The sequence below is a fragment of the Nocardia sp. NBC_00565 genome, assembly GCF_036345915.1.
Taxonomy (GTDB): Bacteria; Actinomycetota; Actinomycetes; order Mycobacteriales; family Mycobacteriaceae; genus Nocardia.
In genome coordinates, this window is sequence record NZ_CP107785.1 from 2229203 (window position 1) to 2344545 (window position 115343).

108 protein-coding genes and 2 pseudogenes (2 of these 110 running past the window's edge) are annotated in these 115343 nt (G+C 64.2%); 71 read left to right on the forward strand and 39 right to left on the reverse strand.

The features are described 5' to 3' along the window. The 4 genes from OG874_RS10725 to OG874_RS10740 all read left to right on the forward strand — a co-directional run. Positions 1–26: the 3' end of a hypothetical protein gene (locus OG874_RS10725; protein WP_330254970.1), read on the forward strand. It extends 226 nt beyond the left edge of the window; only the last 26 of its 252 coding nucleotides appear in the window; its start codon lies off the left edge, out of view; its stop codon occupies positions 24–26. Between the two features lie 147 nt (positions 27–173). Then, entirely contained in the window at positions 174–1349 is a 1176-nt protein-coding gene (locus OG874_RS10730; RefSeq protein WP_330254971.1) for an acyl-CoA dehydrogenase family protein, read from the forward strand. A gap of 31 nt (positions 1350–1380) precedes the next feature. Beyond that, complete coding sequence (locus OG874_RS10735) at positions 1381–2595, forward strand: acetyl-CoA C-acetyltransferase (RefSeq protein ID WP_330254972.1); 1215 nt, start codon at positions 1381–1383, stop codon at positions 2593–2595. Positions 2596–2633: 38 nt separating this feature from the next. Beyond that, positions 2634–4796, forward strand: coding sequence for a 3-hydroxyacyl-CoA dehydrogenase NAD-binding domain-containing protein (locus OG874_RS10740; RefSeq protein WP_330254973.1), 2163 nt, complete (start codon positions 2634–2636; stop codon positions 4794–4796). A 96-nt stretch (positions 4797–4892) separates the two neighbouring features. Here OG874_RS10740 and OG874_RS10745 read toward each other — a convergent pair whose 3' ends face one another. Beyond that, the gene (locus OG874_RS10745) at positions 4893–5516 is read right to left on the reverse strand and encodes a TetR/AcrR family transcriptional regulator (RefSeq protein ID WP_330254974.1); all 624 of its coding nucleotides are present in this window, start codon (positions 5514–5516) and stop codon (positions 4893–4895) included. Positions 5517–5671: 155 nt separating this feature from the next. Continuing rightward, positions 5672–6640 (reverse strand): Lrp/AsnC family transcriptional regulator, encoded by a 969-nt coding sequence (locus OG874_RS10750; protein ID WP_330254975.1) that lies wholly within the window; start codon positions 6638–6640, stop codon positions 5672–5674. Positions 6641–6723: 83 nt separating this feature from the next. Between OG874_RS10750 and OG874_RS10755 the strand changes: the two genes are divergently transcribed. The 8 genes from OG874_RS10755 to OG874_RS10790 all read left to right on the forward strand — a co-directional run bounded on the left by OG874_RS10755 (position 6724) and on the right by OG874_RS10790 (position 15644). Beyond that, positions 6724–8538 (forward strand): AMP-dependent synthetase/ligase, encoded by a 1815-nt coding sequence (locus tag OG874_RS10755; protein ID WP_330254976.1) that lies wholly within the window; start codon positions 6724–6726, stop codon positions 8536–8538. Further along, positions 8535–9353 carry an alpha/beta fold hydrolase gene (locus OG874_RS10760; protein WP_330254977.1) on the forward strand — a complete coding sequence of 273 codons (819 nt, stop codon included), beginning with the start codon at positions 8535–8537 and terminating at the stop codon, positions 9351–9353. Before OG874_RS10755 ends, OG874_RS10760 begins: the two co-directional genes overlap by 4 nt. Continuing rightward, a complete protein-coding gene (locus OG874_RS10765; RefSeq protein WP_330254978.1) occupies positions 9320–10870 on the forward strand; it encodes an aldehyde dehydrogenase family protein in 1551 nt (516 codons plus the stop codon). Before OG874_RS10760 ends, OG874_RS10765 begins: the two co-directional genes overlap by 34 nt. Continuing rightward, positions 10867–12003, forward strand: a complete 1137-nt coding sequence (locus OG874_RS10770) for an oxygenase MpaB family protein (RefSeq protein WP_330254979.1) — start codon at positions 10867–10869, stop codon at positions 12001–12003. Before OG874_RS10765 ends, OG874_RS10770 begins: the two co-directional genes overlap by 4 nt. Next, complete coding sequence (locus OG874_RS10775; RefSeq protein ID WP_330254980.1) at positions 12000–12824, forward strand: hypothetical protein; 825 nt, start codon at positions 12000–12002, stop codon at positions 12822–12824. The genes OG874_RS10770 and OG874_RS10775 overlap by 4 nt, the downstream gene beginning before the upstream one ends. 44 nt (positions 12825–12868) lie before the next feature. After that, positions 12869–13696: a hypothetical protein gene (locus OG874_RS10780; RefSeq protein WP_330254981.1), complete on the forward strand. Its 828-nt coding sequence runs from the start codon at positions 12869–12871 to the stop codon at positions 13694–13696. Between the two features lie 46 nt (positions 13697–13742). Then, positions 13743–14585 carry a hypothetical protein gene (locus OG874_RS10785; RefSeq protein WP_330254982.1) on the forward strand — a complete coding sequence of 281 codons (843 nt, stop codon included), beginning with the start codon at positions 13743–13745 and terminating at the stop codon, positions 14583–14585. Positions 14586–14993: 408 nt separating this feature from the next. Continuing rightward, positions 14994–15644, forward strand: a complete 651-nt coding sequence (locus tag OG874_RS10790) for a TetR/AcrR family transcriptional regulator (RefSeq protein ID WP_330254983.1) — start codon at positions 14994–14996, stop codon at positions 15642–15644. A gap of 138 nt (positions 15645–15782) precedes the next feature. Here the strand turns inward: OG874_RS10790 and OG874_RS10795 are convergent, their stop codons facing one another. The 3 genes from OG874_RS10795 to OG874_RS10805 all read right to left on the reverse strand — a co-directional run bounded on the left by OG874_RS10795 (position 15783) and on the right by OG874_RS10805 (position 18405). Then, positions 15783–16577 carry an SDR family NAD(P)-dependent oxidoreductase gene (locus OG874_RS10795; protein ID WP_330254984.1) on the reverse strand — a complete coding sequence of 265 codons (795 nt, stop codon included), beginning with the start codon at positions 16575–16577 and terminating at the stop codon, positions 15783–15785. A 339-nt stretch (positions 16578–16916) separates the two neighbouring features. Then, a complete protein-coding gene (locus OG874_RS10800) occupies positions 16917–17627 on the reverse strand; it encodes a TetR/AcrR family transcriptional regulator (RefSeq protein ID WP_330254985.1) in 711 nt (236 codons plus the stop codon). Then, positions 17605–18405: an alpha/beta fold hydrolase gene (locus OG874_RS10805; protein ID WP_330254986.1), complete on the reverse strand. Its 801-nt coding sequence runs from the start codon at positions 18403–18405 to the stop codon at positions 17605–17607. Before OG874_RS10805 ends, OG874_RS10800 begins: the two co-directional genes overlap by 23 nt. 931 nt (positions 18406–19336) lie before the next feature. Between OG874_RS10805 and OG874_RS10810 the strand changes: the two genes are divergently transcribed. Beyond that, positions 19337–19783, forward strand: coding sequence for a hypothetical protein (locus tag OG874_RS10810; protein ID WP_330254987.1), 447 nt, complete (start codon positions 19337–19339; stop codon positions 19781–19783). Positions 19784–19881: 98 nt separating this feature from the next. Here the strand turns inward: OG874_RS10810 and OG874_RS10815 are convergent, their stop codons facing one another. After that, positions 19882–20538: an acyl-CoA thioesterase gene (locus OG874_RS10815; protein WP_330257249.1), complete on the reverse strand. Its 657-nt coding sequence runs from the start codon at positions 20536–20538 to the stop codon at positions 19882–19884. On the opposite strand from OG874_RS10815, the gene OG874_RS10820 reads away from it, so the two are divergent. Next, complete coding sequence (locus OG874_RS10820) at positions 20443–20712, forward strand: hypothetical protein (RefSeq protein ID WP_330257713.1); 270 nt, start codon at positions 20443–20445, stop codon at positions 20710–20712. The two genes, OG874_RS10815 and OG874_RS10820, sit on opposite strands and share 96 nt — an antisense overlap. Positions 20713–20886: 174 nt before the next feature. Here OG874_RS10820 and OG874_RS10825 read toward each other — a convergent pair whose 3' ends face one another. Continuing rightward, entirely contained in the window at positions 20887–21717 is an 831-nt protein-coding gene (locus OG874_RS10825; RefSeq protein ID WP_330254988.1) for an SDR family oxidoreductase, read from the reverse strand. A gap of 174 nt (positions 21718–21891) precedes the next feature. Here OG874_RS10825 and OG874_RS10830 point away from each other — a divergent pair, with 174 nt between their 5' ends. After that, a complete protein-coding gene (locus OG874_RS10830; protein ID WP_330254989.1) occupies positions 21892–23421 on the forward strand; it encodes an aldehyde dehydrogenase family protein in 1530 nt (509 codons plus the stop codon). A 181-nt stretch (positions 23422–23602) separates the two neighbouring features. Here the strand turns inward: OG874_RS10830 and OG874_RS10835 are convergent, their stop codons facing one another. The 5 genes from OG874_RS10835 to OG874_RS10855 form a co-directional block, all read right to left on the reverse strand. Beyond that, positions 23603–24313, reverse strand: a complete 711-nt coding sequence (locus OG874_RS10835; protein WP_330254990.1) for an ABC transporter ATP-binding protein — start codon at positions 24311–24313, stop codon at positions 23603–23605. Further along, positions 24310–27084, reverse strand: a complete 2775-nt coding sequence (locus tag OG874_RS10840) for a branched-chain amino acid ABC transporter permease/ATP-binding protein (protein WP_330254991.1) — start codon at positions 27082–27084, stop codon at positions 24310–24312. Before OG874_RS10840 ends, OG874_RS10835 begins: the two co-directional genes overlap by 4 nt. Before the next feature lie 89 nt (positions 27085–27173). Then, the gene (locus OG874_RS10845) at positions 27174–28385 is read right to left on the reverse strand and encodes a CaiB/BaiF CoA transferase family protein (protein ID WP_330257250.1); all 1212 of its coding nucleotides are present in this window, start codon (positions 28383–28385) and stop codon (positions 27174–27176) included. 63 nt (positions 28386–28448) lie between these two features. Continuing rightward, entirely contained in the window at positions 28449–29213 is a 765-nt protein-coding gene (locus OG874_RS10850; protein WP_330254992.1) for an SDR family oxidoreductase, read from the reverse strand. Positions 29214–29246: 33 nt separating this feature from the next. Continuing rightward, positions 29247–30485 carry an ABC transporter substrate-binding protein gene (locus tag OG874_RS10855; RefSeq protein ID WP_330254993.1) on the reverse strand — a complete coding sequence of 413 codons (1239 nt, stop codon included), beginning with the start codon at positions 30483–30485 and terminating at the stop codon, positions 29247–29249. A gap of 272 nt (positions 30486–30757) precedes the next feature. Here OG874_RS10855 and OG874_RS10860 point away from each other — a divergent pair, with 272 nt between their 5' ends. The 10 genes from OG874_RS10860 to OG874_RS10905 are packed head-to-tail and all read left to right on the forward strand — an operon-like array spanning position 30758 to position 39903. After that, positions 30758–31750 (forward strand): dihydrodipicolinate synthase family protein, encoded by a 993-nt coding sequence (locus OG874_RS10860; protein WP_330254994.1) that lies wholly within the window; start codon positions 30758–30760, stop codon positions 31748–31750. Positions 31751–31764: 14 nt separating this feature from the next. Beyond that, on the forward strand, positions 31765–32886 hold the full coding sequence (locus tag OG874_RS10865) for an acyl-CoA dehydrogenase family protein (protein ID WP_330254995.1): 1122 nt from the start codon (positions 31765–31767) through the stop codon (positions 32884–32886). A gap of 23 nt (positions 32887–32909) precedes the next feature. Next, positions 32910–33866 carry an acyl-CoA dehydrogenase family protein gene (locus OG874_RS10870; protein WP_330254996.1) on the forward strand — a complete coding sequence of 319 codons (957 nt, stop codon included), beginning with the start codon at positions 32910–32912 and terminating at the stop codon, positions 33864–33866. Continuing rightward, entirely contained in the window at positions 33863–34675 is an 813-nt protein-coding gene (locus tag OG874_RS10875; protein WP_330254997.1) for an enoyl-CoA hydratase/isomerase family protein, read from the forward strand. The genes OG874_RS10870 and OG874_RS10875 overlap by 4 nt, the downstream gene beginning before the upstream one ends. Beyond that, complete coding sequence (locus OG874_RS10880; RefSeq protein WP_330254998.1) at positions 34675–35424, forward strand: 3-oxoacyl-ACP reductase family protein; 750 nt, start codon at positions 34675–34677, stop codon at positions 35422–35424. The genes OG874_RS10875 and OG874_RS10880 overlap by 1 nt, the downstream gene beginning before the upstream one ends. Then, positions 35421–37055: an AMP-binding protein gene (locus tag OG874_RS10885; protein ID WP_330254999.1), complete on the forward strand. Its 1635-nt coding sequence runs from the start codon at positions 35421–35423 to the stop codon at positions 37053–37055. The genes OG874_RS10880 and OG874_RS10885 overlap by 4 nt, the downstream gene beginning before the upstream one ends. 29 nt (positions 37056–37084) lie before the next feature. Continuing rightward, entirely contained in the window at positions 37085–37867 is a 783-nt protein-coding gene (locus OG874_RS10890) for an acyl-CoA thioesterase (protein ID WP_330257251.1), read from the forward strand. Then, positions 37864–38706 carry an enoyl-CoA hydratase gene (locus OG874_RS10895; protein ID WP_330255000.1) on the forward strand — a complete coding sequence of 281 codons (843 nt, stop codon included), beginning with the start codon at positions 37864–37866 and terminating at the stop codon, positions 38704–38706. The genes OG874_RS10890 and OG874_RS10895 overlap by 4 nt, the downstream gene beginning before the upstream one ends. After that, a complete protein-coding gene (gene fabG / locus OG874_RS10900) occupies positions 38699–39451 on the forward strand; it encodes a 3-oxoacyl-ACP reductase FabG (RefSeq protein ID WP_330255001.1) in 753 nt (250 codons plus the stop codon). Before OG874_RS10895 ends, fabG begins: the two co-directional genes overlap by 8 nt. Continuing rightward, complete coding sequence (locus OG874_RS10905) at positions 39451–39903, forward strand: MaoC family dehydratase (protein WP_330255002.1); 453 nt, start codon at positions 39451–39453, stop codon at positions 39901–39903. Before fabG ends, OG874_RS10905 begins: the two co-directional genes overlap by 1 nt. Positions 39904–40190: 287 nt before the next feature. Here the strand turns inward: OG874_RS10905 and OG874_RS10910 are convergent, their stop codons facing one another. The 4 genes from OG874_RS10910 to OG874_RS10925 all read right to left on the reverse strand — a co-directional run bounded on the left by OG874_RS10910 (position 40191) and on the right by OG874_RS10925 (position 45515). Continuing rightward, positions 40191–41786, reverse strand: a complete 1596-nt coding sequence (locus OG874_RS10910) for a class I adenylate-forming enzyme family protein (protein WP_330255003.1) — start codon at positions 41784–41786, stop codon at positions 40191–40193. Next, positions 41786–42970, reverse strand: coding sequence for a cytochrome P450 (locus OG874_RS10915; protein ID WP_330255004.1), 1185 nt, complete (start codon positions 42968–42970; stop codon positions 41786–41788). The genes OG874_RS10910 and OG874_RS10915 overlap by 1 nt, the downstream gene beginning before the upstream one ends. A gap of 64 nt (positions 42971–43034) precedes the next feature. Next, a complete protein-coding gene (locus OG874_RS10920; RefSeq protein WP_330255005.1) occupies positions 43035–44219 on the reverse strand; it encodes an amidohydrolase family protein in 1185 nt (394 codons plus the stop codon). 531 nt (positions 44220–44750) lie between these two features. After that, positions 44751–45515: an SDR family NAD(P)-dependent oxidoreductase gene (locus OG874_RS10925; protein WP_330257252.1), complete on the reverse strand. Its 765-nt coding sequence runs from the start codon at positions 45513–45515 to the stop codon at positions 44751–44753. 136 nt (positions 45516–45651) lie between these two features. Between OG874_RS10925 and OG874_RS10930 the strand changes: the two genes are divergently transcribed. The 4 genes from OG874_RS10930 to OG874_RS10945 all read left to right on the forward strand — a co-directional run bounded on the left by OG874_RS10930 (position 45652) and on the right by OG874_RS10945 (position 51233). Continuing rightward, positions 45652–47313: a thiolase C-terminal domain-containing protein gene (locus OG874_RS10930; RefSeq protein ID WP_330255006.1), complete on the forward strand. Its 1662-nt coding sequence runs from the start codon at positions 45652–45654 to the stop codon at positions 47311–47313. 22 nt (positions 47314–47335) lie between these two features. Next, positions 47336–48535, forward strand: coding sequence for an acyl-CoA dehydrogenase family protein (locus OG874_RS10935; RefSeq protein ID WP_330255007.1), 1200 nt, complete (start codon positions 47336–47338; stop codon positions 48533–48535). A 47-nt stretch (positions 48536–48582) separates the two neighbouring features. After that, the gene (locus OG874_RS10940; RefSeq protein ID WP_330255008.1) at positions 48583–49713 is read left to right on the forward strand and encodes an acyl-CoA dehydrogenase family protein; all 1131 of its coding nucleotides are present in this window, start codon (positions 48583–48585) and stop codon (positions 49711–49713) included. A 326-nt stretch (positions 49714–50039) separates the two neighbouring features. Continuing rightward, entirely contained in the window at positions 50040–51233 is a 1194-nt protein-coding gene (locus tag OG874_RS10945; protein WP_330255009.1) for a thiolase family protein, read from the forward strand. A 19-nt stretch (positions 51234–51252) separates the two neighbouring features. Here the strand turns inward: OG874_RS10945 and OG874_RS10950 are convergent, their stop codons facing one another. Continuing rightward, positions 51253–51663 (reverse strand): hypothetical protein, encoded by a 411-nt coding sequence (locus tag OG874_RS10950; protein ID WP_330255010.1) that lies wholly within the window; start codon positions 51661–51663, stop codon positions 51253–51255. Positions 51664–51772: 109 nt separating this feature from the next. Here OG874_RS10950 and OG874_RS10955 point away from each other — a divergent pair, with 109 nt between their 5' ends. From OG874_RS10955 to OG874_RS10985, 7 genes are all read left to right on the forward strand, one after another. Beyond that, entirely contained in the window at positions 51773–51976 is a 204-nt protein-coding gene (locus OG874_RS10955; protein WP_330255011.1) for a ferredoxin, read from the forward strand. A gap of 12 nt (positions 51977–51988) precedes the next feature. Then, the gene (locus OG874_RS10960; protein WP_330255012.1) at positions 51989–52351 is read left to right on the forward strand and encodes a helix-turn-helix transcriptional regulator; all 363 of its coding nucleotides are present in this window, start codon (positions 51989–51991) and stop codon (positions 52349–52351) included. 172 nt (positions 52352–52523) lie between these two features. Then, positions 52524–53651: an amidohydrolase family protein gene (locus OG874_RS10965; protein ID WP_330255013.1), complete on the forward strand. Its 1128-nt coding sequence runs from the start codon at positions 52524–52526 to the stop codon at positions 53649–53651. A gap of 12 nt (positions 53652–53663) precedes the next feature. Continuing rightward, the gene (locus tag OG874_RS10970; protein ID WP_330255014.1) at positions 53664–54230 is read left to right on the forward strand and encodes a DoxX family protein; all 567 of its coding nucleotides are present in this window, start codon (positions 53664–53666) and stop codon (positions 54228–54230) included. Continuing rightward, entirely contained in the window at positions 54227–54529 is a 303-nt protein-coding gene (locus tag OG874_RS10975; protein WP_330255015.1) for a hypothetical protein, read from the forward strand. The genes OG874_RS10970 and OG874_RS10975 overlap by 4 nt, the downstream gene beginning before the upstream one ends. A gap of 10 nt (positions 54530–54539) precedes the next feature. After that, positions 54540–56051, forward strand: coding sequence for a class I adenylate-forming enzyme family protein (locus OG874_RS10980; protein WP_330255016.1), 1512 nt, complete (start codon positions 54540–54542; stop codon positions 56049–56051). 45 nt (positions 56052–56096) lie between these two features. After that, positions 56097–57266: a thiolase family protein gene (locus OG874_RS10985; protein ID WP_330255017.1), complete on the forward strand. Its 1170-nt coding sequence runs from the start codon at positions 56097–56099 to the stop codon at positions 57264–57266. 306 nt (positions 57267–57572) lie between these two features. Here OG874_RS10985 and OG874_RS10990 read toward each other — a convergent pair whose 3' ends face one another. Then, positions 57573–58631 carry a hypothetical protein gene (locus OG874_RS10990; protein WP_330255018.1) on the reverse strand — a complete coding sequence of 353 codons (1059 nt, stop codon included), beginning with the start codon at positions 58629–58631 and terminating at the stop codon, positions 57573–57575. A gap of 127 nt (positions 58632–58758) precedes the next feature. Between OG874_RS10990 and OG874_RS10995 the strand changes: the two genes are divergently transcribed. The 11 genes from OG874_RS10995 (at position 58759) to OG874_RS11045 (ending at position 71362) form a co-directional block, all read left to right on the forward strand. Beyond that, on the forward strand, positions 58759–60024 hold the full coding sequence (locus OG874_RS10995; protein ID WP_330255019.1) for a cytochrome P450: 1266 nt from the start codon (positions 58759–58761) through the stop codon (positions 60022–60024). 269 nt (positions 60025–60293) lie between these two features. Beyond that, positions 60294–61211: an MlaE family ABC transporter permease gene (locus tag OG874_RS11000; protein ID WP_442943327.1), complete on the forward strand. Its 918-nt coding sequence runs from the start codon at positions 60294–60296 to the stop codon at positions 61209–61211. Beyond that, the gene (locus OG874_RS11005) at positions 61211–62065 is read left to right on the forward strand and encodes an ABC transporter permease (protein WP_330255020.1); all 855 of its coding nucleotides are present in this window, start codon (positions 61211–61213) and stop codon (positions 62063–62065) included. Before OG874_RS11000 ends, OG874_RS11005 begins: the two co-directional genes overlap by 1 nt. A 3-nt stretch (positions 62066–62068) precedes the next feature. Further along, entirely contained in the window at positions 62069–63373 is a 1305-nt protein-coding gene (locus tag OG874_RS11010; protein ID WP_330255021.1) for an MlaD family protein, read from the forward strand. After that, positions 63370–64407, forward strand: a complete 1038-nt coding sequence (locus OG874_RS11015; RefSeq protein WP_330255022.1) for an MlaD family protein — start codon at positions 63370–63372, stop codon at positions 64405–64407. The genes OG874_RS11010 and OG874_RS11015 overlap by 4 nt, the downstream gene beginning before the upstream one ends. 6 nt (positions 64408–64413) lie before the next feature. Further along, a complete protein-coding gene (locus OG874_RS11020; protein ID WP_330255023.1) occupies positions 64414–65466 on the forward strand; it encodes an MCE family protein in 1053 nt (350 codons plus the stop codon). Then, the gene (locus OG874_RS11025) at positions 65463–66569 is read left to right on the forward strand and encodes an MCE family protein (RefSeq protein ID WP_330255024.1); all 1107 of its coding nucleotides are present in this window, start codon (positions 65463–65465) and stop codon (positions 66567–66569) included. Before OG874_RS11020 ends, OG874_RS11025 begins: the two co-directional genes overlap by 4 nt. Then, positions 66566–67675, forward strand: coding sequence for an MCE family protein (locus OG874_RS11030; protein ID WP_330255025.1), 1110 nt, complete (start codon positions 66566–66568; stop codon positions 67673–67675). The genes OG874_RS11025 and OG874_RS11030 overlap by 4 nt, the downstream gene beginning before the upstream one ends. Next, a complete protein-coding gene (locus OG874_RS11035) occupies positions 67672–68967 on the forward strand; it encodes an MlaD family protein (RefSeq protein WP_330255026.1) in 1296 nt (431 codons plus the stop codon). The genes OG874_RS11030 and OG874_RS11035 overlap by 4 nt, the downstream gene beginning before the upstream one ends. 39 nt (positions 68968–69006) lie before the next feature. Then, a complete protein-coding gene (locus tag OG874_RS11040; protein ID WP_330255027.1) occupies positions 69007–69690 on the forward strand; it encodes a hypothetical protein in 684 nt (227 codons plus the stop codon). Positions 69691–69736: 46 nt separating this feature from the next. Next, positions 69737–71362 (forward strand): FAD-dependent oxidoreductase, encoded by a 1626-nt coding sequence (locus tag OG874_RS11045; protein ID WP_330255028.1) that lies wholly within the window; start codon positions 69737–69739, stop codon positions 71360–71362. 67 nt (positions 71363–71429) lie between these two features. Here OG874_RS11045 and OG874_RS11050 read toward each other — a convergent pair whose 3' ends face one another. Continuing rightward, complete coding sequence (locus OG874_RS11050; protein ID WP_330255029.1) at positions 71430–72491, reverse strand: Rieske 2Fe-2S domain-containing protein; 1062 nt, start codon at positions 72489–72491, stop codon at positions 71430–71432. A gap of 156 nt (positions 72492–72647) precedes the next feature. Here OG874_RS11050 and OG874_RS11055 point away from each other — a divergent pair, with 156 nt between their 5' ends. After that, on the forward strand, positions 72648–73286 hold the full coding sequence (locus OG874_RS11055) for a TetR/AcrR family transcriptional regulator (RefSeq protein WP_330255030.1): 639 nt from the start codon (positions 72648–72650) through the stop codon (positions 73284–73286). Positions 73287–73677: 391 nt separating this feature from the next. Here OG874_RS11055 and OG874_RS11060 read toward each other — a convergent pair whose 3' ends face one another. Next, a complete protein-coding gene (locus tag OG874_RS11060; RefSeq protein ID WP_330255031.1) occupies positions 73678–74517 on the reverse strand; it encodes a PaaI family thioesterase in 840 nt (279 codons plus the stop codon). 523 nt (positions 74518–75040) lie between these two features. Here OG874_RS11060 and OG874_RS11065 point away from each other — a divergent pair. The 12 genes and pseudogenes from OG874_RS11065 to OG874_RS11120 all read left to right on the forward strand — a co-directional run bounded on the left by OG874_RS11065 (position 75041) and on the right by OG874_RS11120 (position 84793). Continuing rightward, a complete protein-coding gene (locus OG874_RS11065) occupies positions 75041–76537 on the forward strand; it encodes a class I adenylate-forming enzyme family protein (protein WP_442943392.1) in 1497 nt (498 codons plus the stop codon). A gap of 10 nt (positions 76538–76547) precedes the next feature. After that, positions 76548–76670, forward strand: a pseudogene (locus OG874_RS11070) (SDR family oxidoreductase); the annotation flags it as partial. Positions 76671–76800: 130 nt separating this feature from the next. Then, positions 76801–77430 (forward strand): TetR/AcrR family transcriptional regulator, encoded by a 630-nt coding sequence (locus OG874_RS11075; protein ID WP_330255033.1) that lies wholly within the window; start codon positions 76801–76803, stop codon positions 77428–77430. Positions 77431–77544: 114 nt separating this feature from the next. Further along, a complete protein-coding gene (locus tag OG874_RS11080; RefSeq protein ID WP_330255034.1) occupies positions 77545–78888 on the forward strand; it encodes an aromatic ring-hydroxylating oxygenase subunit alpha in 1344 nt (447 codons plus the stop codon). 6 nt (positions 78889–78894) lie between these two features. Continuing rightward, positions 78895–79236, forward strand: coding sequence for a 2Fe-2S iron-sulfur cluster-binding protein (locus tag OG874_RS11085; RefSeq protein ID WP_330255035.1), 342 nt, complete (start codon positions 78895–78897; stop codon positions 79234–79236). Positions 79237–79240: 4 nt separating this feature from the next. Then, complete coding sequence (locus OG874_RS11090; RefSeq protein ID WP_330255036.1) at positions 79241–80881, forward strand: FAD-binding protein; 1641 nt, start codon at positions 79241–79243, stop codon at positions 80879–80881. Continuing rightward, the gene (locus tag OG874_RS11095; protein WP_330255037.1) at positions 80878–81867 is read left to right on the forward strand and encodes a thiamine pyrophosphate-dependent dehydrogenase E1 component subunit alpha; all 990 of its coding nucleotides are present in this window, start codon (positions 80878–80880) and stop codon (positions 81865–81867) included. The genes OG874_RS11090 and OG874_RS11095 overlap by 4 nt, the downstream gene beginning before the upstream one ends. After that, the gene (locus OG874_RS11100) at positions 81864–82868 is read left to right on the forward strand and encodes an alpha-ketoacid dehydrogenase subunit beta (protein ID WP_330255038.1); all 1005 of its coding nucleotides are present in this window, start codon (positions 81864–81866) and stop codon (positions 82866–82868) included. The genes OG874_RS11095 and OG874_RS11100 overlap by 4 nt, the downstream gene beginning before the upstream one ends. Before the next feature lie 42 nt (positions 82869–82910). Then, positions 82911–83141 carry a biotin/lipoyl-containing protein gene (locus OG874_RS11105; RefSeq protein WP_330255039.1) on the forward strand — a complete coding sequence of 77 codons (231 nt, stop codon included), beginning with the start codon at positions 82911–82913 and terminating at the stop codon, positions 83139–83141. Positions 83142–83248: 107 nt separating this feature from the next. Then, positions 83249–83707 carry an AMP-binding protein gene (locus OG874_RS11110; RefSeq protein WP_330257254.1) on the forward strand — a complete coding sequence of 153 codons (459 nt, stop codon included), beginning with the start codon at positions 83249–83251 and terminating at the stop codon, positions 83705–83707. Then, complete coding sequence (locus tag OG874_RS11115; protein WP_330255040.1) at positions 83613–83984, forward strand: hypothetical protein; 372 nt, start codon at positions 83613–83615, stop codon at positions 83982–83984. Before OG874_RS11110 ends, OG874_RS11115 begins: the two co-directional genes overlap by 95 nt. Positions 83985–84358: 374 nt before the next feature. After that, on the forward strand, positions 84359–84793 hold the full coding sequence (locus OG874_RS11120) for a B-4DMT family transporter (RefSeq protein ID WP_330255041.1): 435 nt from the start codon (positions 84359–84361) through the stop codon (positions 84791–84793). 87 nt (positions 84794–84880) lie between these two features. Here OG874_RS11120 and OG874_RS11125 read toward each other — a convergent pair whose 3' ends face one another. Next, on the reverse strand, positions 84881–85255 hold the full coding sequence (locus tag OG874_RS11125; protein WP_330255042.1) for a hypothetical protein: 375 nt from the start codon (positions 85253–85255) through the stop codon (positions 84881–84883). Positions 85256–85449: 194 nt separating this feature from the next. On the opposite strand from OG874_RS11125, the gene OG874_RS11130 reads away from it, so the two are divergent. The 7 genes from OG874_RS11130 (at position 85450) to OG874_RS11160 (ending at position 92617) form a co-directional block, all read left to right on the forward strand. Beyond that, positions 85450–85911: a Zn-ribbon domain-containing OB-fold protein gene (locus OG874_RS11130; protein WP_330257255.1), complete on the forward strand. Its 462-nt coding sequence runs from the start codon at positions 85450–85452 to the stop codon at positions 85909–85911. Beyond that, entirely contained in the window at positions 85904–87097 is a 1194-nt protein-coding gene (locus OG874_RS11135; protein ID WP_330255043.1) for a thiolase family protein, read from the forward strand. The genes OG874_RS11130 and OG874_RS11135 overlap by 8 nt, the downstream gene beginning before the upstream one ends. A gap of 323 nt (positions 87098–87420) precedes the next feature. Next, positions 87421–88902, forward strand: coding sequence for an aldehyde dehydrogenase family protein (locus tag OG874_RS11140; RefSeq protein WP_330255044.1), 1482 nt, complete (start codon positions 87421–87423; stop codon positions 88900–88902). A gap of 49 nt (positions 88903–88951) precedes the next feature. Beyond that, on the forward strand, positions 88952–90163 hold the full coding sequence (locus OG874_RS11145) for a CaiB/BaiF CoA transferase family protein (protein WP_330255045.1): 1212 nt from the start codon (positions 88952–88954) through the stop codon (positions 90161–90163). Positions 90164–90220: 57 nt separating this feature from the next. Next, entirely contained in the window at positions 90221–91060 is an 840-nt protein-coding gene (locus OG874_RS11150) for a mycofactocin-coupled SDR family oxidoreductase (protein ID WP_330255046.1), read from the forward strand. Positions 91061–91130: 70 nt separating this feature from the next. Further along, positions 91131–91994, forward strand: a complete 864-nt coding sequence (locus OG874_RS11155) for a 3-carboxyethylcatechol 2,3-dioxygenase (RefSeq protein WP_330255047.1) — start codon at positions 91131–91133, stop codon at positions 91992–91994. Positions 91995–92029: 35 nt separating this feature from the next. Then, complete coding sequence (locus OG874_RS11160) at positions 92030–92617, forward strand: nuclear transport factor 2 family protein (protein ID WP_330255048.1); 588 nt, start codon at positions 92030–92032, stop codon at positions 92615–92617. Between the two features lie 73 nt (positions 92618–92690). On the opposite strand, the gene OG874_RS11165 is transcribed toward OG874_RS11160, so the two are convergent. The 4 genes from OG874_RS11165 to OG874_RS11180 are packed head-to-tail and all read right to left on the reverse strand — an operon-like array spanning position 92691 to position 96517. Next, positions 92691–93503, reverse strand: coding sequence for a crotonase/enoyl-CoA hydratase family protein (locus OG874_RS11165; RefSeq protein ID WP_330255049.1), 813 nt, complete (start codon positions 93501–93503; stop codon positions 92691–92693). A 26-nt stretch (positions 93504–93529) separates the two neighbouring features. Continuing rightward, positions 93530–94645: a CaiB/BaiF CoA transferase family protein gene (locus OG874_RS11170; RefSeq protein WP_330257256.1), complete on the reverse strand. Its 1116-nt coding sequence runs from the start codon at positions 94643–94645 to the stop codon at positions 93530–93532. Between the two features lie 25 nt (positions 94646–94670). Continuing rightward, positions 94671–94976: a hypothetical protein gene (locus OG874_RS11175; RefSeq protein WP_330255050.1), complete on the reverse strand. Its 306-nt coding sequence runs from the start codon at positions 94974–94976 to the stop codon at positions 94671–94673. Between the two features lie 2 nt (positions 94977–94978). Further along, positions 94979–96517: a class I adenylate-forming enzyme family protein gene (locus tag OG874_RS11180; protein WP_330255051.1), complete on the reverse strand. Its 1539-nt coding sequence runs from the start codon at positions 96515–96517 to the stop codon at positions 94979–94981. 360 nt (positions 96518–96877) lie between these two features. Between OG874_RS11180 and OG874_RS11185 the strand changes: the two are divergent. Then, positions 96878–97027, forward strand: a pseudogene (locus OG874_RS11185) (CoA transferase); the annotation flags it as partial. Between the two features lie 42 nt (positions 97028–97069). On the opposite strand, the gene OG874_RS11190 reads toward OG874_RS11185, so the two are convergent. The 14 genes from OG874_RS11190 to OG874_RS11255 form a co-directional block, all read right to left on the reverse strand. Continuing rightward, positions 97070–98098, reverse strand: a complete 1029-nt coding sequence (locus tag OG874_RS11190; protein WP_330255052.1) for an RDD family protein — start codon at positions 98096–98098, stop codon at positions 97070–97072. Then, positions 98095–98811, reverse strand: coding sequence for a hypothetical protein (locus OG874_RS11195; protein WP_330255053.1), 717 nt, complete (start codon positions 98809–98811; stop codon positions 98095–98097). Before OG874_RS11195 ends, OG874_RS11190 begins: the two co-directional genes overlap by 4 nt. After that, positions 98781–100223, reverse strand: a complete 1443-nt coding sequence (locus OG874_RS11200) for an MlaD family protein (RefSeq protein WP_330255054.1) — start codon at positions 100221–100223, stop codon at positions 98781–98783. The genes OG874_RS11195 and OG874_RS11200 overlap by 31 nt, the downstream gene beginning before the upstream one ends. Beyond that, entirely contained in the window at positions 100223–101374 is a 1152-nt protein-coding gene (locus OG874_RS11205) for an MCE family protein (protein ID WP_330255055.1), read from the reverse strand. Before OG874_RS11205 ends, OG874_RS11200 begins: the two co-directional genes overlap by 1 nt. Beyond that, entirely contained in the window at positions 101371–102615 is a 1245-nt protein-coding gene (locus OG874_RS11210; protein WP_330255056.1) for an MCE family protein, read from the reverse strand. The genes OG874_RS11205 and OG874_RS11210 overlap by 4 nt, the downstream gene beginning before the upstream one ends. A gap of 11 nt (positions 102616–102626) precedes the next feature. Beyond that, on the reverse strand, positions 102627–103793 hold the full coding sequence (locus OG874_RS11215) for an MCE family protein (protein ID WP_330255057.1): 1167 nt from the start codon (positions 103791–103793) through the stop codon (positions 102627–102629). After that, positions 103790–104815 (reverse strand): MCE family protein, encoded by a 1026-nt coding sequence (locus OG874_RS11220; protein WP_330255058.1) that lies wholly within the window; start codon positions 104813–104815, stop codon positions 103790–103792. The genes OG874_RS11215 and OG874_RS11220 overlap by 4 nt, the downstream gene beginning before the upstream one ends. Beyond that, complete coding sequence (locus OG874_RS11225) at positions 104812–106020, reverse strand: MCE family protein (protein ID WP_330255059.1); 1209 nt, start codon at positions 106018–106020, stop codon at positions 104812–104814. Before OG874_RS11225 ends, OG874_RS11220 begins: the two co-directional genes overlap by 4 nt. 10 nt (positions 106021–106030) lie before the next feature. Further along, the gene (locus tag OG874_RS11230; protein ID WP_330255060.1) at positions 106031–106888 is read right to left on the reverse strand and encodes an ABC transporter permease; all 858 of its coding nucleotides are present in this window, start codon (positions 106886–106888) and stop codon (positions 106031–106033) included. A 3-nt stretch (positions 106889–106891) separates the two neighbouring features. Further along, the gene (locus OG874_RS11235; protein WP_442943393.1) at positions 106892–107605 is read right to left on the reverse strand and encodes an MlaE family ABC transporter permease; all 714 of its coding nucleotides are present in this window, start codon (positions 107603–107605) and stop codon (positions 106892–106894) included. Between the two features lie 749 nt (positions 107606–108354). After that, positions 108355–109716, reverse strand: a complete 1362-nt coding sequence (locus OG874_RS11240; RefSeq protein WP_330255061.1) for a TetR/AcrR family transcriptional regulator — start codon at positions 109714–109716, stop codon at positions 108355–108357. 34 nt (positions 109717–109750) lie between these two features. Next, a complete protein-coding gene (locus OG874_RS11245; protein WP_330255062.1) occupies positions 109751–110197 on the reverse strand; it encodes a MaoC/PaaZ C-terminal domain-containing protein in 447 nt (148 codons plus the stop codon). Continuing rightward, on the reverse strand, positions 110194–110631 hold the full coding sequence (locus OG874_RS11250) for an FAS1-like dehydratase domain-containing protein (RefSeq protein WP_330255063.1): 438 nt from the start codon (positions 110629–110631) through the stop codon (positions 110194–110196). The genes OG874_RS11245 and OG874_RS11250 overlap by 4 nt, the downstream gene beginning before the upstream one ends. Further along, the gene (locus OG874_RS11255) at positions 110628–111734 is read right to left on the reverse strand and encodes a phosphotransferase family protein (RefSeq protein ID WP_330255064.1); all 1107 of its coding nucleotides are present in this window, start codon (positions 111732–111734) and stop codon (positions 110628–110630) included. Before OG874_RS11255 ends, OG874_RS11250 begins: the two co-directional genes overlap by 4 nt. A gap of 72 nt (positions 111735–111806) precedes the next feature. Here OG874_RS11255 and OG874_RS11260 point away from each other — a divergent pair, with 72 nt between their 5' ends. The 3 genes from OG874_RS11260 to OG874_RS11270 form a co-directional block, all read left to right on the forward strand. After that, complete coding sequence (locus OG874_RS11260) at positions 111807–112859, forward strand: TIGR03857 family LLM class F420-dependent oxidoreductase (protein ID WP_330255065.1); 1053 nt, start codon at positions 111807–111809, stop codon at positions 112857–112859. Between the two features lie 107 nt (positions 112860–112966). Next, entirely contained in the window at positions 112967–114403 is a 1437-nt protein-coding gene (locus OG874_RS11265; RefSeq protein ID WP_330255066.1) for an aldehyde dehydrogenase family protein, read from the forward strand. A gap of 57 nt (positions 114404–114460) precedes the next feature. Further along, positions 114461–115343, forward strand: partial view of an NDMA-dependent alcohol dehydrogenase gene (locus tag OG874_RS11270; protein ID WP_330255067.1) — the 5' portion only. It continues 260 nt past the right edge of the window; the window shows 883 of its 1143 coding nt (coding positions 1–883); it begins with the start codon at positions 114461–114463; its stop codon lies off the right edge, out of view.

Genomic DNA, 115343 nt, shown 5'->3' on the forward strand with positions numbered 1-115343 from the left:
GGTCTGCACCGAGGCGGAGCCTGTAATCGAGTAGTCCGGTTCAACCGTATGTCGGCCTCCTGTCGGCAGGATTGTTCCCGTCGGATCCGTAATTGACATACCGTCAACAATAATGTGATGATGAGGGCTATGGCCCGCTAGAACGGGTTCTTTTCTGCTTACGGGAGGTCAATATGGTCGCGGGAGGCGCCGTCGCGGGCACCGCACTGAAATCGCCGTGGATGGTGGAGGAGTTGGACGCCGTCGCCGACCTGGCGCGGATGTTCTTCGAGAAGGAGGTCGTTCCGCACGAGCCGCGGTTCGCGAAACAGGGGCATCCGGATCGTGAACTCTTCCGGCGCGCCGGGGAACTCGGCCTGCTGTGCATGTCGATACCCACCGAATACGGCGGTGGCGGTGGGACATTCGCACACGACGCGGTGCTGTTCACTGAACAGGCGAAGGCGAGTGCCGGGTCCATGCACCTGGGCGTGCACTCCTCGATCGTGCCGCACTATCTGCTGGCCTACGCGGGGCAGGAGCAGAAACTCCGGTGGCTGCCCAAGCTTGCCAGTGGTGAGTGGGTCGCCGCTATCGCCATGACCGAGCCGGGCACCGGCTCGGACCTGCAGAACATCACGACCCGTGCGGTGCGCGAAGGCGACGAGTATGTCATCTCCGGCGCCAAAACCTTCATCTCCAACGGGTACAACTGCGATTTGGTGATCATCGCGGCCAAGACCGACCCCACCGCCCGGGCGGCCGGTGTTTCGCTGCTGGTGGCCGAGGTCGGCGACGACACCCCGGGTTTCACCCGCGGCAAGATCATCGAAAAGCTCGGTCAGAAGAGCCAGGACACCACCGAGCTGTTCTTCGATGGCCTGCGCGTGCCTGCCGCGAACCTGCTCGGTACCGCGCAGGGCCAGGGCTTCGCTCAGCTGATGACCCAGTTGGCACAGGAACGCCTGCTCTGCTCGGTTTCTGCGGTCGCCGCGACCGAGCAGGCGGTGCGGCTGTGCGTCGATTACACCAAGGAGCGCAAGGCGTTCGGCAAGCCGCTGTTCGAGTTGCAGAACACCCGTTTCGAACTGGCGGAATGCGCGACGATCGCGCGCATCGGCCGCGACTTTCTCGATGGCTGCATCGTGCGGCACCTGCGCGGGGAGCTCGATGCCACGACAGCGGCGATGGCCAAGTACTGGCTCACCGATCAGCAGTGCGCGGTTATCGATCGGTGTCTGCAGCTGTTCGGCGGGTACGGCTACACCCTCGAATACCAGATCGGCCGACTGCACGCAGATGCGCGCATCCAGCGTATTTACGCCGGCGCCAACGAAATCATGAAGGAACTCATCGCGCGCACGCTCTGATTCGTGCACATCCAGGAAGGATCCGCTCATCGTGAGCACCGAAGCATTCATCTACGAGGCCATCCGCACCCCGCGTGGGCGAGGCAAGGCCAGTGGCTCGCTGCACGGCGTCAAGCCGATCTCGCTTGTTGTCGGGCTCATCGACAAGCTCCGCGAGCGCCATCCGGGACTCGATCCGGCCGCGATCGACGACATCGTGCTCGGTGTCGTATCGCCACTTGGTGATCAGGGTGCATGCATCGCCCGCACCGCGGCGCTCGCCGCCGGTCTGCCGGACACTGTCGCCGGCGTGCAGCTCAACCGCTTCTGCGGGTCGGGGCTCGAAGCCGTCAATATGGCTGCCCAGAAGGTGCGTGCCGGGTTCGACAAACTCGTTCTCGCCGGTGGCGTCGAATCCATGTCGCGGGTTCCGATGGGATCCGACGGCGGCCCGTGGGCGCTGGACCCGGCCACCAACTTCGCCACCTACTTCGTGCCGCAGGGCATTGGCGCGGATCTTATCGCCACCATGGAGGGCTTCAGCCGCGAGGACGTCGACCGCTACGCGGTGCGCTCGCAGGAGTTGGCCGCCAAGGCATGGGCCGGCGGTTACTTCGCGAAGTCCGTTGTGCCCGTGGTGGATCAGAACGGTGTGCCGATTCTCGATCGTGACGAGCACATGCGTCCGGAATCGACTGTGGAGGGCCTTGGCAAGCTCCCGGCCTCGTTCGCGACCGCAGGCGCCGCAGGCGGATTCGATGCCGTGGCACTGCAGAAGTACCACTACGTCGAGTGCATCGAGCATGTGCATACCGCCGCGAATTCGTCCGGCATCGTGGACGGTTCGGCCCTGGTGCTCGTCGGCACCGAGCAGGTCGGCACGGACCTTGGTCTGACTCCTCGCGCTCGGGTCGTTGCCACCGCCACCTCCGGCGCGGATTCGACCATCATGCTCACCGGGCCGACGCCGGCCACCCACAAGCTGCTCGGCCACGTGGGGCTGACGGTCGATGACATCGACCTGTTCGAGATCAATGAGGCGTTCGCGGCGGTGGTCCTCAAGTACCAGAAGGACCTCGGGATTCCGGATGAGAAGCTCAATGTCAACGGCGGCGCCATCGCGATGGGGCACCCGCTCGGAGCCACCGGCGCCATGATCACCGGAACCATGGTCGACGAGCTGGAGCGCCGGGGTGCACGCCGCGCGGTGATCACCCTGTGCATCGGCGGCGGTATGGGTGTGGCCACCCTCATCGAGCGCGTCTGAACCGGCGAATCTCTCAGCAGCAGAAGGAATGACAGTAAATGAGCGAAAACATCATCCGTTGGGAGTCCGGCGGCGACGGCATCGTGGTGCTGACCATCGATGACCCGAATCAGTCGGCCAACACCATGAACCAGGCGTACATCGATTCGATGGGCGCGACGGTGGATCGTCTGGAGGCCGAACGGGATTCGATCACCGGCGTCGTGCTGACCTCGGCCAAGAAGACGTTCTTCGCCGGTGGCGACCTCAATGACCTGCTCGCCGTCACCGACGAGCAGGCGGCCGAATTCTTCGCCACCACCGAGAAGATCAAGGCCGACCTGCGCCGCCTCGAGAAGCTGAGCAAGCCGGTCGTGGCCGCCGTCAACGGCGCGGCGCTCGGCGGCGGGCTCGAGATCGCGCTCGCCTGTCACCATCGAGTGGCGTTGAACGCCAAGGGAACTCAGATCGGTCTGCCCGAGGTGGGGCTGGGTCTGCTGCCCGGCGGCGGTGGGCTGACCCGGACTGTGCGTATGTTCGGCATCCAGCAGGCTCTGACCGCGGTGCTGCTGCAAGGTCAGCGCTACAACCCAGCCCGGGCGCTCGAGCTCGGATTGGTAGACGAGCTCGCGGAGACCAGTGCGGAACTGCTGGTCAAGGCCACCGACTATATCAAGGCCAATCCGGAAGCCGGGCAGCCATGGGATGTCAAGGGATACAAGATCCCCGCCGGCACCCCGGCCACCCCGTCCTTCGCCGCCAACCTCCCGGCGCTGCCCGCCACCGTGCGTAAGCAGATCAAGGGCGCGAATCTCCCTGCGCCCGTGGCGATCCTGTCCGCGGCGGTCGAAGGATCGCAGGTCGACTTCGACACCGCGTCGACTATCGAATCGCGGTATCTGACCGAGTTGGTCACGGGTCAGGTCGCGAAGAACATGATCCAGGCCTTCTTCTTCGATATGCAGCAGATCAACTCCGGTGGCTCCCGGCCTGCCGGATATCCAGTACACAAGGTGGAGAAGGTCGTCGTCCTGGGTGCGGGCATGATGGGCGCGGGTATCGCGCACGTCTGCGCCAAGGCTGGTATCGAGGTCATCCTGCGCGATGTCAGCCTCGAAGCCGCCGAACGCGGCAAGAACTACTCGGTCAAGCTCGTGGACAAGGCGATTGCCAAGGCCACGATGACCCGGGAAGTGGGCGAAGAACTGCTCGCGAAGATCACTGCGACCGCCGACGTCGAGCTGGCCGCGGGCGCCGACCTGGTGATCGAAGCGGTCTTCGAGGAACCGGGCCTGAAGGCGAAGGTATTCGCCGAGATCGAGCCGGTGGTCGCCGCGGACGCCGTGCTCGGCTCCAACACCTCCACCCTGCCCATCACCGGACTCGCCGAAAGCGTCACTCGCCCCGCCGATTTCATCGGACTGCACTTCTTCTCGCCGGTCGACAAGATGAACCTGCTCGAGATCATCGTCGGGGAGCGGACCGATGACGCGACCCTTGCCAAAGCCATGGACTTCGCCCAGCAGATCCGCAAGACGCCGATCGTGGCCAACGACAGCCGCGGCTTCTTCACCAGCCGCGTCATTGGCAAATTCCTGGACGAGGCCATCGCCATGGTGGGCGAGGGCATCGCACCGGCGTCGATCGAACAGGCCGGACTGCAGGCCGGATACCCCGCACCCCCGCTGCAGCTCAACGACGAGCTCACGCTGACCCTGCCACGCAAGATCCGCGAGGAGACCAAGGCCGCCGAGATCACGGCGGGCAAGCAGTGGCCTGGGCACGGTTCGGAGGCGGTGGTCGACCGTCTCATCGACGAATTCGACCGCAAGGGCCGCTCCACCGGAGGCGGTTTCTACGACTATGTCGACGGCAGGCGGACCGGTCTCTGGGCGGGGCTGGCCGAGCACTTTACCAAGCCCGGCAACGAAATCCCGTTCGAGGACATGAAGGAGCGCATGCTCTTCGCCGAGGCCATCGATACGGTGAAGTGCTTCGACGAGGGCGTCCTGCGTTCTGTCGCCGATGCCAATATCGGATCAATCCTGGGCATCGGATTTCCGGCCTGGACCGGTGGCGCCATCCAGTACATCAACGGGTACTCCGGCGGCGTGGCCGGTTTCGTTGCTCGCGCGAACGAGCTCGCCGACAAGTACGGCTCCCGGTTCGTGCCGCCGGATAGCCTCGTCGCGAAGGCCGCGGCGGGCGAGACGTTCGAATAGATCCTTTTTCGTAGTGGCGATTTCGCTCCTGGAGCTCCGTCGTCGCCACCGTGCAGAGGCCGACGACACCCCGCCCCTCGGGCGGGGTGTGCCCGGTCAGGATCGGAAGGACGGAGCCACGTCGCGGACGATGGTCAGCAGCGTTTGCGAGAGCAGCGCCATGACCTCCTCGCGGGTGAGCGATTGGTGTACAAGCCATTGGCGCCCAGCGGCTTTCGCGAGTCCACCGTAGACGAGCACCATGGCGTGCAGGCGCTTGTAGTCCTCGTGTTCGGCCAGACCGAGCGCCTCGAGCATGCGGTCGGCGGCGATCTCGTCGGCCTGCTGCAGAATCCGTTCGATCTCGCGGTCGCGGCTGGGCGTATCGATCCCGATGGTGGATGTCCAGATCGAGCGGTGCTTCCAGGTGACGTTCAGCCAGTGGTCGACACTCGCGCGGATGCGGTCCTCGAGCGCGTCCGCGGGTATTCCGCGCACCGCCGCCGCCGGAACATAGGGCGGCACATGGGACAGTCGTCGCAGTACCTCGAGATAGAGGTCGCGTTTGGTGCCGAAGTAGTGGTTGATCAACGGCCGAGCAACACCGGCGTCCTTGGCGATTTCCGCTGTGGACACTTCGCTGTACGGTCGCTTCTCGAAGTGTTTGGCGGCCACCGCGAGAATTTGTTCTCGACGTTCCAGCGCGCCCATACGCTGTTGCGGGGTCCCGCCGTCGGCCATCCGTTACTCCTTACTCGGATCGCGGCGGTTGTTGACATCGGAGAACATTCGATCGTCCGCGATTCAGGTATTTTACCTGGGATCTGACGATATTCGGAATCGACGTTGTGGCCCGGCACCGTTGTGTAGCTGACGAGCGGTCAACCACATCCAGGTCAGACGACCCAGGTCCATGCGTACGTGTGCTTCAACGTCGCGCAGGTGTCGAAGGTCTCGGTGTTCCGCACACCGGGCAGTTGCGAGATCTCGTGCAGGATTGCGGTTACCAGCGCTTCGCGATCGGGTGCGACCAGGACGGCGATCAGGTCGAAATCGCCCAGGACGCGGGTCAATTGGGCGATATCGTCGCGGGCGGCCAGTGCCGCGGCGACCGCGTCGGCAGTGCCCGTGTTCGTCCTGATGCCGACGAACGCGTGCGCCCCCAAGCCGAAGGCCACCACATCGGACACCGCCTGGATCCGAAAAACCCGTTCGGCGAGCATGCGTTTGATGCGGCTACGCACCGTGCCCTCGGAGACACCGAGTTCGGCCGCGATGCTGCGATTGCTGCGTCGGGCGGTGAGTTGGAGCATGCGAATGATATCGAGGTCGACGGCATCGACCGTGTCACTCGGCTGAGTCTCGGGTGTGGTGCCCGGATCCGCCGCCAGCAGTGTCCATGCCGAGTCGTACTTCAATACGTCCAGCGCCAGGCTTCCGTGCACGTCGTCGACGCCGTCGATCCCGCTCAGCACCGTATCGAACAGCTCTCCGATATGGCCTCGATCGCGGCCGAGGACCGGAACGATGATGTCGCAACGTCCGGTGCAGATCGTCACCGATACGGTCTCCGGGAGTTCCGCCAGCTCGGCCGCGACATCGTGGATCGGCCGTCCGGTCACCCGTACCAGCGCGATCGCGAATTCGCGATGGCCGAACAGTCGCATATCGGTCACGGCGACCACCCGCATGATCGCCGAGTCCTCCATCCGGCGCAGGCGGCCGGCGACTGTCACCTCGTTGACGTGCAGGGCGGTCGCGAGCGATCTGCTGCTCTCGCGCCCATCGAGCCGCAGGCGCGCGACCAACGCCCGATCTAGATCGTCGAGCGCTACCGACTCGGCGATGATACGCATACTTGACATAAGTATGCATCGTAACAACACTATGCGTATTAAACCCTGGTGCGACTCGCGCACAACTCCGGTAACCGATCAGGAGAATCAACATGTCCGACACCTACGCACCCTGGACACTCGCGGAAGCCTTCCAGGTGACCTCGCAGCTGCACCCGGATGCCATCGCGCTGCGGACACTCGGGGGCGAGCTCGAGATCAGCTGGCGGAAGTACGCCGAACGGGTACGCACGATTGCTGGTGGACTCGCCGCGCTGGGGGTGGGGCGCGGTGACGCGGTCGCTCTGATGATGACCAATCGGCCGGAATTCCATTTCGTGGATACGGCCGCGTACCACCTCGGTGCTGTTCCGTTCTCGATCTACAACACCTCCTCCCCGGAACAGATCGCATTCCTGTTGAACAGCGCGAAGCCTCGCGTCGTCGTCTGCGAGGAGCAGTTCGTCTCCGTACTGGAGAAGGCCGCGCCGGGTACCAGCATCGAGCACATGATCTGCGTCGACGGCAATCCGCCGAATACCTCGAGCCTGGACCGCCTCGCATCGACGCAGTCCGCGGACTTCGACTTCGATGCCGCCTGGCAGGCCGTCGGACCCGACGACGTGCTGACCGTCATCTACACCTCCGGAACCACCGGTGATCCCAAGGGCGTGCAGATTTCACACGCGAACATGCTCGCCGAACTGTCGGCCACCAATTCGATCATGCATGCGAAGCTCGGTGATTCGGTGGTTTCTTTCCTGCCCTCGGCGCATATCGCCGACCGCTACGGGTGCCACTACCTCAATGCCTATGTCGGCGTTCAGGTGACGACCGTCGCCGACCGTACCCAGCTGCTGCCCGCGCTGGTCGAGGTACAGCCGACCCTGTTCGGCGCGGTGCCCCAGCTGTGGACGAAGATTCGCGCCGGTATCGAGGCGATGATCAACGCCGAACCCGATGCGGATAAGCGGGCGCGGGTCCGCGCGGCCATCACAATGGGCGAGCAGTATGTGCGAAACAAGCAGGTGGGCAGCGTATCCGACGAGCAGGAGCAGACCTACCAGTTGCTCGACGAGAAGGTCTTCGCGCCGATCCGGGCCAAGCTGGGCCTGGCACGCGCCCGGTTCGTGCAGACCGGAGCTGCCCCGGTTCCCGAGGACCTCATCGTCTTCTTCAATGCCATCGGCGTTCCGCTCGTAGATGTCTGGGGCATGTCGGAGCTGAGCTGTTTCGCGACCATGACGCCCGAGGGCGGCCTGCGGGTCGGCACCATCGGCAAAGCGCTTCCGGGCGTGGACATCACCGCGGCCGAGGACGGAGAGCTGCTGGTGCGGGGTCCCATCGTCATGAAGGGATACCTCGGCCGCCCGGACGTCACAGCCGAGACGATCGATTCCGACGGCTGGCTGCACACCGGCGATATCGGCACCATCGATGCCGACGGCTATGTGCGCATCATCGACCGCAAGAAGGAACTGATCATCAACGCCTACGGCAAGAACATGTCGCCGGCGAATATCGAGAAGGCGGTCAAGGCGAGCAGCCCGCTCATCGGCCAGGTCGTAGCTATTGGCAACAACCGGCAGTACAACGTGGCGCTGGTCGTGCTCGATCAGGACGCGGCCGCTCAGTACGCCGCCGCGCGTGGGATCACTTTCGATCCAACGGTTTTGGCGCAAGACGAGCAGGTGCGGGCGATCGTCGCAGGAGCGGTCGAGAGCGGCAACACCACGCTGAACCGGACCGAGCAGATCAAGAAGTTCCGCATCCTGCCCACCTTCTGGGAGCCCGGCTCCGATGTCCTGACACACACCCTCAAACTGCGCCGCCGACCGATCGATATGCGGTATGCGGCCGAGATCGAGGAGCTCTACGCCTCGACCGAGCAGGTCAGGGGACGGCGCTCGGCTGATCTGGGCAGGTGAGCGTGTCGATTCGGATCGACCATCGAATGAGCTCCTCGGGCATCGCGTACACCCGCATGGGTGCCGGAGAGCCACTGCTGCTGATCCACGGAATCGGCAGTGACCGGCGCGCGTGGCACGGCGCGGTGATGGATGTCGCCCAGCATCGCGAGATCGTGGCGGTGGATCTTCCCGGATTCGGGCTGTCCCCACTCGGCGACATCACCGTGTCGGTCGACGGATATGCCGACCAGCTGTTGCGATTGCTGACCGAACTGGGTATCGAATCGCCCCATATGGCGGGCGACTCGTTCGGCGGTGCCATAGCGCTCGAGTTGGGTCGCCGCGGTGTTGCGCGGTCGGTGGTGGCGTTCGCCCCGATCGGATTCTGGGGTGCCTCCGGTGCGGTGTGGGCGCAGTGCGCGCTGCGCAGGTCGCATGCGGCGAGTCGAACGCTGCGACGGGTACTGCCTGCGCTGGCCGTCACGCCGGTGGGCCGCTTCGCCGCTGCGGCGCTTTTCTACGGCAGGCCGAAAGCCCTTGCGCCCCAGCAGGTCATCGACGATGCCGAGGTCTTCCGCACTGGGCTCGGATTCGATCCGGTGTGCGATAGCTTCGGGGACTACGTTTTCACCGACGCGGGTCGGCTCGCCGATATCCCGGTAACCATCGTGTGGGGAAGCCGCGACCGGTTGCTGCCCGCGTGGTCGCAAGCAGGCAGGGCCCGTGCGGCACTACCGCGGGCACGGCACCTCCGCCTGGCGGGTATCGGGCACGCCTGCGTATCCGAGGACCCGGCATCGTGCCGATTGCTGGTGCTCGACCGTTGGAGCTGACCGGACGAGCCGTTCGAGAGGGCGCCGTGCCGGATCCGATCGACGGGAAAGTCCTCCGCTCGTTCGATCCGGCAACGGGGGAGTGGCTCGGCGAATACGTCGTCGACGACGAGGCGTCGGTCGATGAAATAGTGGAATTGGCGCGGGACGCGACCCCGTGGTGGGCGCCCGCCACCACCCGCGAGCGCGGGAGATGCCTGATGCGCTGGGCGGACCGGCTGGCCGCGGACGCCAAAGAGCTCGCGGTCCTGCTGCACCGCGAACTCGGCATACCGGAGCACGAGTGCCATCCGGAAGTGCTTGCGGCGCTGGAGCGTATCCGCGCCAGCGCCCGTCATGCCGAGCGCATTCTCCGGCGTCACAGGATAGCTGCCCCGTCGCCGCGCGAGCTCGATACGACCGTGACATATCGGCCCTATGGCGTCGTCGGCGCTCTCGGTTCCTGGAATGACCCGCTGTGGACCACCGTCGGTGTGATCGCTGATGCACTCGCTGCGGGCAACACGGTGGTGTTCAAACCCAGCGAATTCGCAACGGCCGTCGGGAAATTCCTGGTCGACGCCTTTCGAGTGGCCAACTCGGCCGCATACCTCAATGTGCTGTCGATCGTGTACGGGGACGGCCGAACGGGTGCGGCGCTGTGTCGGTCCGGCCTCGATCGGGTGGCATTCCTCGGTTCGCTTGTGAATGCCCGCAGGGTACTCGCATTGTGCGCGGAAAACGTTGTACCGGTGCATATTTCTCGTAGTGGCAGGGGCGCGATGATCATCGCCGACGACGCCGACATGGCAGGAGCCGTCGACGCCGCGGTCCACGGGGCGTTCGGCAGGGCCGAGTACCGGATCGAAGTGGTCTATGTCGTCGCATCGGCGCGTGCGCGATTCCTCGAAGAACTACGGACCACGCTGGAGCGAGACCGCGGTGGCCCGGCGGTGTCCCGCGCAATGAAGACTGCACGCGCCATCGAGATCGTCGGGCGTCATATCGACAACGCGCTGGTCCTGGGCGCGACAGCGTTGATCGGTGGATACGGTTCGGTGCGACCGCCTTTCGTCGACCCGATCGTGCTGGTCGACCCTGCGGACGAGAGCCTTTTGCTCACGGAGCGGACTCCCGGGCCGGTGCTCACCGTTCGGACCGTACCGGATGTCGACGAGGCCGCTCACCTGGTGAATCGCGACCGATCAGTATCCAGCGCGACCGTTTCCTCAGTGCGGCACGGTACCGCGCTCGCCGAGCGTCTCGTAGCCGAGTGTGTGGTGGTGAATCGTGGGCTTCCGAGATCCCAGGAACTGTCTCCGGGGCCGCTCGAGTTCGCTCTACCCCGCTGCGTCATCGGCGGGGAGTCTGGGTCGACCACGATGCCAGCCTGGGTTATGCGTTTTACATACCTATCAGTGCTGCGCAAATTATTGATGAAATATGATATGGATGATAAATTGCGTTTGTATCGCCCTTTCGCTGTGCTGTCGGCACATCGCCGGTCCGAGCCAGAGATGTACGAAGGAAAGGCATGACCATGGAGACCAACACCTCAACGACGCCGGACTCTGTCGACCTCCCGGAATCGGCCGAGGCGACGGCGACCGTGCGCCCGGCGAAGTCGGAGTCCGTGAAACGCAAGAACGACGAGGATGTCGACTGGGCGCTGGGACCCGGGTCGGTCTCGTGGCAGGTCATGAAGGATCCGACCGTCTTCGTGGTGGGCCTGCTGCGGGAAGCGATCCTGCTGACGCTGCATCCGGCGTTCGCGGCGGCTGCCGTGGACCACGACAGCTTCGGGGACGACCCGGTTGAGCGGTTCCGTCACGTGGCCATCTACACCTATGGTGCCACCTACGGCAGCAAACAGGACGCCGAGCGCGTCAGCCAGATGGTCCGCCGCAGGCACACGCAGATCGTCGGGGTCGAGCCGCTGGCTCTGCTTCCGTACCGAGCGCATTCGGAATACGAACTCGGCCTCACCTCGGCGATGCTGACGGCTTCCTTCCTGGCGGCCTACGAGGAACTGCACGGCGAGTTGACCAGTGTGCGGCGCGACCAGTTCGTCCTGGAGCAGAAGGTGCCGGCAGCGCTGCTCGGCGTGCAGCCCGACCACCTGCCCTCGACCTACGGCGCGATGATCGATTACATCGCACACGCCCGCAATCGGTTCGCGACCGGCCTGCAGGCCCGGGAGACCTTGTCCCCGTTCGGAATCAGCGAATACCCGGCGGGCACTGTTATCGGCGACCTGCCGTTCTTCCAGCGCAAGGCGGCGATGTTCGCCGCCCGCGCGGTCGCCGACATGGCCATGCTCACCATGTCGTGGGAGGAACGTGAGCTGGTCTCCATCAACCGCCGCCCGAAACTCGGATCCAAGGCCGCGGTGCGGTTGTCGCTGCACCTGTTGTCAGCCTGGTTCCGGAGTGAGCGGGGACTTCTCGCGTTCGACGCTTTCATCAAGGCGCACACTGCGGGAATCTTCCGGCGTGCCCTCGAGGCCGACGCCGCGCGCGGCGGCCGGACCCGCGTGGCGCGCTTCCAGGTGCCGGATGCGGCCGCCTTCGTGGTAGAAGTGCCCGACCTGGTGGCCAATTGGCCGGGATCGACGGAGAAGTATGCCCTCGGTATCGAACGCGGGCAGGCCGAGACAGGTTCGTGGTTATGACCGAACAGACACCGTTATCGCTGACCGCTTTGGGCCCGCGACCGGAATGGGTCACGGCGTCGAACTCGGCGTGGGCATACACCGTCGTCGTGGGTATCGCATTTCTGATCTCGGTCGTGTGGTGCCTGGTCTATGTCGTGCGGCAGCGTAACGCGCTGCCCTTGGTGATGTTGGCCGGCGGGATCATCTCCATGGGATTGGAACCAGCCGTGGACACGCTGGGCAAGGTCTGGTACGCCAAAGACAATCCGTGGGTCCTCTACGAAGGTATGGGTGTACCCCAGCCCGCGTTCCTGCTGATGGGTTATTCCCTGTTCTGGGGTGGCGCGGTGTATATCGCGTCGTCGCTGGTGCGCAAGGGACTGTCCGTGTACAGGGTGTTCACGGCGGTGTTCGTGATGGACGTGTTCGTCGAATATCTCGGGGTTGGTGTACTCGATGTCGGCCTCTACTACGACTTCTCGCCACTGAAGCTGCTCGGCTTCCCGCTATGGTGGGCCTTTGTCAACGCTGCTGCCGCCGTGGCCGGTGTCTGGCTCGTCCTGACACTGGAGCCCCGTCTGAACGGCTGGCGACGACTGGGATTCCTGGTGGTGCCTGCCACGGCCTTCGGCGCCACCCACGCCACCTGCGCATGGCCGGTGTGGTTGGCACTGCACTCCAATGCCCCCCAGTGGTCGGCATATCTGGCCGCCTTCTACGCCATCGCCATGTCGCTGGGCCTGACCGCGTTCGTCAACTCCGAACTAGCAGCACGGGCGCAGGCACCCGCACATGGCCAACCGCACCCGCATACCGACGATGTGAGCCTCGGCGCCTGAACACCATCGATCTTCATCGTCACGCCTGCAGAAGGAGAGCAGCAATGAATCTTGCCGATTCGGGATTGCCGGCGCCGCCGCCGTTGGTCGCGGACATCGACCCACGAATCGTACTGGGAATCTTCGTATTCCTGCTGGCGGCAGCTCTGGCGATAGCGGTGCGGGTGGCAGTCGCACACCGTGATCTGCTCCCCTTCGCCGGCTGTGCGGCCGGTGTTGTTGCGGCGTTGAACGAGCCGATCTATGACATCTTGGGCAAGATCGTCTACGCCGAAGACAATCCCATGGCCTACCACGCTTTCGGCAGAGCCATCCCGTGGTTTCTGGTCATCGGCTATCTACCGTGGGTTGGGTTGGCCCCCTACCTGGTCTACAAAGCGATGGAGGCCGGGGTGGCGCGGCGGCGGCTGCACGTCGCGGCGGCCATCCTGTTCGTGTCCGTGGCCTGCGTCGAAATCTTCGGGAACTCTTTGCATCTGTGGACTTATTACGGTGAAGCCCCCATGAAATACCTCGGCGTCGCGCCCCAAGCGGTGACCTATCCGATGGTCGGCGGCTTCCTGCTCTACGCGTTGGCCAGTCCTCTGCGCGGCTGGCGGCGCATTGTCGTTGGATTCGTAATAACTCTGATGATCCTGCCGATCGGCTATGCGGCGACGTCTTGGCCAGGGTATTTCGCGCTCTACGCGGATCTGCCTGCGGCCCTCGACTGGCTGGCGTCTGCAGCGATGCTCGGCATGTGTGCCGCAGTGGCGGCCGCGGCGACATACCTGGCTCAACGCTGGCGCGAATCAGTACATCCAACCAGTCTCGGCGGCGATCCTTCGGTGCCGGCGCCCCTTCGTCAGGTTGTCTTCGGCGCGTCGCGCTGAGCACGCCTCCCATGCCACCTACCGACGCCAATCGAGGACAAACTCAATGGGCACTGCACAGTCGCTGATGAGGATCAGCGCCGCGTCTGTGTTCGACGAGCCAACAGTGGTCTCGCCGATGCCACCAGCCGTCATGTTGGTGTTCTTCGGCGGGGCGGCGTTCGGCGCAGTGGCGCTGGCGGGCTATTGGGCTGCGGCGCGGCGCGACTGGCTGCCTATCGTGTGTTGTGTGGGCGCGGTGGTGTGCGGGCTCAACGAACCGATCTTCGACGTGCTCGGAAAGATCGTGTACGCCGACAACAACGTGATGGCGTTCACCGCATTCGGGCGGCGGATCCCGCTGTTCCTGGTCATCGGATATATCCCGTGGGTCGGCTTGCTGCCCTATGTCATCGCGCGTGGGATGGCGACTGGGTGGTCGGCGCGCCGACTGTATGCCGTGTCGATCGCGGGTGTTGTCAGCGTTGCCTTCACCGAGTTCGTGAACACCTTTGTCAAGAGTTGGGAGTATTACGGCGGCTCACCGTTGAAGTTTTTCGGTGGTGTCGCCGCTATGGCCTGCGTACCGCTGGCGGGTGGGTTTCTCCTGTACGCGTTGGCTTTTCCGCTGCAGGGGTGGAAGCGGCTCTCGGCAGGGTTCTTCATTCCGCTGATGACTCTGCCGATGATGTTCGCCGGCGTGGGTTTGCCCCTGTACCTCGCGTTGTACACCCCCGCGTCACCGCTGATGCGTTACTTGGCAGTCGCGGCGCTGTTCGTGTTCATCGCGGTGGCCAACGTCGGCATCGTGAAGCTGACACAGTTCTGGCAGACCGCCACGGCGTCGGCCCTTGACCGCGCGACTCATCACGGTGTTCAGCTCGGGCACCTCGAGCAGCCACGCCCGTAACCGGACCGGGACGAGTTCGAACCGGCATCAATCAGCTGCCGTCGAATGAAACATGCTGAGCGCAAATAGGATTCGACTGCGGTCGGAGGTTCGTCTCCTCGGCGGGGCGCGACGCAGTGTGTCGACGCCTTGCAGTGTCGATGAGCGTTGACGGGGACATGGCGTCCGTGCGCTGACGGATCGTTGCGAGGAAACTTGATTTTCTTACATGGTAGAATGGTAAGAGCGTACAACAAGAACCGTCATCTAATGACATGCGTTCTGTGCCGACGCGCTTGGTATCGACATACTTGTTCGAGAAGGAAGGCGGCTTCTGGCTGAAGTCGACCTCTGGAGAAGGAGCGGACGCCCATAGCGCAACCGAAGTCAGGTGAGCCGACGCCCGATGGCGGACGGCCGGACCTGAATATGCCCGACTGGCAGCAGCGCAGTATCGAACGATCGCTCAAGAACGTTCGCGTGCGCGTCCAGGACCGTCATGATCGTTTCGTCGCGGCCGCGATCGATTTGCTCAGCGAGCGCGACGAGAGCGATTTCACCATCCAAGATGTCGTCGAGCGTTCGGCGATGTCGTTGGGTACGTTCTATTCGTATTTCGACGGCAAGGTCAGTCTGATGCTTGCCGTGTACGAGACCATCCTCAGGCGAACGGCTATGCCTTTGTTGCGGGAGCGCTGCGACCGCGAAAAGGATCCGGTGCTGCGGACGAAGGCGTTGCTGTACGGGATGGTTGAGCTCGCCTCGGTGCCGAGCCGGTTGTCGCGTGCGCTGAGCGTCTTCCACCTGCGGCTGGCCGAGACTCGTCCGGACGACTTGCGCCAAGCCTTGGAACCGCTGCACTTGTTCATCGTCGAGCTGTTGACCGAGGTGGCGGCTGCCGAGCGATTGCGTGACGATGTCGGGCTCGACACGCAGGCTGCGTTGCTGCAAGAACTGCTGCTGTCCACGACGCACTTCACGGTGTTGGCCGGTCTGCCGCACACAAGCGCGGACGATCTGTGGACATTTTGTTCATCGGCGATTCTCAGCCCTCCCCGGAAGCGTCGCGGGGGAGCGTGAATCCGAACAGTGCCGAATGTGATTGTGCATTCGGCACTGCTGTTTCTGCATAGTTCGAAGCTGCGGCAATCTCCCCGCGACATCATCTCGATGAATCCATCGAGGCCGAGGTTGGTGTCTCGCCGTCGATGAAGCGGCTCAGAGGAAGTCGCTACCTCCGTCGACATTCAGATGAGCGCCGGTCATAAAACTGTTCACGCGCGAGGCGCAGAAGGCGATGACGGTGGCGACTTCCTCGGGCAGCCCGAACCGGCCCAGGTCGACCGACATCTCGTGCGCCTTCTCCAGCAGCTGGTAGGCCGTCACCGGATCCTGCATGCCGATACCGGCCGACGTGAGTATCGGACGTGCCCAATCGGTGAGGATGGGCCCCGGCGCGACAGCATTGACCAGGATGCCATCGGCCGCGAGAGTGCGGGACAAGTTCTTGGTCAGGCTGAGTAGTGCGCTCTTCGCCGCCGTGTAGCTGATCAGCCCGGGCGACTGGTGCTGTACAGACATGGCGGTGACATGCACTATGCGGGCCCATTCCGCGTCGCGCAGCAGCGGTAGCGCCGATCGGGCGCAGCGCACCGCGGCGATCACGCCTTGATCGAACGCGGCCGACCATGCCTCGTCCGTCAGGTTCTCCAGGCGTCCGGCGCCGGCCGGGCCCACCGTGTTGATCAGGGCATTGAGGCTGCCCCAGCGTGCCCGAACCTGGTCGAATACTTCGGTGACATCGACATCGGAGGTCGTATCGGCGGCGAGCTCGAGCACGTCGGGACTACCGGCGGCCGCGAGAGTTCGGGCCGTTCGGGCGAGTCGGTCTTCGTCCCGTCCTACGACACCGACTCGACAACCCTCGCGGGCCAGGCAGAGAGCTGTGGCATACCCGATACCGCGTGTGCCACCTACGACGACCACGGTCGCGTCGGCGAATCCGAGGTCCATTACCGCCGGTCCTCCGCTGTGCTGTTGTTGGCCCTCACGTCCACGTCTTCCTTCTAAGTATGCGACATATCTACCAAGTAGAGTGTCGCTCTCGTTTCAGGTGTAGTGGACTCTATCAGAGTGATATCTTAGTTGGTTAGCATCGGTCACATGTTTCCGACGAGGTGGCCAAACGACGGTCTCTGCCGCCGGATTGCTATTGATCCGAGTTGTGCGTGCAACACCACGCAAGCTTCACTGACGACGAGACGACAGATCGCCGACGCTATGACCTGAACGCACAAGATCGCGGTCGCCATGGCGACCGCGATCTTGTGCGGTGTGTATCGGTGCCTACTTCTAGCTGGAAGGTCGTTTGCGAGCAGGACGCAGGATTGCGGCCGAACAAAAGGCCCATAGATCTTCCGCGCTGGTCGGCGAACCACCGCCGAGGACCGTGGAATGGGTGGTGGCGAGCATCAGTTCCTGCAAGAGCGCTGCCTGGGTATCGAGATCGAGGTCGTCACGGAGTCGACCCGCCGCCTCCACGCCTTGCAACAACTCCACGATGCAGGCGCGCAGCGGTCCCAGGGCGTGTTTGAGATCGTTCGGCCGGGCCTCGGCTAGTCGCAGATGGAGTTTGCTCAGCGCTCGGGACAGCTTGCCCGGCGCAAGTCCCAGCTCCAGCATCCCTTGCATCAACGCCTTGACCCGCTCCACCGGATCCTCGACTTGTTCACAACGCTCGCGCAACATCGGCATGGCCGTCTGGCTGAGGATGGTCTCGTAGGTCGCCAGCAGCAGGCTGTCCCTGCTGTCGAAGAACGAGTAGTAGGTGCGAAGCGACATCGTGGAGCGGTCGACCACGTCTTGGATCGTCACCTCGCTCTCGTCGCGTTCGGCGAGAAGTTCCACGGCAGCCCCGACGAACTTGTCGCTGCGTTCCTTGGCGCGCACCTTGGCGTTCTGCAACGACCGTTCGACACTGCGCTGCTGCCAGACGGGCTCATAGGTATCCGGCTGCTGCTGCGCATCCTTCACCTTCGATTCATCCGACTTTTGTCGTGTCATGGCGTCCGCTCCTTCTCTCGACGTCGACCTCGGCAAGGAAGTCGCCGACGACTTGGACGATCCTCGCGGGGCTTTCTAGATGAGCCGCGTGCGCGGCTCCCTCGATTTCGACGTATCGCGCGCGTGGATTCACCTGTGCGAACGTCGCTGCTTGGCTACGCCTCAACTGATCGTCGCGCTCGCCGGCGAGCAGCAGGACCGGACACCCGACACCCGCCAAGACATCCGCCGGCAACTCCGATCGTGTCGAGGAATCTTCGGCCAATGTGGCGACGAGTGAACGCCAGTGTTCGGGGCTGTGGTGCGCGTCGTGGAGTCGTTGCAATGTGGTCGGCCAGATGCGATGCAGATAGCCGACGCTCGGCAGGCGATGGTCGGGCGCCCGTCCGGTCCCCGGGCTTACCAGCACCAGCGACCGAGCGGTACCTGGTTCAGCGAGCTCGAGCATCAGGGATATCTCCGAGCCATATGAGAACCCGACGATATGAGGCTGATCAAGGTTCAGATGCTCGATCAGTCGGCGCAGGTCGGCACATACCGCAGTGCCCGTGTAGCCGGATCGTCGGAATTCAGACCGGCCGTGACCGCGCAGATCCGGCAGGACGCAGCGAAACCGATGCGACAGTCGAGCAGCCAGCTTGCCCCATTCGAACTCGCCGGTGCCGGTAGCGCCGTGCACGAACAACACCGGCTCCCCACCTCCGACCAATGAGTATCCGAGGGTTAGTCCATCGTGCTCATAGCTCAACGCCTGTGAAGAACTCGCCTTCTCATTCATGATATACCCACGGGTAGCACCGCGACTCCTCTCATAGATCAATCTCCACTGGTCGGCTTGCCGTCTCGAGTGGACTGCTCGATGGGTTTGGGTAGTCCAATTCTCTTGATGTGATCAGTGCATTCTATATGGACGATAGGGTGACTGGCGATATCTGTAACGTACGGCACTTCATCTGAGTGCTCGGCTCATCGTGGCTGGGTCTGGAGGTGTCGATCGAGTGCGAAGCTGGTCGACCTGTCGGCTGACCTCATCGTCGCCGCGTCGGTCTCCGCGCCGCCGCTTGCGAACAAGGAGGGCGCAGGAGGCGGGCAACGGTTCAGTGCGTCACCGCATTCGCCCGGGAGGCGCCGCGCCGCGGCCGGACGTCCGTGCGGTGAAGTCCGACGCGGCCGAGGCCACAGGCGAAGATGCTGCCGGAGTCCGCTGGATATCCACCGCGCTGATACGTCCGTCTCGCGCAAGTCTCTCTCGACACCAGACACCGCAGGGCATGATTTTACCTGCGGCGCTGCTGCTAGTGGATAGACGTACGTGCAAATAATTAGAATCGACTAAACATGTCACGTAAGGTGAGATATCTTGATGGTGTAGGTGGCTTCTCGTGGGAAGCGTGAGATGGAAGACGTACTGGGTCGTGCTGACCGCGCGGTGGTCATTGGTGCCGCCTCCGGGATCGGCTCCGCCACCGCCTGGATCCTCGAGGATCCAGGCGTGTGGTGCCACCGTCGACTGTCTCACCCGAATGCTCGGAGCTGTCTCGGCTCCGCCGCCGATCTCACAAAACGAATGACATTTTCGAGAGTATGGAGACATCATGGCTGCTCGATCCATCGATTGCATCGAGGAACGCGCTAACCCAGTGCCGTCGGCGGGCAACGCGCGACGGCAACAATTACTGAGACCTCGGCTGGTCGTGGTGGCCCCGAATATGGTCGAGGTGGTCCAATATGCGGGAGGATGGCTTTTCGACCACATACTGGCTGGCTGGGACGCCACGGTCTTGGTTCCTGATCTCGTCGATACCCGGCCACTTCAAATCCTGGGGGTCGGCGCCGTCGACCGCCACACCGCGTTGTCTTCGTCGGTACGTTCGCCGAGGCCGCGAGCAATCGCGGTCGCGGCAAGTTTGTACGCGGTAGACCTCCGGATTCGGCAAGAGCTGAACGGGATCCTCGATGAGGGCAGGACCGAAGTAGTGCTGTGGGGCGACAAATGGCCCAACAGTATCGACAGCGGGCCGGAAATGACGCAGCATCGACTGAGTGCCGCAGCTCAGGCGTTCAAAGCCCAAGCTCTAACCGTGGCCGCCGGGCAAGTCGATACGATCGGCATGGTCGAAAAGTTCGGCAGTGCTGGGGCATTCGCACTTGGTTGAACTGTGGCGGTTGAACTTGTGGCTGAGCCCCGATGACCTCGGCCGAGCTGCCCGATGCTCGATCCGGAAGTGGCCGCGGCGCCTGTGCGGTCCACTGCTCACGTCGCCTCGAAGCGCAGAAGTCCCTCCTGGGCGAATGATGCGACCAGTGTGCCGTCTTCGGTATAGATATCGCCGCGACCGAAGCAACGACCGTGGGCGATGAGCGGACTGTGGTGGCGCAGGAGGAGCCATTTGTCGGTACTGAAGGGGCGATGGAACCACAAAGTGTGGGAGATGGTGGCGGAGGTGAACGTCGAACCCTCGGCTCGCTGGCTCAATCCTTCGACGGGGCGTAGGGCAGTACCGATGAGACTCAGATCGGTGGCGTACGCCGAGAGTGCCGGCGCAAGTGCCGTGTCGACTTCTGGTGTGCGCATCCAGAGGTCGTAATCGGGCGGTTGTGCGGCACGGTCGTTGAGGTCGGCAGTCGAGCGGGTTTCCCAGGGAATCACCTGGAGATCCACGCGATGCTCCGCGGGCAGGACAGGAGGAATATCAGGAACAGTCTGGTGCTCGAACCCCTCCTCGATGGAGTGCATCGAGACCGAGGCTGTGGCCACCACTCCGCAGCGCTGCCGGGCAACGATCGCGAGCGTCGCGAATGACCGACCCTCGTGATGGCGCTGAACTATGTATCGGACGAGCTCGTCGGTCTTGCCCTCTCGGGCGAAAATTACGTGTACGGATTGGACGGACTTGTCGCGGCAGGCCAACTGCGCGGTGCGAACGAACTGCGCGAGGATTTGGCCACCGAACAATCGGTGGTACTCCAGGTGCTGGTTGGATCCTTCGAAGACGGCGAGCGTGTTTCGTCGATCGCCGGGTTCCCCCCGTCGGCGTCCGCCCTCATCAGCGTCAGACCCCGGCGCCCACAGTCGAGGACGTAGCTCGAGGCAGGACAGCAAATCGATCCAAAGGTCGGGCATCGGTGGGTGTTCCTCTGTCGAGATGAGATCGGGATTGTCGGAGCGTGGACGAACCCGCTCCGCCGGGTGAGTGTGTTGCGCGAGGTGGCTGTCCCGTTTGGCGACGGGTGGGGACCGCCACCTCGCGTCCGCGGGCTACTTCTGGCCCGCCCCGCCGAATAACTTTGCGAGGTCGAGCTGTCCGGTCTGCACGGCGCCGAAGAAACCGCCATCGGTGGTGAAGGTTTCTCCGTTCACGTAGCTTGCCCGTGGACTATTGAGGAAAATCAGTGGCCAGGCCTGCTCCTCGGGGGTCGAGAATCGCCGGATGGGGCCGACGAAGGCGTCGATGATCTCGGCGCCCGCGTGGTTCTGGAAGTGGGGCATCATCGCGGTCTCGGTGGGACCAGGGTTGATGCAATTGAGCCGGATCCCGTCGGCGATGAATGTGGCGGCACGGGAGCCGACCCACGCGTTGAGCACCTTCTTCGAAAACGAGTAGGCATCCGGTTCCAGCAGTGTGCTGTTGGCCCGGCACCATTCTTTGCCTGCATCGAATCCGTCGACCGTCACCAGCTCCATCAGCTGGGCGAGCTGGAGCTGCCAACCCATGGCCGCGTTCGAAGCGACGACGGCGACCGCGCTGCCCGAGTGCATCTTGGGGACGAGTAGTTCGATGAGATGGCGCGATCCGATGAAGTTGACGAGCATGACGTCGAGGGGTGAGAAGGGCGGCCCGGGCAGGCCCGCGCAACCGAAGTAGCCGTCGATCGGTGCCTCGATGGATGCCGCGACCTTCTCGATGGCCGCGCGATCACGCATGTCGAGCTGGATTGCCCGATGGACCCGCACTTCGGTCGGGTTGATGTCGATGGCGGTAACTTGCGCGCCGAGCTCGACGAGAAGGGCGGCCGTGGCGGCGCCCATCCCCGATGCGGCTCCGGTGACAAGGACATTGCGTCCCTTGTAACCCAGTACGTCTTCCATGGTGCCCTTCCGAGGTAGCGAGCATAGAACTAGATTTCTATGTGACGATATACGACGCTCGACAGAATGGAATACTATTCTCATATTCTGCATAGGGTGTTAGCGTTGAGGGTGCAATGGCCGCTCCTGATGTGATGCGGGCGGCGGCGACCGTTAGACGGAGGTAGCAGCGTGGTGAGTGGCCCGTGGAACTACGACAAAATGTTCATCGACGGCGGCTGGACGGCCGACGACGCGGTGGGCGCCATCGAGGTCATCGACCCGGCGACCGAGGAAGTAATCGGCTCGGTTCCCGAGGCCGGGCTCAAGGCGGCGGACGCCGCGATCCAGGCGGCCCGCCGTGCTTTCGATGACGGACCTTGGCCGCGCAAGTCGCCTAGGGAGCGGGCGGTCGTCTTACGTCGGCTCGCGGCCATCCTCGATGAGCGCCACGATGCGCTGAGGGAACTGATCGTCGCCGAGTCCGGATCGGTTGGTTTTCTGGCCGACCTCATCCAGGTCCGCGGGACGATCGACATCGCGAAATGGGTCGCCGAAGCGATGGACCACTCGGTGCAGTGGACCGAAGTCTCACCGCCCGAGGGCGGCCCGACCGGCATGGCGGGGCACGCCGTTGTCCGGGAACCCGTCGGCGTCGTAGCGGCCATCACGCCGTTCAACTTTCCGTTCTTTCTCAACATCGTGAAGGTGTTGCCCGCGCTCGCCGCGGGTTGCACCGTGGTGCTCAAGCCGCACCAGTGGACACCGTTGGATGCATTCGAGATCGCGAAAGCCGCTGCGGATGCCGAACTTCCGCCCGGCGTACTCAATGTCATCGCCGGCGGTGCCGACGTGGGCCAGGAGCTGACGACCCACCCCATGGTCGACATGGTCACCTTCACGGGGTCGACACCGACCGGCCGCTCGATCATGGCGGCGGCGGCCCCCACAGTGAAGCGGCTTCAGCTCGAGCTCGGTGGTAAGAGTGCCTCGATCGTCCTGGACGATGTGTCCGAAGAGCACGTTGCCGGGATGGGGATCCTCACGTCCATGATCCATGCCGGGCAGGGATGTGCGCTGCATACCAGAATTCTGTTGCCCGAACATCTGCTCGACGCCTACGTCGAGGGCGCGAAGAAGTCGCTGTCCTGGCTGAAAGTGGGTGATCCCCGTGAGCCCGACACACTTATCGGGCCGCTCATCCGTGAGCAGCAGCGCCAGCGGGTCGAGGGCTACGTCCAGTCCGGCATCGATGAAGGCGCCGAACTGGTGTTCGGCGGGAAACGGCCGGAGCACCTGGCGAAGGGATTCTTCTACGAACCGACGTTGTTCGTCAACGCGCGCAACGACATGCGTATCGCCCAGGAGGAGATCTTCGGGCCGGTGCTGACTGTGCTGACCTACCGGACCGAGGAGGAGGCGATCAGGATCGCCAACGATTCGATTTTCGGTTTGGGTGGGGGCGTGGTGGCCGGCAACACCGCTCGGGGTTTCAACGTCGCCCGGCAGATCCGGGCGGGCAATGTCGCCGTGCAGACGGTAGGCGCGGCGGTCGGCAATTTCGAAAGGCTGGGTGGTTCGGGCCCCGGGTGGTCGGCGGACCAGGCGAAGGGCGTCGGTATCACCGGGGTGTTCGGAGGATTCAAACAGAGCGGCGTGGGCCGAGAGTGGGGCCACCACGGCATCGAAGAATTCACCGAGCTCAAGACGATCGCCTGGAGTTGAGTCGTCCGGAATGAAACCGCAACCCTGACAGTCCTTTTCAACTCCCCGTCACGAAACGCCGTGGCGGGGAGTGGCGTATCCCGCGAGGGCTACTGGCTCGTCTCGAGATCGATCACTGCGATGTGATGGGTGTGTCGATGGGAGGCGCCAGACCAGTGATTCGGGATACCAAAGGATGTGACTACCCTTGTGCGGCACCGAGATAGCTGTCGTGCAGACGTTCGGGGTTTGCGGCGACCTCGGCGGCGTCGCCGCGCAGCGTCACCCGGCCATGGGTGAGGACGAGTGCGCGGTCGGCTATCTGCAGCGCGAGTGTGACGTGCTGCTCTACCAGAACGATGGCCACACCCGAATCGTCGGCGATGCGGCGCAGGCCGAGCAGAAGTGACTCCACAATGGTCGGTGCAAGGCCCATGCTCATTTCGTCCAGCAGCAGCACCCTCGGCCGCTGGATCAGAGCGCGTGCGACTGCGAGCATCTGCTGTTCGCCACCGGAGAGCATGCCTGCCTTGACGTCGAGGCGTTTGTCGAGGGCGGGAAAGTGTGTCAGTACCTCCGGCAGATCCATCCCCCCTCGTCGCCTGGCGAGTTGGAGGTTCTCCCTCGTGGTCAGCGTGGTGAACAGGGACCTGTCATCGGGCACCAGCGCCAAGCCGAGCTTGCTGACCAGATGCGGCTTGCCCGCGTGCAGCGGCCGGCCGAGTAGGGCAACACTTCCACCGAGCCTGGGCAGCAGACCTGCGAGTGAAAGCAAGATCGTAGATTTCCCAGCTCCATTGGGGCCGAGCAGAGCGACGATTTCGCCGCCGGATATGTCGAGGTCGAAGTCGCGTACGACGGGACGCCCGTGGTATCCGGCGGACAGGCCGCGGCAATCGAGCAGAGTTGTCATCGTGCCTGCCGAGCTGTGGTGGCGGTAGCGGATAGGGCTGCCGCGGGTGTGACCGAGGAGGGGGTCGATCCGAGGTACGCGTTGGCGACTCGATCGTCCTGGCGAATTTCGTCGGGTGTTCCCGATGCGATCAATGAGCCGAAGTTGAGGACGTGGACTCGGTCGCAGATGTTGAGGATCAGATCCATGTCATGGTCGATGAGTAGGATTGTGACCCCGGTGTCGCGAATTGCCGTGAGTTGTGCTGCCAGCCAAGCACTTTCGGTGTTGTCCAGACCGGCGGCCGGTTCGTCGAGGAGTATCAGAGCGGGGTTTCCGGCCAGGCAGCGGGCGATCGATACCAGCTGCCGCTGACCTTGGGAGAGCTCAGCAGCGGGGCGATGGCGCAGCGCGCTGAGCCCCAGCGAGGCGAACAAGTCGGTTGGTTCGCGGCTGGTCTGTCGGCGAGACCGATCGCCGACCGCGATGTTTTCCTCCACTGTGAGGTCGTCGTACAACTCGATGGCTTGGAACGTACGTCCGAGTCCGTGCCGGACGCGCTGGTGCGGTTTGAGCCCGGTCAGCGCGTGGCCCGCGAGTGTCACCTCGCCGAGCATGGGAGTGAATCCGCTGATGGCGTCGATCAGAGTGGTTTTGCCTGCGCCATTGGGACCGATGAGTCCGACGATGGAGCCGCGGTCGATATCGAGATCGATGTGGTCGACGGCTACGACACCGCCATAGGTGATTGTCACGTTCCGGACCCGTAGGAGCGCGTCTTGAATCGGCTCGCCGCTGCGATGGCTGGGGCGGACCGCCGGGCTCGGTCGGGAACCCCGCTCTATGGGGACGGGGCGGGCTGCGCTGCGGACGCCGGACCAGCGGTCGCCGAGCTTGTGAATACCGCGGGCCAGTCCTTCCGGATTGGTGATGACCGTGACTATCAGCGCGAGGCCGGTGACGACTTCGTACCAGGAGCCGAAGTCGACGGCCTTGTTCAGCAGGACATAGACAATGCCGCCGACTGCCATGATTCCGGCGAGGATTCCGCCGGACACCGAGGTCACGCCGGCCAGGTAGACGGCGGTGAACAGTCCGATGCCGCCGATAGCGGTGAACGTGGGCGCTGATACGACTGTCTGCTGGTAGGCGAGGAGGCTGCCGCCGATGCCCGCGATGAAGGCGCCGATGCCGAAGGCTGCGAGTTTGACTGCTCGGACGTTGATGCCCGCGGCGGCCGCCGATCGTTCGTTGGCACGTACCGCGAGCATTGCCGCACCTAATCTGCTGCGGCGCAGACTTGCTACGCCGACCGCGATCCCGATCAGGACGAGGACGCACATGACGCCGAATGTTGTTCGCTGGGTGCCGATTCCGACGCTGACGTCGAATCCGAAGAGCGAGGGTGTGGCGATTCGAGCGCCACCGAGACCCCCGTTGAGTGCAGAGTTGCGGAACCAGAATGCTTCGAGGGCCACGGCGAGGGCCAGGGAGATCACGGCGACACTCATCCCGCGAGCCCGCAATGTGGCCAGGCCGACAACCAGTCCGAGGCCCAGTGTGCCGAGCGCGGCGAGCAGCGGCGCCAGCGGGAACGGCACACCCCAGGAAGTGGTGAGGCCGCTGAGTAGGTAGCCTCCGGCACCCGCGAGCGTCAATTGGGCCAGTGAGATCTGTCCGGTGTATCCGGTGACCACGACCATCGACAAGGCGATAACAGCCATGATGACGCTGGATATCATCGCGGCTCGATATTGGCCTTGGAGTAACGGGATTACCGCGATGGCAATGGCGCCGAATGCCAGCGCCGGCACGGCGACTGTTCGTGGACGTGGTGCGCGGCCCAGCGTGTGGGTGATGAGCGCGCCCCGAGTCGGCATCGCCTTCCCGCGTACGACCAGGAGGAAGAAGATCAGTGCGAGCGGGATCATTTCCGATAGCCCGGTCTGGGGCAGCCCGGGATGATCGACCTGCAGGAAGGTGATCTCCGACTGTGCCATGCCGATGGCCAGCCCCCCGACGACCGCCGGTGCGATTGCCTTGAATTGGCCGAGCAGTGCCGCAGCCAGAGCCGGCACGATGAACAGCGTGTACGCCACCGGACGAAGCGGCACCATCGGGGCGATGAGGATTCCGGCAAGCCCGGCGATCAGGGAGCTGATCGCCCAGTTGGCTATTGCGATGCGGTCCGGCGACAGGCCCGTGATCACAGCTCCTTTCTCTGTCTCGGCGGCTGCGCGCGTGGCGAGACCGAATCTGGTGAATCGCATGACTGCCGCGAGGGTCAGGGCGATCACCAGGACGGTGGCGGCGAGGTAGAGGCGGTCGCGCTGGACGACGGATTCGCCGATATGTAAGGGCGTATTCGGGAAGATGGCCGCAACGCCGACGAGTTGGGTGCCGAGCCGCTGAGCGATCGCGCCTTGGATCATCACCATCAATCCGACCGAAGCGACCGCTCGCGCTGCCGGCGGCGCATGTCGGAGCGGGCGGAATATCGCGAGGTAACTGGTCACACCGAGCACGACCGCGACTGCCAGCGCGACTGCGATCGCTGGCGCGGTATCGAGTTCGCCACCGATGTCGATGGTCTTGGGCAGTCCGGGGATCGGTATGAAGAACTGCCCTTGGCGTAGGAAGGCGTAGGTATAGGCGGCGTACAGGGCCACCGCTCCTGTCGCGAAGTTCAGGACACCGGAGCTGCGGTAGGTCAACACCAGCGCGAGTGCGAGAGCGGCGAAGACGGCCCCGTTGCCCACTCCGAGCAGTAGATGTGGCGCTAGCGGCGGCATATTCCCAGCCTTATCGTGTGATCGGCAGCAGATTCCGGTGTGGTGGTGGCGGCTTCCGTGCGAAGCCGCCACCTGTGGTGATCAGCGGTTCAGGTGATCGCGCCGGTGAGTTTGAGCTCGATCAGCTCTTGGTCTGTTTTGCCGAGTCCGCGCAGTATTTCGTCGGTGTGTTCGGCGAACTGGGGCGCGCGCGTGATCTGCGTCCCTGTCTCGTCGAATTGCACCGGACTGGCCACCAGTTCCCGGCGGGTGCCATCGGTATCGATGACTTCGGCGATCAATCCATTCGCCCGAAGGGCCGGGTCTTGACTGACCTCCCACGGGTCCTGAGCAATGGCCCACTGACCCTCCATCCCGGCGAACCGGGTGACCCATTCGGTCAACGTTCGGCTGGCCAGCATGTCCTGCACGATGTCCGCCGCCGCCGCCGCATTCTTCATCAGCGCCTCGGCGGTCGCGAAGCGTTCGTCCTTGATGAGGTCCTCGCGTTCGACGTGTCGACAGAACTCGGGCCAGTACCGCCCCGGTTGCAGCATCGCGAGGACCAGCCAACGGCCGTCGGCGGTCCGATAATTACCGACCAGGGGATTCGTGCGCGCCCGGTTGCTGTCCGTTTGCCGTGGTGGCGGAGCTCCGGTCAGCATCGCGAACCCGACCGATAACGCGTTCGCCCAGGCGCCGACCCCGAGCAGTGAGACGTCGACGACCGAGGTCTCGCCGGTCCGCTCCCGGGCGAACAGCGCACCGGCGATACCGCCGGCGATGGTCATTCCGCCCAGTGAGTCGCCGTACGCCCCGGCGGGCATCACGCACAAACCGTCGTAACCGACCGGGGTCGTCCCCAATGCGCTGCCGCCGCGGGCCCAGAAGGCCGTGCTGTCGTAGCCGCCCTTCTCGCTGTCCGGGCCCGCGCTGCCGAAGCCCGAACCGCGCACGTAGATGATGTCCGGATTGATCTTGCGGACGTCGGCGAGATCGATACCGAGCCGCCGTCGTGCGGCGGGCAGGAAGTTGGTCAGGAATACGTCGCTACCGCGGATCAGTTCGTGCAGTACCTCGAGCGCTTCGGGCTGCTCCAGGGCGAGGCCGATGCTGCGCTTGCCGCGATTGGGGTGCTCCATGAGCGGCGCGAAGGCGCCGCTGCCGACTGGCATTCCCATCAAGCGGCTCAGACCGCGCTGGGCATCCCCGGTTTCCGCGTGCTCGACCTTGATGACGTCGGCGCCCCAATCCGCGAGCACCGCACCGGCGGCTGGGACGAACGTGAATTGGGCCACCTCCAGGACGCGAACACCGTCCATCGGTCGGATCACAGTGGTACTCCTCTGTTTTGAGTCATAGACGAAAGGTGAAATGGCGCGGTATCAGCTGCTGGCCGGACGGACGTGAATGACATCGAGCATCAATTCCGGTGGCCGCGTGACGACGTTGTGCAGCACATCCGCCACGGTGGCCGACAGGAGGAGCTTGGTTCCGCTCATTCGGGTGAGGTAGCCGTCGGCTTCCCATATCGGCCACGCCCGCTCGAGGTCGCCGGGGCCGAAGTTCTCGCCGAATGCGGTGTCGCCGACGGCACCCAGAATGACCAGCGTCACGCGGATGCTGTCGCGCCGCAGTTCCTTGGCCATCGCCTCGGTGAATCCGTTGAGGCCGCGTTTCGTGGTCGCATACAGCGTCATCAGCGGCATGTGGTCCAGGGTGATCTCCGAGGAGATATTGATGATGTCGCCGCCGCCTGCGGCCTTGAGCAACGGGATGGCAGATCGCGTTGTGTAGATCGGGGCGAGCAGGTTCGTGTTCACCGAGACCGCGATGTCCTCGTCGCTGGCTTCCTCGATCATTCGAACGCGGGTGACACCAGCGGAGTTGACCAGGACGTCGACCCGGCCGAACTGTGCGGCGATCTGCTCGAATGCCGCGCGGACCTGGTTGCTGGAGGTCACGTCGGTCACAATGGGCACGGCACGGTCGCCGATGACCTCGGCGACCTCGTCCAGCAGCACCTTCCGGCGCGCCAGCAGGACGACGGTCGCGCCGTCCTGGGCCATGCGTATCGCGGTCGCTCTTCCGACGCCGGTCGAGGCACCGGAGACCACGACGACCTTGCCGTCCAGGATATTTGTCGTCACGAGTCTCTACTTTCTTGTTGGCCGCTGTGCATGTCAGCCACCGAAAAGGCTTGCTGCGCGGATCTTTTCGAGAACGGTGGTATTGCCCTTGGCATCCATGCGGGTGACGAAGACGGTGTCGGAGCAAGGGGCAGGAAAGGGTGGGACCTGCTTGCCGTCGCAGGTGAAGGTCACGCCGTCGGCGACCGGAAGGACGACGTCTCTGGCTGCTCGGATAGCGCCCGCAACGGTTTCGGCAGTGATATCGCCGCTGAGACCGTGCAGGGCGCGGACGGTTCCGAGTGCCATGGTGTAGCCGACGAAGGCCAAGCCGCTGTGGTCGGTGCCAGGGGCGTAGGCGTTGAGCACCGCGCGATACAGCCGCGCTTCGGGGTGGTCGGCGAGCGGAGTCGCGTATTGCGGGGAAATCGCGCCGTCCAGGGATACCACCTTGGTGACCTGCGGATCTGTGCACTGACCGACAAGCCCGATCTGCGCGGTGCTGCCCGATGCGCGGTAAGCCTGCATGAAAGACAGACAGAGTCCGGCGTCACCGACGATCCAGAGGAAGTCCGGGTTGTGGCCAAGGGCGGAAGCCATCTGCGGTGTGATGTCGGCCGTGCCGGGTGCGACGGGGATCAAAGTCGTTGTGATGCCGCGCTTTTGGAGATAGGTAACGGCAGATTGATACAGAGTGGTGCCCCCGGGTGCGTCGACGGCGAACAAGACCGATGACTTGTAGTTCTGTTCAGCCATCCATTCACCGAGTGCCGCGATGAAGGCGGTGGCGCCGCCACTGAGGGAGAACGAGAGGTTGCCCATCATCTCCGGGGTACTGGCCGGCGCCGAGGAGATCACCGGTATGCCGGCGTTCATCAAGGTCTGTGTGGTTGTCGCGCCGTCACTTTCGGGGCCGTGGAGCACCGCGACGACGTGATCGGCGATCATCTGGTTCGCGCAGGCAGCCGAGGATGCCGAGTTCGCCTTGCTGTCGCAGCTGTCGAGAACGACCGGGCGGCCGTCGACGCCGCCGAGGTAGTCATTGGCGTACTTCAGGGCTGCTTCGACGCCTATGCGGATCTCCGGGAAGCTCGACGCCGAGCCACCCTCGTCGTTGATGAGCCCGATGCTGATCGGCGCGCCGGCCGCAGTCTGTTTGCCACCGGAAGGCGTCAACAGGGCGCTGTCGATCGTCGCGGCGGTCGAGCCGGTCCCGCCGTCGTTCGAGGTACAGCCCGACAGGGCCAGCAACGCGGCAGCAGCTACGGCTGCCGACCGATAACGAGTGCGCATGAGGTTCCTTCTGGGGGCGGATCGAGGATCGGAGTTGTCGTAGGTCTGTCGGGACCTCGCTATCTGTTCTGTGCGTAACCCGAGTTTCCTGAGCGTAGAACGCTGCGAACCTATAGCGAAAGGATTTCGCAGAAATAGTTACTATACGGCCCCCTTCATACGGAAGTGAACCTTGCGATTTCTGCAAACATGGTTCTACCATGACGACTACGCGATAGTCACGGCCTGCTGCGAGAACGTCAGTGGGCACTCGGTTCGGAGGGAGTCCCGCAATGGTCAAAGCGAAGGAGGCGAAAGAGTGGGCACACGAGTCTCTGCGTGGCAATTGCAGCTCGCTGTACACGCCGTTCTCGGGTCTCGACGGCGATGACATCGACTACGACGCACTGCGCGCGCTCGTCCGGCATTGCCTGGTTCATCTGGATCAGGACGGTCTCTGGCTCACCGGCGGCATTGCCGAGTTCTGGTCGCTGACCACCGAAGAACTGAAAGAGGTCATGCGAGTCACCATCGAGGAGGCGCGCAGAGTCAAACCAGACGCGCTGATCCAGGTGATGTCGAGCAGCGACACCGCCAAGCAGACCGTCGAGCTCACCTTGCACGCCCAGCGCCTCGGTGCCGATATCTGCTACATCCTCACGCCCTATTTCGAATGCGCGGGTAAGCCGGGGGTGCTCGAGTTCTTGCGTTATGTCGCGGACCGGACCGATATGCCATTGGGCTACTTCAACTCCCAGACCACCGGCCTGGCGATGACTCCGAGCGAGTGCGTGGAGCTGTACCGCGAGATCCCGGCATTGTGTGGGCTGAAGAACGGACTGGCGGACGCCCACCACAGCCTGGCGATCCACCGGCTCGAGCCCGGCATGGTGCTGTGGGAGGCCAATGACGAAGCCGGGATCAGGCTCGGCGTGCCCCACCCGGGCGCGCTCGGTGCGGCACTGTATCTCTACGAAAAGCCGGGCATGAAGCTTTACACCGAGTGGCGAGAGTTGCTCGTGCAGCGCGATTTCGAACGTGCCGAGAAGTTCGCCGAAGAGACCGGACTCGCGGCCATGCGCGCGGCGAGTCGCCGCTATCAGGCCCATCCCGCGCGGCCGCGCACCTTCACCCATTGGGGTGCGGGGTTCAAATTCGGTGCGTCGCTGTTGGGGCTTCCCATCGGCGACTATCCGCACTCGCGACCGCCGCAGACCGCCTTTCCCGCTGACCTCCAGGCCCCGATCCGGCGGGCCTACACCAAATCCGGGTTCATCGAGTCCTGAAACGGAGTTGTGCCATGCAGGTCGATGACTTCCGTGCTGGTGTGCGGGCCTGGATCGAAGAATGCGGTGCGGACCTGGTCCCGGCCGCGGAGAACACCGACAGTGTCGATGCCCAACTGGATCACCAGCGCCATGTCCAGCGGCGTTTGTTCGATGTCGGCTGGATGCGGTGGGGCTGGCCGCAGCGGCTCGGCGGGTACGGCGGCTCGCCGACCCTACGTGCCGTCCTCGGCGAGGAACTCACGAGCAGAGCATTGGTGCATACCGCGTCGTGGTCGATGCACGAGGTACTCGGCCCCGCGGTGGCCGAGTTCGGCCTGCCCGAGATGGTAGAGGAGATGTTTCCGCGCTTGCTGCGGGGTGACGAATTCTGGTGCCAGGGCTTTTCCGAGCCGGAGGCGGGCAGTGATCTCGGTTCGCTGCGCACGACCGCCCAGCTGATCGGCGGCAACTGGGTGATCAACGGTGAAAAGCTCTGGACGAGCTTTGCTCATCACGCGAACCGTTGTGTTGTCCTAGCCCGCACCGGCGGCGGGGGATCGCGCGGAATCAGCGCCTTCCTGGTGGATATGGACACCCCCGGGGTTACCGCGAGCCCGCTGCGGACGATGGCGAACGTCGACGAGTTCTGCTCGATGTCCTTTGTGGACGTCAAGGTTCCAGCACACCGGCTATTGGGTGGTGTCGGCGCCGGTTGGCGAGTTGCGCAGCACATCCTCTCGTGCGAGCGCGGGACGATCTTCTGGCAGCGCGGCGCGTGGCTCGGTCACCACCTCGGCTTACTGCTCGAGGTGCCGACCGCGATGCAGTCGCACCGCGCACTCGGTGAGGCGTTTCAGCTGTTGTGGGCGTTTCGGGCCACCTCGAAGGCCACCCAGGAACGGATCGCGCAGGGCGATCTGCCCGGACCTGAAGCCTCCGTCGACAAGATCATGATCGCGGCCGCCGAGCAGGCTGTCTTCGATACGGCTCGCGAACTGCTGCGTGGCGACCTCGAAATTGCCGACACGCCCGCGGCGCGGACCTGGCGGCGCGAGTGGGCCTACTCGCGGGCGGCGAGCATCTATGGAGGTACGAGTGAAATTCAGAAGGACATCGTTGCCTCACGCCTGCTCGGACTGCCGAGGAGCGCGTGATGGAAGCTAGCGAACGTAGTCTCGTGGCATCGACCTTGTACCGGTTGGCGCAAGAGTACGACGGCGCGGAATTGTCGAAAGCGCTGCGCGAGTTCGGATTCGGCGATCTGCTCGCCGAGGAGCCGCGCGAGGCGGTGTCCTCATTGTTCGATGCCATCGGCTATGTCGGTGCCGTGCCCGCGGCCCTGCAGGATGTGTTGCTGGCACCGCTTTCTCAGATATTGGGAAAAGATGTCGCCGACCACAGCGTCGTGATTCCCACCTCCGGGGCACGGGTCGCGGGCTCGTTGGAGCGCAACGCGCTGAATGTGCGTGGTCTGGTGATTGGTTCCCCCTGTACCGCTACGGCAATGCTCGTACCGGTGGGCGCCATCGACGGCATCGCCTGGGTGCGCATTACCGATCCGTCGCTGCTTTCGAGCCGGCTGATCGCGGGTCTGGATCCCGCACTCGCAATGACCGAGGTCACCGTCACCGGATTACCCGCGACGGTCGTCTTGGAAGCAGAACCGGCGACACTGACCTGGAAAGCGGTGGTGACCGCGGGCCGGCTCGCACTCGGTTATCAGATCGTCGGTGCGGTGAGCCGAATGATCGATCTCGCCGTCGATCATTCCCGCAGTCGCGTGCAGTTCGGTCGGCCGATCGGTTCCTTCCAGGCGGTGCGGAACCGACTGGCCGAGGCCTACGTTGCCCGTGAAGGCGCCGCATCAGCCCTACTGCAGGCATGGAATGCCGACGACCAGTACCTCGCGGGCATGCTGGCCAAATCCTTGGCCGGGCGCGCGGCGCGCATCGCGGCAACGCAATGTCAGCAGGTGCTCGCCGGTGTCGGCTTCACCGCAGAACATCCATTCCACCGATTTCTCGTGCGTGCGCTGGTACTGGATTCGTTGCTCGGCTCGGCCGCTGAATTGCCGAGCGTGATCGGTACCCAGCTGGTGTTGTGCGGGTCGATTCCGCGGTTGGTTCAGCTGTGACCGACGCGGAAGGAGTTGCGGCACAGCCGCTCTCGGCGGTATGCGTCGAAATCGACGGATCTGTCGCCGTGGTGACGCTGTCTCGGCCCGAGAAGGCGAACGCGATGGACGGCGAGATGACATATGCCTTGCTCGCGGCGATCCGCTCGCTACGGGACATGCGCGATGTCCACGCCATCGTGCTGACCGGCACGGGGACCGCGTTCAGTGCAGGCGGCGACGTCGAAACCATTCGGACGATGCGCGATGACCCCGCGGTCCGTGCGGCCGTCCTCAACGCACACAAAGAGCTGTTCTGGGCGATGACGAATTTGCCGATTCCGGCTATCGCCGCTGTCAATGGCGCCGCGGTCGGCGCGGGAGTCACGATCGCGCTGCTGTGCGACATGATCGTGATGGCCGAAGAGGCATTCCTCAGGGACCCGCGGGTGCCGCTCGGCCTACTCGACGGAGCCGGCGGATATGTGCTGTGGCCGCTGTTGACCAGCCTTTCGGCAGCCAAGGAGCACCTGTTGCTCGGCACGAAGGTCACCGGGCGCGAAGCCCACCGTCTCGGTCTTGCGAATCGGGTGGTTCCCGCATCGGAGGTGGTGGGAGAGTCTCTTCATCTGGCCCGCCGGCTCGCGGAACTTCCGCCGGGAGCGGTGCGGCAGTCGCGCCGACTGCTGAACTCTCATATCGAGCGGGCGGCCACGATTCTGGACGACTGCGCACAGGCGGAGTTCGAGTGCTTCGACTCGAAGGAACACCACGCACTGCTCGAAGAGCTGATCATCAGAGTGGCCGCGCCGACCGAGAAGAAGTCGTAGTGGCCGCCAGTAAGCGTGTTGCCCTCGTAACCGGCGGCACGAGAGGAATAGGCCGCGCCGTCACGGAGCGACTAGCCGCATCGGGCATCAGAGTGGCCGCGGCCTATGCGCGTGATGTCGATGCTGCGGAGCAGGTCAGGGAGGTATGCCAGCAGAACGGCGGAACCGTCACCCTGCATCGCGGTGACCTGGGCGACCCGGCTTCGTGCGGCACGCTCGTCGACAATGTACTCGAGCAGCACGGCAGCCTCGACTATCTCGTCAACAACGCCGGGATGGTGATCGAGCAGCACTATGGCGATATCACCGCCGATGACTGGCACCGGCACCTCTCGGTGAACCTCTCCTCTGCCTTTTTTCTCACCCAGGTGGCCCTGACACATATGACCGAGCAGCGGTTCGGCCGCATCGTCAACATCGGCTCGGTGACCGGCCTGATGGGAAGTCCGGTCCAGATTCCCTACGGCGCGGCGAAGGCGGGGCTCATCGGCTTGACCCGATCGACTGCCCGTGCCGTGGCACGAAAGGGCATCACCGTGAACTGTGTGATTCCCGGCAGCTTCGACACCCAGCTGGCGCAGGAACTCACCTACACCAACCGCGAGCTCATCACCTCGATGATCCCGCTCGGCCGTTGGGGCCGACCCGAGGAACTCGCACACGCCGTCGTGTTCCTGCTCGACGACCTCGCGTCCTACATCACCGGGGCCGTGCTCACCGTTGACGGCGGAATGAGCATGGGCGGATGACAACGAAGGGATCCGGCTTGACGGCGGCCGATATCGTTGCGCCCGGCGTACCAGCCGATCTGCGTCAGGAATACCGGCGACTCGGCTACGTCACCGACATGACGATGGGCATGTCGGTGACGCGGGCAGCCCGCCTGTGGCCCTCCCGGCCGGCCATCTGCGAGGCGGGACGCCAGCTGACCTACCGGGAGCTGCTCGGGCTCGTCGAGCGGGCAGGCGCGTGGCTTTCCGGAGCTGGAGTTGGGCCAGGGGACATCGTCTGCTGGCAGACGCCGAACTGGTGGGAGGCCCATGTCCTCGGCCTGGCGATATGGCATATCGGAGCCGTGAGCAGCCCGATTGCCCCGTTCTATCGGGAGCACGAGCTGCGTGCCGTCATCGAGCAGGTTCGTCCCGCCGCGGTCATCGCCGCGCAGTCCTTCCGCGGCTTCGAGCATGCGACGGCGTTCGACGATTTGCTGTCCGAGGCCGGCCTGGACCGGATACCCCGTATCGTCCTGCGCGGATACCGGCCGAGATGGACAACCTTCGACGAGGTCATTGCCGGCGGCCGCAGGCTGGCGGCGACCCATGGCAGTGCTGCCGACCCCTGCCTGCTGCTGTTCACCTCGGGGACCACATCGAAGGCCAAAGCCGCCGTCCATTCCTCACAAACGCTATTGGCCGAAACGCGGCAACTGGCCGACGCGTGGGGATTGTGCTGGCAGGACGTGGCGTATATGGCAGCGCCACTACAGCACATCACCGGCGTGCTCAACGCCATGACGATCCCACTGCTGGTCGGGGCTTGCGCAGTACTCGCCGACCGGTGGGATCCCGATCAAGCTGTCCGGGAGATGCAGCGCCACCGCGTGACCTACACCGCGGGCGCGACCATTTTCCTGCAGGAATTGACCGAGGCCGCTCTTGGCGCCGGTGCGCACCTGCCCTTACGGATGTTCGCCTGTGGTGGGGCGTCGGTGCCGCGATCGGTGCTGGAGCGCAGCGAGGAGCGGGGCATCCCAGCCGCACGTGTCTACGGCATGACCGAGTTGCCCACCGTGACCGTGATGAACCGGACCGATCCCTTCGAGGCCCGAGCGGCGACCGACGGAGCTATCGCACCCGGCGTGGAAGTCCGTGTCGTCGATGACAATGCCGCCCCGCTCGCACCGGGCGATGAGGGTGAGCTCGTGGTGCGCGGCCCCGAGCGGATGCTCGGATACCTCGATCCGGGGGCGAATCGGCTCGCCCTCGACGATGCGGGGTGGTTTCGAACCGGCGACCTCGGCATCGTCGACGATGCCGGCTTCGTGACCATCACCGGGCGCCTGAAGGATGTCATCAACCGCGGCGGTGAGAAGTTCTCCGCCCGCGATATCGAAGACCTCCTCGTGGCGCACCCCGCTGTGCGCCAGGCGGCAGTTATCGCGGGAACAGACAAGCGGTTCGGCGAAGTGCCTGTCGCATTCGTCGTCCTCGACGAGGCGAGCCACGCCTCGGCGGATGACCTTACCGCGCACCTGCGCGCGGCCGGGTTGGCGCGACAGAAGACGCCGGTCGGGTGGCATTTCGTCGCGGGCTTGCCGATGACCCCCTCGGGCAAAGTCAAGAAGTTCGAGCTGCTGGAAACCAAAGAGAGGCCACGATGAAAGTCAAAGAATTCAGCGCCATGCTGGAGATGGCCGAGGACGTGCACGGCCGAAAGGTGTTGCCCGTAGCGAACCGCAGTGCCGATCGAGTGTTCGGCGGTCAGATCCTCGCACAATTGGTCGCGGCCGCCGCGCCGCCCGATTCGACCAAGTCGGTGAAATCTATCCAAGTTGCCTTTCCGCGCTCCGCACGCTCACATGATGCGCTGATTCTGGATTTGGAAACGACCCATGAGGGCCGTTCGCTGGGGCACCGCCGCGCCGTCGTCTGGCAGAACGACGATGGTAATCGCCGTATCACCGCGACGGCATCGATATTGGTCGACCGCCCCGACGACGGACCGGAATACCAATTCACGACGGTCGCTGCAGATGATGATCCGCAGACCGCGCGACCGGTCGACTTCCTCGTTGTCCCCGGCGAGTCCCGTCTCATCAGCCAGATAGGACTCGATGACGACCGTGCGGTCCCGGCCGAGCTCGCCTTCTGGATGCGCTGCCCGGATTTCACCGACCAGTCACTGGCGCGGCCGGTCATCGCCTATATCTCGGACTGGCCGCTGATCGGCACCCTGCTCAAAGCGATTCCCGGCTTCAGCCAAAAGGACGCGCATGTCCAACTGCAGACCGATGTGATCGCCCATTCGATCTGGTTTCACCAGCCATTCGACGTCTCCGAATGGCTACGGGTCGAGATCCGCGGTCAGCGATTGGTGGCCGGCCGCGGCTTCGGTACCGGCGCTGTCTACACCCGATCGGGGTCACTGGTGGCGTCATTCGCTCAAGAAAACGTCATCAGGAGGGCCCAATGACAACCGAACATTTCGTCCGATACGAGATCGACGACCGGGTCGCGGTCATTACCTTGGACCGACCCAACGCCGCCAACGCACAGACGCCCGGAATCCTCGCCGATCTCGACGAAGCATTCCGGCGCGCGGATCAGGACCCGGATGTGCGGGCCATCGTCTTGACAACGACCGGAAAGCACTTTTCCGCTGGGCACGACATGTCCGGTCGTGATCCGTCGGGCGACGGACGTAACCTCAGCCCCCAACGGACCGATGGAAAGTTGGTCGCCGAGGACTATTACGACTGGGAGACCCGGGGATACCTCGACTACGCGCGTCGTTGGCGAGACATTCCGAAGCCGACCATTGCCGCCGTCCAAGGCAAGTGCATCGCAGCCGGGTTGATGCTGTGCTGGCCCTGCGATTTGATCGTCGCCGCCGACAACGCATTGTTCTCCGATCCGGTCGGTCTGCTCGGGATCATGGGCGTGGAGTACCACGCGCACACCTGGGAGCTCGGGCCGAGGAAAGCCAAAGAAATGTTGTTCACCGCGGGCTCGGTGACTGCGGCGGAGGCGCTGCGCAGCGGAATGGTCAATCACGTTGTGCCGCTGGCGGAATTGCGTGAATTCACCTTGCAGCTCGCCCACCGCGTCGCGAAGACCGATCCGTGGGCGCTGCGGCTGGCGAAGCGCGGGGTGAACCAGACCCTGGACACCATGGGTTTCTCGACGGCGATCGCGGCCTGCTTCGACATGCACCACCTCGGACACACCCGAGCCCTTGCCGCCACCGACGGGCAAACCGTCGTCATGGCGGACCTGGAGCGGATGAAAGCCGCTGGCCGTTCCGATGGTTAGGTTCACCGGGCGGGTCGCCATTGTCACCGGCGCGGCCAGGGGGATCGGCGCGGCCACCGCGCGGCGCCTGGCCGCCGAGGGCGCGATGGTGGCGATCGTCGATGTAGCTATTGCGAAGGACGTCGTCGACGAGATCGCGGCGGCGGGCGGCCGCGCTCTCGGCTACGCCTGCGATATCACCGACAAGATCGCTGTCGAGACCGTCTTCCACCGTGTCGCAACGGATTTCGGTGGGCTTCATATCCTCGTCAACAATGCGGGGATCACCCGAGACGACCTGTTCTTCCGATTATCGGTCGATGACTGGAATGCTGTGATGGCAGTCAACTTGACCGGCGCTTATCACTGCGCACAGACAGCCCAGAAGTACATGGTTGCGCAGCGTTACGGCAAGATCGTCTCGCTCAGCAGCCGGTCGGCCCTGGGAAATCGCGGACAAGCCAACTACGCCGCGGCCAAGGCAGGCGTCCAAGGCCTCACCGCGACGCTCGCTATCGAGCTCGGTCCGTACAACATCAATGTCAACGCAGTCGCGCCCGGCTATATCGCGACCGATATGACCGCGGCAACGGCGGCGCGTGTGGGGTCCACTCCCGAGGATCACCAGCGAGCTGCCGCCGAGCAGACTCCGCTTGGGCGGGTGGGGCAGCCGGAGGAGATCGCGGCCGCTATCGCATTTCTGGCTTCTGACGACTCGTCCTATGTCAGTGGGCAGACCCTGTACGTCAACGGCGGGGCGCGCTGATGATCGTTTTCGGATCCCCAGCTGAGCTGACCGGATATGTCGGGCGAACCCTGGGCCTCAGCGATTGGCTCACCGTCGATCAGTCCCGCATCGACGCCTTCGCCGCCGTTACCGGGGACTTCCAGTGGATTCACGTCGACCGCGAGCGAGCCCGAGCGAGCCCCTACGGGGGAACCATCGCGCACGGTTTCCTGACCCTGGCGCTGATCGTGCCGCTGATCGAGGGTGTTGTCAGGGTGGCGGGGGCACGCATAACGATCAACTACGGCCTGGACAAAGTGCGGTTCATCGCGCCGGTGCCTGCGGGAGCGCAGGTGCGTGCGGAGGTCGCGCTGACCTCGGTGCGCGACGTCGATGGCGGTGTCCAGGCGCTTCGCACCATCTCCGTGGAGATCCAGGGCGGTTCGCGCCCGGCGTGCGTCGCCGAGTCGATCGTTCGCTACCTGGACTAGCAAACCAGCTTCGCAGACTGACGACGGACAGGAGGTGATCTCGACGGCCACGCCCTTGCCGACAACGTCGACCGAGACGTCGACCCGCGAATCCGGCGGCGAGAAGGAGGTCGCGTGTCGACCAGTTCCGCCAGGAGGTGGTCGATCTCGTTGTGGTAGTAGCCGACTTGGCGGCTGTACTCCGGCAGCTGTGCCGCGACCGCAGCGGTGCACCGCTGCGGTCGCGCTGAGCGCGGCGCTTCGCGACATCGCCTCGACAGCGTCGAAAGGCCTACTGGCCGTCGCGATTAATCGGCTGTCAACACCTGGACCAGCCCGCGGCGGTCGACCTTGCCCGTCGGGAGCATAGGGAGTTCGTCCTCTGCGAGTATGCGCACCACAGTGGGGACCTTGAACGAGGAAAGGTTCCGTCGCGCGTGGGCGACCACGGCTTCGGGCGATAGGTCCACGCCGTGCCGGGGGACAACGACAGCTGCCACGATCTGACCGCGAACGGGGTGCGGTAGATCGACCACGAAGCTGTTTACGACGTCGTCCATCGAGTCCAGGACGGATTCGACTTCCGCGGGAGAGACATTCGAGCCGGCTGTCTTGATGAGGCTGTTCGCCCGGCCGGTGAAGTGCAGGTGGCCCGCGTCGTCGAACCATCCGCGATCCCCGGTGGCATACCAGCCGTCCGGGGTGAAGACCTCGTGTCGTTCGTGCTTGTAGAGGCGATCCATCAGGACTACGCCACGTACGTGGATCTCACCCTCAGTGCCAAGGGGCGCCTCTACGCCCGACGATGTATCGATGATCCGGTGTTGCACACCGGGGAGAGCGATGCCGAAGGACCCGCGACGTTCCGGTGGCAAGGGGGTATCCGGCGTCTCGGGCACGGTGTGTGGCCCACCGGTCTCGGTCATGCCCAGCAGGTTGGGCATGAGGTCCGGCTCGGCCGGTCGGCGCGCTGGCGGCAGGGCCTCGAGCAGGGTGCCGCCCCGGACACTGGACAGGTCGCGGGTGGCGAAGTCGGGATGGTCGGCCATGGCCCGGCTCGCCTGTTGCCAACAGGAAATGAACGTTGCGCGTTCACGTTCCAGTAGCTCGAGGGTCTTGCCCGCTTCGAAGACATCCTGGGCGAGGATGGTGGCCCCGGTGGCCAGAGCCTGCAGGACCACCATGGTCAATCCGCCCACCCAGAAGAACGGCATGGGGGAGTAGATGCGGTCCGTCGTGCTGACGCCGCGGTGCACCGCGAGTATGTAGGCGTGGCGGACCAGGCTGCCGTGTGTGTGCACCACCGATTTCGGCAGTGCGGTGGTTCCCGAGGTGCTGACGAGAACGAGATCATCGCCGGGGCGAACCTCGCCTTGCGCCGAAACCGTCAGTGCCGCAGTTGCTTCCGTTGCTTTGGGCCATGGCGAGGACCACTTGCGCTCGCTCGCCGGCCACAGATGGATGCGGCGCAGATACGGCACCTCGGGCAATGCGATCGCAGGGTCGCCGTCGGCCAGGCCGGGCAGCGCATCCGCCAACCGGTCGACCAGGCTGTGGCCGGCGATCGATTGTCCGGCCAAAACCACCTGGACGTCGGTGTAGCGCAACAGCCGCGCGAGTTCGGCGCCGGGTGCGAAGGTGGTCAGCGGAACGGTCAGTGCGCCGATGCGAGCGGCCGCGAGCCAGGTGACCAGCCACTCGGCGGAATTCGGGAACAGAATGCCGACCCGCGTGCCCTTGCCCACTCCGGCCGCGAGCAGCGATCCGGCCAGCTCGAGCGACCGGGCGTCGGCTTCCGCGAAGCTCATTCGCCCGTGGTCGGTGACCAGGAACTCGCCCTGCGGCTCGGCGCGCCGCAAGGCGAGTAGGTCGGGCACAGTGGCCGGGATCTCGTCCAGGCCCATCATCGAACGTGGACGGGGATGTGGGAGTAGCCGGCCACGTTGGACATCGTCACGCGTCGCAAACCGTCGGTATCGACGTCGACATGGGGCCAGCGCTGCCTGATCTGCTGGAAGGCGACGCGGGTCTCGAGCCGGGCGAGCCACGAGCCCAGACAGCTGTGCGCGCCGTAGCCGAAGGCGAGTGTGGTGGCGCCGCGCCGCGCGATATCGAACTCGTCGGGCCGGTCGTAGACCAGCGGGTCGCGGGTCGCGGCCCCGGTGACGAGCAGAGTCGGTGATCCCGCCGGAATCGTGCCGCCGTCGAGTTCGACGTCGCGGGTGGTGAATCGACCTTGATACTGCGACGGCGGATAGAGTCGCAGCATCTCCTCGATCGCTGCGGGGATCAGTGACGGGTCCGCGAGTACTTGATCCCACTGATCCGGGTTCTCGTGGAAGGCGATGGCCCCGTTGCCCACCAGTTTGGTGACGGTCTCGCTTCCCGCCGCAGCGAGCAGGACGGAGAAGGTGGCGATATCGTCGTCATTCAATCGATGGGTGACCGTATCCTCATCCTCGTATGTCGCCGTGACGAGCCTGCTGATGATCATGTCATCGGGGTTGCGCCGCTTTTCCTTTGCCAATTCCAGGAAGTAGTCGCGCATGGCCATTGAGGCGTGCAGACCGGCCTCGGTGATGAAGGGTTGGTTCTGATCCCGGTGCAGGGCTTCGTCGGTCCACAGCCTGATCTGCTGCCGTTCCCCGGCGGGAACGCCGAGCATCGAGGAGATGATCTCCACCGGGAACAGCGCCGCGAAATCGGCGACGAGGTCGAAATCCTCCTTGCCCGATAGCGCCTCGGCGAAGGAACAGATCACCTCGACCACGAGCGGTTCCAGGTTGGCGATCGCCGACTTCGTGAATACCTGACGCACCAGCTTGCGCAATCGGTCGTGTTCGGGCGGGTCCATGATGATCAGCATGTTGGAGCTGTAGCGCTCGCGCAGTGACAGCGCGTCCAGCGTCACGCCGTAGGCGCTGCTGAAGGTGGCCCAATCCCGGTGGGCGGCAAGGACATCCTGGTGCCGGGACAGCGCGTAGAAATTCCATCTTTCGCTGTGATAGACCGGCGCTTCGTCACGCATCCACCGGTAGGTTTCGTACGGGTTGTCGAAGAAGACGTCCGAGTACGGGTTGAACTCCATGGGTTTCTCTCTTCGCGTAGCTGCGCGGTGGGTAACGCGTTCTGATCTGTCGACAACTCGGGGCTTACGCCCGCATGAGGCGATCGAGGTTGTCGCCCATCACCATTGAGATCTGCGTGTCCGGCTTGGGCAGTCCGTGGTGTTCGCCTGCGTAACTGAGGGGTTCGGCGAGGCCTTCGGGATGCGGGTAGTCCGAGCCGAAGAAGAGGTGGTCGACCGGCATGAGCTCGCTCAGCTCCGCCAGATTCTCTTCCCAGAAAGGATTCAGATAGATGCAGCGCTGGATCGCATCTACCGGGTTCTCCCCATAGAGCTGCGGCATTTTCTTGTGCGTCTCGGACAGGGCCTCGAAAAGCCGTGGTACCCAACTGGTTCCGTTTTCTACCATGGCGACGCGCAGGTCGGGAAAGCGAGTCAGCGCGCCGTGGCAGGCGAAGGCGGCCACCGCGTCTTCGGCCGGATTCCGGGACACGTTCCAGTACGAACGGAAAGGTGTGGGCTGGAAGGGCAGAAACTCGCCGGAGCCCTCCCACTCGTTGGCGAACCTGGAGTAGCCGCTGTCCGAGGCGTGCATGACGACCAGAGTGTTGGTCTCGCACACCCGCTTCCAGAACGGATCGAATTCGGGCAGGGCGAAGGAACGCGAACCGCGCAGCCCGGGAACCGCGGCAGGCCGGATCAGGACCGCGCGAGCCCCCCGCTCGACCACCCAGTTCAATTCTTCGATGGCCTTCTCGACGATCGGCAGGGTGATGACCGGCGTGGTGAAGATGCGGCCCTTGTAGTCGAAACTCCAAGTCTTGTACAGCCACTCGTTGAGGGCATGGATGATCGTGTGGGTCGCCTCGGGGTGCTCACGGAAGCGCTCCTCCACCAGGCTGGCCAGCGTCGGGTACATCATCGACTTGTCGATGCCTTGCTGGTCCAGCAGTTCCAGACGGGCACCCGGTTCGCGGAAGGCCGGAGTGGACGGGATCGATTTGCCCAGGATCTCGCGGTGGCTCTTGCCCTCCGGATTGCCTTTGCGGAAGTAGTCCTCCTGTGCGCCGGGTGCGGCGACCCTGTCGAATGTGGGATTGGGGATGTAATTGCTGATCTGGCCCATGGTCGCGATCTTCGTGCGGCCGTCGACTTCGACATACTGGATCGCACCTTGGTAGGCGCGAGGCAGGTACGCCGTCAGCGCCTCGCGGGTCTCGTACAGGTGGTTGTCCCCGTCGAAGACGGAAAATCCCAGTTCATGCGCCATCGGAATCCTCCCTTATAGATGTCTGCATTCACGCAGCGCATGCACGGCTGCGGCGGCCTCTCGTGAGACGAGTTGACTGTAGTCGAATGACTGTAACACTAATCACTCAGAAAGAGAATCAGATTTCATGGTGGCGTTAGGTATGTATTCTCAGTTGGTAATAGAATTCTCGTGTTGCGTGCGCCTGCCGACTGCCCGCCGCTGAGGATTTCGTCGCAAATTACGTGACCCGAGAGGTGATCGTGACCGAGCGACGCATCGGTGACGGGGTAGCTCGTGAGCTCATGAGGGAACTCGGCCGCTGCGGGCCTTGGACCGCCGATGTCTAGCCGTCACAGTGACGATCCGCGCCCACTCCCCCCCCCGGAAGTGCGTGGGAAGAGGTTCTTCCGAGCTGCCCGCATCCGGCAGGAGACGCGCGACCTCCTGCAGTCGCGCGTCTGCCGATGACGCCTGTTGCCTCGGTGAAGCCGAGATCCGTTGTGGCCCTACCAAGCTCGTGGGGTAAGGCGGACTCCGCGGTGAGTTGGGTTATTTCGGGCCGAATCGCTGGGCGGCGTCGAGGCGGATGGTGCTGCCGTTGAGCATCTGGGTCTCGATGATGGCCAAGGCCAAGGTGGCGTACTCGTCAGGGCGTCCCATCCGTCGTGGGAATGCGGCGTCGCGAGTCAGGTCGGCAACCATGTTGTCCGGAATTCTCGAAGTGGCACCGGTGGCGAACAGGCTCGGTGCGATCGCCACGACGCGGATGCCGAGACTGCCGAGATCACGCGCCATCGTCAATGCCATGCCGGCGATCCCCGCCTTCGCGGCGGTGTAGGCGACTTGGCCGATCTGGCCTTCGAACGCAGCGATCGATGAGGTGTTGATGATGACGCCGCGCTCGCCGTCGACGGGTTCGTTCTGGCTCATATGCCAGGCCTGCAAGCGGTTGAGATTGAACGTGCCGATCAGGTTGAGGTCGATAACCGAGCGGAAGGCGTCCAGTGAGTGCGGGCCGGTCTTGGACAGAGTCCGCTGGGATACGCCGCCGCCGGCGGTATTGACGGCGATGTGCAGCCTGCCCAGACTCTCGACCGCCGCTTGCAGGGCGCGTTCGACGCCTGCTGGATCGGTCACGTCGCAGGGATGGAAGGTCGAGCCGTGGCCGAGTTCCTTGGCGACCACGGCGCCGTCGGATCGGGGCAGGTCGAGAATCGCCACCTTCGTGCCGAGTTCGGCCAGTCGTTCCGCCGTGGCTTTTCCCATCCCCGATGCGCCACCGACGACGACCGCAGTCCTGGCTTGGGATTTAATTTGCATTGCGACCTTTCACTGCACGAGAGTGATACTTTCTTTGGAGAGATGGTCAATGTACATCATGGTAGAGTCCGCTTCTACTAGAAGCGGAACCCGTTGATCTGACGGGGAGTGCTGGTTTCTGGAGGTTTGGATGTCAAAATCGGTGGTAGAGCGGCCTCTTCCCCAGCCGAGCATCAGTAGTGAGCCGTTCTGGACCAGCGGATCGGACGGTCTGCTGCGGATCGCCCGATGCGACGGCTGCCTGCGGTATCACCATCCGCCGCAGCCGATATGTCCCGAATGCCGCTGCGCAGACGTGGCGATGGCGCCGGTGTCGGGGCGGGCGGTGGTCGCGGGGTTCACAGTGAACCACCAGCAGTGGTTGCCGAAATTCCCGCCGCCCTACGTTGTCGCGGTGGTCGCTCTCGACGAGGACCCATCGGCGCGGCTCACTACGAATATCGTGGGCTGCGATCCGGCGGACATCACGATCGGTATGCGAGTGCGGGTCGTATTCGAGCAGCACGACGAGCTGTGGATTCCGCTGTTCGAACCCGATCCCGAACAAACCGAGAGCCAGGGAGCGGTCCCGGAGCCTCGGGACCTGGCATCAGCGGTGCGACCGATGGTGTCGCACACCAAGTTCGAGGACAAGGTCGCGCTGACCGGCGTCGGCAGTACGACGATCGGACGACGGCTCATGGTCGACCCGCTGTCCCTTACTGTCCAGGCGTGCCTGCGCGCGGTCGACGATGCGGGTCTCACCCTCGCCGATATCGACGGCCTTGCGACCTACCCAGGTGGTTACGTCGGCGGGCTCTCGGAAGGGGGCGTCACGGCGGTAGAAGAGGCGCTGCGCATTCGGCCGACGTGGATCAGCGGTGGCGGTGAATTTCCCGGCCCGAGCGGCAGTGTCGTATCCGCCATGTTGGCTGTCGCATCGGGCCTGTGCCGCCATGTGCTGTGTTTCCGGACGGTATGGGAGGCGACGCGGACCGAGTTGGCGCGGACCGGGCGGATTCGGTCGGGCGGTGGACCCGCATCGGGCATGTTCGAATGGCGCTCGCCATTCGGTGCGATGTCCGCCGCCAATTGGATCGGCGTGAACGCCTCGCACTACTTCTGGCGCTACGGCGGTGACCGCGCGTCTACCCTTGCGCCCATCGCGCTGACCGCGCGAGCGAACGCGGCGTGCAATCCCGAGGCGATCTACCGAGATCCCTTGACCATCGATGACTACCTCGGTGCGCGAATGATCAGTTCCCCATTCGGCCTCTACGACTGTGATGTGCCATGCGACGGCGCTATCGCGGTGATCGTCTCCTCCATCGATACCGCCGCGGACCGGCCGAAACCGTCTGTCCTCGTCGAGGCGGTCGGCACGCAGGTAATCGACCGGATCTCGTGGGATCAGGACACACTCACCCACGAACCGCAGGTGTTCGGTCCGGCGGCGCATCTGTGGTCCCGGACGAGCTTGCGCCCCGACGACGTCGATGTCGCGGAACTCTATGACGGCTTCACCTTCAACGCTGTGTCGTGGCTGGAGGCCCTCGGCTTCTGCGGTCTGGGGGAGGCCGCGGACTACCTCGATGGCGGAAGGACGATCGCACTGGATGGAAAGCTCCCACTCAATACCCACGGCGGCCAACTCTCTGCCGGGCGGACCCATGGGTTCGGGTTCCTGCAGGAGGCAATGCGGCAATTGCGTGGCGAGGCAACCGGTCGTCAAGTGAGCAACGCGAACATTGCGGTCGTCACTACCGGCGGCGGCACTCCAGGCGGAGCGTTGCTGCTGCGACGAGGCGAATGAGTAGGGGACGAGGACCTCGATCATGAAGTTGGACCACGACGCCGAGATCGGCCGCTTCCGAGCCGAGGTGCGTAGCTTCATCGAAGCGCACCGCCCAGTAGGGCAGGCCCTGCACAAGGCAGGCGTGCGTGCGCCGGACCCCGACGACATCCCGGCCCTGCGGAAATGGACGGCTCAGGTCTTCGACGCGGGATACTTCGGCGGGGACTGGCCCGTCGAGTGGGGTGGCACCGGAGCGCAGGATCCATTGCGCGCCACCGTCGTTGGCGAGGAAATCGCGCGGGCCCGGGTACCGGCTCCCCTCGGTGCCGGCCTGCTGGCGGCGATGTCTCTCATCCATTTCGGACGGCAGGAGCAGAAGCAGCGGTACCTGCCGCGGATCCGTACCGGAGAAGATATCTGGTGCCAGTTGTTCAGCGAGCCGGGGGCGGGCAGCGACCTTGCGAGTCTCCAGACTCGCGCGCGACGCGATGGCGATTGCTTTGTCATCAACGGACAGAAGGTCTGGACCACCAACGGTCACCATGCCGAGCGGGGATACCTGCTGGCGCGAACGAATCCGGATGTCCCCAAACACGCGGGGATAACCGCCTTCGCGATCGATATGGACAGCTCCGGAATCGACGTCCGCCCGCTTCGTGAGATCACCGGCACGAGCGATTTCAATGAAGTCTTCTTCGACGACGTCCGGATACCGGCCGAAAATGTCATCGGAGCCGTTGATCGTGGTTGGGAGGTGGCCACGACGAGCCTGGTGCACGAGCGTTCGGGTGTCGGCACCGCGGGAGTGGTTTTGCTGCGCGCGGTCACCGATGCCGCGCGGATGGCGGGCATCCTCCATCGCGGCGAGCGGCCGGCAATCGAAAACGACGCGATACGGCAGGTACTCGGCCGTCTGTATGCCGCGGCTCGAGTCAATATCTTGCTGGGCCAGTACAACCTGTCGCGAGCGTTGACCGGCTCCGCCGATGCGGGCGACGCACCGCTGGCGAAGATCCTCTACAGCGAGACCAACCTCGCCGTGTGCGAATTCGGACTCGGACTGCAGGGAACCGACTCGCTGCTGACCGAGGACGACCCGAAAGCGATCGGCAACGGCTGGTGGCAAGACGCCTTTCTGTACGCGAGGGCTCTCACGATTGCCGGCGGAGCCAACGAAGTATTGCGCAACATCATCGCCGAGCGTGCGCTCGGACTGCCCAAAGAGCCTCGGGTCTCCTGATCTCACCCACGTACAACCCTGTGCTGCACAAACTTTCGGAGAATTCCTTGGACTTCAGCCTGAGTGACGAGCAAGAGCTGCTGGTGCGCAGCACCCGTCAGCTACTCACCCGAGATTCACCTATCAGCCGGGTCCGAGAACTCGCGGACAAGGCGGAGCAGGGCTTCGACCCGCGAGTGTGGGAGAAGGGCGGCGATCTCGGATGGCCCGCGTTGCCCATCCCTACCGAGTACGGGGGCCTGGACGGCGACCTCGTCGACGTCGCCTTGATCACGAAGGAACACGGCAGGACCGTGCAGCCCGGACCGCTGGTCAGCCACGTTCTGGTCGCACTCGCGATCTTGCGGTCCACGCGTGACGATCTCAGATCCCGGCTCCTGCCGGATCTCGCGACTGGCGAGACTGTGGCGACCTGGGCATTTGCCGAGCCGGGACAAGCATGGGATGCCGGTGGAGTCCATACCGAGGCTGTCGAGCACAGCGGTGGCTTCCGCCTCAACGGCGTCAAGACCGCGGTGCAGGACGCCGGTCACGCACGATTGATCCTGGTGACCGCGCTCCTGGACGGTGAGTTGGCGCAGTTCCTCGTCGACGCCGGTGCACCGGGGTTGACTGTGCGCCGTCAGCGAACCATCGACGTCACTCGTCGTCTCGACGAGGTCGTTCTGGTGGATGTGGTGGTCCCGGCGTCGGCTCTGCTCAACGCGCCCGGCCCGGCGGATTCGGCAGTCGCCTATCAGCTGCGCTGTGGCGCGGTGCTGATCAGCGCCGAAAGTCTCGGGGTCGGCGAGCGTGTGCTCGATATGACGGTCGACTATGCGAAAGTTCGTACCCAGTTCGGCAGGCCCATCGGCAGCTTCCAAGCTGTCAAGCACAAGTGCGCGACGATGCGCATGGGGCTACAAGCGTCCAGCGCCGCGACCTACTATGCGGCGATGGCCGTCACCAGCGACACCCGCGACGCCGAGGAGGCCGTGGCGGTTGCCAAGGCCTATACCTCTCAGACGATCGCCGATTTGACCAGCGAAGCATTGCAGGTGCACGGCGGAATCGGCTTCACCTGGGAGCACGACCTGCATCTGTACCATCGCCGTGCCAAGGCGAACCAGGTCCTTTTCGGTGATCCGTTCCTCTACCACGAGCGCCTCGCGGCGATGCTGGCTTCGTCAGTCGGATGACCGAGCTGCCTCCGGTGTGCCGGTCGACTGCTTGATATCGGATGTCGCGAGATCAAGCAGTCGCTGGTATGGCATTCATCAGATGTTTGCCCGTCGCGACCGGTCCGCCGTCGACTCTGATGTCGCAGCCGGAGATGAAGCCGGCGTCGTCGGACTCCAGAAAGGCTGTCGCCGGCGATCGAGCTGATCAGAATCGCCGAGGTCCCCGGCTCGACACCTCCTTTGTCCACCGAGTTCTCCTCAGTTGAGAGTATAGTTCTAGTTTATCGTTTACCAGACTACCGGGAGCCGCGGCCGACGGGGTCGAATTCGAATGTGGGGAATGGATGAACAACGCAGTCATCGTGGATGTCGTCCGGCTGGCCTCTGGAAAGGGCAAGTCCGGCGGTGCGCTGTCGGGCTCGCACCCGGTCGAGTTGCTCGCGCGGGTGCTGTCGGAATTGGTGGTCCGCAACAATCTCGATCCGGCTCGGATCGAGGATGTCATCGCCGGATGTGTGGAGCAGGTGAGTGAACAGAGCTTCAACATCGCGCGCAGCGCTGTTCTGGCCGCCGGATTTCCGGAATCTGTGCCGGCGACCACCGTCGACCGGCAGTGCGGCTCGAGCCAGCAGGCGGTCCACTTCGCCGCCCAGGGCGTGATCGCCGGCGCGTACGACATCGTGATCGCGGGTGGTGTGGAATCGATGAGCAGAGTACCGATGGGGACCGGCTCCTCGGGCGCCGACACATTCGGTCCGAGTATCGCCGCGCGCTATCCCGAGGGGCTGGTCAAGCAGGGGGTCGCAGCGGAACTGGTCGCCGCACGATGGAAGTTGGATCGCGATGTTCTCGACGAGTACGCGGTCGCCTCGCACCAGCGAGCGTCGGCCGCCGTCGACGCCGGATGGTTCGCCAAGGAGATCGTCTCGATGCCGGTGGTGGGCCAGGACGGCAGCGCCACAACGCATTCCATCGATGAGACGGTGCGCCGGGGCACCACGGCCGACGCGTTGGGCACGCTGAAGCCGGCTTTCTTCTCGGCCGAAGCCGCTGCTCGTTTCCCTGCGATCGATTGGCGGATCACCCCGGGGAACTCCTCGCCGCTCACCGACGGCGCTTCTGCGGCGCTGATCATGAGCGAACGCATGGCCATCGAGTGCGGACTTCGTCCCAGGGCGCGGTTCCACGCCTTCGCTGTCACGGGCGACGACCCGCTGTACATGCTCACCGCACCGATCCCGGCAACCAGGCAGGCGTTGCGTCGAGGCAACCTGACCCTGGAGGAGATCGACGCCTACGAAGTCAACGAAGCTTTTTCGTGCGTGCCCCTGGCCTGGGCGCAGGAGTTGGCGGCGGATCCGGCAAAACTCAATCCCCGTGGTGGCGCGATCGCCTTGGGACATGCACTCGGATCGTCCGGCACTCGTCTGCTCGGCACGCTCTTGAATCACTTGGAGGCCACCGGCGGTCGCTACGGCCTGCAAACGATGTGCGAGGGCGGCGGCCTGGCCAATGCGACCATCATCGAGCGACTCTGATCTGCTGCGGATGCCCGTCTCACGGACAATCCGCACCCAACTTGGTGACTGCCGCGACGATCGCCGTCCCGGCGTCGGGTGAGCTGGCTTGCTGCAGAGCGGAATTCAGCGCACCGAGATCGGTCTTCGCTTGCGCTGAGGACAGGCCCGCGGCGGCCGTTTGCAGTTCAGTGAGGTACTGGGTCATCGCGGTCGCCGCCTCCGCGGCCGGCATCGACTGTAGCGGTGCGAGTTTGCTCAGCGCCGATCCGGCGATCGGCCGGATGATCGCGCAGTCCGAGGCGGGGAGCGCTCCAGCCGCTGGTGTCGCCGCGGCGGATTTGGTCGATGACGGGGGAGTGGCGGATGTGCTGTCGGAACCGCACCCGGCCGTCGAGAGGCCGATCGCAGCTGTGAGTACCACTATGGCGATTGCGTTGCGGGTGTTCATGTCGATCTCCATCGAATAGTGAGAGGTTGTCTACCATAGAACGTGATGAAGATATCAGCATAAGTAGAATGTCATTGTTGTATCGAGAATGACGTGTTCTACTGAAGGTATGAACGTCATGGTCGATCTCACGGTCTGTGAGGGGAACGCGCTCTGCGTCGCCGCTGCTCCTGAAGTCTTCGAACTCGCCGACGATGACGTCGTGCGGATCCTGTCCCCGGAACCATCACCCGAGCACGAGGAAGCCGTGCGCGACGCGGTGTACGCGTGCCCGAAACAGGCGTTGCGGATCGTCGAATCCGAAACCCGCTGACGATGCTGATCGGTGCGCGGCCGAGCCGCCGCCCTCGGCCACGTTGGTCCGGATGACGCTCAGTTCGATCACCAACCGCCGCTGTGTCTCCCGAGCAGCACTGATCCGCTGATTGCCGCCGTGATGGAGTACACCAGGGGACATCTGGACCATGTTGTACTGCACGATGTGTGCCGAGCCATCGGTATCTCCGAGAGGTCCTTGCGGCGGGTATTTCCCGCCGCCACCGGCATGTCGTGGCGTCGCTATGTACTCGAGAGTCGACTTCCGCGGGCGATGGCCTTGTTGTCCGACCCCGAGCGCACAGTGCTGGAAGTCGCCACCCTTGTCGGCTCCCGAAGTGTCAGCGCGTTCATTCGGTCGATATACCGGTGAGGCGCCTTCCGTCTACCGACGCGGTGATGTGACGCTCTGATAGAAACCAGGGCACCCACAAAGTGGACCTTCGCTTGCGCAGAATGTAAATGCCGTTCTACTCTGGAGAGTAGTTGGTTGACCATCAGTGGTGCGACAACTCTTCATTCGTATTCCGGAAGGTATCCCCGTCATGCTGCCTGACGACGCAAAGATCATTTCCGTTGACGACCACGTCATCGAGCACCCCCGGGTGTGGCTCGACCGGCTGCCCGCCAAGTACGCCGAGATGGCTCCGCACATCGTGAAGCTGCCGGACGGCAACGACACCTGGCTGTATGAGGGTGCTCGGTCGGGCAACTTCGCGCTCAACGCGGTCGCGGGCAAACACCCCCGTGAGTTCGGGATGGATCCGCGTAGCTACGACGACATGCTGCCGGGGTGCTACAGCATCGAGGATCGCATCAAGGACATGGACATCGAGGGCGTGTGGGCACAGCTGTGCTTCCCCAACTTCGGTGGGTTCGCGGGCGGCACCTTCTTCCAGGCCAAGGACAAGGCCTTCGCCAAACTGTGTATCAGCGCCTACAACGACTTCATTCTCGACGAGTGGTGCGCCTACGCTCCGGAACGTCAGATCCCGCTGGTGATGGTGCCGTTCTGGGATGTCGAGGCATCGGTGGCGGAGATCGAGCGGACCGCCGCCAAGGGCGCGAAGTCGGTCACCTTCCTCGAGGCGCCGCACAAACTCGGATTGCCCTCCTACCACACCGACCACTGGGACCCGATCCTGCGAGCCTGCGAGGAAGCCCGTATGCCGCTGTCGATGCACTTCGGATCCGGCGGCATGCCGCAGGGACTCGCGCCGGACGGTGACATGTTCATCAGCATTGCGCTGTTCGGGCTGAACTCGATGATGGCGACGGTCGACTTGCTGATCTCTGACGTGTTCTACAAGTTCCCCAAGCTGAAGGTCGCCTTGTCCGAAGGTGGTATCGGCTGGATGCCGTATCTGCTGGAACGCTGCGACTACTCCTGGGGCCGCCACAAGTACTGGTGCGACATCGATTCGGAGCGGCCGCCGTCGGAGGTATTCAAAGATCACATCTACGGATGCTTCATCTCCGACCGGTCCGGCATCGAGCAGCGCCACCGCATCGGCATCGACAACATCATGTTCGAGAGCGATTACCCGCACTCGGACGCCAATTGGCCGCACACCCGCAAACTGCTCGCTGAACATCTGGCCGACGTGCCCGACGACGAAGCGCGCAAAATCGTGGAGCTCAACGCCCGCGCCGTCTACAACTTCCCGGGCTGAAAGGCGGCGGTCGTGCATTCGACGGACACTGCTGTCCTGATGATCCGGCTCATTGTGGGGCTCACCATGGTGGTCCACGGCGTCAATCACGCCTTCGGTGGAGGACGGATCGCGGGTACGGCCGGCTGGTTCGACAGTTTGGGCTTACGGCCTGGTCATGTCCAGGCATGGATGAGTGTGCTGGTGGAAATCGGTTGCGGTCTGGCGCTCGCCGTGGGTTTTCTCGGCCCGCTGGCCGCTGGTGGCTTGCTGGGAACCATGGCCGTGGCCGGCGTGATCGAGCATCGCACCCACGGATTCTTCGTCTTCCGCAACGGTTTCGAGTATGTGCTGATGATCGCCGTCGTCGTTACCGCGACAGCGGTCAGCGGTGTCGGATTGGCCTCGGTGGATCACGCCCTCGGCCTCAGCGGTCTCACCGGTTGGGCGGGACTCGCCCTGTGTCTGGGTGTCGGCCTCGGGGGCGCCGCGCTGCTGCTCGTCGTCTGCTGGCGCCCGGGTTCCGTGCACCCGCCCGCGGCCGAGTTCACCGACTCCACCGAAGTGGACGTCGACGCAACAACGAGAGGTGATCAATGACCGACCTGGTGGCGGGCAAGCGCCTGCGCAGCACGGTGTGCGATACCGAGATCATTGTCATTCGCGTGCCGGAGACCCCCATCGAACTCCAGTGTGGCGGTCAACCGATGGCTGCGGACGCCGCGGGCGTCGGCACTGCCGAATCTGCCTCGGGCACAGGGACTTTGCTCGGCAAGCGATACGTCGACGATGCCACGGGCCTCGAAGTGCTGTGCACCAAATCCGGGACAGGCACACTCGCCGCGGATGGCAGGGAGCTCACCATCAAGGCGCCGAAGGCGCTTCCGGCGTCGGACTGAGGACGCGACGATGAATTTGCTGACACTGCTGGAGATGGCGGCCGAGGGCATGCCCGACCGGCTTGCCGTCGGACGAATCCGTCCGGGGTGCCCGGTCCCGGACGGATTCACCTACCCACAGCTGCTCGACCGTGCTCGCGCCGGTGCCGAGATGCTCCGTGCGCGCGGTGTCGAGGAGGTCGTCTATCTCGGCGTCAACGGGGACGACTTCGCGGTAGTCCTGTTCGCCGCCGCCTGGGCGGGGATCCCGTTGGTCCCGCTGAACTACCGCCTCGGCCACGAGCAGTTGGTGAGCGTGCTGGCCCACCACCCCAACGCGCTTGTCGTCTCCGACCTCGAGCCCCCGACGAGCGCCCCGGTCGTCAACCTGCGGCAGTGGCGTTGGGCCTGCGAGGAATCCGGTCGGGATCTTCCGCGATGGACCGACGATCCCGAAGCCGTGGCCGTACTTCTCTATACCAGCGGCACCACCTCCGAGCCCAAAGCCGCCGTGCTCCGACACCGCCATGTAGTCTCCTATCTCCTCGGCAGCGTCGACTTCGGTGTCGCCGAGGAACGGGAAGCCGCTTTGGTCAGCGTCCCGCCGTACCACATCGCGGGGGTATCCAACCTGCTCAGCAACGTCTATGCCGGGCGCCGGATCGTCTATCTGGATTCGTTTACACCCCAGGCATGGCTCGAATGTGTACGCACACAGGAGATCACCAACGCGCTGCTGGTCCCGACTATGCTCGCCAGGATCACCGAACACTTGGGTGACGCGGCCGAGGCCGATGTGCCGACCCTGCGGTCGCTGGCCTACGGTGGCGCGAAAATGCCCCTGTCGGTTCTCGAGCGGGCGATAAAGCTTTTCCCCGCAGTCGATTTCGTCAACGCCTACGGTTTGACCGAAACCAGTTCCACGATTGCCGTCCTGGGTCCGGACGACCACCGGGCGGCGCTCGCCGGAGATCCGCTTGCCCGGGTGAGATTGGGCTCGGTCGGCCGCCTGCTGCCGGGTATCGAAGTCCAGGTACGTGTCCCGGGCGGAGCGGGTAACGGGACCGAGCCCGGTGATATCTATGTGCGCGGGCCGCAGGTATCCGGGGAGTACCGCGGCCGAGCAAGCCTGCTCGACAGCGACGGTTGGTTCGCCACCCGCGACCGCGGCTGGGTCGACGAGGACGGCTACCTCTTCGTCGAAGGACGTACCGACGACACCATTATTCGCGGCGGGGAGAACATCGCACCTGCAGAGATCGAGGATGTGCTGCTGCAGCACCGTGCGGTGTCCGAAGCGGTGGTCGTCGGTGTGCCGGACGAGCGGTGGGGCCAGGACATTGCCGCGGCCGTCGTACGCCGCCCCGGTCACAGTGTCGAAGCAGAGGAGCTACGCGAGTGGGTGCGAACCCGGCTGCGCGGCTCGAAAACCCCGGCGCTCATCGTGTTTCGCGACGCCCTGCCTTACACCCCGACCGGGAAACTGCTGCGTCGCGAGGTCTCTACCGACCTTGTCGCGTCCGAGTGGACGTCGACCCCATGATCACTTCCGCTTTCATTCCTTCCCCTGACACCGACGGAGACGACGATGCCTGAAGCACTCATCCTGTCAACTGCACGGACGCCGATCGGGCGGGCCCGCAAGGGCTCGCTCACCTCGGTGGACGCCTTCGAGCTCGCCGAGGTCGTCGTAGAGGCGGCGATTGCCCGCTCCGGGATCGCCATCGGCAGTATGGACGATCTCATCCTGGCCGAATCGCTGCAGGGTGGCGGCGTCATCGGGCGCAATATCGCAGTGCGCCTCGGTATGACGCGTTTGCCCGGCGTGGCGGTCAATCGGCACTGTGCCTCTGGCACCACCGCGGTGCAGTTCGCTGCGGCCACCATCATGGCCGGGATGGCCGATGTCATCGTGGCCGGCGGTACCGAGAGTGCGAGCACGATGCCGCGCCTGTCCAAGGTGTTGCCGGGTGCGACCGAGGCCACGCGCTGGTCGCCGGAGAGTCATCCGGACGCACCGGGAATTCCAGCGTTCGATATGTCGGTGACGATCGGCGAGAACATCGCGCGACGCTGCGGTGTCACCCGCGAGCAGGCCGACGCCTGGGCGGTCCGTTCGCACCAACGCGCCCTCGATGCGATCGCGAAGGGATACTTCGATGATGAGATCGTGGGGGTTCCGGTGTCCAAGAACGGGCAGGCCGGCGTCTTCACCACAGACGAGCACCCGCGGGAGGGTACGACACCCGAGGCGCTCGCCGCGCTGAAAGTTCTCCATCCGGAGATACCGGGCGCCGTCGTCACCGCGGGAAATTCCGCCGGTCTCAACGATGCGGCCGCCGCACTTGTCCTGGGCAGTTCCGAGTTCGCGCGGGATCACGACGTGACGCCGCTCGCGCGCATCCGGGGGTGGGCCTCGGTCGGCGTGGACGTGGTGGACACCGGCCTCGCGCCGGTCGCCGCGATCCCGAAGGCGCTGCAGCGCAGTGGTCTCGGGATCGATCAGGTGGATCTGTTCGAGATCAACGAGGCCTTCGCCACCATGGCTGTCGCGTGTACACGTGAGCTCGGGCTGGAAGAGTCGATCGTGAACGTGAACGGCAGTGGTATCAGCCTCGGTCATCCCATCGCGGCGACCGGCGCGCGGATGGTCGTGTCGATGGTGCACGAGCTGGCCCGGCGCAACGCCCGGATCGGGGTCGTGGCCATGTGTGCGGGTGGCGGGATGGGTTCGGCGCTGGTCATCGAACGAATCTGACATCGGATGGTGTCATGATTCTCAACTCCGAGCTGGACCTCGATGCGACGGGTATGCCGCGTCGCGTCGCAGTGGCCGTCGACGTGGCCACGTTCGAGGGTTGTTCCCACCAAGCGCGCCGTGCGATCGCGGCGCGCTTGCGGCAGGAACCAGCCATCACCGTGGCATTGGGTGGGAGCGGTTTGCTGCCGCCGGAGATCGCCGAGAGGCCCTCGCGTGGGGTCTCGTCGACGCCTTGGACTGATGTCGGCATGACCCGCGCCTACATTGTGGATGGAGTCCGTACTCCGATCAGTCGTCCGTTGACTAAGGACGCACTGCGAATTTGGTGTATCGACCGCCGATGAGCCATTCGGATACATAGAGGTTTCCCTCGGTGTCCACGGCCACCGCATGCGGCGAGTTCAACAGGTCGGGACGGGTCAGATTCGGTGCCTGGATGTGCCCATCGGCGGTCAGCGCGTTCGGCCATCCCGGCTGTTCGGGCCAGAACTGGGTATCGGCGAAAGCCGGATCGGCGCCGAGATACCCGACGAGGTTGTCATCGAGATCGAGCAGGGCCAACCGGGCGTACAGCTCGGCGACGACAAGCAGCTCGCCCCACAACGTGAAGCCGCTCGGGCTGTTCAAAAAGCCCGCACCACAGGACCTTAGGTACTTACCATCGAGGTCATACACCTCGATGCGCTGGTTCCCGCGATCGGCGATGTAGAGTTCCGGTGCCTTACCGGCTCGGCGGTCGATGAACACCGCATGGGGGCAATTGAATTGCCCGCCGCCACCCGCCCCGGTAATCGCGGCGATGTGGTTGCCGTGTTTATCGAAACGATGGACCACGTTGGATCCATATCCGTCAGCCACCCAAACGTCGCCGTTGCCGCCGAACCGCTCTTCGTCCACAGCGGAGCCACACGGGCAGTACTGGCCCATGACACCCGGCAAGGTGGAATCCACGGGTGGGATCGGCAGTTCGGCCACCACCTCGCCACCGAGCGTCATCTTGACCACCCGCGGTTCGCGAGTTTCGCGGTGCACCCCCTTCCCGAACAGCGGAGTCCAGGACTCTTCGCCATCGCCGGGGCCGCAAGCCATGACGAACCCGGGGTCGCAGATCCAGAGGAATTCTTCGTCTCCCTCGCGTACCAGCGTGATGCCGTGCCCCTCGGTCAGACTCGTCGGGACCACGCGAAGCAGGTTGCCGTCATTGTCGAACGCCACCAGCTGTCCAGCATGAAATCCGATGACCTCCCCGCCCGCGCTGACCACGACTCCATGGTGTGCCCAGGAGTGGCCCGCTTCTGGGACCTTGGACAGGTCGGCCCAATCGCCGAGGACATCGTATGCAGGAATGAGGGGGTCAGCCATGCTGTTCAGGTTATATGTACTTGCGTGATTTGCAAATAGCGTTCTACCATTACGGCCATGCCCGTTCTGGGTGACCTTTCCGGCCCCGAGGCGGCCTGATTGCCAAATCAAACACTCAGGAGAGATGATGTCGGCCGACGGAGCTGATCTGACCTTCGACCCGTTCGCGCCAGGTCCGCGTGATCAATTGCCGGCGATCTTCGCTGAGCTGCGCGAGCGAGCCCCCATCTACCACACGACTTCCGATATCTGGGTGGTATCGCGATTCGACGACGTGAAGTCTGTGCAGTCGCGTCCGGAGCTCTTCTCGTCCCGCCCGAATCCGTATGAGGGCCAAGCCGAGACGAATCCCGAGATCAATCCGGAGGTGCTCGAGCAACTGCTCGCCCTCGCGGCGGGCATCCCGGTGGACATGGCCGAGTTGGCCTCTGCCCGATCGATCGCGGCGGCGGACCCGCCGCAGCACACTCGGATGCGCCGAATCGTCAGCCGGGGTTTCGGCCCGCGGCGCATCGAGGAAATGGCCGTCGCCATCAAGGCGATCACGGACCGATGCCTCGCGGGAATCGAGGCCGAGAGCAGCTTCGATCTCGTTGAGCGACTTGCCATTCCGCTCCCCGTGGAAATGATCTGCCATATCTTGGGTATAGATGGCAGCCAATATACCCAGGTCAAGAGCTGGTCGGATGCCTTTGCCGCGGTGGCCGGCGGAGATATCAGCGACCCTGCCGAGCGGCATCAGTTGATGCTGCGCACGATCAAGGAGTTCAGCACCTTTTTCGTCCCGCTCATCGAGGAGCGACGCAAGAATCCGCAGAGCGACTTGGTCAGCGCAATGGTCCGGGCGATCGACGATGAGGCCCTGAGCAACGTCGAAACGCTGATGATGGCTGTCACCATCATGGTGGCGGGCAATGAGACGTCGACGAACCTCATCGGCAACACGGTGGTCGAATTGCTCTCCAATCCAGAGCAATTGGCGCTGCTGCTCGACGATCCGTCGCTACTGCCCAATGCTGTGGAAGAAGCCAACCGGACCACCGCCCCGATCCAGTTCGCCTTTCGTGAGGCCACGGACGACACCGAACTCGCAGGTACGAAGATTCCGAAGGGGGCCATCATCGCGTTGCACATGGCCGCGGCCAATCGGGATCCGCGGTGCTTCGAGGACCCCGACAGCTTCCTGATCACGCGGCCAGCGGTCAAGAATCTTTCCTTCGGTTACGGCATCCACTACTGTCTCGGCGCGCACTTGGCCGGTCAGGAAGTGCGCGCCGCAGTGGGGCGGCTGCTTCCGCATCTCGGCAAGCTCGAGTTGGCAGGCGCCCCCCTCGAGCGGAATCCGAGTGTGCTGCTCAATGGTTGGCAGCGAGTCGAACTTGCCTGGGTGTAGAGGCAGATGAATGCCGGCCGCACCCAGTATGTGTGCGGCCATGCCTACCGTGGACATGACGTTCTATGCCAGGAATTTGTACAGTTCATTGCGTGTGACGGTAAGCCTGTTCTACTATTATGGTGATCTGATTCACTTCGTGCGGAACATTAACTCTCAAAGAGATAGCGAAATGGCCGACTGTCCTGCGTCCGACGTTGAGCCGTATTCCCGGGCACGTGCGGTGCCACCGGGCAGTAGCCGGACCCGATAGCAGAGGTGTAGGACCAATGGCGATCCTCGATCGAAGGTATGCGGGGTCATCCGATCCCGACGACGACGTGCCGGTGAGCGTGGAGGACGCCGACCCACCGCGGAAACGATCCGCGATGGGTGAGATCGGCGACTGGACTCGCGGCTACGCCCGACGTCATCCGATGGCGTCGCTGGAAACGGTTGGCGGCCAATGCATGCTCGGACTCCGAGCGACGCAGTACTTGTTTCTCGACATCATTACCCGCCGCTTTCCGTTCGGGGAGTTCGTCCGCCAGGCCGCGTTCATGGCGTCCACATCGGCCGTGCCGACAATGTTCGTAGCCATACCGATCGGGGTGACTCTCTCGATCCAATTCGGCCTGCTCGCCGGCCAGGTCGGTGCGACATCACTGGCCGGCGCCGCGAGTGGTCTCGCGGTGATCAAGCAGGGTGCGCCGATGGTCGCGGCTCTGTTGATGGCGTCCGCCGTGGGATCAGCGGTCTGCGCCGACCTCGGATCGCGCAAAATCCGCGACGAAATCGACGCGATGGAAGTCATGGGTATCTCCGTGATCCGTAGGCTCGTCGTACCGCGGTTGGCCGCGGCGATCCTGGTCGGTGTCGCGTTGACGGGACTCGTCTGCTTCGTCGGATTCCTGGCCGGATACCTCTTCAACACCTTCGTGCAGAACGGCACACCGGGCAGTTTCGTCTCCACCTTCGCATCCTTCGCGACAGTCGGTGATCTGGTCCTGACGATGATCAAGGCGATCGTGTTCGGTGCCATCGTGGCAATAGTCGCCTGCGATAAGGGGCTGACAACCCGCGGCGGGCCCGCCGGTGTGGCGAACTCGGTCAACGCGACAGTGGTCGCCTCGATTCTGCTGCTCATGATCGTGAACGTCGTCTTTACCCAGATGTATGTGCTGTTGTTCCCGCGGACGGGGTTCTAGTGGCTTCGCGGTACTACCCGCCGAACGTCAAGCCGATGATCAAGGCGGCCGCGGCGCAGGGAACGATCGTGATGCGGTTCGGGCACATGATCACCTTCCTGGTTCGCGGGCTGGTCTCCATTCCGACGATGCTGCGCCACTATCCGAAGGAATTCCTGCGGATCCTCTCCGATGTGACCTGGGGAAACGGTTCGATCGTCGTGGGCGGCGGCACTGCGGGAGTGATGGTCGTCCTCGGTGCGTCGGCTGGGGCGATTGTCGGAATCGAGGGGTACAACGCGCTGCACCTGTTGGGTATGGATCCTGCGACGGGGTTGGTCGCGTCGACCGCGGCGACCAGAGAACTGGCGCCGATCATGGCCTCGCTGGCCTTCGCGTCCCAAGCAGGGTGCCGGTTTACCGCACAACTCGGCGCCATGCGGATTTCCGAGGAAATCGATGCCATGGAGGTCCTCGCGATCCGGTCGATCCCGTACCTCGTCACGACCCGGCTGATGGCGTCGGTCGTAGCAGTGGTCCCGCTGTATCTCGTGTGCCTCGCAATGAACTACGTCGCGGTGCAGAGCGTGGTCGGGCTGTCGAGCAGCGTGTCCGCAGGCACGTACGAGCACTATTTCCGGTTGGTACTCAACGGCACCGACATCGCCTACTCGTTACTGAAAGCTGTTGTCTTCGTGGTCATTACCTCCACTATCCAGTGCTACTACGGGTTCTATGCCTCGGGCGGTCCGCAGGGTGTCGGCGTTGCCGCGGGCCGCGCGATGCGCGCCAGTATCTCGACGATGATCGTGGTCAATCTCTTGCTGACGATGGCCTTCTGGGGCGTGGACGCGGGCGCAAGGCTGGGTGGGTAGCGGATGCCGATCCTGTTCGAGACCGACGGTAGAGGACCGACTCCCGCGCAACTTCTGCTGCGGGGGATCGGGGCAGTACTTGTTGCGACGGTGCTGGTCACCGTACTGGCCGCGAAGATGAACGGCGACTTCGAGAAGACATTCGAGGTGGCCGCGGTGCTCGCCGATGTCGGCGACGGGCTACCGGCCAAATCGGATGTGAAGTTCCGCGGTGTGCTCGTCGGGACGGTGAAGGATGTGACCCCGTCGATCGACGGGGGACCCAACCACGTGAATATCGTCCTGAAGCAGGAATACGCCGACGGAATCCCCCGGACCGTGACGGCTCGTGTCGTGCCGAGCAATGTTTTCGCTGTGTCCTCCATCCAGCTGGTCGACAACGGAGCCGGCCCGCCGCTCCGGGCTCACGCGGAAATCCCACAAGATCAGAGTCTGTCGACCGTGCAGCTGCAGACCGCGTTGACGAAGCTTCGCCAGATCATCGCCGCGACCACGCGGCTCGGCAGCGATCACACCCTGGGGATGTTGGCTGCCGTCGCCGCGGCGACAGATCGGCGAGGCGCCGACCTCGTGCAGGCCGGCGCGCAGCTCGACCGGATCACCCGTGAGCTCAGTGCGGTCATCGTGCCCAACGGGGATCCCTCGACCCTCGGTGCGTTGACCGATGCAGTGCGAGGGTTGCAATCGTCGGCGCCCGACCTGCTGGACGCATTACACCACGCTGTGGTCCCGATGCGGACGATCGCCGAAATGGACGCGGCATTGACCAGCCTGTTGTCCGCCGGGGCGAGCACCTTGTCGACAGTGGGCACAGCTCTGGACAACAACACCGACAAGCTGATCAACATCACTACCCAGCTCTCACCCGTGCTCGGCGTATTCGCCGACGGTGGAACGCAATTCACGCCGATCGTCAGCCGAATCAAGGTCATCTCCGACAAGTGGTTTACCGAGTTCTGGCCCCCAGGGGCGAACACGGGGACAGGGAAGTTCTTGCTCGAGTTCACTCCGCACCGGATGTATACGCGAGCCGACTGTCCGCGCTACGGCGCGCTAGCGGGCCCGAGCTGCGAGACGGCTCCCGCGACGGTCGCGCCACCGGTCATCCCGACGGTCATGGATCCGCGAACGTTCAGCGGGGTGCCCATGGGCGGCAACGTCGGGCCGGTAGGCAGTCCACAGGAGAAGGAGCTCCTGGATCGAATCCTCGGCGGTGATCTGAACGCGGCCGCCGAGCTGCTGCTCGGGCCATTGGCCAGGGGAAGCACCGTGAGCGTCGCGCCGGATCCAGGGAATGGGGCGCGATGAGCTACCGCAAGCCGTTGATCGGCCTCGTCATATTTCTGACGATTTCACTGGCCCTGACGTGGACGGTGTTCGTGACGCTGCAACGTAGTGTCCAGAGCGCCACGCACTCGTATACCGCGGTGTTCACCGACGTTTCGGGACTCCGTGCCGGCGACGACGTCCGGATGGCCGGGGTGCGGGTCGGGCGAGTCGATTCGGTTGCCTTGGACGGGACCCTGGCCAAGGTGGGGTTCCGCGTTCAATCCGATCAAGTGCTGCAGGGGAACACCAAGGCGTCGATCACGTATCAGAACCTTATCGGCCAGCGCTATCTCGGTCTGTCCCTCGGAACTTACAACGATCCGAGGATTCTGCCGAATGGCGGCGAGATCCCGGTGGCCCACACCGAACCCTCATTCGACATTTCCATCCTTCTCAACGGATTCGAACCGCTCTTCAGCGTGCTCGAGCCGAAACAGATCGACAACATCACCACAGCGATAATCAAAGCGCTGCAAGGGGATACCGGATCGGTCACCACGCTCGTCGCCGAGACATCGAAACTTGCCGAATCACTGGCGGGGCCGGACCGCGTCCTCGGTGACGTCATCGTCAATCTCGACAACATCGTGCACAACCTCGCGCTCCAGAGCGGCACTATCGACACCGTCATCACGCAAGCTCGCGCGATATTCGATCAGATGTCGACCAGGCGCGCAGAACTGGTCGACTCGATGAACTCCATCGCAACGGTCGCGGGCAGCGTCGCCACACTCGTCGGCCAGGTACAGCCCGACCTGGACCAGATGCTTACCAGGGAGCCGGGATTCGCGAAACATTTCCTCGACAACAAGGACGCATTCGCCTACTTCGGTTTCAATCTGCCGCTGATGCTGAAGGGCATCGCACGAGTCAGTCAGGAAGGTAGCGCCGTCAACGCGTATGTCTGCGATTTCAATATCACTCTCATTCCTGCCCTGACCGCGCTCGTACCCACGATCGTCTCCTTGGCCACGCCCGGCGGCCAACCCACCCACTCCCCAATCTGTAGGTGAACCAACGTGTTCAGGAAGTACGCGTCGAAATCGTTCCAGATCCTGCGCCGTCCCATCGAGGAGCACAGCAAATGGAGCCTCGGCATCATCACGGTCGTCGGAATCGTGGCCGTGCTGGCCGCGGCGCTGCTGGTGAACTCGGCCGGAATCGGCACTGTTCGCTACAAGGCGGAATTCGCCCAGGCCGCACAGATCAGTCACGGTGACTCGGTCACGATCGCGGGCGTCCCGGTCGGAACAGTCGACGGAACCGAGCTGGAAAGCGATCACGTCGTCGTGACCATGAAGATCAACCGGGATGTTGTCTTGGGCGCCGACACGAAGGCATCGATCAAACTGACAACGCTGCTCGGATCTCGCTACGTAGAGTTGCGGCCCGGGGGGCTCGGCGACCTCCCCGATCACCGAATCAAATTGTCCAACACCGTAGTTCCCTACGACCTGCCGCATGTTCTCGAAAGCGCGACAACGGTCTTCGAGCAAGTCGACGCCGCGAAGATCGGCCAAACTCTAACCGCTCTGGCGGCTCAGCTGCAGGGCACGCCCGCACTGGTGCCCCAGGTACTGAAGAACATCGAGAGCCTGGCTTCGGTGCTCGCCGACCGGCGCGGCCAGATCGGTTCGCTGCTCACCAGCACAAGCCAGGTGACGGACGTGATCCACGCCCAACAGGCCAGTCTGGGTGCGTTGGTGCACGACGGCCGAGACCTGTTGCAGGAGATCACCTCCCGGCGAGCAACCGTGGATCTACTCCTCAAAGCCACTACCGACCTGGTGAATCAGCTCCGAGACATCGTCGTGAACGATCGCCCCGAAATCGACGAACTGCTCACCAGCCTGGACGGGCTGCTGCAGACGCTGAGCAACAACGATCAGTTGCTCCGCAACAGTTTGCAGATACTCCCGGTTTCGCTGCGGAGCTTCACGAACGCGACCGGAACCGCGAACGAGATGGACTTCAACGCCCCCGCCGGACCGCTCATCGATTCGTGGTTGTGTGCCATCAGCGGCCGCGCGGATCAGTTGAATCTGCCGCCCTACCTGAGGGACTGCAAATGAGATCGTGGGTATCGATTATAAAGCTCGCCGCGATCGTGGTCATCGCCGCTGTCGGTTGCTCGGGCATTCGGACCGCGACGGCGGACAATCATGAAATCACCGTGACGGCCCAATTCGACAATGGCGCTGGTCTTTACGAAGGAAATTCCGTCGCCGTCCTCGGCATGCCGATCGGGAAGGTTATCGACATCACCCCGAAGGGAACCTTTGTCGAAGTGAAGATGCGGATCGACTCAGGAGTCGAGATCCCCGCGAATGCCCAGGCCGTCACCGTGTCGACATCGGTATTGACGGACCGGCACGTCGAGTTCACCCCGGTCTACCGCGGGGGAGCCACGTTGCCGGACAACGCTTTCCTCGGCCTTGATCGCACGAAAACGCCCATCGAGTTCGACCGGCTGCTATCGATGGCCGACAAGATGTCGGTCCAATTGCAAGGAGACGGGCAGGGCGGCGGCCCCGTTGCCCAGTTGCTGAACGTAGGCGCCGCGATGACCGGAGGGAATGGGCAGGACATACGGGCGGCATTGAACCAACTCTCCGCGGCATTGCAACTCGGCGACGACCACGGGGCCGCGACAGGTAATGCGATCACCACAATTGTGAACAACCTGTCCGCATTGACCAGCGCCGCCGCGGCCAATGATCGTGACATTCGTGAATTCGGCACGGCGACACGGCAATTGAGCGATATCCTCACGGAAGCCAATGTAGGACTTGGGGATACCGGCGCCAAGATCAACGAGATCCTCCTCCAGGCGAACGAACTCCTCAGTGCCAACCAGGGCAAGCTGAAATCGACACTGAACAACGCGAATACCGTCACTCAGGCATTGACGGACTATCGCCGCGAGCTGTCGGAATTCCTCGATCTGGCCCCGCTCTTGATGGACAACGCGTATAACGCCTTCGACTTCGACAAGCGCGGCGTGCGGATCCACGCGTTGCTCGACAAAATCTTTTTCGACGGGCAGTTGGTCAAGGAAGTATGCAACATCCTTGGTATGCGCCAGCTCGGCTGCAGTACCGGCACGCTGCAGGACTTCGGCCCCGACTTCGGTATCACCGGGATGCTCGAATCCATGGCAGGACTGGCGAAATGACGCGCTTTCGGTGGCGAATGGTGGCCATCGGGATATCGGCCACGGTGGTCCTGCCCACGGCGGCGTGCTCGGTGGGACTGGAAAGTCTGCCATTGCCAACGCCGGGAGTCGGCGGCAATTCGTATACGCTGCACGCCACGTTTGCCAACGCACTAAATTTGCCGACCAAGGCCAAGGTGAAACTCGCCGGGGCCGACGTCGGTGAGGTGGAGTCCATGAGGGCGCGGGACTATACCGCCGTTGTCACGATGAGAATCATGTCCGGCGTGGTCCTGCCGGTCGGTACCAGTGCGGAGTTGCGTTCGGCGACCCCGCTCGGAGACGTCTTCGTCGCCGTTGCGCCGCCGCCGCCGACAGCGTCGGATACCGCCGTCCTGCGTGACGGCGATACTATTCCGCTCGCGTCGACCTCGGCAGCCGCGACGATCGAAGAACTGCTGACGACCTCGTCACTCCTGGTCAACGGCGGGGCGATCCGGGATCTGACCAAGATCGTCAACGGGCTCGGCGCCGCCGTCGGTGATCAGGGCGAACGTATCGCCGACCTGATCAACCAATCGACCCGACTGGTGCAAAGCCTGGCCGCGAGGTCGGGCGAAATCAGCGACGCCCTGGTCCAGACCGATCGCCTGACGGCGACGCTGGCGGCGCAGCAATCGACAATCGACGACGTGGTCTCCGCCGCCGGTCCGGCCCTGGGCGTCCTATCCGCGAACACCCAGCAGATCCTCGGCCTCGTCTCGGAGGTCGCTCGAATCAGTCGGCAGATCGCGAAGTTTCCCTCGGTCAACGGCACGGATACCCGCAGTATGGTCGCCGACATCAACCGAATCGCCGGCGAGCTCAACGATGCCGCGATCAGCCCTGACGGGAGCCTGGACGCCGTCAACAAAATACTGGGACCGATCATCAAGATCACCGACGCAACTTCGGCGCATGTCAACGTCGACCTTCAGGACCTGGCGATCGGGGCACTGCCGGACCCGCGGCACCCCGGCGATCCCGGAAGTCAGCTACCCGATGCCACAGATTGGGCGGCATTCGTCGGAAGTCTCACATACACGTTGCTGCGGTTGCAGGACCGAGTGATCGGACCCGGCAGATGACGCATCCGACTACAAAGGCGATTTCGATGCAGCGGCTGCTGGAACCTCCCGCGCGAGTACTCGTCAGCACTGTGCGTGGGTTGGCCGCACACCGACTGCTGGTATCGGCGGTCGCACTGGCCCTGACTTTGGTTCTCGGACTGATCTACCTGGTGTTCGGAGCTCTCCGAGTCGATCCGACGGCATCGAATATCCATGTGCGGGTGCACCTTTCAGTGTCCGGCGGACTGCTCCCGAATCAGGACGTAACGCTGCGCGGCGTCGCCATCGGCCGGGTGCAATCCGTCGAACTCGCCGACGGCGGGGTTATCGCGGTCGCCGCCATCGATTCGGCGGTGAAGATCCCCAGAGGCGGTGAGGTACGGGTGGCGGGGCTGTCGCTGGCAGGCGAGCAGTACCTCGATTTCAGACCGACAACCGACGGCGGGCCGTATCTGACCGACGGCGCGGAGATATCCGTCGACCAGACCTCGACACCGGTGGCCCTGGCGACCTTGCTGGGCGATTTGAATGGAACGCTCGCCCAAATCGATCCCGCGAAACTCGAAACCATCGTGAAGGAGCTGGGAGTGGGGCCCGAGGGCCCACAGAAGCTCGCGGCAATACTCGACGGTGGCACCTTCCTCATCTCGACGCTGGATTCTGTACTTCCGCAAACGGTCAGCCTGTTGCACGACAGCAAGGTTGTGCTCGGCACGCTGGCCGACATCGGCCCCGGCCTGCAGGCCACATCGAAAAACTTGTCGACCCTGCTTCGCGGTGTCGAGTCGAAAGACCAGGGGTTTCGCACGTTTGTCGATCGCGCCCCCGCGACAATGCACTCGATGGACGCCATCATCGCCGACAACTCCCCGACGATGGTGCAGCTACTGGGGAATTTGACCACCGTTGCGCAGCTGGCCTACGTCCATGTGCCCGCCCTCGACGAGTTCTTCTTCCCGAAATACCGTGCGGGCTCCACCCTCGAAGCGATCGCGACCGTCTTCCACGACGGCGGAATATGGGGGCTGGTCAACATATATCCGCGGTACTCGTGCGACTACGATCTGGCGCGGCTGCCGCCCTCGGTACCCGACTCTTCCGAGCCGTATCTGCACACCTATTGCCCGAACCAAGATCCCTCCGTGCTCATCCGCGGTGCGCGCAACGCCCCGCGCCCGCCGGGTGACGACACCGCGGGTCCGCCCGCGGGCGTCACTCCCGACGAGCGTTCGACGCCGACTCCAGTGGGACCGCAATCCATTCCGGTGCCCTACGGAGGACCCGATATCACCCAGCCGACGCCGAGGTAGGCGCTCGCACCAGACTCGAGAACGCAGAGGAGAAGTCCGATGAGTAAGACGAGCACGACGGAAACAATGACTGCAGAACTGGATTCGGCCACGACGACGGATACCGATGTCGATTCCCTTATCGAGAAATCGCTTCCGCCCGGTGTCGACGAAACCCCGGCGAGTACCGAGGACGACGAGTTGCCGCCCGAGCCCGGCGCGTCCGCTTCGGACGAAGAGGACCGTCCGCCGCTGCGTACCCGTCGCTGGTTTCGATGGGCCGCGGTCGGGACCGTCGCCGCACTGGTACTAGTCGCGCTGTCCTGCGCCGGAGTTCTCGGCTGGAAACTGAAGCAGGCCAGAGACATCGACTCGGCGGCCAACCAAGCGCGTGATGCCGCCAGCCAATACGCGGTCACCTTGACCAGTGTCAACTCGACCGACCTCGACCAAAACTTCGCCGCGGTGCTCAACGGAGCCACCGGCGAATTCAAGGATATGTACACCCGATCGAGCGCTCAACTGAAGCAACTGCTCGTCGACAACAAAGCCACCGCGCACGGCACTGTGGTCGACACCGGAATCAAGTCCGCGTCGACGACGAGGGTCGAGGTTTTATTGTTCATTGATCAAACGATCACCAACACGGTCAGCCCCGATCCGCGGATCGACCGCAGTCGCGTCGTCATGACCATGGAACTCGTCAACGGCCGCTGGCTCGCCGCCAAGGTGGACCTGCCCTAGGGGCCGTGTCTCGGCTGCCACCCCCGACAACCTGCCGAGGATTCTGATGACCTTCGTGATCACCCAACGCTGCTGCAACGACGCCAGCTGTGTCTCCGAATGCCCCGTCGACTGCATCCGGCCGCGCCCCGACGACCCGGAGTACCGCACCACCGAGATGCTGTACATCGACCCGGACACCTGCATCGATTGTGGGGCCTGTGTGCCGGCCTGCCCCGTGGACGCGATCTTCGCCGACGACGAACTCCCCGCGTCGATGGGTCGATTCACCGACCTCGGCCGGGCCTACTTCGAGCGGCACCCGCTCAGCGTGGACCTCGTCGCGCCGCAGTCGGCGCCGCTGCGGTTGCCGAACGAACTCGGGACGCTTCGTGTTGCGATTGTCGGCACTGGGCCAGCGGCCTGCTACGCGGCAGAGCAGCTGCTCAGACACGGTGATGTAGAGATCGAGATGTTCGACCGGTTGCCTACACCTTGGGGGCTGATTCGTAGCGGCGTGGCCCCCGACCATCCCGAAACCAAGGGCATCGCCGACATTTTCGCTTCGGCGTTCAAGAGCGATGCTGTGCGGTTCTACCTGAATGTCGAAGTGGGTGAGCACATTTCGCAGGAGGAGCTGCGTCAGCACCATCACGCCGTGCTGTACGCGGTCGGCGCTTCCAGCGATCGCCGGTTAGGTATTCCCGGTGAGGAACTACCCGGGAGCCACTCCGCCACCGAGTTCGTTGCTTGGTACAACGGTCATCCCGACCACGCCGACCGCGGTTTCGACCTGTCAGGGGAGCGGGCCCTGATCGTCGGCAACGGGAACGTCGCACTCGATATCGCGCGGATCCTTACCCTCGACCCCGCCGAGCTGGCCAAGACCGACATCGCCGATCACGCACTCAAAGCCCTGCGCGACAGCAACATTCGCGAGGTTGTTGTCCTCGGCCGCCGCGGTCCGCTGCAAGCGGCGTACTCCGTGGCGGAGTTCCTGGCGCTGGGCTATCTGCCCGGGGTCGATATCGTCATCGACGAGGCAGAGCTGGCGCTCGACCCGATAAGCAAAGCGAGACTGGACGACTGCGATGCGGAGCCGGCACTGGAACTGAAGTTGCAGCTCGCTGATGAGTACTCTCGGCGACCGGTCGCGAAGGGCAACAAGCGCATCGTCTTCCGGTATCTGACCTCACCCACCGAACTGCGAGGTAGCGGCTGCGTCGAATCGGTACGACTCGTTCGTAACGTGCTCGATGGTGATATGTGCGCTGTAGCGACCGGCGAGACGGAGAGTATCGGTGCGTCACTGGTGCTGCGGTCGGTTGGTTACCGCGGCGAGCCTGTTGCGGACCTGCCGTTCGACGTTGACCGCGGTGTGATCCCGAACGATCGTGGACGGGTGGATCGTATGGTTGGCGTCTACACGACCGGGTGGATCAAACGTGGCGCGCGCGGCGTCATCGGCACCAATCGATCGGACGCGCAGGAGACCGTCTCGGCGCTGCTGGAGGATTTCCTAGCGGGCAGACTGGCCCCGCCGGAGTCCGATCGCGCGGCGTTGTTCACCCTCCTGACCGAGCGTCGACCGGAATTGATCGACAAGGCTCGATGGCACGACATCGACGATGCCGAGAAAGCTGCCGGAATGGCGGTGGGCCGACCCCGGATCAAGACACATCGCTATCCATGAACTACCCGCGGTTACATATCCGCGGCGGGTCCGGCCCGGTCGATGCAGTTTTCGCGCGTTCAGGCCGTCATCCTGGGGCTTTCAACTTCGGCATGTAGCCATTTTCGCCCCCCGGCGCGGCGGCGGTGTCAATGCCGGGATAGAACTGCTGCACCCACTTGCGGATCCGGCGGAAGCCTCGGCCTTCTTCGACCGCCAAGGCGCCCGGCGGGTCGACGAAGACCTGGTGGTTCCAGATCTCGATATCGTCTGGCAGGGCCAGCTTGGCTTCATTGAGACGGCGTTGGTAGGTGCCGTCCTCGAGATCGTTTTCGATGCGGTCGATCCAGTAGGTAGCGAAGAGTTCGGTCTTGCCATCCTCGACGGGGGTGGTGTTGATGCTGATGATCCGGATGCCCTCGATGGTGTGCTCCACATTGACGCTGACGCCGATTCCCGACCAAAGAAGTTCGAGGGTGTTCATGGTGTCGGTTCGGAGCGTCCCGTTCTCGTCATTGGGGTTCTTGTGCCACCCGCGGCCGAAGCCGACTCGGGCTCGCCACTCCGGGCCCTCCACAAGTTCGTCGAGTATGACCGGGCTGATCGGGGTTTTGTGCACGAAGCGGAAGTGATGTCGATCGACCGCGTTCTCGGTCACCATCTGCGGATGCACCCGCAGGTCGCCGAAGTGCTCTCGGCCGTTGGGCCATGCTGTGTGAAAGTCCCGGTCGGCTGCTTGCGGTGCCCAGGTGAGCATTTCCGGGACGTCCCAGAACGGATCGCGCCCCGCGGCGTCGAACCACACATATATGGCCTCGTTGCGCTCGAGGACGTGCCACGTGCCCAGCTTGGCCGCCTTGTTGGGACGATCCTGATACGGGATGGACACATTGTGTCCGTCGGGACCCCAGACCCATCCATGGAACGGGCACTGAATGCCCTCGCCGACCACGCAACCGCCGTGCGCCAAGCTTGCTCCGAGGTGCTTGCAATACCGGTCGTGCACTCGCACCACGCCGTCTTTGCTCCGGTAGGCCACCAGATCTCGGCCGAAGTAGCGCAGCGCGACAACCTGATTCCTGTCGATGTCCCCGGACCAGGCCACCTGGAACCACCCGGTCAGCGCGAGATCCAGTCCGTGTAGTTGCACTGTTCCAACCTCCATGTCGCCGTTAGCGTCGAACGCTATCTGGGAATGGCATTCCCACACAAGACCGAGTCTACTGGGAATGCGATTCCCGTAATTCGGATATTCTAACGATGGATACGTTCGGGTGTGCAATCATGGGCGGTCAGGAGGTGGTGCATGAACGGTTCATCGAGCCGGACGAATGTCGGTGGAGGGATCGGTTCAGGTCAGGCCGTGGCCGATCCGCCAGTGCAGGCCGATCGTGAACGCGCGGCCATCATTCGTGCCGCGCACCGGCTGATCGGGCGCCACGGTGTCGCAACACCGATCGAGGACATCCTGCGGGCGGCGAAGGTGAACCGGCGTACGTTCTATCGCCACTTTCCGTCCAAGGACGCTTTGGTACTCGCGATGCAGCGGGAGGCGGGCGAACTCGTCGAGGACGGGCTGCGCGCCGCCGTCGACGGCAGTCTCAGTGGCAGGGCGGCCGTGGTCGCCTGGATCGAGGAGTTCCTCACCGTCGGCTGGGACGAGCGTCGGATGCGCGAAGGCAGGACGTTCGTCGCCCCCGAGGTCGGGCTGGTCGTCGGCTTTGCCGATGCGCTCGAGGAGATATACGCCTGCCATCGCGAAGTTCTCGCCGGTGCCCTGGCCCGTGCCCGCGCCGACGGAAGTCTGCCCGGCGCAATGCCTGAACGGGATGCGTTCGCGATTCACGCGGTCGCCCTCCGGAGCGTCGAGATGCGGGCCCGTGGGCGGCTGGAACGACCGTACGAGGCTGTACGGGACGACATCGTCGGGCTATTCGTCAGGTGACCAGGTCGATGGCGCGCGACGGTTGCCGAAGGTGAAGTCGATTTGTTGATCGCAAGTGGTAGAAGCCGTGTTCCTGGATTCGATAGTGAACCCTGATTTTATTGTGCCACAGTGCCTTTGGCAGTTGATATGCCTGCGGGCCGAGTGGACGCCCGACTGTGTCCTGTTCTCCGACGATCGGGGACGTGCGCTGACCGCGAGCGGTTTCCGCTTCCCCGACTGCGGCTATGCATGGGAGGCGGGACTTGCCCGTTACAAGACGCCGGGAGCAGGTGAAGACGGTGCCCGCGATACCGCGAAACGCGATGGGGAAGATCCAGCGTCAGCGGGTCCGCGACATCATCGCGAGCGTGGAAACGAACGCGAAGCTCGGCGAGGCCTCCGCATTCGATCAGCTTCCAATGCCGTGAACCGGCTGCCGTGGCCCCCCGCAGGTGACAGTGGCGACAGCGCAGGCCTTCCCATCCGGTCGGAGGCATTCGACGCGGACAACCGCAGAGGTGCGGCCGCGGTAGGCCACCTGGGTTCGGAAGCGTACGGTTCCGGCGACCGGACCGGGACGGATGTAGGCGATGTGCATGGACGCGGCGTCGAGCGGATGCGACTCGGACCGTACTGCCATCGATGCGGCAATTTCGGACAAGCACGCGACGATGCCGCCGTGGAGGTTGCCCAGTGGGTTGGCGACGTTCGGTCCGGTCGTCAGGTGGAGTTCGAGTTCGCCGTCGTAGGAACGGGTTGTGGCGTCGAGGAGGTCGAGAATCGTTTGGCTACCGGTCGCCGTGGCCGAATGGTTCGGTCGGCGATTCTCCCCGGGGGTTCCTGGCACGAATCGGTTCTGCTGGGTGGCTACCGCGACGGTCGAGCCGTCGATGGTCCTGACCTCGCACTGCGAAATGCCGCCTGTTTCGGTCAGGTGGACGGCTCGGCCTTGGCCGAGCAGCGTTGTATGGTCGATCGGGATCGGCGAACAGAACTCGACCGACATCGAGGTGGTCACGCCCCAGTGCCCCGGCGGTCTTTCGTTGATCAGTGCGAAGCCGAGGACAACGTCCAGCAGTACGCCGAGCGAGCCGAAGGACGGTCTGGCGTCGGGGCCGAGGACCCACGGGCCCGTGCTCATCGACCCGGTAGTGGCCGACGAGGAGCCGGTCAGATCCCGCACCCGGAACAGTAGTTCGGGCATCCCGGGGCGGAATTCGACCTCAGGGCCGACCAATTCGGCTGTCATGCGAACTTACGCATCATTCGGCCTGGGTGCGCGCACGTCATACTCTCCGAACTCGGTATCGGCCTGCGCCTGCCTGCGCGGGACGCCTGAACACTCATATGTCAATAGTCAGATCGTTCAGTTATATCGTCCACGATGGCGGGTGTCGATTCCGGGTGTCTTCCGCGGTTGTTGTCGCGCGGAGCCGCGCGTCGTGGTCGCGGACGTTTGTCAGTGACTGCCTCGGCCGTGCGATCTAGTTTTGCGCGCTGTCGGCTGGATCCTCTGAGCCCGACGTGCCGACTGCCCTTCCGCCGTACCACCTGGTCGCGAGTGGCTGACCATGAGGGCCCGCGGGTTTCCTGCGGTGCGGCCGCGGCCGGACTGCTCGTCGATTGCTTTAATAGCGAAATCTTTTTACTATATCTGGTGATGGTGTGATGCCCATCACGGGCGAGCGAAAGGGTCTCGAGTGTCTATCGGCGGTGTCGCCTCTCCTGCTGTTGAGAGCAATCTCACTGCAGCGGAGGGGTTTTGGAGTCTGATTGTCGATCGCGCGGAGAGGTCCGGCGGGCAGCCGATGCTGTCCGATGAGCACGGCAACTCGCTCACCTTTTCCGAGTTCCGGGTCAAGGCGGAGCGGGTCGCGGCCGCTCTTCATGCCGAGGGAATCGGCCGGGGAACGACAGTTGCCTGGCAGCTGCCGACGCGGATCAGCACCGCGCTGGTGATGGCGGCACTGGCCCGCCTCGGCGCGGTCCAAGCGCCGATCATCCCGATCTATCGGGAACGGGAAACCGGTGCCGCCGTTGCGACCTCGGCCGCCGAAGTGATCCTGGTGCCTGGCGCTTGGCGTGGTACGGACTACGTTGCGATGGCCGAAGGCTTGCCGGGGCACGCAAGCGTCATGACCATTGGTCTCGATGCGCCCGAGTCGGCAGACGTATCGTCGCTGCCGCCGGCGCCCGGCGTCTCAGAAGATGTGCGGTGGATCTACTTCACCTCGGGCTCCTCCGGACTTCCCAAGGGGGTGCGCCATGCCGATGGGTCGTTGCTCGCTGCGGCGCGCGGGTTCGCACTGCGTGGTGGGCTCGGGCAGCAGCCGGATGAAGTCGGTGGAGTCCCATTCCCGATCGCGCATGTCGGTGGCTTGATCTATCTGATGACGGTGCTGCTGGCAGGATTCCCTGCGGTACTTGTCGAGGCATTCGATCCGGCGGTGACCGCGGAGTTGTTCCGCAGGCACCGGGTGACCTTTACCGGGGGCAGCACCGTGTTCTACACGGCGCTACTCAATGAGCAGCGCAAGCTGGCGGCAGGGGAACAGTTGCTGCCGAGTCTGCGTCTGCTCAAGGGTGGTGGTGCGCCGTGTCCGCCGAGTGTGTATTACGCGGTGCGCACCGAGTTGCATTCCGCGCTCGCGCACGACTACGGGGCGACCGAGGTTCCGATGATCTGCGTGGCCTCACCCGGCGACACCGACGAGCAGCTGGCGCAGACCGAGGGCAGGCCGATACCCGGCAATCAGGTGCGGATCGTCGACGATGAGGTGGAGTTGCCGACCGGCAGGGATGGCGAGATTCAGGTCAAAGGCGCGGCGGTGTTTCGTGGATATACCGACCCTGCGCTGACTTCGGCGGCATTCACGGCCGATGGCTGGTTCCGTACCGGCGATCTCGGCCACCTCCGACCGGACGGGCATGTCGAGGTGACCGGTCGCCTGAAGGACATGATCATCCGCAAGGGCGAGAACATCGGCCCGGTCGAGGTGGAGGCGCTGATCGCCGAACATCCGGCGGTGGCCGAAGTCGCGGTGATCGGTCTGCCCGACGACGAGCGCGGCGAACTCGTGTGCGCGGTGATCACGACCCGACCGGCCGTGGCGGCGCCCACGTTGACCGATCTCGTCGATCAGTTGCGGGAGGCGGGCCTTATGCCGCAGAAACTGCCCGAGCGGCTCGAGATCGTCGACGAACTTCCCAAGACCGGGATCGGGAAGCCGGACAAGCAGTCCTTGCGCCGTCGGTTCGTCACGTCGTGACGTCGCACGTCTGCCGGTAGAGATGGTGGATCCGGTCGATATCAGCAACGCCGTCGTCTCCCTCGCCTCCGCCGAATCTCGGTATGTCACCGGCACCATGCTCCCGGTCGATGCCGGTATGACGAATCTGTGACCGGGAATTGTTGAGCCCGGCCTGCTGATCAACCGTCTCGGACGTGCTGTTCGGCAGTGGGCGCCGGTGGACATGCGTCCGAGATGGGACAATGGCAGCTCGATGGTTGTCCTCGTCGGGAGGAGATGGGATGTCAGCGCCGGCTCGGATGGGTCGTCCCGTGAACGCGGACGGGGAACGGACCCGGCGGCGGATCATGACGGTCGCGATGGACCATATCGCCGAGGTCGGCTACGCCAAGGCGACCATGAAGTCGATTGCCGAACAGGCCGGGCTGACCAGCGCCGCGATCTATCACTACTTTCCGTCCAAGGTGCAGCTGGTCATCGCGACGTTGAACGAACTCATCGATGAGGTAATGGCGCGGTTGGGTAGCGCGGCCGCCGCGCCGGGGACCTTGCCGCAGCGATTCATCGCGCTGCTCGACGAGGCGATCGCCTGCGTGCGGGACTATCCGTCGGTGGCCAGGTTCGACGCCACCGTCTACCTCGAGTCCGCGCGCTATCCGGACCTCGGGGCCGCGGTGTTGCGGCGGCAGCGGGCCGAGGAGGCGCTCTACACGCGCCTGGTCGCGGACGCGGTGCGTGCAGGCGAGCTGCGCGCTGGTATCGATCCACAGTCTGTGGTGGACACGCTGACGTCCATAACGTGGGGGTTGGCGCATCTGTCTGCGACCGTGAGCGCTGATCGGCATCGGGCGGCAGTCCGTGCCACCGAGGCGCTGTTGGGTGGAACTTTGTTGGTTGAACGCAATGATTAAGCGGATTGTGTAGATAATCACTCGAAACCATTGACGTGACCGGCGCCACATCTCTAAAGTAACTTATCAGTTAGTTAGTTACTTGGCAGTTCTGTCACGAGGAGGTGGCTGGCTTTGACCATCCACGCTGAACCTAGGATCCAACGGCCCGCACCCGCAGCGGCTGGTATCCCGTTCGCGATCACCGATTCCGCCAAAGTTCCTGCGGGACGGTATTTTTCCCCGGAGTTCGCCCGACTGGAGAAGGAGAAACTCTGGACCCACGTCTGGCAGATGGCCTGTCGGCTCGATGAGATCCCGCGGCCGGGCGACTTCGTCGAGTACCAGATCAACGATCAGTCGATCATCGTCGTGCGTCAGCGCGACGACACCGTCAAGGCGTACTTCAACGCGTGCCGGCATCGTGCCACGGCGCTGGGTGTCGGTACCGGGAGCTTCCACGGCGGACAGATCGTTTGTCCGTACCACGGCTGGCGCTGGAACCTGGACGGCTCCAACTCCTACGTGTACGCCGAACGTGGCTTCGCCGCGCGCTGCCTCGAGCCGGAGTCGTTGCGGTTGGCGGATTGTCAGGTCGGCGAATTGTTCGGGCTGGTGTGGATCAATATGGATCTGACCGCGCCACCGTTGCTGGAGGCGATGGCCGGGATAGCCGAGGCGCTGGCACCGATCGGCTTCGAACGGATGCAGGTGCGCTGGTGGCGCCACCTCATTCTGCCGGGGAACTGGAAGGTCGCCCAGGAGGCGTTCATGGAGGCGTATCACGTGATGCAGGCGCACCCGTCGCTGGCCATGGGCGCGTCCGACGAGGACTTCAACCTCGACGCGTTCGGTGGCAGTTTCGAGTGTTTCGACGGCGGCCACTCACACATGCTTCCGGTCTCCGGTGAGATTCCGGTCGCTGGGATGTCTGCGGCGGACTACTTCGTCCAGTACAACAACGCGCTGTACTTCGGCACTGACGCCTACGCCACCGAACGGGAGATGTTCATCCAGCAGGGCCTACTGGAGCGCGACATTGATCCCGAGCAGTTCCCGCTGGCATTCTTCGGCGCGCTGTACGAATACGCCAAAGGGGCGGGTATCGATTTGCCGGCGCCGCCGACGAACACCAGCGGTTACGCTCACATTTTCCCGAACATCACAGTGTTGCCTGCCTACGGCAATTCGATTATGTACAGGGTGCGCCCCAATGGCGACGATCCCGAATCGTGCGTCTTCGAGGTATGGGCGCTGCAGATCCCGGCGGCGGGCGAGGAGAAGACGGATCGCCCCGAGCTCGAGGGGCCGATCCCGGTCGAGGACTGGCCGCAGATCCTCAAGGAGGACTTCCACAACATCATTGCCCAGCAGAAGGGCCTGAAGACCCAGGGGCTCGATGAGCTGACCCTGTCCGAACCGTACGAGGCGATGATCGTCAACAGCCACCGGACCATCGATCAGTATCTGGCGCGGTGATCCGCCGTGGCGGTGGTGCGGGTGGATCCGGCCGGGTTCGAACTGGCCGTCCGCGACGGTGAGACGCTCTTCGAGGCCGCGCTGCGGGAGGGGGCGCGCTGGCCGACGATCTGCTACGGGCAGGCCCGCTGCACGGCCTGCGTGGTACGCGTGCTCGACGGTCATCAGCATCTCGGTCCGATCGGCGACGAGGAGCGAGATGTGTTGCGGCAGATAACGAATCGGCGGCGCGGGTGGTCGGTGCGAGATACCCGCCTGGCCTGCCGGCTGATGGTGACCGGTGACATCACTGTGGAAAAGCGGGCTGCCCGGCCTGCGGCGGCCGAAATGCCCGAAAATGAGGAGTAGTGCGGTGAGTGTGCAAGAACCGACAGCGGAGTCGGCACAGGTATACGACGTCGTGGTGGTGGGATTCGGTGGAGCGGGCGCCTGCGCGGCGATCGCGGCCGCCGATGCGGGGGCCTCGGTGCTCGTGCTGGACAGGTTCTACGGCGGCGGATCCACCGTGCATTCCGGCGGCGTGGTCTACGCAGGGGGCGCAACGACGGTACAGCGGGAGGCGGGAGTCACCGACTCTGCCGAGGCGATGTTCGCGTACCTGAGTCATGAGGTCGGCGACGCGGTCGCCGAATCGACGCTGCGCCGGTTCGTCGACGGCAGCCCGGAGATGATCGAGTGGTTGTCTCAGCAGGGTGTGCCGTTCGAAGGCAGCCTGTGCCCGTACAAGACCTCCTATCCGACCAATCGGCATTATCTGTACTACTCCGGCAATGAGCAGGTGCCGAGCTATGCCGACGACGCCGCGCCGGCTCCGCGTGGGCACCGCGTGCGGGCCAAGAACTTCAGCGGGGCTGCCTTTTACGGCATTCTGCGAGATTCCGCGTTGCGCAAGGGCGTTACGTTCCGGCCACTGGCCGAGGTGTGCCGCCTGATCATCGAGGATGGTGCGGTGGTGGGCGTCGAATTCGACGCTCCGCGCGGCAGTGGGCTCGGGCGCGTTCACCGGATTCGAACCGAGATCGCGACCAAGGCCGAGGTCTGGCATCCTCCGCTCGGTGACCGGCTGATGGCGAAAGTGGTTGCCGCCCAACGGCGGCAGAGTACCCGGCAGCAGGTCCGGGCCAGGGGCGGGGTGGTGCTGTCGACCGGCGGCTTCGGGCAGAACAAGGAACTGGTGCGCCGGTATGCGCCTGCCTGGACTGAGGTTTCGCCGCTGGCGGCGGGCGGCGACGACGGCTCCGCGCTGCGGCTCGGTGCGCAAGTGGACGCGGCCACGAGCCATTTGAACAAGATGTCGGGCTGGAAGTTCATCTCGCCGCCGTCCGCGTTCATCGAGGGCGTCGCGGTGAGCATGGATGGGAATAGGTTCGCCAACGAGCAGCTCTACGGCGCGACCATGTCGGAACCACTGGTCGAGCGGCACGGCGGTCGCGGATTTCTGATCCTCGACGCGCAGGCGTGGCGCATGGCCAGACGTCAGGCTCGTTCGCAGTCGGCCTTCTTCCAGATTCCCCAATGCCTCTATATTTTCAGCTCTTTCGGCCACCGCAAGGCTGCCACACCGGCGGCGCTGGCTGCCGCGTGTGGCGTCGATCCGGACGGGTTGGCGGCGACCATCACGCAGTACAACCAGGCGATCGAGGCCGGGCGGCCGGACCAGTTCGGCAAGAAGGACGAGTACCGACGGGCGCTGAACCGCGGACCGTACTTCGCGGTGGACCTCGCACCGAATATCAGCCCCGCGTATCCGTTCCCGTTCATCACGCTCGGCGGGTTGGCGGTGGAAGAGGAGACCGGGGCGGTGCGTAAGGCGGCCGGCGGTAGCCTCGCCGGGCTCTACGCGGCCGGCCGCGCGGCGGTCGGAATCTGCAGCAACAGCTACATTTCCGGGCTTTCGCTCGCCGATGCCGTCTTTTCCGGACGCCGGGCGGGCGAGCATGCGGCCCGGTCTGCCCATGCCCAGATCGAATCACAGAACCAGGAGACCAGGTGAGTTCATCCACACCGGAGCCGAGCGCCGAGGTACAGCGCGAGATCTTCCGTACCGCAACCCGAATTGCGTTGTCCGACGGGAAGTATCGCTCGCTTATGCTGAGCGGCAAGATCGGCGGAATGTACTACTCGCCGCGGGGCCAGGAGTTTGCCGCGGCGTCGGTCGCGGCGCATCTGCGCCGGGACGACTACGTGGTGACGACCTACCGCGGGCTGCACGACCAAGTCGCCAAGGGGGTGCCGCTGCGGGAGCTGTGGGCCGAATACCTCGGCAAGGCCGCCGGAACATGTGGCGGTAAGGGCGGACCGATGCATGTGACCGCACCGGAGTACGGACTGATGGTCACCACCGGTGTGGTCGGCTCCGGCCTGCCGATCGCCAACGGACTCGGCCTGTCGGCCCAGATGCGCGGCACGGATCAGGTGACCGTGGTGAACTTCGGTGACGGGGCGTCCAACATCGGCGCATTCCACGAGGCGCTGAACCTGGCGTCGGTATGGCGGCTGCCGGTCGTATTCGTTTGCCAGAACAACAAATATGCCGAATACACACCACTGCTCGAAGGCACATCGGTGGAACAGATCGCCACCAGAGCGGCGGGTTATTCGATGCCCGGAGTCACCGTGGACGGCAACGATCCGATCGCGACGTACCAGGCCGCCGGTGACGCGATCGACCGGGCGCGGCGCGGTGACGGGCCAACCTTGCTGGAGGCCATGACCTTCCGATTCTGTGGGCACATCATGGGCGACCAGCAGGTGTACATGCCCAAGGAGGAATTGGCCGCGGCGATGGCAGACGACCCGCTGCCCCGGTTCCGCGCGAAGCTGATCGAGACCGGAGTGGCCACCGTCGAGCAGATCGAAGCGATCGAACGGGCCGCTGCCGAGGAGGTCGCCGACGCCGCCGAATTCGCGCTCGACGCGCCACTGCCCGATCCGGCAGTGCTCACCACAGACGTATACGCGGAAGGAGTGGCGGTATGACCATCGCACAAGAGACGGTGCAGACCCGCAAGCTCGGTTTCGTCCAGGCGATCAACGAGGCACTGGATATCGCGCTGGCCACCGACGATCGGGTGTTCGCACTCGGCGAGGACATCCAGGAGCCGGGTGGCGGTGGCTTCGGAGTGTTCAAGGGACTGGGCAACAAGTATGGCGCACAACGGATTCGGCATACGCCGATCTCGGAGCAGGCGATCATGGGCGCCGCCATCGGCGCGGCCATCTCCGGCATGCGTCCGGTTCCCGAGATAATGCTGATGAACTTCACCCACGTATGCATGGACCAGCTGGTCAACCACGCGGCCAAATTGCGCTACATGTCGGGCGGTCGCACCCCGGTGCCGATCACCGTGCGCACCGCAACGGGTGCCGGTGGCGGCTTCGGTGCGCAGCATTCGGACATGCTCGAAGCCCAACTGGTCCATGCCGCCGGGCTCAAGGTCGTGGTGCCGAGCAATCCTGCCGACGCGAAAGGTCTACTGCTGTCGTCGATTTTCGATGACGACCCGGTGGTCTTCGTGGAGATGTTCGGGCTGTACTTCGCCTCGCGCGGTGAGGTGCCCGTGGGTGACTATCGAGTCCCCCTCGGCAAGGCCAACATTGCGCGGGCCGGCTCGGATGCCACCATTGTGACCTACGGGCGTCAAGTGGTGGACTGTCTGGCTGTCGCCGACCAGCTCGCCGCCGAGGGCATCGACATCGAGGTGGTGGACCTGCGCACGCTGCAGCCCCTGGACACCGCGACCGTGCTCGGTTCGGTGGCCAAGACCAAGCGTGCGGTGGTGGTGCACGAGGCGGTGCGGCGCAACGGATTCGGCGCCGAACTCGCCGCCACGATCCACGCCGAGCTGTTCGGCGAGCTGGCTCGTCCGGTGCTGCGGGTGACCGCGCCGAACACGCCGGTGCCGTACGCCAAATCCCTGGAGCAGGCCTACATTCCCGGACCGCCGCAGATCGAAGCCGCAGTGCGCTCGCTGCTGTGAGATACCGACAAACCCGAATTATCACGAGAGGAGACGCCGTCCGTGGCGCAAGAACTGTCAATACCCCAGCTCGGTGTGACAATGACCGAGGGAGTCATCACCGAATGGCTGGTGGAGGACGGCGCAACCGTGCAACAGGGCGACCCGCTCTACACGCTGGGCACCGATAAGACCGAGACCGAGATCGAGTCGCCGGCCGCGGGCACGCTGGTCATCCTCGGCGAAATCGAAGTCGATTACGCGGTCGGCACTGTCATCGGCCGGATCGAGTGAATGTCGCGCCGGGGATCTTGCCGCGAGGTGACCCAGCGGGGCTGGGCGAAGACATCACTCTCGGCCGCGCGATTCACGTGGCCGTATTCCGATTCGCGGCGACGAGTGTGCGCTATGACGGCTCGACGCCGCGTACCACGACTGTCGGCGAGATCCACAGTGCCGCACTGAGTATCGCGGGTGGGTTGTTTACGCTTGGGGTCCGGCCGGGTGATGCCTTCGCGGTGCAGTTGCCGAACCGGTATGCGGTTGCCGTGGCTTACGAAGCGGCGCTGCTGATCGGCGCCGTGCTGGTTCCGATCGGGCACATGTGCGGCCGCCGAGAGGTCGAATTCATCCGCACCGAGTCGGGTGCGCGGGTGCTCGTGCGGCCCGGCCGCGGGGGTTCGGTCGAACACGGTGATCGAGGGCTGCCAGACCGGCTGCGCTGCAAGCGATCCCGAAATGTCAATCCATCGGAGGAGGAACAGTATGGCCCGAGGAATCCTGTACGTCGAGACACAGCCCAGTGCTCCGGAGCGCACGGCAGAATACCACGCCTGGTACGACGAAACGCATCTGCGTGAGGTGGTGGCGATGGACGGGTTCGTGTCTGCGCGACGACTGGCGCCGCCCGCCGACGACGGGCCGTTCGTCGCCCTGTACGAGATCGAGGCCGACGATCTGCAAGCGGTGGTCGACCGGCTGCTCGAGGCGGTGCTCGGCGGAGAATTTCACATGTCCGACGCCCTGCGCACCGACCCGATGCCCCTCTTCCGCCTGTTGGAGACGATCACCGTGTACGAAGCCGAACCGGTCTCGGGGCGGCATGCCTCGGTCGGACGCGACGGCGTCGCTGGATGATCTGAGTGAACCGGTGGTCATCGGATCGTCGGCCGGGAGACGGCTTTCCGGTGGCGGACCCTCCCAGATGATCATCCGCGTAAGACCCGCGAGATCGCCGACCGGAATACCGGTCGGCTCGAAATCCGTCGCATTCATGGTTCTGTCAGCTGAGTTCCGATATCTGGTGCGATGCCTATTATGCGGAGCGTCCTGAAGTGACAGTTCGATCCGGATTCGGTGCCCTGCGGGAGCAGCGCGAACAATAAATTGTCGGTCGATCGACTCTCGCGGCACTGTTCATTCCGGTTGGTGCCGTGGCGCTGGATGAATATTTCGAACCCGATTCATGATCCACTGGCCTCGGCTACCTTTCAGTGCTTATGCTGTGGCGCATGAATGCTCCGTTGAGCCGTGGTCTTGGACTCGCGGCACTGCATGTGGCTGTCCAATTCGTGCTGGGTCTCGCTGTGCAGTACTGGACGCCACAGACTTCGTCGGCCCGATTGATCGCACTGGTGCTCGTCGCGGGTATGGCGATTGCCTGGGGCGCGGTCGACGGCCGCCGCGATCGGTTGGCACACGGTGAACAGTCCGAGGTGGACTTTCCGATTCTGTGGCTGCAAGCGGGAGTCATCGGCGGGCTCGCCGCGGGCGCGTCGACTTGGCTTATCGACAAACTTCCCGGTCTCGACCTGAGCGGGAACTCGCTGTTGTTCGAACTCACCGCGGCCGCCGCGTGGATCTTGCTGCTGATCTATGTCCCCGCCACGATCGGTGTCGGCCTTGGTCGACTGCTCGCGAATCGGGCTACGGCGCGCGTCAGCTGACCTCCGACCAGCTGGGCGCAACTGGCTGTTCTCATGCTCGGTTCGATCCCGCCGCGGTGAGCATTCGTTGCAGGACCGAAGGGCGAATCACAGTGGGCGGCACGGATTCCCGTAGCACGATCGCGAGATCAGGGTCGATGCGCGGTCCGTAGTCCGTCGCGAAACGAAACATCCCGAGTTCGGCGCATCGCGCGAGGGCTGGGATGAGCACGGCCGTGCTGTCGTGATCCAGGGGAGTCCGATGCGGATCTTCTCGTTGACGATCCATGCCGACAGCCGCGCAAGGCCGAGGTTCTCGGCGATTGCGGCACCCTGCGCCAGCCGGGTCTCGGCGGCCGCCAAATCCCCGCGTGCTGCTTTGACCCGAGTGCCGGTGCCGTAGGTGGCCAGCATGAATTCGACGACAGCGCCCTCGGGACCGAGCTTGGCGCTCAGCCCGGTCAAATCGACAGATCGCGTCAACACGCCAGTCGAACAGCAATGTCAGACCACTGGGGCCGATTCTGCGATTAATGCCGGAAGTATGATTGTCGACAGGGAAGCACGCTATTGACGAGAGTGTCAGATTCTCTCTAGGGTGGGTTCGATCAGGTGGCTGCGACGGGTCTGACGACGGCGTCGCACGGACACGGGACGTGACTACGTTGAGGGAACAGATGGACGGTCGACCACACGGTGATGTGACGGTCGAATACGTCCGGCCGGAGGTGCGGCTGCTGCCCGCGCCCACGCCGGAGTCGGAGGCATTCTGGACCGGAGGCAGGGACGGGCGGTTGCTCATCTACCGGTGCCGCAGCTGCAAGCAATGGTTCCACCCCGGTTCCGCGGCCTGCTTCCGCTGTCGCAGCACCGATGTCGCGCCGGAACCGGTTTCCGGCCGGGGCCGGGTTGCCGCGTACACGATCAACCGGCAGCCGTGGCTTCCGGGATTCCCCCCGCCCTACGTGGTGGCGATGATCGAGCTCGCCGAACAACCCGACGTGCGAATCGTCAGCAATGTCGTCGGTGTGGTGCCGGAGGCTGTTGTTCCAGGGCTCGAGGTCGAGGTGTTCTTCGAGCAATGGGATGACATCTGGCTCCCGTTGTTCCGTCCCGCCGGAGGAGTTGGCGATGAGTGAGCGTACGAGCCTGTTTCAGGGCAGTGCCGTGTTGACCGGTGCCGGTAAGTCGCAGGTAGGCAGGCGGCTCGGGCGGGGTGGACTGGAGCTGACGGTCGAGGCGGCACTGCGGGCGATCGAGGACGCGGGTTTGGACCCGGACGATATCGACGGTGTCGCGAGCTACCCGGGGCCTGGCGTTCCGGATCCCGGGTTCTCCGGTGCCACGGTCCACGATCTGCGCAATGCGCTGGGGCTGCGGAGCCGGTGGTTCATGAGTAGTGCCGAGACCGCGGGACAGATAGGTCCGGCGATCGATGCGTGCATGGCCGTGGCGACGGGATTGGCCGAACACGTTCTGGTGTTTCGATCGGTGTGGGAGTCGACCGCGCAGACCGCCGGGCGTGCTTCGGTTCTGTTCGGAAGTGGGCGACTACCCGGGCACCTGGAATATTTCGGTCCATTCGGCGCGGTGTCCGCGGCCAACTGGCTCGCCATGCCTGCGCAGCGTTATATGTATGAACACGGGCTCACCCGTGCACAGCTCGGCGCGATCGCGGTAAATGCGCGTCGAAATGCGGGACTGAATCCCGACGCCGTATATCGCACTCCGATGAGTTTGGACGAATACCTCGATGCGAGGATGATTTCGGATCCGTTGTGCCTTTATGACTGCGATGTGCCGTGCGACGGGGCGACCGCGGTGATTATCTCGCGGCGCGAAGCCGCCGCCGGTTTGCGGAAACCGCCGCTGACTGTCGAATCCGTGGGCACCGGGATGTTCGAGCGTGCGACCTGGGACCAACGGGTCGATATCACGACGATGGCCGCGCATGACGCGGCGACCACGCTGTGGGAGCGAACGGCACTGCGACCGGCCGATGTCGATATCGCGCAGTTGTACGACGGGTTCAGTTTCCTGACCGTCCAATGGCTGGAGGCGCTGGGGTTCTGCGAGCACGGGCAGGTCGGTGAATTCATCGAAGGCGGGCATCGCATCGCCCTGGACGGGGAGCTGCCACTGAACACCAGCGGTGGCCAGCTGTCCGGCGGCCGCCTGCACGGGATGGGTTTCCTGCACGAAGCCTGCGTCCAACTCTGGGGCGAAGGCGGTGACCGACAGGCTCCGGGAAATCCGGAACTCGCGGCGGTCGCGGTGGGTGGTGGTCCCGTGGCGGGCGCCATGCTCGTCAGCCGACGTGATTGACGAAGGTGTCTCCGGTGCGTGCGCGGTGATCCGTGAACGGGCAGCACTTCGACCCCACCACCTGGAGGTTTGTGATGACAGATACGGCAAAGGAGCCGATATGACGTTCGATTTCGTCGATGGAGTTCAGTCCCTGGTGCGCACGATCGCGTGGTTGCTGATCCGAGGCCAGCTGCCACCGGCGTAACGGCGCGGCATAAGGTCAATCATCCATTGAAGTCTATTGATATCAATTATCTGACTATATATAGTCGGTGTGACGCGCGCCACGCAGGCGCGGCGAATTTATGAACCTGGTCCGACACGAAGGAGTCTCGGCAACCATGACAGCTCCCACGGCATCCGATATCGCACGCGGCGAGGCGCGCATGCTGATCGATGGTGTCCTGGCCGATGCCGCTTCCGGCGCCCGGTACGACAACATCAACCCGGCGACCGAGGATGTCATCGGCGACACCGCCGACGCTGCGGCATCGGACATGGACCGTGCGATCGCCGCGGCTCGCAGGGCCTTCGACGAAGGGACCTGGTCTACGGATCGGGAGTTCCGCAAGCACTGCCTGCGACAACTGCACGAAGCGTTGCAGGAGGAGAAGGAATCCTTCCGCGCGGACTTGGTCGCCGAGGCGGGGACACCGATCTCGATCACCTATCTCGCCCAACTCGACTGGCCGTTCGCCGAAGGGATCAGCTATCCCGCCGACCTGATCGACGAGTTCGGTTGGGAGCGTTCGCTGCCCGACACCGAGCTCTTCGGTGCGGTCAGTCATCGCCGGGTGATGAAGGAGCCCATCGGTGTGGTTGCGGCCATCGTGCCGTGGAACTTCCCCATCGAAGTCGCCATCAACAAGATCGGCCCGGCGCTCGCCACGGGCAACACGGTGGTGCTCAAGCCGGCCCCAGACACCCCGTGGAGCGCTACCCGGCTCGGCCGCATCGTCGCCGAGCGAACCGACATTCCGGCGGGCGTGCTCAATGTGGTGACGACCTCGGACAACCAGGTCGCGGAACAATTACTGGTCGACCCCCGGGTGGACATGGTTTCGTTCACCGGCTCGACCGGAGTCGGCAAGCGGATCGTGGAACTGTCGGCTTCGACGATGAAGCGGACGTTTCTCGAGCTCGGTGGCAAGAACGCGATGGTTGTGCTCGACGACGCCGATTTCGCCGCGGTCATCCCGCAGTCGATGATCGCGTGTATGCACGCCGGTCAGGGCTGCGCCCTCCCGTCGCGGCTGCTCGTGCCGCGCAGCCGTTATGCCGAGGCGGTCGAGATCGCGACGGCGACATTTGGCGGCATCGGGTACGGGGATCCCACCGACCCGGCCACATTCTGCGGCCCGCTGGTCAACGCGCGCCAACGGGATCGCGTGCTGGGCTATATAGAGAAGGGTCGTCAGGAAGGGGCCAGGGTCACCGTCGGAGGTGGCCGGCCCGAGCATCTGCCCAAGGGCTACTACGTCGAGCCGACAGTCTTCGCCGACGTCGAGAACGCGATGACCATCGCACAGGAGGAGATTTTCGGCCCTGTGCTCGCGGTGATCCCATTCGACAACGACAGCGATGCCATCCGGATCGCCAACGACAGTCCGTATGGTTTGTCCGGCTCGGTCTGGGGCACCGCGCCGGAGCGGGTCGACGCGGTAGCGCGGGGCATCCGGACCGGCAGTCTGATGATCAACGGCGGGATGTTCTACGGCGCCGATTCGCCGTACGGGGGCTACAAGCAGAGCGGCAATGGCAGGCAGAACGGTCGTGAGGGTTTCGAACAGTACCTCCAGACAAAAGCCGTCGGATTCCGTTGACGGTCGGGGGCGTCCCCGGAACAGAGTGGATCAGGAAAGGATTCTGGCGATGGAGCCAATTCTCGAAGGCGTGAAAGTCATCGAACTTGCCGCATGGACTTTCGTGCCGTCCGCGGGGGCGGTACTCGCGGACTGGGGCGCCGACGTCATCAAAATCGAACACCCGGAGACCGGAGACCCACAGCGCGGCTTGGTCAATTCCGGTGTGGTCGCCGGTGCCGCCGGCGTGAACCATTTCATTGAGCAGCCCAATCGCGGCAAGCGTAGCGTCGGTCTCGATGTCGCCAATCCACAAGGATTGGAGATCCTGTACAAGCTCATCGAGCAGGCGGACGTTTTCACCACCAATCTGCTGCCCGGCTCGCAGCAGCGCCTCGGCATCGACATCGAATCCATCCGGGCGCGGAACCCGAAGATCATCTATGCGCGCGGGCACGGTTATGGCCCGAAGGGACCGCAGGCCGATCGCGGTGGCTTCGACCTCGCGGCCTACTGGGCTCGAGGTGGCATCGGTGACGCGCTGGCGGCCGGAGACGGTAGCTACCCGCCGATTCAGCGCCCGGCATTCGGTGACGTGTTCGCAGGCTTCGCCATCGCGGGCGGTGTCGCCGCGGCGCTGTACAAGCGGGAACGGACCGGCAAGCCTTCGCTGGTCGACGTGTCGCTTTTGTCGACCGCGCTGTGGCAGCTCGGGCCGGATGTCGTCGGTTCCAAGGTCATCGGTTCGAACATTCCCAAGTACGACCTCGATGAGATGCCCAACCCGGTAACCAGTATCTACCGGACCGGCGACAATCGTTTCCTGGCACTGGTCCTGCTGCAATCGGATCGTTTTTGGCCGGATCTGTGTGCGCGTATCGGTCGTCCCGATCTGATCGCCGACGAGCGATTTGCCGATGCCCGGGCGCGTTTCGCCAATCGCAAGGAATGCACCGCAGAGCTACGCCGTACGTTCGAATCCCAGCCGCTGGCGCACTGGTGCAAGCAGTTGGAGGATTTCGACGGCGTATGGGACGCGTTCCAGTCCGCGCTCGAAATGCACGATGACCCGCAGGTCGAAGCGAACGGGTATCTGCCAGAGGTGACCGACGCCAATGGCAACACGTTTGCATTGGCGGCCAATCCAGTGCAGTTCGATGAGACGCCCGCCCCATTGCGCCCCGCGCCCGGCCACGGTGAACACACCGACGAGGTTTTGCAGGAGCTGGGTCTGGATTGGGACCAGATCATTGCACTGAAAGAGGCAGCGGCCGTCATCTGACGTGGCCGCACGCCGAGCTGACCGCGGTCGCGGCCGGAGATTCGAAAGGACAATATAGTGGGAAAATTGGACGACCGGGTTGTGTTCATCACCGGTGCGGCGCGCGGTCAAGGCCGGTCGCATGCGATTCGTTGCGCGGAGGAAGGCGCCGATATCGTCGGCGTCGACATCTGCGAGAACATCGACGGTGTCCCCTACAACCTCGGTACGGCCGAAGACCTCGAGGAGACCACCCAGCTGGTCGAAAAGGCCGGTCGGACGATGTTGGCACGTAAGGCCGACATCCGGGATCTAGCGGCCTTGCAGGCGGCGTTCGACGCGGGTGTCGAGCAGTTCGGTCACATCGACACCGTCCTGGCCAATGCGGGTGTGCTGCTGAGCAACACGAAGGAACAAGACCCCGCCGAGGCCTTCCGCCTCGGTATCGACATTCTGCTGGTCGGGCAGTGGAATACCATCCGGGTCGCGTTGCCCCATCTGATCGAGCGGGGCGAGCAGGGACATAAGGACGGCAACATCGTGGTGACCAGCTCGATGGCCGCCATGCTCGGTTTGGGTAATGGCAGAGGCGGCGACGACGCCTACGGTACGGCGAAACTCGCACTGACCGGATTGGTCCGTCAGTACGCGAACTATCTCGCTCAATATCACGTTCGCGTGAATGGCGTCGCGCCGACGAATTGCGCGACTCCGATGGTGCTCGAGAACCCGGAACTGTTCAATGTGCTCGGCGAGTATCCGCATCTGGCCAACGCGATGCAGACACTGCTCCCGGATCTGCCGATGATCGAACCGCGGGATGTCAGCGAGGCGATCCTTTTCTTGATCTCGGAGTCGGGTCGTTCTTTCACGGGCAGCACCCTCAATGTCGACGCGGGCATGGCGACACGTCGATAACCGATACCGTGCCCCGACCGTGCTACGGGGCATTCGAGCTGGGACTGAATCAGATTCGAGGAGGCTTGTCATGTCCGTGGCAGATCGGCTGGTTGTCTGCGCTAGTCACAGTCCGGGAATGATGCGTGACGTGGAGCATGTGCTCGGCCGCTCGTTCCGGTCCGGTCTCGAGCAGGTGCGCGGCATGGTCGAGGAATTCGATCCCGATGTCATAGTGCTCTTCGGCGGTGACCATCGTCGAACATTCCGGCAGGTGGTTCCATCCTTCGCGGTCGCGTTGAGCGCTGGCATCATGGCCGAGGCCGGGCGCGAGGCCGGTGAGTTGCGCGTCCCCGCGGATCGCGCGCGGGCCCTCGCGGATCATCTGCTGGGGTCGGGATTCGATATCACGGTATGCCGCGATATCGAATTGGATCACGCGTTCGCGCAACCGCTGCATGATCTGACGGCCGGGCTCGGCGTGTATCCGGTGATCCCCGTGGCGATCAATTGCGCGACCGCGCCGCTGCCGCGGCCGGAACGCGTCCTCGAATTCGGCGCCGAGGTCGGCCGCTTCCTCGACGGTATCGGCGATCGCGTGCTGGTCATCGGCACCGGGGGACTCTCGCATTCCCCGCCGAGCCTCGAGGTCGATACGCACGATATGAGCGATGCGGAGCGTGCGCGAATCATCGCCGCGGGCTATGCCGCGGCCGAGCAGAAGATCAAGCCCGAATGGGACAAAGCCTTCCTCGACGCGCTGTCGTCCTGGGACGCAACAAGTTTAACCGAGCTCGCCACCGTCGCGCACGAGCAGGCCGGTGCGGGCGCGAACGAAGTCCGGACCTGGCTGGCCGCCGGAGCGGCCGGTGGGGGCAAGCCGTTCGAATGCATTGCCTACGAACCGGTGCAGAAATGGATCACCGGTATGGGGGTGGCGGTTTCCGGTCGCTGAAACCCGGTTACGCCGCGAACAACAAGGAGGCGGAAATGGCCGATTTCGATCGATCCGAGGTCGAGGAATCCTTCCGGAATTATGTAATGACCGGCCTGGTCTACGAGGATTGGGAGGCGTGGGCGAATCTATTCACCGACGACGCCACCTACACCGATCACTACTACGGTCGTTTCACCGGACCTCAGGAGATCACCCGATTTCTGGAGGGGACGATGGGGTTCGCCCCGCACGTCTACACCGTGCTGGTGTGGTATGTGATCGACGGAAACAGGATCGTATACAAAGCAATCAACCGTGCCGACAATCCGGAACCCGGTGCGGCTCCCATCGATTTTCCGTCGTTCCAGATCATCGAGTACGCGGGTGATGGAAAATGGCGGTCCGAGGAGGATATCTGGACCGTTCGGGAAATGGTCGCTTTCTCCAAGGAATACAGCCGAGCGCTGAAGGCATTTCCGCAGACCCTCGAGGAGAAGCTGAGCCGCAAGGACTGGGGTCCGTGGGTTGAGTGGGCCCGTCCGGAGCCCGGCCACGTGGCGAAGCCGTCCTGGCTGACCCGCGACGGCTTCACACCGATCTCCAGCATCGCCGAATTCGATTTCGGTGTGCGAACCCACTGACGTACGGAGATAGGACAAATGCGGGGTGTGTGGAGAAATATCCACACACCCCGCATTTCCGGCTTTCGGTAGGTCAGCAACCCTGCCAAACGGGGAGACGTTTCTCGGCGAAGGCCAAGGGGCCTTCCTTGGCGTCCGCCGAAGCGAAGATGGCAGCGGATTCCGTGGCGGTCGCCGCCCATCCCCGCTGGTCGGCAGGGCGGTCTCCGGTGCTGCTCTGGTCAAGGGCGATGCGTTTGGTGGCCTGGACTGCCAGTGGTGCGTTATTCGCGATCCGCTGAGCAAGTGCCAGTGCCTCATCCAGTACCTGAGCCGCCGGGACGACGCGGTTGACCAGATTCAATTCGAGTGCGCGCTGGGCCGAGATCGGGTCTCCGGTGAGCAGCAACTCCATCGCGATCGTCGGTGGCAGCTTGTCGGCAAGCCGGAACGCCCCACCGGCCGCGGCGATCAGCCCTCGGCTCACCTCGGGCAGGCCGAAGACCGCGGTGTCCGCGGCTACCGCCAGGTCACTCGCGAGGACCAGTTCGGTTCCGCCACCGAGGGCGGGCCCGTTCACGGCGGCGATGGTCGGTTTGCTGATCGCGTGGGATACATAGCCGGCCAATCCCCAGTGCTCGCGTCCCTCCGGGATCACGGACTCACCACGGGCGATTGCCTTCAGATCCGCTCCAGCGCAGAAGGCTTTGTCCCCGGCGCCGGTGAGGACTACCACCCGGATGTCGGGATCCTGGTCGGCCGATTCGAGCGCGTCGCCGACCTGCAGACACATCTCGGCGTTGACGGCGTTGCGTGCGTCCGGGCGGTTGAGGGTGATCACCAGGACGTGGCCGCGGCGTTCGAAAAGAACTGTCTGCGAGGCGATGTCGGTGTGGCTATTGGTCAAGGTGGGTTCCTTCCCTGCGGGGCGACTCAGGCCCAGAGTGTGGTGATGTCGACCGGTCGACGTGGCGGCGGTGACGGAAGATTCGGGGGAGTCCTCGAAAACGACGGGGCCGGAGCCGGCTGGATCGCACCGTCGACGTCGATGAACACCGATCGTGCGGTCATGTGGTCGTCGGCTTCGGCTTCAGCGAAGGACAGCACCGGGGTCACGCACGCATCCAGGGTGGCGAAAAGCTTGGCCCAATCGTCGCGCGGACGGGATGCGAATCGTTCGCTGAACATCGCCCGCATGTGTGGCCATCCTTGCGGATCACGTTGCGGGCCCAGTGTTTCCGGTGCGATGTCCAATGCCCGGAGCAGTTCGGCATAGAACTGCGGCTCCAGTGCGCCGACTGCCACGTACTGTCCGTCGGCGCACTCGTAGGTGTCGTAGAACGGCGCGGAGCCGTCGAAAACGTTGGTGCCGCGCTCGTCGGACCATCGCCCGGCCGCGCGCATCGACCACAGCAGATGGCCCAGGGCCGGGGCTCCGTTGACCATCGCGGCGTCGATAACCTGGCCTCGACCGGAGTGCTGGCGCTCGATCAGCGCGGCGAGCACGCCGACGACGAGATACATTGATCCGCCGCCGAAGTCGCCGAACAGATTCAGCGGCGGTACCGGGCGTTCGCCTGCCCGGCCGACCGCGTGTAGCAGCCCGGTGACGGAGATGTAGTTGAGGTCGTGACCGGCTTGCTGTGCACGCGGCCCGGTCTGCCCCCAACCGGTGACCCGTCCATAGATCAGCCGGGGGTTGCGATCGAGGGCGACCTGCGGCCCGATTCCCAGGCGCTCGGTGACGCCGGGGCGAAACCCCTCGATCAAGACGTCGGCTCTTTCGGCGAGGCGCAAGATCTCCTCGATGTCGTCCGGGTTCTTCAAGTCGGCTTCGACCAGTGTGCGTCCGCGTTGCTGGGCCGGGCGCACCGTCGGCACAACGCCCGGTGTGCTGGGACGCTCGATCAGCACTACGTCGGCGCCCAGGTCCGCCATGGTCATCGCGGCGTGCGGTGCGGGGCCCATGCCCGCTATTTCGATGACGCGAACGCCCGCGAGTGGCCCTGGGCCGGCCGTGTCCTCTGCGGCGGCCGTATCGTGCCGGATCAGTCGGCGGCCGTCTAGCCCCGGGTCAGTCACTGGCAGGAAGGGGTTTCGCGGCCTTCAGTGTCAACGTGGTCGCGCCGAGCGCGAGAGTGCCCTTGCCTGGCTTGGTGACGAGGACCTCGACGCTATCGGCGTCGTCTGTGTATCGCTTTCCGATAAGACTGCCTTCGGCGAAATCGCCGGCCAACGTAAACTCTGAATCCTGCGGATGCGTGAGATCGACCATTGGGAAGCCGCCACAGTTGAGTGCCGCGGACTCGTCGCCCGCCCGCACCACGATGACTTCCGTCGTGCAGACTTGACTGCGCAAACGAACTCCGACTTTCAGCATTGTCATTCCTTTCCGGGACTCGTGAGTCCGATGGCGGAGCCGCTCACTTCCGCGAGGTAGTCGGCGGCGATCTCCTTGCGGAGAATCTTTCCGGTCGGTGTCGCCGGCAGTTCCGTGCGGAAGATGAGCCGATCCGGCGTTCTCGAGGATCGAAGCCGGGATCGAACGAATTCGCATAATTGATCGGAACTCGGATTCGTGTCACCGTCGAGGACGACGGCCGCGAGAATCGCTTGACCCCAGTGCTCGTCGGGTATCCCCACGACGGCGACCGATCGGACGGCGGGATGCTGGACCAGGACGTCCTCGATTTCGGCCGGGGCGATGTTCTCGCCACCGCGGATGATCGTGTCATCGTTGCGGCCGACAATGAATACGAAGCCCTCGGAGTCCTGGTAGGCCAGATCGCGCGTCGGGAACCAGCCCTGCGCGTCCAGGACCGAGCCCGAACCCATGTATTCGCCGGAGACCTGGGGTCCGCGGACCCACAACTCGCCGTGTTCGCCGGTCCCGACCGGCTTTTCATCGACACCGCGGATGTCTATCTCGATATCGGGCACCGGACGCCCGATTGCCCCGAGGCGAGCGCGCACGCCGGGGTCGTCGCTGTCCAGCGCGGCGCGGTGGTCTTCGGGGCCGAGCAGGGCAATGGTCGAGCTGGTTTCGGTCAGTCCGTAGGCGTTCACGAATCCGGTATCCGGGAAGGCGCGCAGCGCGGCCTCGAGTGTCGGGCGCGGCATGCGGGCTCCGCCATAGGACAGCGAGCGCAGCGAGGGTACATCGGCGGTATTGCCGTCCAATGCCGTGACGATCCGGTCGAGCATGGTGGGAACGACCATCGCGGAGGTGGCAGCTTCGTCGCGGACGAGACGCAACCACTCCGCCGCATCGAAGTCGGGCAGGTAGATCATCCGCCGGCCCGCGTACACGTTCGTCAGGATCGTGCCGATACCGGCGACGTGATAGGGCGGCACGGTGATGAGCGCTCCATCCGACGAGTCGGCGGAACCGAATTCGACGGTACCCATCACATAGCTCAGCAAATGACTATGACGGAGCACCACCGCCTTCGGCTCCGCGGTCGTGCCACTCGTGAACAGGAGGACAGCCGGACCTTCGGGGTCGGCTTCGGCCGCCGGTAACGGCTCGGGCGCTGCTTTGCGCGCGCGGGCGAAGAACGCGTCGGTGGTTTCGACGGTGGCGTCGGCTGCCGCGACGGATTCGGCGTAGCGCGGTGCGGCGACTACGAGAGCGTTACCGACTCGGTTGATGAGCTGAACGAGGCGCGCGCCGTCGAGTCGGTAGTTGATCGGTATGAAGGGGATGCCCGCGTAGGCCGCGCCGAAGAGCAGGGCAGGCAACTCGAGGCCGGAACCGCCCAAATACACCAGGTTCTTGGCACCGGACTGCCGCAGCGCGGTGCCGGTGCTCTGGACCAGGTCGGCGAACTGCTGGTAGGTCAGCGATTCGGCGCCCGAGGTGATGGCGGTGCGGTCCGGGTGTCCCGATACCGACATGTCGAGGAGGAGAGAGATCGTCATCGTGGATTCCAGTCGGAGTTGTTCGGTGCGGCCTCGTCGACGCGAGCCCGCTCCACCGAACCGGCGTCGGATCTGTAGGTGACGTGTGGCACAGCGACTCGATGTTCCTATCTGTGGGGTCTGGGTCACCTCACGGTATTCGATGATCTGACACCTTGTCTACATTGATATCAAACCCGCAGTCGAACGCGTTTAATGCCATCCACTGTGTATAAGTGGCCTGCGGTGGAGGCGGAGCTGGATTGCCTCCACCGACGATCTATAGTCTCCATCTGACAGCGTAGGTCAGATGCGTGCGCTGCCGGTCGATGTTGTGCACGGCTGCGAGGTTGCTCGCGGGAACGAGTGAGGGAGAACCCGATACACCAATTGCCGCTCGACGGCGTGGTCGTTGTGAGTATCGAACAAGCGGTGGCGGCGCCGTACGCCACTCGCCAACTGGCTGACCTGGGTGCCCGGGTGATCAAGATCGAGCGGCCCGGATATCGCAACGACGTATTCCGCCGAGGAGATATGGCAGCTCCATTCCGGCGGCATCGTCTGATCCGGTGCTCAGATCGGCTCGAACTGCGAAATCCGCCATTCGTGACCGATCTCGACCAGGTCGACCCGTACGGTGCTGGACATCGTTGCGGGCTGAGGGTTTTCCGCGGTCGTGGTCGTCTGATTGATGAAGACCAGCACGGTGGCATGGTGGTCGTCGGCGGAGATGACGGCCGTGCCGGCGGCCTGGGCCCGGGTGCTGACCTTCTTTTCCTTGGCGGCCGGAATGACGACCTTCTTGGTGTAATCCTCGTAGTAGCTCAGGAAGTCCCCGGTGAGTTTCGACGAGGCGGCGGCGAGGTCGGCGTCCACGGTCTCGGGTTTGTAGGACAGCAAGGCGACGGTCGCGTCGGTGGCAATCCGGGGTGCGTCGGACCGAACCTGTTCGGACGCGTGATCTCGCCGGTAGTCGTAGGTGTACTGGGTCGCCGCGAGTCCGACGGTCGCGAGCGCGAGCAAGGCGAAGGCACCGAGGGCCATCGATCGTGCGCGCGCCCGGTCGTTGTCGGTGATGTCGGCAGGCGTGGCGGATACGATCGTATCGGCCAGCTTGTCCGAGAACGTCTGGCCGCGGGCATCGCGCATCGGCCAGAACCAGCCGATCAGCACCGGCACCGTGTCGGCGACGCGGGCGGCTTCCCGGAACAAGGCACGAACGACACCCGGGGGCGTCCCGGCGTGCACCCGGTCGGTGCGGATGCCGAGCATCGTCTTGCCGAACGTGCGGCCGGTCTTCCCCTGCCGGAATCCGACATTCCAGACCGTGGCGGCCAGGACGGCTCCGGCGACGATGATGGCGGGCAGTTGCACCCAGTGATCGGAATCCGCGGAAGCGGCGGTCCCGAGGAGCGCCGCTATGGTGGCAGCCGGACAGCCCACGTCGATGAGGTAGGCGAAGGCCCGCGCCCGCCAACTCGCGAAGTCTCGAGTTGCAACGGTGTCGGCACCAGACTCGGGGCTGTCCGTGGCGGGGTCGTCGATGGTGGCGGGCTCGGTCGCTTCGGCGGCTTCGGTCTTGTCGTTCAGCTGTGTGGTCATGACGGGACGTACTCCATCTTTGCGATCTTCAGCCGTCCCGCGTCGGGCGCGACCGTTACCCGGAGCCGGAAGGTTCGTTGCTCGTTGCTGGCGCCTGCCGAGTTCGACACCTTGGACTTGGCGGCCACCAGCACCTGGGCGGTGCCGTCGTCGTTGCGGTGCTCGAGTCCGGCCGCGGTGACCTCGGCGGTGGTCACCACCTTCGATTTCTGCACGACATCGGTGAAGGGCTGTGCCTGCGGTGCGAATTCCTCGCGCCAGGCTCCGGTGGCGTCCTCGAGGATGCGCTTGACATCGTTGTTCGCGGAGTTGAAGTCGACACTGAGGATGTTGACAACTCCCTGCCGCGCCGCTTGGACGTAGTCCAACCGCTCATCGGCCTGGTGGACTGCGTCCCGATGCGCTATTGCGAAGTACGCGCTGGCTCCCGCGGCCGCGATGGTGACCACAGCGATCAGCGCGACGGCGGCTACGCGCCGCCTTTTGGGAGATCGAGCGACGGGTTTGTCGGCGACCCCCGCTGTCGTCTGCTCGGGTTTGTCGGCGACATCTGCATTCGTCTGCTCGAGCTGCCGGTCGAGCGCTGCCGCTGCCGCTTCGGCCTCGGCCAAGGCGGCCTTGGCTGCCTCCTGCGCGGCAAGCGCCTGGGCGCGGGCCGCCTCGAGCCCGGACCGATCGGCTGTCACCGGGTCGGGATCAACATCGTCTGCCATGTCGTCTCCTTGTGTGCGGCCGCGCTCACCGGCGCGACATTTTCCAGGGTGTAGCTGCGGCCATCGGATCCGACATAAGAGCCATCGCCAGGGTTGTAGCGGGCCGTGGTCACCGGTCGTATCGCGCCGGCGGCCGGAGGCGGGCTGTTGTTGCCGTACGAACTGGGGTGGTACTGCGGGTTGTCGACGTATGCCTGGGACTCGCCGATCCACGGATTGGTGCCCAGCGGCTGATATTGCTCGTCGCTCTTGCACATCTCCACCGTGGGTGCCCGCTTGCCCGGGTTGTCCATGCACGGATAGTTCCGCGCGCCGCGGGCCGCGTTCTGGTCCGATTGCGGCAACGCGCAATAGAGGGGCTTGGCAGGACGGGTCGGGGCGTCTTCCGCGCTGCCGTCCCTGCGTTCGGACGCAGGTAGGTACCCGACGGTGCAGGGTTCGGGCATGTTCAGGTTGAGGTTGAAGGAGAGGAATCCGGACAGCGTGGACGAGCGGTTCGGATAGGTAACGGTGTCCAGCGCGCTCGCGCCCGCGGGTAGCAGCACGAGCAGTTGCTCGAGCGCGGCGTTGTAGGTGACGGCTACCTGGCCGAGGCTGACCAGGTTCGCCAGCAGGATGGAGGTGGTCGGACGCAGCTGCTGGAACAGTGCAGTCGCCTGGTCGGCCGCGGCGCGTCCGGACACCAGCAGGCCGCGCAGATGTTCGTCGGAGGAGGACAGCTGAGCAGTTAGCGCGTCGACGTTCTGTGCCCACGCCCGGATAGCGGGATCACTGGCGACGACGGCGTCGAGTACGGGTCCGGAGTCTTTGATCAGGGAGGTGATCGGAGACATATTGTCGTGGGTGCCGCTGATCAGCGCGTGGGACGAGTCGAAAAGTCGCCCCAGTGCGGGGCCGGTTCCGTGGAACGCCGTGTAGCTCTCATCGATCACCGTCTGCAGATTTCCGCTGGGCAGCGCTTCGAGGCTCCTGTTGATGGTATCGATCAGGGGCCCGACGTCTTGGGGCACGGAGGTGCGGTCGACCGGTATGACATCGCCGTCGCGAAGATAGGGCGGCGAGTTCGTTCGCGGTGCGAGATCGACATACTGCTCGCCGATGGCGGACCTACTGTGCACACTGGCGTCGAGGTCGGCCGGAATCTTCGTGCGGCTGAACATGCTGAGTGTGACAGCGACACCGGCACGACTCGGTTGCAGGTCGACGACCCGGCCGACGGTCTCCCCGCGGTAGGTGACGTTCGCCGTTTTGTAGAGATTGGCGTTGTAGGTCAGCTCGACCTTGATTTCGTATCTGCCGATGCCCAGTAGTGACGGGACCTGCATGAACTGGATTCCCATCACGGTCAGCGCGACGACGGTGAGGATCGAGAAGATGATGAGCTGCGTGCGGACGAACTTGGTCAACTTCATCAGCGGCCTCCCGACGAAATCGGTCCGGTCAGCGGGTTGGGCGTTCCCAGTCCCGGCTGTCGGCCGACGGTGCGGCCGAGCGCTGTCTCCAGCGCGGTGAGCTGCCCTTCCCACGGCGTGCCCTGCATCAGGGAATTGTCGAGTCGGCCGAGCGTGAGGTCGATGGTGGCGCTGAGGTTCGCATAGTCGCCCCGAACCCATTTGGGCAGGTTGATTTCGGGCCACGGGAAGGTGGAGTAGAACCCGAGCGACTGGGTGAGGTCGTGTCCGGCGTCGGCGAGCCCGGTCAGGGCGGGCTGTAGATTACGCAGGTTCGCGATGATGTCGTTGCGGCTGGTGGTCACGACGTCATTGCCGACGTCGGCGAAGTTGCCGACGGCCGTGGTTGCCGTCAGCAGATTGTCGCGTTGGGAGTTCAGCACCTCGAGCGCGGGCGGTATGGCGCGCAGCGCGTTCGCGAGGACGTCGTTCTGGCGATTGACGGTGTCGGCCAGCTGGTTCAGGCCCGACATTGCCGCGACGATGTCCCCGGTCTGCTGGTCGAGCTGGCCGGTGAAGGTGTTCAGTTGGTCGAGCAGGCTCCGGACGTCGGTTTCGTGACCGGACAGTGCGGCGTTGAGCTCGGTATTTATCTGCTGAAGCTGGCCGAGTCCACCACCGTTGAGGACCATCGACACCGCGGCGAGGGTCTGCTCGGTGGTCGGGAATTGGCTGGCTCGTTCGAGCGGAATGACATCTCCGTCGTGTAACCGCCCGGTCGGCGCCACACCGATCGGTGCGGCGAGCTCGATGTGCTGGCTGCCGAGCAGACTGGTCTGGCCGATCGCCGCTGTCGCGTTCGCGGGCAGGACGACGTCGCCGTCGATGCTCACCGTGACGAGTGCGTGCCAGTCCTCGCGTTCGATCTTGGTGATCGAACCGATATTGACGTCAGCGACTCGCACGCGTGAGTTCTCTTGTATTGCAGTGACATTCGGCATCTGGATCCGGACCCGGTACGAGCCGGCACTGTGCCCTTCGGCGCCGGGCAGCGGCAGCGAATTGAGACCCTTCCACTGTCCGCAGCCGGTGAGCAGCAGCATCGCCGCCGCACAGCAGGCCACCGCGGCGGGCGCGGCGCGCGTTGGCCCACGTTTCTTGTCGGTTGTCATCGTTGTCCTGTCTGGCCGAACAGCCCGGGCAGTCCGCTACCCGAGGCAACCGAGGCATCGGAGCCCTCTGGATACGGGTTGAGGAACGGTTCGCTGTAATCGACTTGATCGCGCCGGGCCTGCACTCCGGTCAGCGGGTTGATGCCTACCGGTGGATAGTTGAATTTGATGCTGCTCAAGACCGGGCCCAGGTATTGCACGCACAGCTTCGCCGATTCGGCGGCACCCAGTTGGCTCGCGGCTTGGATGGCGCCACAGATGAATTGGATCGGGTTCTGCATCTGGGAGACCGCAAGGGCACCGGTCAGCGCGCCTTGCGCTGGCTGATAGATGTTGTACATGTTGCTGAACGCATGGGGTGCCACGTGCAGGAGCTGTTCCACAGTGGATCTGTTGTTGTTCAGCATGGTGCTGATGGCGGCGAACTGATCGACCGAATGCTGCAGCCGGTCTCGGTTGTCGGCCACGAACTGCGCTATATCGGCCGCGACGGTGTCCAGTTCGGACAAGGCGGAGGAGAGCTCGTCGTCCGAATTGACCAGGACCTGAGTGACCGACGCCAGATGACCGTTGATTTCGACGATCTGCTGGTCGCTCGCGGCGAGCGCGCTGATGAATACCTGCAGGTTGCGGATTGTGCTGAACAGGTCGTCGCGACTGTTCGCGATCGTCGTCACGGCATCGGAGAGCTGAGTGATCGTCGCGTTGAGCCGGTTTCCGTTGCCCTGCAATGTATTCGCCGCAGAATTGATGAATGATCCCAAGGGGCCCGATGGTTGGTCCTGCGTCGGACCGAGTGACTCCGCGAGTCGCTGCAGCTGCATCCGGAAGTCATCCCACTCGACGGGAACCGCGGTGTGCGTGATGTCGATGGTGGCTCCGTCGGCCATCTCTGGTCCGCCGGAATACGCGGGAGTCAGCTGGATGGCGCGGGAGGACACCAATGTCGGTGAGAGGATGACGGCCTTGGCGTCCCGCGGAATTTTCACCGATGAGTCGTAGTGGAAGTCGACCTTCATCCGCTGGCCTTCGGGCTCGATGCGATCGATGCGACCGATCTTCAGTCCGAGCACCAGCACGTCGTCGCCCTCGTAGAGCCCGTTGGTGTTGGTGAAGTAGGCGGTGACGTCGTTGCGGGTGAGGACGGCGTGGGTGTACCAGCCGGCGATCGCCAGCACGAGCACGGTGACTGCTGCTCCGGCGCGTATGACCGCGCGGCGCGAGGGCGCCGGCCACTTCATGGGCGGGGTCCTCATCGTTGTCCTCCCATCCCCGGGATGGGCGGAATTGTCGGAAATGGCGGCGCGGGCGCGGGCGGCACCGGTGTGTTCGGTCCGGGGGCCGTGTCAGTGGGTGGAACTACACCGGGTGGACTGTTGTATCCGCCGTCGATCTTGAAGGTCGAGGAGCCCAGGATTCCGGGATCCACACCTGCCTGGGAGAACGCCGCGTCGATGAACGGCTGTAGGAACTGTCCGGGCAGCAGATTGCCGACGTATGCCTTGAAGAACGGGCCGGAAGCCACGGATTCGCCGAGAGACAGCGCGTATTGACTCAACGGGAGCAGTGCCTGTTCGATGTCGGTCTTTCGCTTCTCGAGTAGGTCGGCGACGTTGTTCAACCGGTCCAGGACGGGGCCCAGTTGGTCCCGGTTTTCGGCGACCAGCGTGGTGAGCTGGGCCGATACCGCGGATAGGTTGGTCAGCAGGTGGTCGAGTGCCTGGCGGCGGTCGTCGAGGGCGGAAAACAGGACGTTGCCGTCCAAGATCAGTGCGTTGAGTTGGGTGCTGCGTTTCGCGAGCACTTCGGTGACGCCGGAGGCATTGGAGAGCAGCTTCTTGATCAGGTCGTCGCGGCTGCTGATCGTCGTCGATAGGCGGGTTACCCCGTCCAGCGCCGCGGCGACATTGGGTTGTGCCTTGTCCAGGGTGTCGCTCAGGACCTTCAATGCGTCGGTGAGGTCGGTGGTGTTCAGGCCACTGATGGTGGTGGTGAGGTCGCCGAGCGTATCGGTCAGCCGATATGGCGTCGATGTGTGCTCGATGCCGATGATCGCGTTCGGAGCGAGTTCGGTGCTGCCGCGTGGTCGCAATTCGAGCGCCTTGCTACCGAGTACGGTGTGCGTCTTGATCGCGGCCTCGGTGTCGGTCCCAAGCGTCACGCCGTTCGCGGAGAATCGAACGAGCACCTGGTTGCCGTCGAGCTCGAGCTTGGATACCTTCCCGACCTGTATACCCGCGACCTCGACGGGCGCGCCCGGTTTGAGACCGGCCGCCTCCGCGAAGTGTGCGCGGTAGTCACGATGCGCGCCGAGGTACGGAACTTTGTCGTAATTCTGAGCAGTGAGCACCGCCGCCGCGGTAACGAGAATTCCGATGATCCCGAGCCGGAACGTGTTCGGTGTTGCGATGGCATTCATTTCGGCGGCGTGCACCTTCCCGCTCGTTGACCGACGACGTTGATGTAGACGGGATCGCCGTTCGGGCCGTTGACCTTCAGCGTGACGTCGCACAGATAGAAGCTGAAGAAGTCGCCGTACAGTCCGAGCCGACTCAATCGCTGGTAGTCGCTGGGCAGCCGGGACAGCACCCCGTCGACGTAATCGCGATCGTCGTCGATATTGCTGCTCACTCGGCCCAGTTGGGTCACATCCGAGGCAATGTTCGCGTGCGTGACATCCAGCAGCGAGGCGACGTTCCCGGCCGCGGAGCTGATCCGCGTCAGCGCATCGGCGACCGGTTGTGCCTGCGCGGAAATGCCGCTGATCAGGAGTTGCAGGTTGTCGACCAGCGAGTCGAACTGACGGTTGCGGTCGTTGACGGTGCCGAGCACGCCATTGAGGTTGGTGATGACGGCGCCGATCAGTTGGTCACGGTCGGCGAGCGTCGCGGTGAGTTGCGCCGTATGGCTCGCGATGCCGGCGATTGTTCCGCCTTGTCCTTGCAGGGTGGCGATCAGCTCCGCGGAGAGTTTGTTCACCTGCCCTGGATCGAGTGCCTTGAACAGGGGACGGAATCCACCGATCACGGCATCGAGGTCCAAGGCGGGCGCGGTGTGGTCGACGTCGAGGGTGGCGCCGTCGGGCAACCGCTGCGCCGAGCCGGGGCCTTGGCTCAATTCCATGTACCGGTCGCCGACGAGGTTTTCGTACCGGACCTCCGCGCGGGTCGCCTGGGTCATCGGGACATCACGGTCGAGGGAGAAGGTGACCAGTGCCCGGGTGTTGCCGGTCACCGAGAGGTGCTCGACGCGTCCGACCTCCACACCGGCGATTCGGACGAACTGGCCCGCTTTGAGACCGGAGACATTGTCGAACAAGGCCGAGTATTCCGACCGGTTCTCGAATCGGAGCTTGCCGAACACCGCCACGATCGCGAAGAGGAATATCCCCATTGTCACAGCGAAGATCGTGAACTTCAGCATGGGTGCGGTGATTCTCATGGGCGCCCCTTCCCATTGAGCGCGTTCCCGAATAGGTATTCGATGACGCTGGGAGACCCCAGCTGCGGGTGATCCGTACCGGGGCCGTTGAGCGGAGCCCCGGTGTTCATTCGCAGGTACGGCGCGGGATAGGTGTCCCAGGAAGCCGGCTGATAGCACCCCGGCCGGCCACCTGGCCCGCCCTTGGCCGCTGCGACCGGCAGGTTCTCCGGGGCGGTGTAGGGATCGTCGCCGAGTAGAAGTCCGACATCGAGGGCAACCGAGTATCCGGTCTTATCGACGAGCGGCGGTTCGTTGGCGGCGTCCAGTGCGCCCAGGTGGAACATACAGGGGAATGACGGGCTGTACTCGGCCAGCAAAGCCGTTGACGGTGTGAGTAGACGCATCGAGTCGACAATTCCGTTTCTATTTTCTCCGAGGAAACTGCCGCCGGTGGAGCCCAATCCGATGACGGATATCAGCAGAGCTGCCACATTGTCCTGCTGGTCGACGATCGAATCCGAGGTCACGGCAACGTTGCGCAGAATTGACATCAGATCGGCTCCGGCGTCACCGAGGGTCTGCGCCGCCGCGGCGGTACTTCGCAGGTCGTTCTGCAGCTGTGGCAATTGAGGATTCAGCTGTTTCAAGGTGCCATCGAGTTGGCCAATTGTCTGTCCCAGGTTTTCGCCCCGGCCGCGCAAGCCGTCGTTGATCGCGGTGAGTGTCGCGTTCAGCTTGTCCGGCTCGATCTTGTTCATGATCGCGCCGATATTCTCGAATACGGTGTTGATCTCGGTGGTGACACCGTGGGCTCGGATTCGGGCGCCGGCGCTCAGGCTCGTGGCCGCCGGACCGTCGGGCGTCACCAGTTCGACGTACTTTGCGCCGAAGACCGTGGTCGGCTTGATCTCGGCTTCGACATTCGACGGGATGCCATGCAGCGTCGAAGGATCGAGGGAGAGAACAATCGTGGCGTCATCCCCTGTCGTGGTGACCCCGTCGACTCGGCCGATCTCCACACCGTGCAGTCTGACCTTGGAGCCGACTTCCAGCACGAGACCTGATCGCACTGCTACGACCGTGACCGGGACCGTCTCGGTGAAGGCGCCCCGGAAGGAGGCGAGGCAGAAGATGACGAGAGCGGTGATCGCGCCGACGAACACGACCGAAATGGACTTGTATGGCGGGGTTCGGTGATGCGAACGCTGCTTGCGGCCGAGCATTATTCCTCCGTCATCCGGCAAGGTTGAAGTTGCCCGAGGTGCCGTACACCGCAAGCGAGACCAAAAGGGTGACCATGACAACGGCGACGAGTGAGGCGCGAACCGCGCGACCGACCGCATGACCGACACCGGCGGGTCCACCCGCCGCATTGAAGCCGTAGTAGCAGTGGATCAGCATGACGGTCAGCGCCATCGCAATCGCCTGGACGAATGACCACATCAAATCCGTCGGCCGGAGAAATGTGTAGAAATAGTGGTTGTACACGCCGGCGGACTGGCCTGCCACCAGTGTCGTGTACAGCTGGGAGGACAGGAACGACATCAAGACCGCCATGGCGTACACGGGCACGATGACGATGAGACCGCTGATCACTCGTGTCGACACGACGTAAGAGATCGACCGGATCGCCATGACCTCCAGGGCATCGATTTCCTCGCTGATCCGCATCGCGCCGATTCGAGCGGTCGCCCCGGCGCCGATGGTTGCGGCCAGGGCGATTCCCGCGGTGACCGGCACGACGATGCGTACGTTGATGAAGGCAGAGAAGAAGCCGGTCAGAGCTTCGACGCCGATATCTCCCAGCGAGGCGAAACCTTGGATCGCGAGGAGGGCTCCCGCCGACAGCGTCATGAACCCGACGATCACGACGGTGCCGCCGATAATCGCCAAAGCTCCAGTACCCATGCCCATCTCGGCCACGATGCGCAGTACTTCCATGCGGTAAGCCGTGACCGCGTGGCCCATTTGGCGGAATCCCTGGTAGAAGAACCAGCCTTGATGGCCTATGCGATCCATTGTCTGCACCGGTTTGTCGAGCAGCCGTGCCGCACGGGGATACCTGCTCCGAAATACCGAAATCTCAGTCATCTGCTATCCCAATGTCGCTTTGACGCCTACGGCGGTGACGACGACGTTCACCGCGAACAATGCCATGAACGCGTAGACGACTGTTTCGTTGACCGCGTCGCCGACGCCTTTGGGTCCGCCCTTGACGGTGAGACCCATATGGCTGGCAACGAGCGCGGCGATGAGCCCGAACAAGCCGGCTTTGATCTCCGAGATCATCACTTCGGGTACTCCGGTGACCAGCGTCAGGCTCGAGACGTAGGCGCCGGGTGTCACATTCTGCACGTACACCGAGAACAGGAATCCCCCGACGAGGCCGATGGTGATAACCAGTCCGTTCAATAACAGCGCGACAATGGTCGAGGCGAATACTCGCGGAACCACGAGCCGGTGTATCGGATCAATGCCGAGGACCTTGATCGCATCGATCTCTTCGCGAATCGTCCGAGAGCCGAGATCGGCACATATTGCCGTGGCACCCGCGCCGGCGACGATCAGGACGGTGACCAGCGGCCCGACCTGAGTTACCGCGCCCAGTCCCGCGCCGGCCCCGGACAAATCGGCGGCACCGAATTCGACGAGCAGAATATTGAGCGTAAAAATCACCAGCACGGTGAAGGGGATGGCGACCAGCAGGGTCGGGACCAAGGCCACCCGCACCAGGAACCAGCCCTGCTCGAAGAACTCGCCCCACTGGAACGGCCGTTTCGTTGCCGCTCGGGCGGTGGCGGCGCACATGGAGAAGAATCCACCGACAGCCCGCACCGGTACTTCGATTTTGTTCAGCACCGGCGTATCGAGTTTCAACTGCACGGTGACCTCCTTATTCGGTTCCCGGCTGGTGAAGGGCGCCGGCCCTGACGCCCAAGGCGGCGAGTACGTCCGGTTTTCGGCTATTTCGGATCACGTAGTTCGGTCTGGTGCGGCAATCAGCGCAACGTGCCGGGGAGATGTCGTCGGCGGGAGGGGATCGTGCTGCGACTCCCGAGCACCGCAGGGTCGCTGCTGGGCGGCCGGAGTATGCCGGGCTGCTCGATGTTCGGGTTCGACCCGCCGGGTGAGGGTGATAGCACACGAGAGGACGCGGCGGCTGTAGCCGCTGGCCGTGTCGCTGTGCCCGCCATCACATTCATCTCGGCAACTAAGATGACATAAACGTCAGAAGAGGTCAATAGGTTGAATAGATTATCTGAATAAACCTAATGGCTACCCGGCAAATTTCAGGCGCCGCGCCACTCATGAATAAATAGTTATATGATTATGCTATCAAAAGTTGCTCGAGCGGCGGGAGGTCATGGCGGAGCTCCCTGAGACCGGGGAAACTGGATGAACAGTCCCTTCGTCATCGGACGTGCACGAGGCGCGGGCTCACCTGGACGCCGCCGCGATGGGCACGCTGGCTTGGCTCGCACAGTCGTTCAGCGGGAGACGAGGCCGCGGCTGATCACCAGATGTTGAATCTGGTTGGTGCCCTCGAAGATCAGCGTTCAGTCTTCCGGCGCGAGAGTCGCGGTCCGGTCCCGGCTGTGGGAAAAGAAGCCGCGTTCGATGATTGTGGCCATCAGATCCACCACCTGGTCGTGAGTCAGCGGGGTCTCGATCTCCTGGGATGCGCGCGCCAGTCGCTCCAAGATCGCTCGAAAGACCAGGACCGCACCGATCGGGTCGAAGGGGAAGCCCGGCCGGTCGACGGTGCTGAGGTAGTCGAGGATGGCGGAGTCCGTCATGGCTTCGCCGTATACGCCCAGGTCCGCGACCAGCGATCGCTCGGCGGTGCGTTCGGTCCACACGTCGATCGATCCGCCGAACTGTGTCTCGAACTGCACGAAGCTGGACAGCCACGCGCGCAACGTCGCGCGATCGGTACTCGGTGGGGCGAGTTGGCGGAGTTCGTCGTCCAGCACGAGAGCCCGTGCGGCTGCCTCCGCACAGACTGTGAGAAGCAAATCCTGTTTCTCGTTGAAGTACTTGTAGAACGTTCCGCGTGCGTAACCGGCGGCGGCGACGATGTCGTCAACATTGGCACGGTAGTAGCCGCGGGCGGCGAACTGGGTTGCTCCGGCGGCGACCAGACGTTCGACGGTCTGGCGTGCCCTCTTGCTGATACCGGAGGTGCGCTCTTCGATCGACAATCCCGATGCCGCCGGCGGGTGCGGGATACTGATGACCTGTGCGGAGTCGACGCGCAAGGGCAGGGTGTCGAACACACTCGGGGGAGTGTCCGGGAAGAACATCAGTTGTAGAAAGACCGAGAGTGCGTCGACGACGGATTCGATGCTTCGGCCGTGCGCGCGGTCGGTGTGCAGGTAGAGATTCACCCGGTGGACAACGGCCATCATCGCCATGGCGGCGGACTCGGGGTCGAGTCCGCCGAGATCCGTATTCGCCAGGCGGCCCGCGAGTTGGTGCTGGTATCGACCGACGAATCGATCGATCTCCGGTTGCACGACGCTCTCCGTCGCGGCGACATTGGCCCACTGCACGAACATCGTCGAGTAGCGCTCGAAGACCCAGCTCCACTCGCCGAGCCACCAGTTCAAGTTGTCGAAACCCGTGGGCGTCGGGCCCAGCGCGCCGATACGCCGGGTGACGCGCAGCAGCGCGCTGCCGCATTCGTCCATCAGCTCCAGGAAGATCTCGTCTTTGCCTGGAAAATACTGATAGAGGGTAGCCCGGGAGACACCTGCTTCCTTGGCGATGGCATCCACCGAGGTGTTGAAGAAGCCGAGTTCGCCGAAGAGCCTGAGGGACACATCGACGATCTTGCGTCGTGTGTTGGTGCCCCGGCTGCCGATCTCGGGGCTGGACGGACCATAACTGGCCCGGCGCAGACTTCGGTTCTCTGACATCAGTGACTACTTTAGTCGATGGTCCAGGTCCGGCTCACGTGTGCGTGACCGGCGAGTTGTATCCCTCGTCGAGCAAGAAGTCAGCGGAGCCGGCGAGGGCGGTTCCGCCTGTCTGACGGGCGCAGACGAGGTCGACGGTCACCAGCCGGCCGCTGCCTGTCGGCGTGCTCGACACCACGGTTCCGGTGCAGGTGAGGGTGTCGCCGGGCCAGACCTGCTCCCGGAACCGGATGCCGAATCGGCGGAGGTTCGCGGCGCCCAGCCAGTCGGTGGCAAATGTCGCGAGCAACGCGCCCTGATGCATTCCCTGAGAAAAGACCGAGGGAAATCCGGCGGCGGTGGCCATGGTGTCGTCGTAGTGCATCGGGTTGAGGTCGCCGGACGCGCCGGAGTAGCGCACGAACATCTGCCGGGTCAACGGTCCGAAGGTGCGCGGTTCCGCGGTGGTGCCCACCTCGAGTGCGATGGCGTGTGTGGTCACGAAATCTTCTCCTTGGCGGCGGTCTCGATGAAGGTGGCACGCGCTTCCGCGACGAGTTCACCGTCGGGCGTGCGGAATTCGGTGGCTACCACCGCAAATCGCATGACGCCGCCGCGCTTACCCGGCTTCTCGAATCGGTCGAGGACTTTTTCCTGTGCTGTCAGGTGGTCGCCTACCTGGGGCAGCGTGCCATGGAAGATGTACTCCTGCTCTCCGTGCAGGAGTCGCTTGCGGTCGAATCCGACATTGACGCGAACACCGGCAGGCGCCCATTGTCCGGCGGTAACCAGAAAGGTCGGCGGAATGATTGCCTCAGCTCCGCTGTACGCGGGATTCTGCGACTGCATGGCGTTCGCGAACTCACGAATCTTTCCGCGTTCGATGATCACCTCCCACGGGGTGCCCACCGTTCCGATCGGTGCGGGTTCGTTCATCGCGTAGTACTCCTTTGTTCGATTCGTTCGTCGAGGTACCGCCGGATCAGCTCGGCCGCTGCCGTCGGATAGGTGTGGGCGATCGCGGGTTCCAGCCCGTCCCGGATGAGCAGGACGGCAAGCTGGTTGGTGATCAGCGTCAGCACGAAAGCGGCGAGCAGCGTGTAGTAGCTGATATCGCCGGTCGGCCGGCCACCGAGCTGCTCGTAGCGGCGCACGATGTCGCGGTCGTCGGGCACCCCGTCGGGGCGGTGCAGGCCGATGCTTTCGCAGAGGAATCGCTCGAACATGAGCCACCAGCCGAGGTCGATATCGGGAGGCCCGGTGGTCGCGCCTTCCCAGTCGAACAGCGCGGCGACGGATAGGTCTTCGGCGAAGGACATGTTTCCCACCCGGGCATCTCCCCAGACGATGCCCTCGGCCGTCGTGGCAGGCATGTTCTCGACCAACTCGGCAAATGCCGCGGCGAGCAATTCGGGGTCGACCAGAAGAGTGTCCCGGCTGGTGCTGTACCAGCGACGCAGACTATCCAGGTAGCGCGCTATCGCGGAGCCTGGGCCGGGCGCGGCCAGTGCCCCGACATCGCCCGGGTCGCTGATGCGATGCAATGCGACCAAGGTACGTAACGCGTTGTCATACAGCAGCTCTCGCTCGTCGGCCGCGAGATCCGCGGTCCACCCCGCTTTGTGCCAGCTCGGCACGTCCGAGGGTATGCGTCCGTCCACGCGGTCCATCAGATAGAAGGGCGCACCGAGCACCTCGGGATCGGGTTCCTGGGCGACGACATTCGGCATCGGCACGCCGCTATGTCGTCCGAGTCGGCGGATGACCTCGGCCTGCCGGATGGCGTCGGGCGTCATGAAGAGTTGATGGTCGGGCGCCTGCATCCGTAGCACGAGATCGCGGTGGGCCCGTTGTCCGTTCGGGCTCGTCCAGGACGCGGTAAAGAACACCGTTTTCCCGGAGTATCCGGCGTTCGGCGCGGAGAAGTCCGAGATCTGGAAGTCTTCGTGGCCTCGCGGTGCGATGTGCGCGGCGGCCCAGCTCGTGAGCGTGCCACGCGCGTCCTCGTCGAGCCTGCCTCGCTGGGCGGTGTAACGCACTTGAACCCACTTTCTCGGAAAACGTGTGGCCTCGATCGAACCAAAAGTGACCATTACTGTCAGAATATAGCTATGAGTGAGCAAAAATCCAGGGATGTGAAGTCGTTGGGAAGGCTGGGTGCGTATGTGATCCCCGGCCGCGTGGCAGATCCGGGGCCGGCGCTGACGCAGGCGGTAGAAGCCGAACGGCTCGGGCTGGGCACCGTCTGGATCAGCGAGCGGTGGGGGGCCAAGGACTTCGGCGTCCTCGTCGGCGCGCTCAGTCAGGTCACCAGCGGGATCGACATCGCGGCGGGCGTGACTCACCTGAACTCGCGACATCCGGCCCTGCTCGCATCGATGGCGATGACCGCGCAAGCGCTGTCGGGTGGCCGCCTGATTCTCGGTGTCGGCCGGTCGGTCGCCGCCATGTGGCGGTCGGTCGGGCTGCCGGTGCCGACGAACCAGTCGCTGGCCGACTCCGCCGACATCTTCCGTCGGCTCTGCCGCGGGGAGAAGGTCAGCTACCGCGGGCCCGCGGGCGACTATCCCGCATTGCGCCTCAACGATGTGCCTGATCAGCCGGTGCCCCCGCTCGTTCTCGCGGCCATCGGACCGCGCGGTCTCGAGTTGGCGGGCCGCCACTTCGACGGTGCGATCCTGCATCCCTTCCTGACTCGAGAGGCGGTCGCCCGTTCGGTCGTTCGGATCCGCGACGCGGCTCGAGCCGCTGGTCGGGCACCCGATGCCGTGCGGATCTATGCGACCGTTGTCGTTGCCTCGCAACTGGATCCGGCCGCCGAAGCGGCGACGGTCGCGGGCCGGGCGGTGAGCTATTACCAGATTCCGGGGCTCGGCGAGCAGCTTGCGCGGGTCAACGGCTGGGATCCGGGTCGGCTCGAAATCCTGCGCGCCCATCCCCAACTCGCCGGCGTGCGAGGTTCGGCGGACTCGGTTCGGACGACCGCGCAGCTGGCCGAGGCCGCGACCGCGCTGCCCACGCGGTGGATCACCGAAGCCGCGGCGGTGGGCACCGCGACAGAGTGCCGTGCGACGTTCGACCGATTCCTCGACGCGGGAGCTGACGAATTGATCCTGCACGGCAGCACACCGGATCAGCTGGCGTCGGTCGTCGCGTCGAAGTAGAAGCTTGCGCCATAAGTGACATTACTGCCAGAATCTTGGGCATGCGGGATGCTCGGCAACTCGCTCCGGCGTCAGTGCCGGCCACAGTTATGGACAGAGAGGCAGCGGTGCGCGCATACGAAGGGACCTACGTCGCGGGCAAGTGGCGTCCGACGGACGGACCGCGCATCGACGTGGTGTCGCCGGCCTCCGGCGCGCTGCTCGGCTGCGTGACCGAGGCGTCCGGTGACGATGTCGCGGCGGCCGTTGTGGCGGCCCGTGCGGCCTTGAACAGCGAGCCATGGGCGGCGACCACACCCACCGACCGAGCCGCGTTGTTGAACGGCTTGGCCGCTGGACTGAAGCGCCGATCCGCCGAGTTCGCCGACCTGCTCTCCGCGGAGGTGGGCTCGCCGCGCAGCTTCGCGTCGTTCGGCCAGGTCGGATTTGCTATTGGAGTGTTCCGCTCACACGCGCGCATGCTGGAGCGTTTCGATTTCGAGGAGACTCGGCCGTCGGGCGCCGGGGGCGAGGTCCTGGTACGTCGTGTTCCGGTTGGTGTGGTCGGTGCGATCGTGCCGTGGAATGTCCCGCTGTTCGCTGCCGCGCTGAAGCTCGCACCAGCTCTCTCGGCGGGGTGCACCATCGTACTGAAGCCCGCGCCCGACGCTCCGCTGGGTCTGTCGATGCTGACCGAGGTGGTCGAGGAGGCAGGCCTGCCACCGGGGGTGATCAACATCGTCTCCGGCGGGGTGCAGACGGGCGAGGCGCTGGTATCGCATCCGGAGGTGGACAAGGTGAGTTTCACCGGGTCCACGGCGGCGGGCAAGCGCATCGGCGCGGTCTGTGCCGCCGCGGTCCGGCGGTGTGCGCTGGAACTGGGCGGCAAGTCGCCGGCGATCGTCCTCGACGACACCCCGTTCGACGCCGAGACAATCGGTGGATTGGTCACCGGAGTGATGGCCAATAACGGTGAGGTATGTGCGGCGCAGACGCGCATTCTGATCCCGGCCACGCGCTACGAGGAATTTCTGGATGTGTTCGGCGCGGCCGTGCGCGCGCTGCGGATCGGTGATCCGGCAGACCTGTCCACCGATGTCGGCCCGCTGATCAACCAGGCCGCGCTGCAGCGGGTCGAAGCCATGGTGTCGGCGGCGGTCGCGGCGGGCGCGCGGGTCGTCGCCGGCGGCGCCCGTCCCGATGGATTCGAGACCGGCTGGTATTACGCGCCGACCGTGCTGGCGGATGTCGACAACCAGACGGCCATCGCCAGGAACGAAGTCTTCGGACCGGTGGCAGTGGTAATTCCCTACGCCGATGACGACGATGCCGTGCGTATCGCGAACGATTCCGACTACGGCCTCGCGGCGGCGGTCTGGTCCGCCGATCGAGCGCGCGCCGCTCGGGTGGCAGTGCGGCTGCGGGTCGGATCGGTCTCGATCAATTCGCCGGCCCCCGTGGATTTCGGCAGCCCGTTCGGCGGCTTCAAAGAGTCGGGAATCGGCAGAGAAGGCGGACCGGAAGGTATCGCGGGATTCCTGGAATCCCAGTCGATCATCTGCTGACCGCCGACAGAACCATATGCCGTTGTCGATCCGACGGCGGTAGAAGAGAGGAACGTAATGGAGACCACTGCCGCCGTGCTCTGGGAGCGCAACTCACCGTGGTCGGTGGAGACAATCGAGCTGGATCCGCCGAAGGACGAGGAGGTGCTGGTAGAGCTGCACGCCTCGGGCATGTGCCATTCGGATGAGCACATCGTCACCGGCGATATGCCGTTCCAGCTGCCCTGTATCGGCGGCCACGAGGGTGCGGGCGTAGTGAAACAGGTCGGCTCGAGCGTTTCGTGGCTGAAGGAAGGCGATCACGTCGTGTTCGGCTTCATTCCGTCGTGCGGGCGCTGCCCGTCCTGCGCGACCGGCCACCAGAGTCTCTGCGATCTCGGTGCCAAGATTTACAGTGGCAGGCAGATTTTCGACGACACCGCCCGCCACCACGCCAGGGGGAAGGATCTCGCGCTCGCGTGCGGAGTCGGCTCCTTCGCCCATCACACGGTCGTGCACGAGGCCAGCTGCATCAAGATCGAGCCGCATCACCCGCTGGACCGGGCCTGCCTGCTCGGCTGCGGATTCGTCACCGGCTGGGGATCGGCTGTCTACGCCGCCGGCATCCGGCCGGGGCACAACGTCGTGGTTGCCGGTGTCGGTGGCATCGGTGCGGCCGCGGTCCAGGGCGCCCGGTTGTCCGGAGCGCGGACGATCGTCGCGATCGATCCGTCCGAGTACAAGCGCGAGCAAGCGTTGAAGATGGGTGCCACTCACGTTGCGGCGTCCTGGGATGAGGCGCCCGGTGTCGTCAGCGAGGCGACCTGGAACCGCGGTGCCGACCGGTTCATCTGCGCCATGGGCGTGGGTGAGGGTCGCCTGGTCAAGAAGGCCTTGGCGATGACCGCCAAACGCGGCGAGCTCATCGTGACGAACATCCATCCGATGGCGGAGAACGAGA

Bases quoted from the DNA above. Each gene is read 5' to 3' on its own strand.
- OG874_RS10730 (WP_330254971.1), top strand. From the start codon at position 174: ATGGTCGCGGGAGGCGCCGTCGCGGGCACCGCACTGAAATCGCCGTGG.
- OG874_RS10740 (WP_330254973.1), top strand. From the start codon at position 2,634: ATGAGCGAAAACATCATCCGTTGGGAGTCCGGCGGCGACGGCATCGTG.
- OG874_RS10745 (WP_330254974.1), bottom strand. From the start codon at position 5,516: ATGGCCGACGGCGGGACCCCGCAACAGCGTATGGGCGCGCTGGAACGT.
- OG874_RS10750 (WP_330254975.1), bottom strand. From the start codon at position 6,640: ATGTCAAGTATGCGTATCATCGCCGAGTCGGTAGCGCTCGACGATCTA.
- OG874_RS10755 (WP_330254976.1), top strand. From the start codon at position 6,724: ATGTCCGACACCTACGCACCCTGGACACTCGCGGAAGCCTTCCAGGTG.
- OG874_RS10770 (WP_330254979.1), top strand. From the start codon at position 10,867: ATGACCATGGAGACCAACACCTCAACGACGCCGGACTCTGTCGACCTC.
- OG874_RS10775 (WP_330254980.1), top strand. From the start codon at position 12,000: ATGACCGAACAGACACCGTTATCGCTGACCGCTTTGGGCCCGCGACCG.
- OG874_RS10780 (WP_330254981.1), top strand. From the start codon at position 12,869: ATGAATCTTGCCGATTCGGGATTGCCGGCGCCGCCGCCGTTGGTCGCG.
- OG874_RS10785 (WP_330254982.1), top strand. From the start codon at position 13,743: ATGGGCACTGCACAGTCGCTGATGAGGATCAGCGCCGCGTCTGTGTTC.
- OG874_RS10790 (WP_330254983.1), top strand. From the start codon at position 14,994: ATGCCCGACTGGCAGCAGCGCAGTATCGAACGATCGCTCAAGAACGTT.
- OG874_RS10795 (WP_330254984.1), bottom strand. From the start codon at position 16,577: ATGGACCTCGGATTCGCCGACGCGACCGTGGTCGTCGTAGGTGGCACA.
- OG874_RS10800 (WP_330254985.1), bottom strand. From the start codon at position 17,627: ATGACACGACAAAAGTCGGATGAATCGAAGGTGAAGGATGCGCAGCAG.
- OG874_RS10805 (WP_330254986.1), bottom strand. From the start codon at position 18,405: ATGAATGAGAAGGCGAGTTCTTCACAGGCGTTGAGCTATGAGCACGAT.
- OG874_RS10810 (WP_330254987.1), top strand. From the start codon at position 19,337: ATGGTCGAGGTGGTCCAATATGCGGGAGGATGGCTTTTCGACCACATA.
- OG874_RS10820 (WP_330257713.1), top strand. From the start codon at position 20,443: ATGGCGCTGAACTATGTATCGGACGAGCTCGTCGGTCTTGCCCTCTCG.
- OG874_RS10825 (WP_330254988.1), bottom strand. From the start codon at position 21,717: ATGGAAGACGTACTGGGTTACAAGGGACGCAATGTCCTTGTCACCGGA.
- OG874_RS10835 (WP_330254990.1), bottom strand. From the start codon at position 24,313: ATGACAACTCTGCTCGATTGCCGCGGCCTGTCCGCCGGATACCACGGG.
- OG874_RS10840 (WP_330254991.1), bottom strand. From the start codon at position 27,084: ATGCCGCCGCTAGCGCCACATCTACTGCTCGGAGTGGGCAACGGGGCC.
- OG874_RS10845 (WP_330257250.1), bottom strand. From the start codon at position 28,385: ATGGACGGTGTTCGCGTCCTGGAGGTGGCCCAATTCACGTTCGTCCCA.
- OG874_RS10855 (WP_330254993.1), bottom strand. From the start codon at position 30,485: ATGCGCACTCGTTATCGGTCGGCAGCCGTAGCTGCTGCCGCGTTGCTG.
- OG874_RS10860 (WP_330254994.1), top strand. From the start codon at position 30,758: ATGGTCAAAGCGAAGGAGGCGAAAGAGTGGGCACACGAGTCTCTGCGT.
- OG874_RS10865 (WP_330254995.1), top strand. From the start codon at position 31,765: ATGCAGGTCGATGACTTCCGTGCTGGTGTGCGGGCCTGGATCGAAGAA.
- OG874_RS10885 (WP_330254999.1), top strand. From the start codon at position 35,421: ATGACAACGAAGGGATCCGGCTTGACGGCGGCCGATATCGTTGCGCCC.
- OG874_RS10890 (WP_330257251.1), top strand. From the start codon at position 37,085: ATGGCCGAGGACGTGCACGGCCGAAAGGTGTTGCCCGTAGCGAACCGC.
- OG874_RS10895 (WP_330255000.1), top strand. From the start codon at position 37,864: ATGACAACCGAACATTTCGTCCGATACGAGATCGACGACCGGGTCGCG.
- fabG (WP_330255001.1), top strand. From the start codon at position 38,699: ATGGTTAGGTTCACCGGGCGGGTCGCCATTGTCACCGGCGCGGCCAGG.
- OG874_RS10905 (WP_330255002.1), top strand. From the start codon at position 39,451: ATGATCGTTTTCGGATCCCCAGCTGAGCTGACCGGATATGTCGGGCGA.
- OG874_RS10910 (WP_330255003.1), bottom strand. From the start codon at position 41,786: ATGGGCCTGGACGAGATCCCGGCCACTGTGCCCGACCTACTCGCCTTG.
- OG874_RS10915 (WP_330255004.1), bottom strand. From the start codon at position 42,970: ATGGAGTTCAACCCGTACTCGGACGTCTTCTTCGACAACCCGTACGAA.
- OG874_RS10920 (WP_330255005.1), bottom strand. From the start codon at position 44,219: ATGGCGCATGAACTGGGATTTTCCGTCTTCGACGGGGACAACCACCTG.
- OG874_RS10930 (WP_330255006.1), top strand. From the start codon at position 45,652: ATGTCAAAATCGGTGGTAGAGCGGCCTCTTCCCCAGCCGAGCATCAGT.
- OG874_RS10935 (WP_330255007.1), top strand. From the start codon at position 47,336: ATGAAGTTGGACCACGACGCCGAGATCGGCCGCTTCCGAGCCGAGGTG.
- OG874_RS10945 (WP_330255009.1), top strand. From the start codon at position 50,040: ATGAACAACGCAGTCATCGTGGATGTCGTCCGGCTGGCCTCTGGAAAG.
- OG874_RS10950 (WP_330255010.1), bottom strand. From the start codon at position 51,663: ATGAACACCCGCAACGCAATCGCCATAGTGGTACTCACAGCTGCGATC.
- OG874_RS10955 (WP_330255011.1), top strand. From the start codon at position 51,773: ATGAACGTCATGGTCGATCTCACGGTCTGTGAGGGGAACGCGCTCTGC.
- OG874_RS10965 (WP_330255013.1), top strand. From the start codon at position 52,524: ATGCTGCCTGACGACGCAAAGATCATTTCCGTTGACGACCACGTCATC.
- OG874_RS10975 (WP_330255015.1), top strand. From the start codon at position 54,227: ATGACCGACCTGGTGGCGGGCAAGCGCCTGCGCAGCACGGTGTGCGAT.
- OG874_RS10980 (WP_330255016.1), top strand. From the start codon at position 54,540: ATGAATTTGCTGACACTGCTGGAGATGGCGGCCGAGGGCATGCCCGAC.
- OG874_RS10985 (WP_330255017.1), top strand. From the start codon at position 56,097: ATGCCTGAAGCACTCATCCTGTCAACTGCACGGACGCCGATCGGGCGG.
- OG874_RS10990 (WP_330255018.1), bottom strand. From the start codon at position 58,631: ATGGCTGACCCCCTCATTCCTGCATACGATGTCCTCGGCGATTGGGCC.
- OG874_RS10995 (WP_330255019.1), top strand. From the start codon at position 58,759: ATGTCGGCCGACGGAGCTGATCTGACCTTCGACCCGTTCGCGCCAGGT.
- OG874_RS11000 (WP_442943327.1), top strand. From the start codon at position 60,294: ATGGCGATCCTCGATCGAAGGTATGCGGGGTCATCCGATCCCGACGAC.
- OG874_RS11010 (WP_330255021.1), top strand. From the start codon at position 62,069: ATGCCGATCCTGTTCGAGACCGACGGTAGAGGACCGACTCCCGCGCAA.
- OG874_RS11015 (WP_330255022.1), top strand. From the start codon at position 63,370: ATGAGCTACCGCAAGCCGTTGATCGGCCTCGTCATATTTCTGACGATT.
- OG874_RS11025 (WP_330255024.1), top strand. From the start codon at position 65,463: ATGAGATCGTGGGTATCGATTATAAAGCTCGCCGCGATCGTGGTCATC.
- OG874_RS11030 (WP_330255025.1), top strand. From the start codon at position 66,566: ATGACGCGCTTTCGGTGGCGAATGGTGGCCATCGGGATATCGGCCACG.
- OG874_RS11035 (WP_330255026.1), top strand. From the start codon at position 67,672: ATGACGCATCCGACTACAAAGGCGATTTCGATGCAGCGGCTGCTGGAA.
- OG874_RS11040 (WP_330255027.1), top strand. From the start codon at position 69,007: ATGAGTAAGACGAGCACGACGGAAACAATGACTGCAGAACTGGATTCG.
- OG874_RS11045 (WP_330255028.1), top strand. From the start codon at position 69,737: ATGACCTTCGTGATCACCCAACGCTGCTGCAACGACGCCAGCTGTGTC.
- OG874_RS11055 (WP_330255030.1), top strand. From the start codon at position 72,648: ATGAACGGTTCATCGAGCCGGACGAATGTCGGTGGAGGGATCGGTTCA.
- OG874_RS11060 (WP_330255031.1), bottom strand. From the start codon at position 74,517: ATGACAGCCGAATTGGTCGGCCCTGAGGTCGAATTCCGCCCCGGGATG.
- OG874_RS11075 (WP_330255033.1), top strand. From the start codon at position 76,801: ATGTCAGCGCCGGCTCGGATGGGTCGTCCCGTGAACGCGGACGGGGAA.
- OG874_RS11100 (WP_330255038.1), top strand. From the start codon at position 81,864: ATGACCATCGCACAAGAGACGGTGCAGACCCGCAAGCTCGGTTTCGTC.
- OG874_RS11115 (WP_330255040.1), top strand. From the start codon at position 83,613: ATGGCCCGAGGAATCCTGTACGTCGAGACACAGCCCAGTGCTCCGGAG.
- OG874_RS11120 (WP_330255041.1), top strand. From the start codon at position 84,359: ATGAATGCTCCGTTGAGCCGTGGTCTTGGACTCGCGGCACTGCATGTG.
- OG874_RS11130 (WP_330257255.1), top strand. From the start codon at position 85,450: ATGGACGGTCGACCACACGGTGATGTGACGGTCGAATACGTCCGGCCG.
- OG874_RS11135 (WP_330255043.1), top strand. From the start codon at position 85,904: ATGAGTGAGCGTACGAGCCTGTTTCAGGGCAGTGCCGTGTTGACCGGT.
- OG874_RS11140 (WP_330255044.1), top strand. From the start codon at position 87,421: ATGACAGCTCCCACGGCATCCGATATCGCACGCGGCGAGGCGCGCATG.
- OG874_RS11145 (WP_330255045.1), top strand. From the start codon at position 88,952: ATGGAGCCAATTCTCGAAGGCGTGAAAGTCATCGAACTTGCCGCATGG.
- OG874_RS11155 (WP_330255047.1), top strand. From the start codon at position 91,131: ATGTCCGTGGCAGATCGGCTGGTTGTCTGCGCTAGTCACAGTCCGGGA.
- OG874_RS11160 (WP_330255048.1), top strand. From the start codon at position 92,030: ATGGCCGATTTCGATCGATCCGAGGTCGAGGAATCCTTCCGGAATTAT.
- OG874_RS11175 (WP_330255050.1), bottom strand. From the start codon at position 94,976: ATGCTGAAAGTCGGAGTTCGTTTGCGCAGTCAAGTCTGCACGACGGAA.
- OG874_RS11180 (WP_330255051.1), bottom strand. From the start codon at position 96,517: ATGACGATCTCTCTCCTCCTCGACATGTCGGTATCGGGACACCCGGAC.
- OG874_RS11190 (WP_330255052.1), bottom strand. From the start codon at position 98,098: ATGACCACACAGCTGAACGACAAGACCGAAGCCGCCGAAGCGACCGAG.
- OG874_RS11195 (WP_330255053.1), bottom strand. From the start codon at position 98,811: ATGGCAGACGATGTTGATCCCGACCCGGTGACAGCCGATCGGTCCGGG.
- OG874_RS11200 (WP_330255054.1), bottom strand. From the start codon at position 100,223: ATGAAGTTGACCAAGTTCGTCCGCACGCAGCTCATCATCTTCTCGATC.
- OG874_RS11205 (WP_330255055.1), bottom strand. From the start codon at position 101,374: ATGACAACCGACAAGAAACGTGGGCCAACGCGCGCCGCGCCCGCCGCG.
- OG874_RS11210 (WP_330255056.1), bottom strand. From the start codon at position 102,615: ATGAAGTGGCCGGCGCCCTCGCGCCGCGCGGTCATACGCGCCGGAGCA.
- OG874_RS11215 (WP_330255057.1), bottom strand. From the start codon at position 103,793: ATGAATGCCATCGCAACACCGAACACGTTCCGGCTCGGGATCATCGGA.
- OG874_RS11220 (WP_330255058.1), bottom strand. From the start codon at position 104,815: ATGAGAATCACCGCACCCATGCTGAAGTTCACGATCTTCGCTGTGACA.
- OG874_RS11225 (WP_330255059.1), bottom strand. From the start codon at position 106,020: ATGCTCGGCCGCAAGCAGCGTTCGCATCACCGAACCCCGCCATACAAG.
- OG874_RS11230 (WP_330255060.1), bottom strand. From the start codon at position 106,888: ATGACTGAGATTTCGGTATTTCGGAGCAGGTATCCCCGTGCGGCACGG.
- OG874_RS11235 (WP_442943393.1), bottom strand. From the start codon at position 107,605: ATGTGCGCCGCCACCGCCCGAGCGGCAACGAAACGGCCGTTCCAGTGG.
- OG874_RS11240 (WP_330255061.1), bottom strand. From the start codon at position 109,716: ATGTCAGAGAACCGAAGTCTGCGCCGGGCCAGTTATGGTCCGTCCAGC.
- OG874_RS11250 (WP_330255063.1), bottom strand. From the start codon at position 110,631: ATGAACGAACCCGCACCGATCGGAACGGTGGGCACCCCGTGGGAGGTG.
- OG874_RS11260 (WP_330255065.1), top strand. From the start codon at position 111,807: ATGAGTGAGCAAAAATCCAGGGATGTGAAGTCGTTGGGAAGGCTGGGT.